The 115343-nt window shown below is 59.8% G+C and carries 96 protein-coding genes and 1 tRNA gene (1 of these 97 running past the window's edge); 74 read left to right on the plus strand and 23 right to left on the minus strand.

Annotated elements, in window-relative coordinates:
- Together RBT76_10785 and RBT76_10790 are read right to left on the minus strand one after the other, a co-directional pair.
- On the minus strand, positions 1 to 334 hold a 334-nt coding region (locus RBT76_10785), incomplete at its 3' end, for a hypothetical protein (GenBank protein ID MDX9858268.1).
- Positions 335 to 882: 548 nt separating this feature from the next.
- Positions 883 to 969: transfer RNA gene (locus RBT76_10790), tRNA-Ser, on the minus strand.
- A gap of 307 nt (positions 970 to 1276) precedes the next feature.
- Between RBT76_10790 and RBT76_10795 the strand changes: the two genes are divergently transcribed.
- The 11 genes from RBT76_10795 (at position 1277) to RBT76_10845 (ending at position 15538) form a co-directional block, all read left to right on the plus strand.
- On the plus strand, positions 1277 to 2656 hold the full coding sequence (locus RBT76_10795) for a PAS domain-containing sensor histidine kinase (GenBank protein MDX9858269.1): 1380 nt from the start codon (positions 1277 to 1279) through the stop codon (positions 2654 to 2656).
- Positions 2657 to 2891: 235 nt separating this feature from the next.
- Positions 2892 to 3167: a hypothetical protein gene (locus tag RBT76_10800; GenBank protein ID MDX9858270.1), complete on the plus strand. Its 276-nt coding sequence runs from the start codon at positions 2892 to 2894 to the stop codon at positions 3165 to 3167.
- Between the two features lie 124 nt (positions 3168 to 3291).
- Complete coding sequence (locus RBT76_10805) at positions 3292 to 4173, plus strand: GNAT family N-acetyltransferase (GenBank protein ID MDX9858271.1); 882 nt, start codon at positions 3292 to 3294, stop codon at positions 4171 to 4173.
- A gap of 52 nt (positions 4174 to 4225) precedes the next feature.
- The gene (locus RBT76_10810; protein MDX9858272.1) at positions 4226 to 4648 is read left to right on the plus strand and encodes a hypothetical protein; all 423 of its coding nucleotides are present in this window, start codon (positions 4226 to 4228) and stop codon (positions 4646 to 4648) included.
- Positions 4649 to 4733: 85 nt separating this feature from the next.
- On the plus strand, positions 4734 to 6215 hold the full coding sequence (locus tag RBT76_10815) for a YiiX/YebB-like N1pC/P60 family cysteine hydrolase (protein ID MDX9858273.1): 1482 nt from the start codon (positions 4734 to 4736) through the stop codon (positions 6213 to 6215).
- A gap of 60 nt (positions 6216 to 6275) precedes the next feature.
- Entirely contained in the window at positions 6276 to 6455 is a 180-nt protein-coding gene (locus tag RBT76_10820) for a hypothetical protein (protein MDX9858274.1), read from the plus strand.
- Positions 6456 to 6529: 74 nt separating this feature from the next.
- Positions 6530 to 7546, plus strand: a complete 1017-nt coding sequence (locus RBT76_10825; protein MDX9858275.1) for a DUF1028 domain-containing protein — start codon at positions 6530 to 6532, stop codon at positions 7544 to 7546.
- Positions 7547 to 8575: 1029 nt separating this feature from the next.
- Positions 8576 to 11254 (plus strand): T9SS type A sorting domain-containing protein, encoded by a 2679-nt coding sequence (locus tag RBT76_10830; protein MDX9858276.1) that lies wholly within the window; start codon positions 8576 to 8578, stop codon positions 11252 to 11254.
- 1162 nt (positions 11255 to 12416) lie between these two features.
- The gene (locus RBT76_10835) at positions 12417 to 13640 is read left to right on the plus strand and encodes an aminotransferase class V-fold PLP-dependent enzyme (protein ID MDX9858277.1); all 1224 of its coding nucleotides are present in this window, start codon (positions 12417 to 12419) and stop codon (positions 13638 to 13640) included.
- A 62-nt stretch (positions 13641 to 13702) separates the two neighbouring features.
- Positions 13703 to 14233 (plus strand): hypothetical protein, encoded by a 531-nt coding sequence (locus RBT76_10840; protein MDX9858278.1) that lies wholly within the window; start codon positions 13703 to 13705, stop codon positions 14231 to 14233.
- Between the two features lie 132 nt (positions 14234 to 14365).
- On the plus strand, positions 14366 to 15538 hold the full coding sequence (locus RBT76_10845; GenBank protein ID MDX9858279.1) for an aminotransferase class I/II-fold pyridoxal phosphate-dependent enzyme: 1173 nt from the start codon (positions 14366 to 14368) through the stop codon (positions 15536 to 15538).
- Positions 15539 to 15577: 39 nt separating this feature from the next.
- Here the strand turns inward: RBT76_10845 and RBT76_10850 are convergent, their stop codons facing one another.
- Entirely contained in the window at positions 15578 to 16750 is a 1173-nt protein-coding gene (locus tag RBT76_10850; GenBank protein ID MDX9858280.1) for a class I SAM-dependent rRNA methyltransferase, read from the minus strand.
- Between the two features lie 196 nt (positions 16751 to 16946).
- Between RBT76_10850 and RBT76_10855 the strand changes: the two genes are divergently transcribed.
- Positions 16947 to 17330, plus strand: coding sequence for a PilZ domain-containing protein (locus tag RBT76_10855; GenBank protein ID MDX9858281.1), 384 nt, complete (start codon positions 16947 to 16949; stop codon positions 17328 to 17330).
- A 119-nt stretch (positions 17331 to 17449) separates the two neighbouring features.
- On the opposite strand, the gene RBT76_10860 is transcribed toward RBT76_10855, so the two are convergent.
- The 3 genes from RBT76_10860 to RBT76_10870 are packed head-to-tail and all read right to left on the minus strand — an operon-like array spanning position 17450 to position 20776.
- Positions 17450 to 18604, minus strand: coding sequence for a cytochrome c3 family protein (locus RBT76_10860; protein MDX9858282.1), 1155 nt, complete (start codon positions 18602 to 18604; stop codon positions 17450 to 17452).
- Positions 18604 to 19872 (minus strand): Ni/Fe-hydrogenase cytochrome b subunit, encoded by a 1269-nt coding sequence (gene hybB / locus RBT76_10865; protein ID MDX9858283.1) that lies wholly within the window; start codon positions 19870 to 19872, stop codon positions 18604 to 18606. Before hybB ends, RBT76_10860 begins: the two co-directional genes overlap by 1 nt.
- Positions 19865 to 20776, minus strand: coding sequence for a 4Fe-4S dicluster domain-containing protein (locus RBT76_10870; protein ID MDX9858284.1), 912 nt, complete (start codon positions 20774 to 20776; stop codon positions 19865 to 19867). The genes hybB and RBT76_10870 overlap by 8 nt, the downstream gene beginning before the upstream one ends.
- A gap of 964 nt (positions 20777 to 21740) precedes the next feature.
- Between RBT76_10870 and RBT76_10875 the strand changes: the two genes are divergently transcribed.
- Positions 21741 to 22778 (plus strand): omptin family outer membrane protease, encoded by a 1038-nt coding sequence (locus RBT76_10875; protein ID MDX9858285.1) that lies wholly within the window; start codon positions 21741 to 21743, stop codon positions 22776 to 22778.
- A 13-nt stretch (positions 22779 to 22791) separates the two neighbouring features.
- Here the strand turns inward: RBT76_10875 and RBT76_10880 are convergent, their stop codons facing one another.
- Entirely contained in the window at positions 22792 to 23358 is a 567-nt protein-coding gene (locus RBT76_10880; GenBank protein ID MDX9858286.1) for a hypothetical protein, read from the minus strand.
- An 11-nt stretch (positions 23359 to 23369) separates the two neighbouring features.
- Complete coding sequence (locus RBT76_10885; protein ID MDX9858287.1) at positions 23370 to 23705, minus strand: VOC family protein; 336 nt, start codon at positions 23703 to 23705, stop codon at positions 23370 to 23372.
- Positions 23706 to 23863: 158 nt separating this feature from the next.
- On the opposite strand from RBT76_10885, the gene RBT76_10890 reads away from it, so the two are divergent.
- The 3 genes from RBT76_10890 to RBT76_10900 all read left to right on the plus strand — a co-directional run bounded on the left by RBT76_10890 (position 23864) and on the right by RBT76_10900 (position 27689).
- The gene (locus tag RBT76_10890; protein MDX9858288.1) at positions 23864 to 25231 is read left to right on the plus strand and encodes an NAD(P)/FAD-dependent oxidoreductase; all 1368 of its coding nucleotides are present in this window, start codon (positions 23864 to 23866) and stop codon (positions 25229 to 25231) included.
- Positions 25232 to 25326: 95 nt separating this feature from the next.
- Entirely contained in the window at positions 25327 to 26403 is a 1077-nt protein-coding gene (locus tag RBT76_10895) for a glycosyltransferase (GenBank protein ID MDX9858289.1), read from the plus strand.
- Positions 26404 to 26438: 35 nt separating this feature from the next.
- Complete coding sequence (locus tag RBT76_10900; GenBank protein MDX9858290.1) at positions 26439 to 27689, plus strand: PD-(D/E)XK nuclease family protein; 1251 nt, start codon at positions 26439 to 26441, stop codon at positions 27687 to 27689.
- Between the two features lie 82 nt (positions 27690 to 27771).
- Here RBT76_10900 and RBT76_10905 read toward each other — a convergent pair whose 3' ends face one another.
- The 3 genes from RBT76_10905 to RBT76_10915 form a co-directional block, all read right to left on the minus strand.
- Entirely contained in the window at positions 27772 to 28341 is a 570-nt protein-coding gene (locus tag RBT76_10905; GenBank protein ID MDX9858291.1) for a hypothetical protein, read from the minus strand.
- A 70-nt stretch (positions 28342 to 28411) separates the two neighbouring features.
- Positions 28412 to 29893 carry a tetratricopeptide repeat protein gene (locus RBT76_10910; GenBank protein ID MDX9858292.1) on the minus strand — a complete coding sequence of 494 codons (1482 nt, stop codon included), beginning with the start codon at positions 29891 to 29893 and terminating at the stop codon, positions 28412 to 28414.
- Positions 29894 to 30073: 180 nt separating this feature from the next.
- On the minus strand, positions 30074 to 30874 hold the full coding sequence (locus tag RBT76_10915; GenBank protein MDX9858293.1) for a PEP-CTERM sorting domain-containing protein: 801 nt from the start codon (positions 30872 to 30874) through the stop codon (positions 30074 to 30076).
- Between the two features lie 324 nt (positions 30875 to 31198).
- Between RBT76_10915 and RBT76_10920 the strand changes: the two genes are divergently transcribed.
- Positions 31199 to 32464, plus strand: a complete 1266-nt coding sequence (locus tag RBT76_10920) for a hypothetical protein (protein ID MDX9858294.1) — start codon at positions 31199 to 31201, stop codon at positions 32462 to 32464.
- Positions 32449 to 33795 (plus strand): terminase family protein, encoded by a 1347-nt coding sequence (locus RBT76_10925; GenBank protein ID MDX9858295.1) that lies wholly within the window; start codon positions 32449 to 32451, stop codon positions 33793 to 33795. The genes RBT76_10920 and RBT76_10925 overlap by 16 nt, the downstream gene beginning before the upstream one ends.
- Positions 33796 to 33862: 67 nt before the next feature.
- Here RBT76_10925 and RBT76_10930 read toward each other — a convergent pair whose 3' ends face one another.
- Positions 33863 to 34177, minus strand: coding sequence for a PEP-CTERM sorting domain-containing protein (locus RBT76_10930; GenBank protein ID MDX9858296.1), 315 nt, complete (start codon positions 34175 to 34177; stop codon positions 33863 to 33865).
- Positions 34178 to 34437: 260 nt separating this feature from the next.
- Between RBT76_10930 and RBT76_10935 the strand changes: the two genes are divergently transcribed.
- The 12 genes from RBT76_10935 (at position 34438) to RBT76_10990 (ending at position 44354) form a co-directional block, all read left to right on the plus strand.
- Entirely contained in the window at positions 34438 to 35967 is a 1530-nt protein-coding gene (locus RBT76_10935; GenBank protein ID MDX9858297.1) for a hypothetical protein, read from the plus strand.
- Positions 35957 to 36271 carry a hypothetical protein gene (locus tag RBT76_10940; protein ID MDX9858298.1) on the plus strand — a complete coding sequence of 105 codons (315 nt, stop codon included), beginning with the start codon at positions 35957 to 35959 and terminating at the stop codon, positions 36269 to 36271. The genes RBT76_10935 and RBT76_10940 overlap by 11 nt, the downstream gene beginning before the upstream one ends.
- Entirely contained in the window at positions 36258 to 36674 is a 417-nt protein-coding gene (locus RBT76_10945; GenBank protein ID MDX9858299.1) for a hypothetical protein, read from the plus strand. Before RBT76_10940 ends, RBT76_10945 begins: the two co-directional genes overlap by 14 nt.
- Positions 36675 to 36782: 108 nt before the next feature.
- Positions 36783 to 37205, plus strand: coding sequence for a hypothetical protein (locus RBT76_10950; GenBank protein ID MDX9858300.1), 423 nt, complete (start codon positions 36783 to 36785; stop codon positions 37203 to 37205).
- Between the two features lie 12 nt (positions 37206 to 37217).
- A complete protein-coding gene (locus tag RBT76_10955; protein MDX9858301.1) occupies positions 37218 to 38315 on the plus strand; it encodes a hypothetical protein in 1098 nt (365 codons plus the stop codon).
- Positions 38316 to 38379: 64 nt separating this feature from the next.
- Positions 38380 to 39798, plus strand: coding sequence for a hypothetical protein (locus RBT76_10960; GenBank protein MDX9858302.1), 1419 nt, complete (start codon positions 38380 to 38382; stop codon positions 39796 to 39798).
- A gap of 4 nt (positions 39799 to 39802) precedes the next feature.
- Positions 39803 to 40612 (plus strand): hypothetical protein, encoded by an 810-nt coding sequence (locus tag RBT76_10965; GenBank protein MDX9858303.1) that lies wholly within the window; start codon positions 39803 to 39805, stop codon positions 40610 to 40612.
- A gap of 12 nt (positions 40613 to 40624) precedes the next feature.
- Positions 40625 to 40996, plus strand: coding sequence for a hypothetical protein (locus RBT76_10970; GenBank protein MDX9858304.1), 372 nt, complete (start codon positions 40625 to 40627; stop codon positions 40994 to 40996).
- Positions 40993 to 41283, plus strand: coding sequence for a hypothetical protein (locus tag RBT76_10975; protein MDX9858305.1), 291 nt, complete (start codon positions 40993 to 40995; stop codon positions 41281 to 41283). Before RBT76_10970 ends, RBT76_10975 begins: the two co-directional genes overlap by 4 nt.
- Positions 41280 to 42533, plus strand: a complete 1254-nt coding sequence (locus tag RBT76_10980) for a hypothetical protein (protein MDX9858306.1) — start codon at positions 41280 to 41282, stop codon at positions 42531 to 42533. Before RBT76_10975 ends, RBT76_10980 begins: the two co-directional genes overlap by 4 nt.
- 9 nt (positions 42534 to 42542) lie before the next feature.
- Positions 42543 to 44018, plus strand: a complete 1476-nt coding sequence (locus tag RBT76_10985) for a hypothetical protein (GenBank protein MDX9858307.1) — start codon at positions 42543 to 42545, stop codon at positions 44016 to 44018.
- A 36-nt stretch (positions 44019 to 44054) separates the two neighbouring features.
- On the plus strand, positions 44055 to 44354 hold the full coding sequence (locus RBT76_10990) for a hypothetical protein (protein ID MDX9858308.1): 300 nt from the start codon (positions 44055 to 44057) through the stop codon (positions 44352 to 44354).
- Between the two features lie 105 nt (positions 44355 to 44459).
- On the opposite strand, the gene RBT76_10995 is transcribed toward RBT76_10990, so the two are convergent.
- Entirely contained in the window at positions 44460 to 46622 is a 2163-nt protein-coding gene (locus RBT76_10995; protein ID MDX9858309.1) for a dockerin type I repeat-containing protein, read from the minus strand.
- A gap of 138 nt (positions 46623 to 46760) precedes the next feature.
- On the opposite strand from RBT76_10995, the gene lipA reads away from it, so the two are divergent.
- The gene (gene lipA, locus RBT76_11000) at positions 46761 to 47642 is read left to right on the plus strand and encodes a lipoyl synthase (protein ID MDX9858310.1); all 882 of its coding nucleotides are present in this window, start codon (positions 46761 to 46763) and stop codon (positions 47640 to 47642) included.
- Positions 47643 to 47752: 110 nt separating this feature from the next.
- The gene (locus RBT76_11005) at positions 47753 to 49285 is read left to right on the plus strand and encodes a response regulator (GenBank protein ID MDX9858311.1); all 1533 of its coding nucleotides are present in this window, start codon (positions 47753 to 47755) and stop codon (positions 49283 to 49285) included.
- Here the strand turns inward: RBT76_11005 and RBT76_11010 are convergent.
- A complete protein-coding gene (locus RBT76_11010; protein MDX9858312.1) occupies positions 49254 to 50372 on the minus strand; it encodes a site-2 protease family protein in 1119 nt (372 codons plus the stop codon). The two genes, RBT76_11005 and RBT76_11010, sit on opposite strands and share 32 nt — an antisense overlap.
- A gap of 109 nt (positions 50373 to 50481) precedes the next feature.
- Positions 50482 to 55548: a PQQ-binding-like beta-propeller repeat protein gene (locus RBT76_11015; GenBank protein ID MDX9858313.1), complete on the minus strand. Its 5067-nt coding sequence runs from the start codon at positions 55546 to 55548 to the stop codon at positions 50482 to 50484.
- A gap of 1108 nt (positions 55549 to 56656) precedes the next feature.
- Between RBT76_11015 and RBT76_11020 the strand changes: the two genes are divergently transcribed.
- Positions 56657 to 57334, plus strand: a complete 678-nt coding sequence (locus tag RBT76_11020; protein ID MDX9858314.1) for a thermonuclease family protein — start codon at positions 56657 to 56659, stop codon at positions 57332 to 57334.
- 71 nt (positions 57335 to 57405) lie between these two features.
- On the opposite strand, the gene RBT76_11025 is transcribed toward RBT76_11020, so the two are convergent.
- Both RBT76_11025 and RBT76_11030 read right to left on the minus strand, forming a co-directional pair.
- Complete coding sequence (locus RBT76_11025) at positions 57406 to 58353, minus strand: hypothetical protein (GenBank protein ID MDX9858315.1); 948 nt, start codon at positions 58351 to 58353, stop codon at positions 57406 to 57408.
- A 172-nt stretch (positions 58354 to 58525) separates the two neighbouring features.
- Positions 58526 to 61471: a hypothetical protein gene (locus RBT76_11030; GenBank protein ID MDX9858316.1), complete on the minus strand. Its 2946-nt coding sequence runs from the start codon at positions 61469 to 61471 to the stop codon at positions 58526 to 58528.
- A gap of 156 nt (positions 61472 to 61627) precedes the next feature.
- Between RBT76_11030 and RBT76_11035 the strand changes: the two genes are divergently transcribed.
- The 5 genes from RBT76_11035 (at position 61628) to RBT76_11055 (ending at position 66061) form a co-directional block, all read left to right on the plus strand.
- Positions 61628 to 62299 (plus strand): FlgD immunoglobulin-like domain containing protein, encoded by a 672-nt coding sequence (locus tag RBT76_11035; protein ID MDX9858317.1) that lies wholly within the window; start codon positions 61628 to 61630, stop codon positions 62297 to 62299.
- 74 nt (positions 62300 to 62373) lie between these two features.
- Positions 62374 to 62757 carry a hypothetical protein gene (locus RBT76_11040; GenBank protein MDX9858318.1) on the plus strand — a complete coding sequence of 128 codons (384 nt, stop codon included), beginning with the start codon at positions 62374 to 62376 and terminating at the stop codon, positions 62755 to 62757.
- Positions 62758 to 62980: 223 nt separating this feature from the next.
- Entirely contained in the window at positions 62981 to 64351 is a 1371-nt protein-coding gene (locus RBT76_11045; protein MDX9858319.1) for a sigma-54 dependent transcriptional regulator, read from the plus strand.
- Between the two features lie 310 nt (positions 64352 to 64661).
- Positions 64662 to 65183, plus strand: coding sequence for an HNH endonuclease (locus tag RBT76_11050; protein MDX9858320.1), 522 nt, complete (start codon positions 64662 to 64664; stop codon positions 65181 to 65183).
- A 77-nt stretch (positions 65184 to 65260) separates the two neighbouring features.
- A complete protein-coding gene (locus RBT76_11055; protein MDX9858321.1) occupies positions 65261 to 66061 on the plus strand; it encodes a SagB/ThcOx family dehydrogenase in 801 nt (266 codons plus the stop codon).
- A 768-nt stretch (positions 66062 to 66829) separates the two neighbouring features.
- Here the strand turns inward: RBT76_11055 and RBT76_11060 are convergent.
- Positions 66830 to 68539, minus strand: a complete 1710-nt coding sequence (locus RBT76_11060) for an Ig-like domain-containing protein (protein ID MDX9858322.1) — start codon at positions 68537 to 68539, stop codon at positions 66830 to 66832.
- A gap of 214 nt (positions 68540 to 68753) precedes the next feature.
- Between RBT76_11060 and RBT76_11065 the strand changes: the two genes are divergently transcribed.
- From RBT76_11065 to RBT76_11085, 5 genes are all read left to right on the plus strand, one after another.
- A complete protein-coding gene (locus RBT76_11065) occupies positions 68754 to 70037 on the plus strand; it encodes an inner membrane CreD family protein (protein MDX9858323.1) in 1284 nt (427 codons plus the stop codon).
- Positions 70038 to 70294: 257 nt separating this feature from the next.
- Complete coding sequence (gene trpS / locus RBT76_11070) at positions 70295 to 71290, plus strand: tryptophan--tRNA ligase (protein MDX9858324.1); 996 nt, start codon at positions 70295 to 70297, stop codon at positions 71288 to 71290.
- 2 nt (positions 71291 to 71292) lie between these two features.
- The gene (locus RBT76_11075; protein MDX9858325.1) at positions 71293 to 72096 is read left to right on the plus strand and encodes a segregation/condensation protein A; all 804 of its coding nucleotides are present in this window, start codon (positions 71293 to 71295) and stop codon (positions 72094 to 72096) included.
- On the plus strand, positions 72096 to 72983 hold the full coding sequence (gene scpB / locus RBT76_11080) for an SMC-Scp complex subunit ScpB (GenBank protein ID MDX9858326.1): 888 nt from the start codon (positions 72096 to 72098) through the stop codon (positions 72981 to 72983). The genes RBT76_11075 and scpB overlap by 1 nt, the downstream gene beginning before the upstream one ends.
- Before the next feature lie 35 nt (positions 72984 to 73018).
- Positions 73019 to 73747 (plus strand): pseudouridine synthase, encoded by a 729-nt coding sequence (locus tag RBT76_11085; protein MDX9858327.1) that lies wholly within the window; start codon positions 73019 to 73021, stop codon positions 73745 to 73747.
- 81 nt (positions 73748 to 73828) lie between these two features.
- Here the strand turns inward: RBT76_11085 and RBT76_11090 are convergent, their stop codons facing one another.
- Complete coding sequence (locus RBT76_11090) at positions 73829 to 74323, minus strand: ferritin family protein (protein MDX9858328.1); 495 nt, start codon at positions 74321 to 74323, stop codon at positions 73829 to 73831.
- Positions 74324 to 74482: 159 nt separating this feature from the next.
- Between RBT76_11090 and RBT76_11095 the strand changes: the two genes are divergently transcribed.
- The 6 genes from RBT76_11095 to waaF are packed head-to-tail and all read left to right on the plus strand — an operon-like array spanning position 74483 to position 81620.
- Positions 74483 to 75484: a peptidase MA family metallohydrolase gene (locus RBT76_11095; GenBank protein MDX9858329.1), complete on the plus strand. Its 1002-nt coding sequence runs from the start codon at positions 74483 to 74485 to the stop codon at positions 75482 to 75484.
- Positions 75472 to 76353, plus strand: a complete 882-nt coding sequence (locus RBT76_11100) for a hypothetical protein (protein MDX9858330.1) — start codon at positions 75472 to 75474, stop codon at positions 76351 to 76353. The genes RBT76_11095 and RBT76_11100 overlap by 13 nt, the downstream gene beginning before the upstream one ends.
- A gap of 54 nt (positions 76354 to 76407) precedes the next feature.
- Positions 76408 to 77742 (plus strand): efflux RND transporter periplasmic adaptor subunit, encoded by a 1335-nt coding sequence (locus RBT76_11105; protein ID MDX9858331.1) that lies wholly within the window; start codon positions 76408 to 76410, stop codon positions 77740 to 77742.
- Positions 77739 to 79046, plus strand: a complete 1308-nt coding sequence (locus RBT76_11110) for an ABC transporter permease (protein MDX9858332.1) — start codon at positions 77739 to 77741, stop codon at positions 79044 to 79046. The genes RBT76_11105 and RBT76_11110 overlap by 4 nt, the downstream gene beginning before the upstream one ends.
- Positions 79047 to 79074: 28 nt before the next feature.
- Entirely contained in the window at positions 79075 to 80556 is a 1482-nt protein-coding gene (locus RBT76_11115) for a TolC family protein (protein MDX9858333.1), read from the plus strand.
- Entirely contained in the window at positions 80556 to 81620 is a 1065-nt protein-coding gene (waaF, locus tag RBT76_11120; GenBank protein MDX9858334.1) for a lipopolysaccharide heptosyltransferase II, read from the plus strand. The genes RBT76_11115 and waaF overlap by 1 nt, the downstream gene beginning before the upstream one ends.
- Here waaF and RBT76_11125 read toward each other — a convergent pair whose 3' ends face one another.
- The 3 genes from RBT76_11125 to RBT76_11135 form a co-directional block, all read right to left on the minus strand.
- Positions 81621 to 86486, minus strand: a complete 4866-nt coding sequence (locus RBT76_11125) for a PAS domain S-box protein (protein MDX9858335.1) — start codon at positions 86484 to 86486, stop codon at positions 81621 to 81623. It lies immediately after the preceding gene.
- 141 nt (positions 86487 to 86627) lie between these two features.
- Positions 86628 to 86849 (minus strand): hypothetical protein, encoded by a 222-nt coding sequence (locus tag RBT76_11130; protein MDX9858336.1) that lies wholly within the window; start codon positions 86847 to 86849, stop codon positions 86628 to 86630.
- A 128-nt stretch (positions 86850 to 86977) separates the two neighbouring features.
- The gene (locus RBT76_11135; GenBank protein MDX9858337.1) at positions 86978 to 87304 is read right to left on the minus strand and encodes a DUF3467 domain-containing protein; all 327 of its coding nucleotides are present in this window, start codon (positions 87302 to 87304) and stop codon (positions 86978 to 86980) included.
- A 139-nt stretch (positions 87305 to 87443) separates the two neighbouring features.
- Here RBT76_11135 and rfaE1 point away from each other — a divergent pair, with 139 nt between their 5' ends.
- The 9 genes from rfaE1 (at position 87444) to RBT76_11180 (ending at position 96315) form a co-directional block, all read left to right on the plus strand.
- Entirely contained in the window at positions 87444 to 88484 is a 1041-nt protein-coding gene (rfaE1, locus tag RBT76_11140; protein ID MDX9858338.1) for a D-glycero-beta-D-manno-heptose-7-phosphate kinase, read from the plus strand.
- Positions 88485 to 88490: 6 nt separating this feature from the next.
- On the plus strand, positions 88491 to 88976 hold the full coding sequence (gene rfaE2 / locus RBT76_11145; GenBank protein ID MDX9858339.1) for a D-glycero-beta-D-manno-heptose 1-phosphate adenylyltransferase: 486 nt from the start codon (positions 88491 to 88493) through the stop codon (positions 88974 to 88976).
- 42 nt (positions 88977 to 89018) lie between these two features.
- The gene (locus tag RBT76_11150) at positions 89019 to 89774 is read left to right on the plus strand and encodes a tetratricopeptide repeat protein (GenBank protein ID MDX9858340.1); all 756 of its coding nucleotides are present in this window, start codon (positions 89019 to 89021) and stop codon (positions 89772 to 89774) included.
- A 2-nt stretch (positions 89775 to 89776) separates the two neighbouring features.
- Entirely contained in the window at positions 89777 to 90853 is a 1077-nt protein-coding gene (locus RBT76_11155) for an aminopeptidase P family protein (GenBank protein ID MDX9858341.1), read from the plus strand.
- A 106-nt stretch (positions 90854 to 90959) separates the two neighbouring features.
- A complete protein-coding gene (gene accB, locus RBT76_11160) occupies positions 90960 to 91454 on the plus strand; it encodes an acetyl-CoA carboxylase biotin carboxyl carrier protein (GenBank protein ID MDX9858342.1) in 495 nt (164 codons plus the stop codon).
- Between the two features lie 432 nt (positions 91455 to 91886).
- A complete protein-coding gene (locus RBT76_11165; GenBank protein MDX9858343.1) occupies positions 91887 to 93464 on the plus strand; it encodes a dockerin type I domain-containing protein in 1578 nt (525 codons plus the stop codon).
- Between the two features lie 127 nt (positions 93465 to 93591).
- Entirely contained in the window at positions 93592 to 93936 is a 345-nt protein-coding gene (locus tag RBT76_11170) for a carboxypeptidase-like regulatory domain-containing protein (protein MDX9858344.1), read from the plus strand.
- A 516-nt stretch (positions 93937 to 94452) separates the two neighbouring features.
- Positions 94453 to 94797, plus strand: a complete 345-nt coding sequence (locus RBT76_11175) for a carboxypeptidase regulatory-like domain-containing protein (protein ID MDX9858345.1) — start codon at positions 94453 to 94455, stop codon at positions 94795 to 94797.
- Between the two features lie 327 nt (positions 94798 to 95124).
- Positions 95125 to 96315 carry a PilT/PilU family type 4a pilus ATPase gene (locus RBT76_11180; protein MDX9858346.1) on the plus strand — a complete coding sequence of 397 codons (1191 nt, stop codon included), beginning with the start codon at positions 95125 to 95127 and terminating at the stop codon, positions 96313 to 96315.
- 76 nt (positions 96316 to 96391) lie between these two features.
- Here RBT76_11180 and RBT76_11185 read toward each other — a convergent pair whose 3' ends face one another.
- Complete coding sequence (locus RBT76_11185; protein MDX9858347.1) at positions 96392 to 98899, minus strand: PKD domain-containing protein; 2508 nt, start codon at positions 98897 to 98899, stop codon at positions 96392 to 96394.
- Positions 98900 to 99089: 190 nt separating this feature from the next.
- Between RBT76_11185 and pabB the strand changes: the two genes are divergently transcribed.
- The 16 genes from pabB to RBT76_11265 all read left to right on the plus strand — a co-directional run.
- A complete protein-coding gene (pabB, locus tag RBT76_11190) occupies positions 99090 to 100637 on the plus strand; it encodes an aminodeoxychorismate synthase component I (GenBank protein MDX9858348.1) in 1548 nt (515 codons plus the stop codon).
- A 1-nt stretch (position 100638) separates the two neighbouring features.
- Positions 100639 to 101235: an aminodeoxychorismate/anthranilate synthase component II gene (locus RBT76_11195; protein MDX9858349.1), complete on the plus strand. Its 597-nt coding sequence runs from the start codon at positions 100639 to 100641 to the stop codon at positions 101233 to 101235.
- Positions 101236 to 101336: 101 nt separating this feature from the next.
- Positions 101337 to 101597: a GlsB/YeaQ/YmgE family stress response membrane protein gene (locus RBT76_11200; protein ID MDX9858350.1), complete on the plus strand. Its 261-nt coding sequence runs from the start codon at positions 101337 to 101339 to the stop codon at positions 101595 to 101597.
- Positions 101598 to 101990: 393 nt separating this feature from the next.
- Positions 101991 to 103469: an acetyl-CoA carboxylase biotin carboxylase subunit gene (gene accC / locus RBT76_11205; GenBank protein MDX9858351.1), complete on the plus strand. Its 1479-nt coding sequence runs from the start codon at positions 101991 to 101993 to the stop codon at positions 103467 to 103469.
- A gap of 19 nt (positions 103470 to 103488) precedes the next feature.
- Positions 103489 to 103866 carry a glycine cleavage system protein GcvH gene (gcvH, locus tag RBT76_11210; GenBank protein ID MDX9858352.1) on the plus strand — a complete coding sequence of 126 codons (378 nt, stop codon included), beginning with the start codon at positions 103489 to 103491 and terminating at the stop codon, positions 103864 to 103866.
- Between the two features lie 49 nt (positions 103867 to 103915).
- Positions 103916 to 105274, plus strand: a complete 1359-nt coding sequence (gene gcvPA / locus RBT76_11215) for an aminomethyl-transferring glycine dehydrogenase subunit GcvPA (protein ID MDX9858353.1) — start codon at positions 103916 to 103918, stop codon at positions 105272 to 105274.
- Entirely contained in the window at positions 105249 to 105599 is a 351-nt protein-coding gene (locus RBT76_11220; GenBank protein ID MDX9858354.1) for a hypothetical protein, read from the plus strand. The genes gcvPA and RBT76_11220 overlap by 26 nt, the downstream gene beginning before the upstream one ends.
- Positions 105600 to 105676: 77 nt before the next feature.
- Entirely contained in the window at positions 105677 to 105877 is a 201-nt protein-coding gene (locus RBT76_11225) for a hypothetical protein (protein ID MDX9858355.1), read from the plus strand.
- A 12-nt stretch (positions 105878 to 105889) separates the two neighbouring features.
- Complete coding sequence (locus RBT76_11230) at positions 105890 to 106573, plus strand: tetratricopeptide repeat protein (protein MDX9858356.1); 684 nt, start codon at positions 105890 to 105892, stop codon at positions 106571 to 106573.
- 38 nt (positions 106574 to 106611) lie between these two features.
- Positions 106612 to 108075 carry an aminomethyl-transferring glycine dehydrogenase subunit GcvPB gene (gene gcvPB / locus RBT76_11235; GenBank protein MDX9858357.1) on the plus strand — a complete coding sequence of 488 codons (1464 nt, stop codon included), beginning with the start codon at positions 106612 to 106614 and terminating at the stop codon, positions 108073 to 108075.
- A gap of 60 nt (positions 108076 to 108135) precedes the next feature.
- On the plus strand, positions 108136 to 109605 hold the full coding sequence (locus RBT76_11240; GenBank protein ID MDX9858358.1) for an ATP-binding cassette domain-containing protein: 1470 nt from the start codon (positions 108136 to 108138) through the stop codon (positions 109603 to 109605).
- Between the two features lie 238 nt (positions 109606 to 109843).
- Positions 109844 to 110428: a bifunctional pyr operon transcriptional regulator/uracil phosphoribosyltransferase PyrR gene (gene pyrR, locus RBT76_11245; GenBank protein ID MDX9858359.1), complete on the plus strand. Its 585-nt coding sequence runs from the start codon at positions 109844 to 109846 to the stop codon at positions 110426 to 110428.
- On the plus strand, positions 110425 to 111366 hold the full coding sequence (locus RBT76_11250; GenBank protein MDX9858360.1) for an aspartate carbamoyltransferase catalytic subunit: 942 nt from the start codon (positions 110425 to 110427) through the stop codon (positions 111364 to 111366). Before pyrR ends, RBT76_11250 begins: the two co-directional genes overlap by 4 nt.
- On the plus strand, positions 111363 to 112670 hold the full coding sequence (locus RBT76_11255; protein ID MDX9858361.1) for a dihydroorotase: 1308 nt from the start codon (positions 111363 to 111365) through the stop codon (positions 112668 to 112670). Before RBT76_11250 ends, RBT76_11255 begins: the two co-directional genes overlap by 4 nt.
- Before the next feature lie 10 nt (positions 112671 to 112680).
- Positions 112681 to 113340 (plus strand): nitrilase-related carbon-nitrogen hydrolase, encoded by a 660-nt coding sequence (locus tag RBT76_11260; protein MDX9858362.1) that lies wholly within the window; start codon positions 112681 to 112683, stop codon positions 113338 to 113340.
- Between the two features lie 102 nt (positions 113341 to 113442).
- Positions 113443 to 115343: the 5' portion of a hypothetical protein gene (locus RBT76_11265; GenBank protein MDX9858363.1), read on the plus strand. Its footprint extends 247 nt past the window's final position; the window shows 1901 of its 2148 coding nt (coding positions 1-1901); it begins with the start codon at positions 113443 to 113445; its stop codon lies beyond the right edge, outside the window.

Consider the following 115343-nt stretch of genomic DNA (forward strand, 5'->3'; position numbering starts at 1 on the left):
TGCCGACGTAAGGATCTGTGACATCCCTTTGGGTAGTTTCGACTATTCTCTCCAAATTCACGCCTGCAGTCAAATCAGGTTCTCCGGGTCTCAGATAGGTAGCCGGATCATTCGGATTGGGGCTCTGTGCTTTGGCCTCCAGTTGCCTCTCTTGCATTTCCTTCGCTGTCTCGCCATGAAACCCTAGGTTGCCCAAGTCCTCCGCCACCGACATCCAGCCCATAGCGCTGCCCAATCGGTCAAGTGGCGACTTCTTCTTCCCAAAGGGACTACTCCATTCAAAACCGGAGTTTTCACTCAGCGAGCCGAATCCAAAAGAAAGACTCACCCCCAACCGAGTAGCCCACCCCTCCGGGGTGGGATCGACTCGCCCAACCCGAGTAATCCCGCAAAGAAGTTCCGTCGGGTGCTAGTCCGCCGAAGGCGAACGACACCCGACGGCTTATCATGGCCTTTCAGAATCATTCCCCCATGCTCGGACGACTGCGACAAGCCAAAACATTGGCCGAAGCCGGGTGGCCCACCTTCCAGGTGGGTTCCCGTGAAACGATTCTGTTCCAGCGACCTCACACTTTCCCTACCACCTCGATGGAGAAAATGCCCGGCCCCCCTTAGTAAACACTCTTCTCAAGCGAGGCGCAAAAATGACGGTACTTCTGTATCGCGACAGATTGTCAAAAATCTGCTCAAACAGCAGTTATTTCCCTGCCGGATAACATGATCGGGGGAAAAGAAAAAAATGGGGTCCCCATAAAAATGACAAAACGAACCCATTTCGCTGTAAGTCGTTCAGAATCAATTTTGTACACGGATTTTTTCATTTTTGCGGCTTGTGCCCATAGTGGAAGCCTCCGCAATGCGGCTGTGACGATCAGGTCAAAGCGGAGAGGCTGGGATTCGAACCCAGGGTACGCTCACGCGTACAACGGTTTTCGAGACCGCCGCTTTCGACCACTCAGCCACCTCTCCGATCCGATTGTGCCCGCCGGCCGAAACCCCCAACCGGCAGAGCCCCAATGTAACAAAACCGTCCGCGATGTAAAGGAAATTTCGGCGGCCGACACCGCTTGCCGCGCACCTGCGACCTCTCGCCGATTGCGTAGCGGGCGCACCGGAGGACAGTCCCTCCGCGCCATGCTCGTCGGTCCACGGCCGCCTAAAGCAGGTCATCAAGGCCTCCGATACCTCAAATACGGGGAATCGAGTGCTCGACCAGAACACGCGCTCTGACCGCGCCCCTGCTGAATGGCAAAGCTCACTGAAGGCATCGGTCGCTATGCAGAAAGACAAGTCCGTCAACCGGTATGCGCTCAAAATAACGCTGCCCTACCTCGTCGCCAGCGGTCTCTGGATTATCTTCTCCGACCGTTTTATCGCCGGACTGGCGGACGACATTCAGAATCTGACCGCCCTGCAAACCTACAAAGGCTGGTTCTTCATCACCATGTCGGCGCTGATGGTGTATCTCATCTCTCGCCGATACCTGGAACGAATCCGGCAGACCGCCACCAGCCTCCAGGAGAGCCGCGTCGTGCTTTCCGAAACACAACGCGTCATGGCGACCCTGCACGCCAACCTCCCGGGGTTCGCCTACCGATGCAGCGCCGATTGTGACCGCGTCATCCATTTCGTCAGCAATAGCTGTCTTGCCGTTACCGGCTATACCAGCGATCAACTGGTCGGCGGGCTGACGCTCCATCGACACCTCATCCTCCCCGGGGACAGGGACATGGTGAACGAGGCCATAGAGTCTTCCGTCGCCCATGCTGCCCCGTATCAACTTGAGTACCGAATTCGGCACGAGGACGCCTCCGTCCGGTGGATCTGGGAACAGGGCTGCGGCGTGTTTTCCGCCGATGGCACGCTTGTGGCCCTCGAGGGCTACGTTTCGGACATATCGGAACAGAAGCACCTGCAGGAGCAGCTCCGTAACGCCGAACGACTCGAGCACATCGGCCAGGCGGCCTCGACCATCATTCACGATCTCAAAAACCCCATGCAGGTGATCCTCGGCCACGTCGAACTGCTGAGGCTCGAGCGTGACAAAGCGGATACCGATCGCTACCTCGATACGATCGAACATCAGGTGCAAACCATGCTCTCCATGAGCCGCGAATTGCTCGACTACGCCCGGGGTGAGATTTCTTTCGTCTTCACACCCATCAACGTCCGCGATATGCTCGAGCGCCTGGTCGAAACCTATCGGCCGACCTTCAGCCAGCTCGGAATCGGTCTGTCCTTCACCTGGCGACAGGAGACCGATACTTCGCCGGTGCTTGATCTTGATGGCGAACGCATGGGGCGCGCCCTCATGAACCTGATCGGGAACGCCCGCGATGCGCTCAAAGACCAGGGACAAATCCGCGTCCGTGCCTGGGCCGCGCCCGAGTCCCTCAGTATCGAAATTCAGGACGACGGGCCCGGAATTCCCTCCCATATCCGGGACCGGCTCTTTGAAGCCTTCGTGACCCACGGCAAATCAGGGGGGACCGGCCTCGGTCTGGCCATAGCACGGAAAATCGTCGAATCGCATCACGGAAAAATCACCTGCTCCAGCGCCCCCGGCTCCGGCACCACCTTCACCATCATACTTCCGCGTACGCGCACTTCAGCCTCCAGCCGGCTGCTCGAGGCCGCCGATGCGGTCCCACGGTGATGCCGACAAGCCGTTGGCATCGGCCAGGTGCGGCGTCTGGACGGCCGGGATCCGCCCCGGACTCCGAAGCCTCCATGAGTCATCGACTTAGTATTGAGTCAGGCCGTCCGGTTCAAGGCCCAAGACCCCCGGATTTTTTGTCCAAGTTCAGGGCTCTATCGACCGATACAGGAGAGAAGAAGGCCGGATTGCCCGGCCAACCTCCCGCGACCTCTTGTGAGAGGAGATGTGTTCTATGTCGGGTCTCCACCAAAAACCGATCAATTTCGTCGTACGCTTCTTCAGAAGCGACGTGCACGCCAGTCTCAAGCTGATCGTTGGCAGCATCGGTCTGGCGCTGGTAGCTGTTTTTCCGCTGCTGCTGTACATCGTCTTCGGGCCGTCCGACGGCAACCCGATCGGGCTCGGTCTGCTGGCATTCGCCGGCGTCGGCCTGGGTCAGGCTGGCGTCGTGGTCGGCGCCGTCTGGTTCCTCTTCTCGCTGTTCTTCGGTAGCAACCGGAACGGATAAACATGTGGCGTTCCGTGCTTGACTTCGATATCGCCCGGACACGTTCTTCGCACCAACAGTGGTAACGGAACCTGGCGCCAGTCTCTTCTGCGGGCACTGCGACGCCAGTGAGCGAAGGGAGTGCATGTCTGAATATGCCATAATGGAACGCTTCCGCGATGATGATCGGTTGCGCGAGGCCTACTTCCGGTTTCTCCCGCGGGTGTTCTCCAACGTCAACTTCCGTGAATGGTACGACCGTGGCTGCTGGCCCGATGGGTACAACCCGATCTCGATCGTCGTCGACAATGAGATCGTCTCCAACGTCTCGCTCGCTCACATGAACCTGCTCGTCGACGGTGAGCGGCGCACAGCCTTGCAACTCGGAGCCGTTGGCACCCTGCCCGAGTGGCGGAAACGCGGACTCTCACGACTGCTGATGGACTACGCCATCGATCGCTATGCCGACACCGTCGACCTCATGTTCCTGTTTGCCAACGACGGTGTCGTCGATTTCTATCCGCACTTTGGTTTCAGCCCCCACCGGGAGGTGGTGTTCGTGCGAGATACGGCAATTCCCCGCTCCGACTTCAGGGCTCGGCGCCTCGATATCCAGGTGCCGTCGGACTGGCAGTTTCTCGTGAATCGGATTGCGAGTCGCTCGGTGCTCACGAAGCTTTTCGGTGCCGTGTCTTACGATTGCGTCACCACCTGGCATCTGATTAACTTGCATCCGAACCACGTGTACCATCTCGAAGATCCTGACCTCATTGCGATAGTCTCGGAGCGCGACGGCATCGTGCGTATCTGGGACCTCATCTTCGGGTCACCGTTCGACCCCGAAGTGTTGCTTCCACGCATACTGCCACCCGGCCGGATAGGCGAAGTTCATTACTACTTCTCGCCGGACCTTGTCACATTCCGTTACGATCGCGTGCAAGCAGTCCCTGACTCGCACCTCTTCGTGCGCGGTGAGTTCCCTGTTGCCGGACGTCACTTCAAGTTCCCGGCAACGGCCGAAACATAGCCGTCCGCTGTTTTGCTCTTGCGAACATCCGACGGCGAAGGCATCTTCCGGTGTGGATACCAAGCCCCGCATAATTCCAATCGGACTGGTGCTAGCGGCGGTAACGATTTCCGTGGTCGTCCAGGCGTGCGGCGGCAGTAAGACATTGATCGCATACGAGGGCGAGCGAAGGCCCGCCGATCAGGTGGCGATCATCGACATCAGCAACAAGTCGCTGTATGTGATGGGAATCGACTCAACCGTGAATCGCTACGCGGCATTCACGGAGCGGTTCATCGAAGTTGCGCCCGGCAGTCACACGCTGACCGTCAACTACAAGTCCTGGAAGGGCCGGTCGGAGGAGCCGATCGAGCTGCCGTTCACCGCTGCCGCCGGACACACCTACCAGGTGAAGGTCTCAGCCGGTTATAATCGGTGGACCGCCTGGATAGTCGACGTCGTCGACGGCTCGGTCGTGGCCGGTTCCCCGAACTGACGCTGCCGTCGCCGCGCGTACCAGTCGATATTACTTTGGTCAAGTTCACGCTTGATCAGCGTACGTGAGACCGGCATCTTTGCGCATGCGCATCTCTCGAACCAGGCGCTGGGCGGCCGCAATCATCTCGATCGCGGCGATCTATCTCCTGCTCATGATACCGTCTCCGTCGCTGCGGCCCGCGGCGGGGGGAGAGGCGTCACCCTTTGTCTGGGACCGCGACTCATATTGGAGCTCGCTCGAGACGGGCTTCGTGCAGGCGCGGGCAATGGGTTGTGGTGTGCTCGACGCGACTGTCGCCGGCGAGCTCTCTACGCTGTCATTGCTGGCAACAAGGCTTGAGACCGACTCGATGGATTCCGGGCATCCCGCTCTGGACACGCTGCAGACCGTCCTGTTTGAATCGGCGCCGCTGCTGGCGGCGTGTCCGTCGCGCTTCTCCGAGTACGTAAGCACATTCGGCCGAATCCGTCGCGCTCTCAAAGTCCAGTCCAGGCACTGGGACATATCGTCAAGCTCCACCCGTGCCCGGCTGTATCGTCTGCTGTACGGCGGGCGGACGGCGATCGAAGAGATCATGATTCAGGCGCCCGAATTCGCCGTACGCGACGTCGTCATCGAGACCGAAGAACCGTCCGTGACACCGTCGGCGACCATACAGGGCGTCACCATACACAGCGGTGACATTCTCGTCTCGCGCGGGGGCGCGCCGACGTCAGCGCTGATAGCCCGCGGTAACGACTATCCGGGCAACTTCTCGCACATCGCTCTGGTGCACGTCGATGACGTAACCGGGCACGTGTCGATCATCGAGTCGCACATCGAGAAGGGAGTCGCGGTTGCGACTGTCGATGAGTATCTTCGCGACAAGAAGCTGCGAGTGATGGTCCTGCGGTTACGCGCCGACTTGTCGCAGATGCAGTCCGACCCGATGCTGCCGCACCGCGCGGCCACGTTCGCGCTGTATCGCGCGACCAGCGAACGAATACCGTATGACTTCGCGATGAACGTCACGGAACCATCGAAATTGTTCTGTTCCGAGGTGGCGTACGACGCATACCGCAGCTGCGGGATCTCGCTCTGGTCGGCGCTGTCTCACATTTCTCAGATCGGCGCCCGCACGTGGCTGGCGGCGTTCGGAGTGGAAAACTTCACGACCCAGGAACCATCGGACCTCGAGTACGATCCCCAGATACGAGTGGTCGCCGAATGGCGCGACTATGAGACGCTGTATCAGGACCGACTCGACAACGCGGTCGTGGACGTCATGCTTGAGGCTGCGGATTCCGGAGCGGTGCTTGCGTACGAGTCATCCAAATTGCCGCTGGCTCGGCTGGCCAAAGCTTACAGCTGGCTGCTCAACCGGTTTGGCGCCGTGGGTCCGATACCGGAAGGCATGAGTGCGACCTCCGCGCTGCAAAACGAGTGGTTCTCCAAACGCCACCATGCAACGCGAGATCACCTTAGTATGATGGCCGGTCAATTCCGGCAGGATCGTGGCTATGCGCCGCCGTACTGGGAGCTGGTCCGCATGGCCAGAGATGCTTATTGGGCCGCCAATGAATAAGCGCCTTCGGGCGGCGTATATCCTCCAGAGGTATATAGCGTCCATCAAAGGAGTTGCCTCATGCTGCACGCGGTCAATCGCGACGATATCACGCCTCTGTGTCCGCATTGTCAGGCCGGCCTGACCGGCCTTTTCTTTCAGGAACTGCAGTCGACATTCGGGCGTCGCTACATCTACTTCTGCCCTCACTGCTCGAAAGTTCTCGGGGTGTCACACCGCAAGGGCTTCTGGATGGGCTGATCATTGCTTGCTCCTGTCCTCATTCGGGGATATTTTACCGCTGTCACATTCACGGCATGCGGAGGTCGACGGTAATGAAATCGATTAGCAGCTTGTCGCGGTCTGCGATACTTGTTGGGATCGCGCTTGCAACCTTTGTTGCCGGCGTATTGGCGGACGCCCACACAGAGCGCCATGACGTCTGTACGTTCTCGATCGTTGCCCGAGATTCGGTCACGGGCGAGTGCGGTGTGGCGGTCGCGTCGCGCTTCTTTGCGGTCGGGTCGGTGGTGCCGTGGGCACGAGCGGGTGTCGGCGCCGTGGCAACGCAGGCATACGCCAACACGACATTTGGGCCGAACGGCCTCGAGCTGTTGGGCGAGGGGAAGTCGGCGCAGGAGGTTGTCGATGCGTTGATTGCCGGCGATGATAAGCCTGATCGCCGGCAACTCGGGATTGTCGATGCAACCGGCCGTTCGGCTTCTCATACCGGTTTGGGGTGCCTGGCGTGGGCCGGGTCGCGCAGCGGTCCCAACTACGCCATTCAGGGGAACATTCTTGCCGGCGAGCAGGTCGTTGACGCTATGGAGCGGGCGTTTTTGTCTACTGACGGTACTCTCGCGGATCGGCTGTACGCAACGCTGGTGGCGGGTGAAAAGGCCGGTGGCGACTCGCGCGGCAAGCAATCGGCGGCAATGCTGGTGGTGCGCGAGGGGGCGGGTTACGGCGGGTACACGGATCGTGCAATAGATATCAGGGTGGATGACCACGCCGAACCATTCGTGGAGCTTGGTCGTTTGCTGCAACTGGCGCAGGTCAACTACGCATGGAACGACGCCTGGACACTGTTCACGCGGGAGCGATTCGCGGAGGCGCTTCCATTCATGGAACGGGCCGCGGCGCTGGCTCCCGACTACGGTGAGGTCTTGTATGATCTCGCGGTTATTCGGCTGGCCAACGACGATCGAACGGGTGCGCTTGAGGCAATCGGTCGCGCGTTCACGCTCAACCCAAAGCTGGTTGATGCGGCGATGAAGGATGACGACCTGAGCGGGTTGCATGCGGATGACACCTTTCTGAGTCTGGTTGGCCAACTGACGGGTGACCAGTGATGGGAATTCTTCAGGGCCACACCTCCAAATGTCCCTCGCGGCAGGGTACAAGCTATGCGTGTGAACCACACTGGCCCACGGCTTGGTCACGATAGTCGCACCTTTTTCGTCGTACAAGTTTGGTTCCATGTACATTACAGCGAAATGGGTTTGTTTTGTTATTTTTAGGGGGTCCCCATTTCTTCCCCTTCCCCTTACCATGATATGCGGCATGGGAGTAACCCATGTTTGAGCGGATATTTGACGAACTGTCGCGATACAGAAGTACCATTGTTTTTGTACCTCGTGCGAGAGGAGTGTTTACTAAGGGGGGCCGGGCATTTTTTCCATCGAGGTGGTAGGGAAAGTGTGCGGTCGCGCGGTGCACGTGGACGCACGCCACGCACCGATGGAAGATAGCGGGTTCGAAGACGGACCCGCCCTACGGGAACTGTTTATATCTCAAGTCAATCCCACCCGGGACGGGTGGGCTACTCGGTGTAGCGTGTGCGGTCAGGCGGGGTCGCCTGACCGCACTTATATAGCTTTTTCAACATGCCCGGGACGCCAGCCCGCCGCGGCGGGGGTCGGCCGATCTCTGGCGGGTTCGAAGACGGACCCGCCCTACGGGGACTTGAGTTGAGCGCAACGGCAAATCCCCGTTAGCGATTGCATCAGTTTGCGCGTCTCGGATTCGTGTGCAATGTATCTCCGACATACGTTCATCGATAGCCTGCGTTGATCCTGCATCGATGAGCGCCCGCTGACCGGGTGTCGCGCGGCGCATTGCATAGCCGTGGGTATCTCCGTTACGGTGCACATACTTGCGGCAATTGCCATTGCTTTCCTGACGTCTCATTCAGCCAGCCGATCCATCGAATGGCGCGGCCGGTCCGGGTAATTTTTTCTCTTGCCCGGCGTCTCCCGTGCGATATCTTCATAGGTAGTTCTTCTCATCTAATCGCCTGACATCGTCATCGCATTGGCATGGCATCCCGGTCGCCGGGCCGATGCAATCCACACAATCACCCACACGATTGGGGAGAGTCTATGAGCGGTAAGAGATGGATCCTCGCGTCCGCGCTGGTACTGCTGGCGGTGATCCCCGCGAGCGCGCAGTACAATGTCCGTATCGGCCAGTCCGATCCGGTGTGCCCGTCGACTAACGTCACCGTGGGCATAACGATCGAGCCTGCCGTCCCGAATCCGGAGCCGATCGGAGGCTTCGACCTTCACTTCAGTTACAACCCAATGGCTTTGTCGATGGTGTCCATCACGGCCGGAGAGTTCTACGCTGAGTGCGGCTGGGAGTATTTCACCTATTCGATCGGCTCGACTTATCCCGGTTGTTGTGCGAACTGCCCGTCGGTTAAAGTGGTTCACCTGATCGGTCTGGCAGACATCAACAACGGGGCGGTGCACCCGACCTGTTTTGCACCTACCGATGAGACTGAGCTGGTGCGGCTTCGATTCTTCGTGGGCGGCAGTCCGCAGTACGCCAACACGGTACAGCCGGTCAACTTCTACTGGCTGCCGGGGGAGAACTGCGGACTGGTGGCGTTTTCGAGCCAGTCGGGCGATGACCTTTTCATTGCCCAGAACGTGTATGACTACACCGGGCAACCTTTTCCGGCCGGATACAACTGCAGCGGGCCGGACGAGGATTGTCCGGGTGAGGGCATCATTCCGTATATCAATTACTACGACGGCGCCGTCGAAATCACGGAGCAGGATGTTCCGTACCGCGGCGACGTAAACCTGGACGGGGTGTCGTACGAGATCGGCGATGCCGTTTTGTTCACCAACTACTTCCTCTACGGGCTCGGCGTCTTTACTGTCAACCCGTCGATCCAGGTTGCAGCCACTGAAGTCAATTGCGACGGGATCAGCCTGACGGTCGGCGATTTGGTATACCTGATTCGAATCATCGTGGGCGATGTCGAGCCTTACTGCACCTGTGACGACAAGAGCGGCGCAGTGGCATCGCTGGAGGGCGCATCGGCACAGGAGTCGATCTACGATACGCTGGCGTTTTTCGGAGCCACGGGATACCAGGGACAGCAGCACATACCGTTCGATATCTACGTGGCCAACAGCGTACCGATCGCGGGTCTGCAGCTCAGGATGGAGTTTGATCCGGCCTGTGTGACGCCCGATTTTGATCCGATCATCGGCGACGGCCAGTCGGTGGAGTACGCGCTTGTGGGCAGGGCCGCCGACTACCTGCAGGATAACGGCAACATCATTGTGAAGAGTGTCGAGCCGGGTGTCCTGCTTGTGTACATGTATCCGACGTTCGGTCAGGCGCTTCCCGTTATTGCATCCGGTTCGGGTGTGGTGCTCAAAGTGTATTTCAACGCCAATCCTCCAATCACGCCGAGGGAAGGTCCAGTGACCTTCGTGACCGAAGGTTACGACTACAATCTCTTTGCAGATCTGTACGGTCAGGCGATCCTGCCGACTTTGGTGGGTGATCTCTTTCAGTTCGTGGCGCCACCGTCGTGTCCGGTCCTGTTCAGTTTCGACGGCTCGGGGTACACGATGGAGAACCCGCTGCTGACGGCGTGCGAAGAATCGGGTTACCGCGATGTGGTCACCGATTACTACCAGACCTCCCATGCCGTGCCGGACGCGTCGGGCACGGTCCGGTTCCAGTTGCGGGAACTCGAGGACGAGGTGACGCTTCTGGACGAGATTGAACTGATCACGGTCGACCACTCGGTTTCGACGCAGGTGATGTGCGACACGGACGGTCGGATTCGCACGTATGACCGTATGGTGGAGCCGCTCAGCGCGGTGGACCACAACGGGGTCGACCGACTTGCTGAAGTCGGCGGCAGCGACGGCACGTTGTTCGCGGCCGATGGTCCGGGCTATTTGATTGTCGAATTCCCGGTCGACGGTCGGGCAGAGATAGGCGTGCTGGCTTCGTCGGCACCGAAACGCCCGTGCCTGCGCGACCCGGGCGATCCGCTGGACAAGTCCGGTCCCGGCACGGGCGAGACCGGCTATTCCGGTGCGTCGAGCACGGTTGAAGTTCTCAGTGCAGGCGATGCGTGGCGGACGGTTGCATCCAATCCGACCCGTTCGCACGCGGTTGACCAGGCGGTTTGGATCAGCACGACCGACCTGTCCGATACGCGGACGGTCACCGTGCGGATCGCGTGGTCCGAATCCTACGCAACCGATGCGGTCGTGGCGCTCGTACCGTCGGTAGAGACGCCGGCGATTTCCGCCTGGAGCCCGACTGAAGTCCGGTTGACGGCAGCTGGGAAGGCGGGAGCCGATCCCGCTCACGCGGGCGAGTCGACGGTGACCCTGATGAAGGGGGACGTATACGAGGTCACGTTTGATGTCGGAAGTGCGCCGTCGGGACTGGCACGCGAGTACATTGTCAAGGCAACGGGTCGATACCATCCAGCGGCCGCGACGGAGCTGGGTGGGCTCGCCGACAGCTACCAGTTGTTCGAGAACTACCCGAACCCGTTTAATCCGACGACGACGATCACCTACTACCTGCCGCAGGCCACGCACACGCGGGTACAGGTTTTCAATACGCTGGGCCAGCGGGTCACCACTCTTGTAGACCAGGTCCAGGGGTCGGGGTCGCACGCGGTTGTGTGGGACGGCACCGACCAGGCGGGCAGGATAGTCGCGAGCGGAACCTATTACTACCGTCTGGAGACGTCGGATTTCCGTCAGACCAAGAAGATGGTGTTCGTCAAGTAAGCGATCAAACTGCATTCCGCACCGGAAAGGGTGCGTACGAAGGAGTGGGCAGCCCCGGAGCGATGTCTCCGGGGCTGTTTGCATTTGTGACCGGACGACCGTACGCAGGGGCGTCGTGAAACAGACTTTTTCGTCGTACTATATTCGGTTGTATGGCATTACAGCGAAATGGGTTTGTTTTGTCATTTTTAGGGGGTCCCCATTTCTTCCCCTTCCCCTTACCATGATATGCGGCATGGGAGTAACTCATGTTTGAGCAGGATTTCGACAATCTGTCGCGATACAGAAGTACCGTCATTTTTGCGCCTCGCTGGAGAAGAGTGTTTACTAAGGGGGGGCCGGGCATTTTTTCCATCGAGATGGTAGGGAAAGTGTGCGGGTAGCGCGGCGCACGAGGACGGGCGCCATGCACCGATGGAAGATAGCGGGTTCGAAGACGGACCCGCCCTACGGGGGCTGTTTATACCTCAAGTCAATCCCACCCGGGACGGGTGGGCTACTCGGTGTAGCGTGTGCGGTCAGGCGGGGTCGCCTGACCGCACTTATATAGCTTTTTCAACATGCCCGGGACGCCAGCCCGCCGCGGCGGGTGGGCGACTCCGGCTATATTCTGGAGGAACGAACAACCCGCGGAGGTGGTGGTGGGGCGAGTCACGACGGGAACCCACCTGGAAGGTGGGCCACCCGGGGTAAACTCACGCCGGCGGACAAAGTAGATTACAGGAGGGTGCCGGGTCTAATCTCAACGCGGTAAATGTCAGCACCGTTTGCGGGAGAGGGTGGTTTGGTTTGTTGAGTCGGATGATCTGCAAACGGAGCTGACCTACTCATCTAATCAATGGATACCCCCGCCACGGGCGGGCAGGCTCAGGGTAGGCCACCCAGCCGCTACGGGGGCTGTTTATACCTCAAGTCAATCCCACCCGGGACGGGTGGGCGACTCCGGCTAATCAATGGATACCCCCGCCACTGGCGGGCGGGCCCACCACAGGCGGGCAGGCCGTTTTCGATCGGTCCGTGATTCTTACCTCGGGCGGGCGGATGCTATATCATTGACAAAACGGTCAATTTATGTGTTATTTGGGCAGGTAATAATCGCAGGTCCGGGGCGGTGAGAACCGTCCGCGGCGCAACCGGCGCTCGCGCCGTGCTGGAGTGGTGTATGGACAGGTTGATCTATCTTGATAATGCTGCCACGAGCTGGCCCAAACCGGAATCCGTGTACACGTTTATGGTCGATTTTTGCCGACGGTGCGGGGTTAACCCCGGCCGGTCCGGTTTCGACAAGGCGATTGAGGCAGGCAATATTCTCGAGGACACGCGCAAGCGTCTGACCGCCCTGTTTGGCGGTGATACGGCTCATCCGGAGCGGATGGTTTTCACCTACAACGCCACCGATGCGCTGAATCTGCTGATCCAGGGTCTGCTGGATACCGGCGACCATGTGGTGACGACAAATCTCGAACACAATTCCGTTATCCGACCGATAAACCATCTGGTTCGCGACAGACAGGTGCAGGCGACGTTTGTGCCGTTCGACGGCGCCGGGTTTATCGATCCGGATGATATCAAAAACGCGATCAAGCCCAATACCAGGCTGGTCATAGTCAATCATGGGTCGAACGTGATCGGGACCGTGCAACCGGTGAAGGAGATCGGGCGAGTCTGCCGTGAGGCGGGAGTGATATTTGCGATTGACGCATCGCAGACCGCCGGGCGCTACGCGATCGATATGGCGGCGTGTCATGTCGACGCGCTGGCGTTTACGGGGCACAAGAGCATGATGGGGTCGACCGGAATCGGCGGGCTGTGCATCCGCACCGATATAGAGATCCGCCACACACGCAGCGGCGGGACGGGCGTGCGGTCGGCCTATCCGTATCATCTCGATGAGTATCCCTATCGTCTGGAGTACGGTACGCCCAATACGATGGGAATCGCGTCATTGTGGGCGGGGCAGGAGTGGATTGACAGTCAGGGCGGGGTGGAAGCGATACACGAGCGGGAGATGTTGCTGGCGAAGCGACTGGTCGACGGCCTGAAGCGGATCGACGGGGTGAAGTCGTATTGCTGTGACTCGCTGGAGAATCACATATCGACGACGACGGTTAATGTCGACGGACTCGAGGCGGGGGATGTGGGAATCATGCTCGATGTCGACTTCGACATCGCGACCCGGACGGGGCTTCACTGCGCGCCGCTGGTCCACGAGCAGATCGGCACAACGGAGATACACGGCGGGGTGCGTTTCTCAATAGGCGCGTTTAATACCCAGGAGCATATCGACGCGGCGATATCGGCATTGGCGGAGATTGCCGAGCGGGCGAAGACGATGGGTCGGCCGGCGGCGCGCAGACAGTCGGTCGGCACGAGGCAAAACAAATAACGGGGACCGGGTCCATCGGCCGCAATCGCCGGTTTTTCACATTTATTTGACGGGGCGAGAGTATGGGCAGTTATGCCGGGATGTTGGTGCTGCCGTTACTGCAGATAGCGGCGATCATCGTCATGATCAAGAGACTCCGCGGATCGAAATCACTGCTGTTCGGGGTGATCGCGGTCGGTTGCTGGTTGCTGGCCGGAGTGGTGACGATGTTTGGCTACACGTCGACGTCAGCGGATCATGTGACCACCGCCATGGTTGTTTCGCTTCTCAGTTTCGGCGGCTGGATCGCGTTTCTGGCGATGCTTATGACGATTCCGGTCGGCGCCGAGACGCGGCGGGAGAGTTCGCAATCGCCGGCAGCCGACACGCCGGGGAGTCCCCAGACGGAAGCGGTTTCCGCCGGGCCTGATTGGGTGGTACGGTTGGGAAAGATCGGTGCGCTGGCGGGGTTCGTGGTGTATCTGATCGTGGCGGGCGTCGAGACGCTGGCCGGGGGTGACGTGTTGTCGGGGATCGGCTGGGGATTCGTGTCCGGCGCGGTGGGGGGCGGGATCGGAGCCGCCGTCGGCCTCGCGGTGGAGAAGCTTCGGTAGCCCACTTCGCTTTGCCCTTGACAAGTAGACCTGCTGTATCCACTTTAGGCTGATCCTGTGCGGCCGGCGGGAGATCTTCGCGCGCCGGCCGGACGCCATCTTCTTCACCGCTCAGCCGAGAGGTCACTCGTCGTGAACACCCGCCTCAACGATGTCGTTTTTTCGGGGATCGTGTCGGTTCGCGATCGCCTGTTGCAGCTTGCCAATCCGCTTCGGCTGGAATCCGGCGAGCCGGACTTCGACACGCCCGCGCACATCACGGAGGCCATGGCGCGCGCCCTGGCCGACCACGAGACGCACTACGCACCATCAACCGGTATCAAGCCGCTCAAGGAAGCGGTGCTTCGGAAAGTCGCCGGCAGGAACGGGATTTCGTACGTGCAGAACCCGAACCACGTGCTGATCGTCAACGGCGGCATGCACGGGTTGTACTGCACGTTTCAGACGATTCTGAATGCGGGGGACGAGGTCATCATGCCCCGTCCGAACTGGACGGCGACGGCGTGGATGGTACGGCTGGCCGGAGCCACGACCGTGTTTTGCGACTTATTGCCCGAGCGGGAATATCGGTGGGACGCGGGGCAGCTGGAGTCGCTGATAACGAGTCGCACCCGGGCGGTGCTGATCAATACGCCCCACAACCCGACCGGCGGCGTGATGCGGCGCGAGGACCTGCGCGATTTGCTCGAGCTCGCCGCCCGGCACAACCTGTGGGTGATATCCGACGAGGCGTATGAAGATATCATTTACGATCAGGAGCATGTCAGTATCGCCGCGTTGGCCGCCGATTATCCGGAGGCGGTGCGGGCCAAGATCGTGTCCTGTTATACATTTTCGAAAAGTTATGCGATGACCGGGTGGCGGCTGGGGTACCTGGTGTGTCCGAATGACGCCTTTGTGGATCAGATCAAGAAAATGATCCTGTACACGATCAACGGGGTGTCTACGGCAACGCAGTACGCCGGGGTAGCGGCGCTCGACGGGCCGCAGGAGGCGGTGGCCGTTATGCGCGAGGAGTACCGGAAGCGACGCGATCTTCTGTATCAGGGCGTCAACGCATCGCCCCTGATGTCCTGCGATACGCCGCCGGCAGGCGCGTTTTATCTCTACGCGCGGATCACCGACGAGTGGCGGGGGTCGGCCTGGGATCTGGTCAATCACCTGATCGAACGGTACGCGATGGGATCGGTTCCGGGGGACGTTTTCTACGATTCGCAGAAGTCGATCCGGTTTTCGTACGCCTGCTCGACGGCGATGATCCGAGAGGCTATCGAGCGGCTGACCGCGCCGGTCGCTGTCGGGTGAGCGGGCGGTCGACGCGCTGTCACGGGATCGACGGGACGCCTACAGGAATTCCAGAACGGCGCACTTGAGGTACTGGGTCTCGGGCATGGTAAGCAGGACGGGGTGATCCTCGGCCTGTCCGGAGAGAGACCGGACGTGGCAAAGCCGCCGGGCATCGCGGGCCGCAGCCGTGATGGTGTTGAGAAAATCGACCGGTGAGAGCTGGTACGAGCAACTGCAGGTGATGAGGATGCCGCCCGGGTTGAGCAGTTTCATTGCGGACAGGTTGATTTCTTTGTAGCCGCGAACAGCTTCGGCGAGCTTTTCTTTAGACTTCACAAAAGCCGGCGGATCAAGGACGATCAGGTCGAAGCGTTCGCCGGCCGTGAAGAGGCTTCGCAGTAAATCGAAGCAGTCGGCTTTGCGGGTGTCGACAATCGATTCCAGGCCGTTACGGGCGGCGTTGTCGGTCACGAGCGCGAGGGCATCGGCGGACTCATCGACCGCGAGCACCGATACGGCGCCGCCGAGCGCAGCGTTAATGGAGAACCCGCCGCTATAACTGAAGCAGTCAAGAACGCGTCGGCCGCGGGACAGGCTGCGGCAGATGTGTCGGTTGGTCCGCTGGTCGAAGAAAAAGCCCGTTTTCTGACCGCGACGAAGGTCAACGCCAAAGCGCGCGTCGTTTTCAACAATCTCCACGATTTCGGGCACTTCGCCGTACGCGACTCGAACGTACTGGTCCAGTCCTTCGCGGGCGCGGAAAGGGGAGTCGTTGCGGAGGACGATCCCGGACGGTTTGAGCGTCTCGATCAGATCCGGCAGAATACGTTCGGTCAATCGATCCATTCCCATGGTAAGCGCCTGGACGGAGAGGAATCGGTCGTAGCGATCGACAATGAGGCCGGGCAGCAGATCGGCTTCGGAGTAGACGAGGCGGCAGGCGGAGCAGCCCGGTAGAAGTGTTGTCCTTCGCTCAAGCGCGCGGGTGATGCGGTCGCGGAAGAAGTCGGGCGGGATTTCTTGCGGGCCGAAGGACAGCATCCGGACGGAGATCAGCGAATGTCGGTTATAGTAGCCTACGCCGACGGGGCGGTTCTTACTGGAGAAAACCTCAACAATATCGCCATTTTCAGTCAAGTCTTCGACTGCGGCGACCTGGTTATTGAACACCCAGAGGTAGACGTTTTTGAGGCGTCGTTCGACTCCCGGTTTTAAGTATAGACGGGCCATACCTACACTATACTCGCGGAGGAGCTTCAGCGCAAACGGCAAGATGACGGTGGGGGCGGGCGGGCTCAAGGCGGGGGTACAGTCAGCCGATTAAATGAATATAGTCCTGTGGGTCCACGGTAGCGTGGCGCGCGACAGCAATTCGACCGTTCTTCGCCCCGAGAGGGACTCGACTTTATGCATTCAGGCAAGGGCAATGTCGATTAATCGAACCGAAGCGAAGGATCGTCGCCACATGCCGCGCTGGCAGGCGAGCTACTTTTTCAAACCGGGTCGCGAGTACACGCGGCCGTATTTCGACGTCATCGACCGCAAGACCGGATCATCGATAGGGCATCTCGTAGATATGACTTTTGACGGGATGAAGATCAAGTCGCCACATGAGATCGGGAAAGGGCGTCCCCTCAGCCTGCTGATACAGCTGCCGGAAGAGGTGAAGGACTGTGGGGAGATTCAGGTGGCGGCGCGGAGCCTGTGGTGCGAGCGGAACGACTCGTCGGGCGAGTATTATGTTGGACTGGAGATACTTTCGATAGCGCCGCCGTACGGGGAGATTGTCGACGCACTGGTACAACCGTAGCAGTCGTTCGGGGATACTGCGGCGAATGGAAAACCGCCCGATGCCGTGTGCGTGCATCGGGCGGTTTGTTTTTCCCACCCAGAGAATCCTGGAGGCCCCTTACCGGGACCGAATTCGTTCTATCGCCGCGGAGACACGCGTTCTCCCGGGGGGACATCACCGGCGGTCCGACCGTCATCGTGACATCCGCTGCAGTCCGGGGTGCCGGCATACTGCAGATCTACGTGGCAGTCCTTGCAGTCCATGGTCCCATGGAGTTCATCGAGGTGCAGGCCGGTGACAGCGTGATTGAAGTTTTCCTGATTCCAGCCGCCGTGGCAGGCAATGCAATCGGAGTTGACGCGGGCGATGCGTTTGCCGGTCGGGTGGCAGGCCCGGCATTCGAGATTTTTGTGGAAGCGATTCAGCTCCCAGCCGGTTTTGGCATGCGTGAAGCCGGGGCGTTCTTTGGTGTCATGACATTTGATGCAGGCGTCCTGCGCGTGGCAGTCGTTGCACATGGCATGGACTTCCTCGTCCGATTTCGCGAGCCGGGCGGGGCGTTGCAGGTCGTGGCAGTAGCTGCAGTTTTCCTGCTTGTGGCAGTCGACACAGCGCAGGTCGAACAGTTCGATATGTTCGCTGTGGTGGAAGGTCACGACCGGCGCCGTTTTATAAGGGGTGAGATAGACTTTGGATTTCGGTTCGGTGATGACCGGGTGGGTGACGCCGATGATGTCGGTCGAGTCGTAGCCGAAGGCCGCCGCCGTTTTGCCGTCGGCGGGCGTATGGCAGAGCACGCACTTGGTGTCGTGGCTCCACTCGCGGTGGCAGGAGAGACACTGGCGGTGGTAGGCGCCTTTCAGAGTGGGCTGTTTGAGATTGGCGGGGTTGGTCTCGCCGCCGTGGCAGTCCTTACAGGGCGGGATGTGTCCCGGAGGGCTATAGTGGTGACAGGTGGCGCAGTCCTGACCCATTTCGGCCATTTCGGCGTGCAGCTTGTGGTTGAACCGAACCGGCCGAAACTGGTCCGCGATTTCCGAGAGCATAATGGTGTCGGGGGCTTCGTCCAGCCCGTGTTTGGCGGTTGAGTGGACCATCGCGGTGCTGGGGCACGGTTTCAGGCAGGGTTCGCGGAGTGTGGGGACCTCGCAGTCATGGCAGTCGAGGCACTCCAGTATGCCGGTTTGCGGCGCCGCTTTCTGGCGCTGCGGCATCTGCGCCACCGACGCCGTGCCCGCGAGGGCGAGTCCTATGCAGAGGAGCAATCCTGTTGTCAGCGCGTACCGTTTCATCACTGCACCTGTTCCAGATTACTCGGGGTCCGGCGGACCTCGATGGGCAACGTGTAGGTCGGGACTTTTTCACCAGCGATAATGGGCAGGTGCATGACCAGGAAGCGATAGACGAGCACCAGCGCGCTGATGAGACCGACGGTTACCATTATTTCAAAGACCGACGGGAAGTAGGGGCCGGTCGGGTAAAGCGGGGTATAGGCGACGAGGAAGACGTTTATTCGATTGAGCGCGACGCCGAGTACGATGACGAGCGTGGCGGCGGTCAGGAGCCCCGTAACGCTACGGCGCACTTTCTCCTGCAGCAGGAGGATGATGGGCAGGACGATACCGCCGCCGATCTCGATCATCCACATGACTGACTGGACCGACCCTTCCCACAGATACGGCCACGCATCGCGGTTAGTCAGATCCACGAGCTTGATGGCAAGGTAGACGCCGAGCAGGACGGGCACATACCGCGCCAGCGAGGACAGGACGGGTGTTTCGGGTTTCAGCTTGAACGATTTCGAGGCGAGCAGCGACTCGAATATCACCATGGGGAAGCCGACGGCGATGGCCGACAGCAGAAACAGCAAGGGGGAGATGCTGGTGTACCAGAGCGGGTGAATCTTGGTCGGAGCGATCAGCATCAGCGTGCCGAGCGACGACTGGTGCAGGCACGAGAGCACGACTCCGGCGATAATGAATACCGAGATGAATCGGCCCAGGGTGCGGTCGGCAACCGAGAGAAACGACTCGATCAAACCGTTGAGATGGCGCAGGGGGCCGGGGAGATTGACCTGTCCCTTGAAGCGTTCCGCCACGATGGGAAGAAATTCGATGTACAGCACGGTCAGGTAGATCATCACACAGATGCCGACCTCAAAGAGTACGGAGTCACCCTGCCACATGCTGGGGAGCATCGGATGCCAGACGTTGTAGTAGCGGCCGAGATCGGCAAGCAGGCCGATGACGACAAAGGTGTATCCGAGCATCGCGGTGAGCAGGGCGGGGCGGACGATCACGTGATAGCGTTCCTTGTGGAAGATGTCGGCGAGCGCGGCGGTGGTAAATCCGCCGGCGGCAAGGGCGACACCGGTAGCGACATCGATGGCGATCCAGATGCCCCACGGATACTGGTCATTGAGGTTGGTGGTGGCCTGGAGTCCGGCGATAAGACGGTAGACGTAAGCCAGAGCGCCGAGGGCGGCCAGCACGGTCAGGACGATCGTTCCGCGCGTGAAAAAGCGCGTATGGATCGGATGGGGGCGTTCGTGGTTATTCATGAGGCACCTCGGCATCCGACGGCGCGGCGTCTCTTTCGCGGGTGGCGTGCATCACGAGCCCGAGCAAGCCGTACAGAGCGATCGGCGGCAGGAACGATTTGAAGATGCCGTGCTGGATCGTCTCGGTCAGCGACGGAATGACATCGGCTTTGAGGACGGGCAGTTCGGTGTGTTTGAAGTCGACCGGCGCGAGGTAGAGCCAGCTGGTGCCACCGGCTTCGGTTTCGCCGTACACGTGGTCGACATACACGCCGGGGTTGGATTTGATGCGATAGTGGGCGATATCGAGCAGTTGCTGGCGCGTGCCGAAAGTCAGAGCTTCATTCGGACAGATTGCGACGCACGCGGGCAATTCGTGATCTTCGGTAATACGCTCGAAACAGAAGGTGCATTTGCGAACGCGCGGGTCGAGCGCGTTGTCGTATTCGTAGGCCGGGATTTGAAAAGGACAGGCGACCATACAGTAGCGGCATCCAATGCACTTCCAGGCATCATAGACGACGGGCCCGGTGGAGGTCTTACGCAGGGCGCCGACGATACAGGCCGAGACGCAGGCGGGTTCGTTACAGTGCATGCACTGCACTTTCATGGTGTACTTTTTCGAGGGGTTGTCGGGGTCCTCGAAGCGGTTCAAGACGGTGAAGGCGTCCTTGTCAGGACGGCGGTGTCGGTCGAACACCGATTTGTCGTCGAAGGATTCGGGCCGCCGTCCCGATTTGGTGTGTTCCTGGTCGCAGGCCAGCTCACATTTGCGGCAGCCGATACAGACGACGGTATCCACGAGGACGCCGTAGTATTCGCTGCAGTCGGTGGGCGGGATGTCATCAGCCGCAGCCGAGCCGACGGCAAGGGTCGTAGTACCGGCGGCCGCCAGCTTGAAGAAGTCTCGTCTATTGATAGCCACCTAAGCTAACCTCCCGGTGACATCCCAGGTGCTGTCACGCGTCATTATTGTGAAACAATTCACAAAATCCACTATATAATAAATGAATATTTCATGGACAGTCAAGGTATTTCATATCCTTTCTACTCTATTTTCGTACGAAACAATAAAAAAGTTTGCCTTCGTTTCGATTCTGTTGAAAAACAATACAGTTACTATCCAGATTAGCTCGTGGGGCCGAACGGTGGTTCTCTGTTTCGCTTCATGCAATCAACTGATACACATGCGATTACATTGACGAGTGCCCGCCAGCCGCGAGGGGGCGGTCTGCTAGCCTGAATCTAGCGTATTGCTTATTCCGGTCAAATGCCGCTGTGTTAGCAATGACCGTGTATCGTCCCGTGCACGTCACTCAGTGACACGGCGGGTACATTATCGTACTTCCTGATCCGGGGATCGGGGTGATGTCATTTATCTCCCGGTCCCTTTTTGTTGCATTGGTTCCGCATTGAGGGGATGGGGTGAGGTCATTTGGACACGGGTTTTTCCGGTCATACGAGGTCAATTTTACACGGCGGGCGAATCGCGGCAATGCCGGCGGGAGGGTAAGTCATCATGGTATGGACGGTTATCTACTTGCGTGTGCGAGTTCGAGGACGGCACGGGATTTGTCTTACAGGAAGGGCGGACGCGCTGTCACATGTAGCGTTCGCCGGAGTGAGGCTCCGGCGGTTCGACAAGTTCACGTGCGGGGGGCAGAAACCCACGCTGCGCGGCCTCCGGACTTCCCTGGGGGGCGCACCGGGAATCCGGAGTGATCGAGGGGGGCAGAGGATGCGCGGCACACGCGATCCAGCAGCATGAGCCCGGTCGACTTCGGTCGACGTCGGGCTCTTCTTTTGTATAAGGGGGGACCGGGCTTGCCCGTTCGGGCAGGGGGTGGTATACTCACCGGAACTGAGAAGCGCGAGGAAGGGGTACACCGTTGTCATTCATCCGAGCCGTTTTCGTTTGTGTTACCGCCGTGCTGGCAGTCACTGAGGTGTCGACGGCCCAGTCCGGGGTCGTGGCGGAGCCAGTGCCGTCGAATCGGCAGATCAAGTTCTCCGTCGGACCGTCATTTGGTTACAATGTGGGGCACACGACCTACGACTTTGCGATCGGTGTCCCGGGCGCTGCCAGCGGTGAGATTGCGTATTTGCGCAGCGAGCTGGAGTTTCCGGTTGACCAGTTCATGGCGGGTGGCGCGGTCCGGCTCCAATCGTTTCTCGGCGACGTGGAAGACTGGTCGTTGATGCTGTCCGGTCTGATAAGCGCGAACAATCCGGGGGGTACGATGACGGATATCGACTGGGTGAGGGTTGTCGACGGGTATGGCGGCACTTTCAGCCACACGGAGTCGAGCTCCGAGGGATCCAACCTGATCGTGAATTTTCAGTTCACCAAACGGCTGGTGGGGCGGACGCGGCACTCGATTGGAGTGGCGGCGGGGTTTCGATATCAACGTATCAGACAGGATATCGACAATTTCGCCGGCTGGCAGGTGCCGTATTACCAGCCGACCCCGACTCGAGTCGAGTTTGAGGTCAACAACGTGCCGGCGCTGGAATACCGGGTGACGTATGTGATGCCGATGGCGGGACTTCATCTGGTGCTGCGACCGTCGCGCGCGGTGTCTGTGGACGCTCGCGCGCTATACGCGCTGACGATGGCCGACGATTTCGACGATCATTTATTGCGGAATAAGGAGGCGACCGCCGACGGTCGGGGCAGCGGGTTTGTGGGCTCGCTGCGGGCGGACTGGCTGTTGCGCGAGCGGGCTCCGGGATCGCGCCCGTTTATCGGTGTGGAGGCGGAGGTCGTGACGCTGACGGTCGAAGGGGATCAGAAGCAGGTGTGGTATGACGACGAAGTCGTTCAGGGAGAGGTGATTGTCCCGCGCGGGACGGTGTACAGCGGATTGCCGCACGATTTCATCAGCACGCAGTATCGAGTCGGGCTTCGATTCGGTTTTCGCTTCTGAGGGAGAGACGCAGCTATCGCGGTCGCTGGTCCCACGGTTCAACCGTTCCGACGACGGCCGCAAGCCGATCGTTGGCGATTGCGTCGAGCACGCCCGCGGATATCTCATCATCGGTGAGCCAGCGTGACCGTTCGTGTTCCCGCTTGAATCCCAGAATAACCGTCCGATACGATACGCCGGCGATATTGTCGAACGGTGAATGTGCATCAGTCGTGACGGAGGGGTCGGCGGCCTGGGAGCCGAGGATGCGATACACCTGGCAGGGGTCGGACTGCTCGCCGAGCAGGCGTGCGACGACTGCAAGGGAATCGGCCGCGTCGCTTCGGATCCACACGACGGCCATAGCGATGGGTCCGAGGACAGCGGTTGCTTCGCGCAGTTTTGCCTCAAACGCGGCACGGTCCGAGTAGTCAACGGCGATCGGGTTAATGACGCCGGGGCTTCGCTGCGTGTCGCGGATCAATCCGACCAATCGTTCCTTGTTGCGCGCGACGACCGATACGCGGTGTCCCGCCTCGGCCAGCACGATTGCCACCGTGCGAAGCATGCCGGTTCCGCCTACGACGAGACAATGAGCCATAGACACTCCTCTTAAGCGAATTCCGCGGGATCTTCCCAGAGGTTGAAGATCAGGCCGAAGGGGTCGCGGATGTAGTTGGCGCCGCCTTTGCCTTCCCAGCGAACGACCGTGCATCCGTGCCGTTCGAGTTCATTTCTTGCGGTATCGAGGTCCGGTACTATGAATTCGAACACGGGCTGGGGGCTGTCGCCGTGATCGAGAAACAGGCGATTGTCGCCGGCTTTCAGTTCGAGCTGGTCGTTACCGGATTCTACCTGCGGCAGTTGCAGCACGGTCGTGTAGAAGGCAGCCGCCCGGTCCCGGTTGGGCGTGTGGAACGCGATACATCGACTGAACTTGTACGGCATCCTGAAACCTCACTCTGCCCGGACGGTGACGGGAGACGGCGCGTTGCTGTCAGTAGATGCACGCAGTATACGTCCGGTTACTGCGGGTGTCAATTCCGGCCGCCGGAAGAAACAAGATTGCTGATGTAGTGTTACAAAATCAGAGAGAGGTTAAGTCCATGAAGAGTCAGAGGACGGCGACGCTCGCAGGAGAAGAGCCTGAGGTCATTTCCACCGGAGATGGCGACCGGGGGTCACGTTCGGAAGGTGGCCGTCACCGGGTGGTAATAGTCGGCGGCGGTTTCGGCGGCCTGTATGCGGCCAAGTCGCTTCGGCGGAGCAAAGTCGATCTAACGCTGATAGACCGGCGCAATTTCCATCTTTTCCAACCGCTTTTGTACCAGGTGGCGACCGGGGGGTTGTCGCCGGGAGATATATCGTCGCCGTTGAGGTCGATACTGAGGAGGCAGAAGAACGCCCGGGTGTTGATGGCGGAGGTTGTCGATATCGATGTTTCGGGGCGGCGGGTGGTTCTTGCGGACGGCGAGGTATGCTACGACTCCCTGATCGTCGCGACCGGCGCTCACCACGACTATTTCGGCAACTCACACTGGGAGCAGTATGCGCCCGGTCTCAAGACGGTCGAGGACGCGCTGGAGATACGCAAGCGGATCTATCTGGCGTTTGAGGCGGCCGAGCGCGAGCCGGACCCGGAGAAAAAGGCGGCGTGGCTCACGTTTGTGGTGGTCGGCGGCGGTCCGACCGGTGTGGAGTTGGCGGGAGCGCTCGGTGAGATCGCACACTACACGCTGAGGCAGGACTTCAGATCTATAGACCCGGCGCTGGCACGGATCATTCTCGTAGAAGGGCTGGATCGCGTGCTGGCGACGTACGACCAATCGCTCTCTGAGAAGGCCCGGCGATCGCTGGAACGGCTCGGGGTGGAAGTCCGGCTGCACTCGTTTGTCACGGGGGTGGACGACCACGGTGTCACGATTGCACATGGTGACGAGACGGCAACTATCAACGCGAAGACTGTCTTGTGGAGCGCGGGGGTTAAAGCGGACTCGCTGGGAATGGTGTTGGCGGAACGGACCGGCGCGACTGTCGATCGGGCCGGTCGCATAGTGGTTGACGAGAACCTGATGATTCCGGGGTGGCCGGGCATATATGTCATCGGTGATCTTGCCAGTTTCAGCCACCAGACCGGCAAGCCGTTGCCGGGTGTGGCGCCGGTGGCGATGTCGATGGGTCGGTATGCGGCGAGGCGAATCGACGCCGCGATTCAGAATCGGGCGATGAAGCCGTTTCGTTATTTTGACAAGGGGGCCCTTGCGACGATAGGCCGCTCGGCGGCAATTGCGCAGTTCGGCCCGGTGAAGATATCGGGCTGGATTGCCTGGGTGACCTGGCTATTCGTCCACCTCATGTACCTGGTGGAGTTCGATAATCGTCTGCTGGTGCTCACTCAATGGGCGTGGAACTACTTCACCCGAAATCGGGGTGCCCGGCTGATTACCGGCAAGACCGGTCGGCTGGTGGAGTAGGCTGCCCGAATCTCTACATTTCTACTCTGCAATTTCCGGCACCAATCTGAAGCTGGCGGGTACAAGAGTCGTTGGAAAGAGACGACGATTGTACTATGGACCAAAGTCAATACTCAGCAAGAGAATACCAGCCCCGGATAACAGCAATCCATCCGGTTACGCGGCGAGTGCTGCTGGTGAGCAATTCGGCCGATCCCGCCGCTGATCCCTTTGATCGTCCGGGGGCGATGGCAGAGCTTATCGGAAGAATCGACCCGCTCACCGTGAGAATAATGCAGCTGGAGTATTCAGCCGGGGCTTTCGGTCGTTGCTGGCGGGATCTGTACGGCGCCGTGACGGCGGCAGGGACTGTACAGGTGCTGTTGTTGTCGTCACGGCTGTTGTGGCGAGGCGTTGTTCCGGCGCTGGTACTGGCTCGGTATTTTGGGCGGTCGATTGCCGTTCATATCGATACCGACCTTGCGGGCGGGATGACGAACGGTGAGTTGAGGGTGTTCGGGCGGTTTCTGCGGATGGCCGATCGGGTCACCGCGTCACCGACCGCCGACATTTCCTGGATGGGTGCCGATCGAAACCGGGTGGCGCGTCTGCAGACAGCATCGCGGATCGAGGGCATTCCGGCGAGGGTGATCCGCCAGGTTCAGCCCAAGGTTTTGTGCTTCGTGAGCTCGAGCCAGACGGGGACGGTTGCGACGCTGGTCCGCGGGATGGAACTGGTCAAACGTAAATACCCGAGGGCGGAGCTGGTGGTCGCCACGGTTGGGGCAGCGGAGCCATCGTTCAGTTGCTGTGGCGTGCGGCAATCGTCGGTTTCTTGTGTTGCGGTTCGTACGTGGTCCGATATCCGCGGGCTCGTATCGACGGCAGACATGATGGTTGATTTGTCGCTGTCGCGTACGACGTTGCCGCTTCATTATGCTATGGCTGCGGGATTGCCGGTGGTGGCGCTTCGGCTCGCAGCCGACCCGTACCTGCACGACGGAAACGCCTTCCTGCTTGGATCCGATGATTATGTGGCGGTGGCGGATACGATCACGGCCATGGTCGAGAAGCCGGATGCGACGGAGGCCGTATCGCGGGCGGTTGCATCGAGCGGCGAGTGGTGGGCACCGGAGATTCTGAAGCGTCACTGGACGTCGCATTTCGAGCATCTGCAGATCCGGCATATGTGATTGCGTCGACCTGTCGGTCCCGATATATTCACTTCATGTTGAAACGATACAGTCATAGTGCGATTGCTACGTTTCGCACCTGTCCGCGTCAGTTCAAATTCAAGTACATCGAGAAGCCCGATGTCGCCCGGCGGGTGACGGCGGACGCCTATATGGGCAACGCGGTTCACCGTGCGCTGAAGCAGTTGTATTCGGCCGTGGGCATGGGGCGGGTGTTGCCGCTGGAGCAGGTGCTTGCCGTGTACGATGCCGAGTGGGAGAAGCCGGAAAAGCGCCAGATCACGGTGGTGAAGGAGAGCGTGACGGTTGACGATTATATCGCGACGGGGCGCAAAATGCTCACGCGATACTACACGAGCAATCATCCGTTCGACCAGGGGACGACGCTTGCCACGGAGCGCACCATCACATTTGACTTGCCCGGCTCCACTCACAGGATGACGGCCATCATTGACCGATTGTGGCGCCGTCCCGACGGAATGATCGAGATTTGTGATTACAAGACCGGCGATCATCTTCCCCAGGGACCGCGCGACCGTGTATTCTTTTTCCAGATGGGAATTTACCAGTTGGCGGTTCAGCAGACCTGGCCGGATTTCCGCGATATCGAGCTGGTTCAGTATTTCCTCAAGATGGATGAAAAAATCACCCACCGGATGAGCGAAGAGGATCTGGATGTTCTGCAGACGGAGTTGAAAAACGCGATCGCCGAGACGATCCACGCCGAGCGGCGCGACGAGTTTCCGACGACCGAGGGGGGACATTGCGGATATTGCGAGTTTTTCGATTTGTGTCCCGCCAAGCGTCATCGGCTGATTCTCGAAAAAGAGTCGGGGGAGAAAGAGGGCTCGGAGGTGTCGACCGCCGAGTCAGCCGCCCGGTTGGTGGAGCGATATCTTGACGTTCACGAGCGGCTGCGGGAGATCAAAAGCGAGGCTGATGCGCTGAAGGTGGATCTGGCGCGGGCGGCGGGTGATCTGGGCGTCAACAAGCTGGTCGGCGGCACGGGGGAAGTGTCCGTGAAGGTGAGTCGAAAAGAGAAGTTTGTCACGAAGACGGGCGACGAGCAGGGATGGGCGGATTTCGGGGCGGTGGTCCGGCAGCTTCATCTCGACGACTATCTTGTTCCCGACGCCAACGGGATCTACAGGGACATATATAAAAAGGGCCTGCTGCCCGACGAGGATCTTCAGAAGCTGGCGGCGTTCATAATCGAGAAGGAAGAGATCACGGTGCGGGCGAAGCTGAAGAATGCCGAGGACGAAGACGATTCCGAGTCGGCGTGATAGTCGGCTTTCATTGGAAGTGAGAACGCCCGGCCGCTTGTCGCGGTCGGGCGTTTTGTTATCGGCAGTATCCGTGTCGGCGCTATTTCAGATAGCGAATCACGAATTCCGGGTAGATGCGCACCTGGTCGCGATCGAGGCGGGTCGTATCGGGCGGGGTGCCCTGGAGTTCATCGGCGACGCTCAGGAGTCGCTGCTGGCCCGGCGGGACGGTGGCGGTGTCGACGACCAGGGAGTCGATCGGGTTGTCGTCGAGCGATGACACGAAAATCGTGGCGAGCCGGCCGCGTCCGGGTTCAAGGCGTTTGAAGGTGGGTCCGAGATTGGCGACCATGCCGAGCAACACGCACTGAATAGCGGTGTCCGGGCGGAAGGCCTTGAGGGTGAAGTGGTCGACGCGGCCGCCGGTGTACACCGCAGAGTCGGCGACAATGCGATTCAGGCCTGCGGACATTCTGAGGGGGACCGTGAGGCCGGCGACCGCCTCGTCGTTGGTATATGACACGGTGATTGACCAATTATGCGAGTCGATTCGCGACAGGTCGGCGTACACGGTATCGCGGACGCCGTGCTGGTCATCGACCTGCTGCGAGCGCAGCGCGACCGGCAGACAGATCACAATGGCGCTGAGAACGATAGCAGTTACTTTCATGCTTCCTCCAGTATAACTGTCAAGTCGACGTCTCCTGAGCTTGTACACCCGGTCGGCGGAGAAGATCCGCCTACGATCCGCCGGCAGTCGGGTCGATCATGGACCGTTTATATGCTTCGATCAGCGAATCGGCAACATCGGGGTTGCGGAGTCGCTGGCGGTGAATCTCGGATGCGGTGATGAGCGCCGAACGTCCTACCCGGGTGTCCGGGTACCGGGCGTAGAGCTGCTCGAGCGCGCCGGCGGCTTCGGGCCACATCTTTCGCTGGCGATACATCTCGGCTTTGTACATCAGGGCGCGCGCGGCGGCGGACCCCTGAAGCTGGATCAGGCGGTCGTACGATTCGATGCCGCGTTCGAACCACCGATTCGCTTCGGCGTTGAGTCGTTCCGCGGTGTAATGCTGCTCGAGATGCAAATACGCCGACATTGCTTCGTCCGACCCCTCGTAATTTTCGATCAAGTAACGGAATTCCGTTTCGGCCCGCTGCCAGTTGCCTTCGAGCTCGAACGTTCTCGCCTTGAGCAGTTGTGCGGTCGGATTGGAGTTGTAGTACCTCGGGTACTGGTCGGACAACTGGATGAGTAGGTCGCGGGCCTCGGTGTACTGTTTGGTATCGAGCAGGATGGCGGCCCGTTGATAGATGAGGACCGGACGGTAGGTGGTATCGCGGCCGCTGATGTTGGCGAGCAACCGATCGTAGATGGATAACGCGTTCGAGTACTTTTTCAGTCGGCGGGCGTAGATGTCGGCGATTTGCATCTGGGCGGCGACTCCCACCTGCCCGGTTGAGTCGGTCAGGGCGTTGAGCTGGGCGATAGCGTCTTCGTGCAGTCCCGCCTGATCATACAGCGACGCGAGGCTGGAACGGGCCGCGACCGCGACATCGGTTGCCGGGAAGTCGTTGACGATGTCTCGGTAGTAGGTCTCGGCGAGCAGATAGGAGTGATAAGCCTCGGCGGTGTCCCCGATTCGGTTGTAGATCTGGAAGATATGCGCGGGGAGGTTGAAGAGCTTGAATTCGATTTCCTTGTCGGGCGACAACGGCGGGTAGTATCCGTTGTAGGTATCCGTATAGACGGTCACGGCGCTGTCCCACATTCCCTTGGCCTGGAGGATTTGTCCGAGGTTCAGCGAGGAATACATGGTTTGATAGTCGGTGAGACCGCCAAGCTCTCGCAGACGGCTGTAGAGGGTGATGCAACTGTCGAAAGCCCGGTCGGCATAAAGGTACTGAGACAGCCGAATGGTGCTGTGGTAGGCGAGGCTGGCCAATTCGAGGAACTCGGTCGGATGCGCGGCGCTGTCGACGTTATCGATTGCCTCGTAGCAGTAGGAGAGTGTCCGCGCGTAGGCATCGCGAACCTGCTGATCGGTTCCGGGCGCGTTCAACTCGGATTTTATGGAGGCATTGCGGGCGGTCCGGTTGGCCTCGTGGAACAGTTTTTCGGCGTTATAGCGGTATTCGAGCGCCTGATTTTCAGCGCAACCGGCGCCGATCAGCACCGGGCCGATCAACGCGCACACAAGCGGAAACAGGTGTCGTTTCATTATTTCGTCTATCGGTTAAGTTGGCGTGGGTCATTACCGTACGCGAATATAGACGGCAGGTCAGAGCAAGACAAGCGGTTTATAGACGGACCGGACCGGGGTCACGCTGCAAAAGGAAGAGCCGCTCCCGGCAGGGAGCGGCTCTGAAACGTCCCGGAAAAAGGTGAGTAACAGTGCGTTTTACGCTGTGCCCATTTTGCGGCGTGCCAGACCGGCGCCAAGCAGTCCGACGCCGAAGAGGATCATGGTGGCCGGTTCCGGAACCGCCGAATACGTTTCCTCGATCAGGTCGTTTCCGCACTCCAGTGTGAGATGGAAATCAAGGGTGCGGAAATCTCCGAGAAGCGATTTGGAGATCTGGAATTCCCAGACATAGGTGTCGCCGCTGTACGGGCGAATGGGGTTGTTCTCGTAGTCTTCCGCGAACGTCTTTATGAACGAGACATCACCGACCGTTGAGGCATCGGCGCCAACCTGCCACGGTCCGACGGTGTTTCGGATGTCGGTGTAGTTATAGTAGGTGCCCGGTTTGTTGGAGATGTGATTCCAGCTGTTGTTGACGCTCATCAGCGAGGTGGTACCGAGCACGCCGTTAGCGCCGTCGGCGATATCGATGGCCAGGCCGTTGCCGAATCCGCCGCCATCGACTCCGATAAAGAGATCACCGATGCGGTACTGCTGATTCCAGCCGCCGCTCATGTAAGCTTCGGACTGATAGCCAAACGAGTTGGCGACGGCCACGTACACGAAGTCTCTGGTTTCGCGCACCCTGAGTCCTTCAAGGTCAAACGACTCGCCGCCGGGGCCGAGATTGCCGGGGGAGGGGAGACTGCCGACGCCGTTGGGGTAGTCGATCGGCGCCCAGTTGTTGTTGTGGTCGAACGGTGAAGAGCCGTCGCCGAAGACATCGAAATGATAGTCAAACGCGGAGACATTTGCCGCGAGCAGTACCACGGCAGCGCCAAGTAGAATTTTCTTCATAGGACCACCTTTCATCGGGACGTAGTTAGACGTTGTCATGACTGAAGAAAGCAAACACGGTGCCGTCCGGTCAGGGTTGGTGCATCGCGGTATACCGGCTTGCAGAGCAACAGCTTAGCAGGCTTCGACCGGTCCATCGTTAGTGGGGTTTCTGCGTTCATTATCGTTTCGACTGCACACTGTGTATGTTCGCGTTCAACCTGTGGGGAGATTCCCATAGTGAAGGACGGCAGGTTAGCGCCACGTTCCGATGCAGGCGACCACAAAATCCCTATCAACTCAGAGGTAAAAATGGCGGCTCCGGCTAGTCAAAAAGGAGGAGTCATGTCAGAGATGAAACGTGATGACAGCGCGCAGCAGGGTGCAAGAGCGTATCCGGCCTTAGCCGCGCATGTTGCACCGCCCCGGAAGGCTTTCTCAACGGCCGAGCGACTTGTTCGGACGCTGCAATGGACGCCGCGCGATATTACGACCGGACGATATCGGTATCTGCTGTATCGATTTTTGTCGGATCACGTTCCGGCGATAAGCGCGTGCATCTGGACGTGGTCGCGGCTGGTTGGCGCGCCGGGGCAGTATGTGGTACGTGACGACGGCGGCGGCGCGGCAGGCCGACGGGCGCAGGGGCGTCTCGATGAGTTGTCGGAACGGCTGTACGCCAATCCGCTGGGCTCACGAGTCGGGATGGCGACGATGATTACCGATATAACGACGGCGTTGTTTCGCGACGGTCTGGTGGGCGGGTTTTTGACGGTACATCCGGACGCATCGTCGGTCGATCAGTTCGTGCCGGTGGATCCGATGCATCTGCAGGCAGACGCCGACAAATCGCCGGTCGGATTGTATCTCGAGCTGGAGAACCGGCGAATAGATCTTCGACGGCCTGATTTCTATCTCATCACGCTTTCAGACAGTCCGGCGAGTCCGCTGGGGCGATCGGTGCTGACGGCGGTTCCGTTCGTGAGTTATATCGAGCAGCAACTGGTGTCGGATATGCAGCGATCGAGCCACAACGCCGGATTTCATCGTCTGCATGTCAAGATCACGCCGCCGGAGCGGATGGCGGGGGAATCCGACCCGGCGTATACCGACCGCATCAACCGTTACTTCGACACCACGGTCGACATGATTCGTTCCTGCGAGATCGATGACAATCCGGTTACGTGGGACAATGTCGAGGTGGAGTATATCGGTCCGACTCACAGTCGCGATATCGCCAACAGCTGGTTCATGTCGCATCGGGCGATGATCGAAGAGATCTGCGCCGGGACCAATCTCGCTCCGTTTCTGCTCGGGTATTCCTATGGATCGACGACGACCTGGGCCGATTTCAAGTTTGATATCGTTATGCGGCAGGTGCGGTCGGTTCAGACGCAGGTAGCGCGGTTTTTGGAGTGGATCGGCGATATCGAACTGGCGCTGGGCGGTTTCGACATGCGATGCTCGTATCGATTCGACAACTCGTTTGCGTATCGTGCCGCCGATGAAGTGCGTACACAAGCGGGTCAGATCGACAATATACTCAAGTTGTATGAGGCCGGCCTGATCGACAAAGAGGCCGCTCGGGAGAAAGCATGTCGGATCGTGTAGTTGCGGTGGTCACACGGGAAGACTGGGAACGCGGACTGGACGACCCGGAGTGGTTTGCACGGCGCGCGCTGGGAGTCGGCCTGCATGCCGGGCAGGCGGAATGGCTTCGTCGCTCCACCGGCCGCGAGAACGTGCTGGTCACCGGTAATCGCTGGGGGAAGTCGTTCGTATCGGCGGTCAAGCTGCTGCACCACGCGCTCTATCGTCCTCGGCCGCTCGTGTATGACCGGGCCGGGCGTTACCGGGCGGTGACGGCATCGATCACGCAGGATCAGGCTAATATCGTATTCGACACGGCGCTTCGACTCGCCCGGCAATCGGCATGGCTGGAACCGCTGATCGCGACCGTGACGCGCACGCCGTTTCCGCTGCTGCGACTCACCAACGGAGCGACGATCGAGGCGAGGTCGACGCAAAACAGGGGCGAGTATCTGCTGGGCAACGACTACGACCTGTTTGTGTTCGATGAAGTCGCGTTCGAGCCTCATCCGGAATACGTGGTGGAAGAAGTGATCCTGATGCGCCTGGCCGATCGCGGGGGGCGGCTCGATCTGGTGTCGACGCCGAACGGGAAGAACTGGTTGTATCGGCGCGCGCGGGAGATAATGGAGGGTGCGCGGCCGGGGTACTTCCAGTGCGGCGACAGCCGCGAGAACAATTTTATATCGCAAGGGTATCTTGATGAGCGCGTGAGGCATTTCACGGAGCGGCGGTTGCAGCAGAATATCCAGGGGCAGTTTGTCGACGCGGGTGGAGAGATACTTCCCGGGGCGTATATCGACGACGCTCTTCGGCTCGGAGCGGGCGGTCTGCAGACTGCATCAGGGCGGGCGCCGGTGTACATTTCCGGCTGGGATCTGGCTCGCAAGCGCACGGCGACGGTCGGCGTGACGGTGGAAGTTATCGATGGCTGCGCCCGTGTCGTGTGTTTGGAGCGGATTCGGCTTTACGACTGGCCGGCAGTGATCACGCGGATCGCCGAGCGTCAGCGGCAATATCCGGGGCGGCTGGTTATCGACGCGACGGGGCTGGGAGACGTCATCACGCAGCACCTCGACAATTTCAAACCTCAGGCGGTGATATTCACGCCGCAGGTGAAAGCAGAGCTGTTGACCAATGTCGAGTTGTTCCACGCGCGGCGGGCGATCGGATACGAACGATGGGAGTTGCCGGACGGTCCGGGGCGGATCTGGTCTCTCGAGGATGAGCTTCGGGGCGCGCGATGGGACGATAACAGCGAATGCGACGCGCTTATGGCATTGGCGCTGGCTTTGTGGCCGCTGGCCGGCCGGGATGTGCCGCCTGTCGGCCCGCGAGTAGGACGGGCGTGAGACAAAAAAAGTACCCTGTAGCGGGAGACTACAGGGTACGGAAGGGAGGTGGGATGGGGAAAGTCTTTTACTTGTTCCCGTAATGGCGCCGAACCAGATAGGCAGCGCCGAGCCCCGCTCCCACCAGGAGGAAGGTTGCCGGTTCCGGAACCGCGACGGGCGGGTCCTCATGGACAGGTGGGTTATCGATTGGCGAGGGAGCGGCCTTGTCGCTCTCCGCTGCATGACGCGGGTTGTCCTTCTGGGAGTCGATGCGATCACGCCCATTGTTCACGCCGATTCCATAGACATCCGTGAACGTCATCGTCATCCCCAGCACAAAGACGACGATAAATAGTACCCACTTCAGCCATGCGCTTGATGTGCGCCGATACACGACCATTAGTCACACCTGCCTTAAAAGTTTCCTGTCGATTCCACGTTGTCTGTAAGACCATTTGAGCAACTGCAGTGCCCAGTTTGACAAATTCGTACCTACTCCCTATCCAAGCCATTGATAAATATCGGCTTATACGTCCACGACTGAGTTTAAACCGGTACCTACTGCCGTACCCACTGCGCAATCGTCTGCGCAATTTTGAGATAGAATCGATGGAAAAAATGGGACGGGCGGCTTTAGTGAACCCAATCGCAGGAGGTGATATGACAGCCCGACTTGGTCGAATAACCGCCCGGCTCGCCGAACCCGATGTCTCAGAATGCAATGAGATAGTGGACCGGATCAATCGCAATATTAATCCGCCCGTTGTGTTGACGCCGTCTGACGTTTACATCCGCGCGATGTATGTGGTCTCAGACAGCGTCAACAGTTTCGGGGGTCGATTTCCCGCTGACGAACACGATCGCCTGTCGGCGCTGCTGATCGACTCGCCGGTGCTGGCAGGTCATCGCAAGGACAAGTTGCCGCTGGCCCGCACGTTTCACGCAGAGACAGTCGAGCGCAATTCTGAACGATGGGTGAAGGCGTACTTCTACTGGTTGCGGAGCGCCGACGGCGCCGACAGCCTTCGCGAGAACATCGACGGCGGCGTAATCAAAGAGTGCTCGATCGGTTTCACGTTTTCATTCGCGGAGTGTTCGATATGCGGGCGCGACATACGCCTGTGCGAACATGAACCGCTCGAGCAGTACGAAGTCGACGGGGTTTCGACGCCGTGCCATTTCAACTATCGCAAGATCGAGCGGGTCCTGGAGACGTCACTGGTATACCGTGGGGCCACTCCCGGGACGTCGTTTACGCGCGATCTTCGGCAGTTTTCGGACGAAAACGCGACTGTCGAGGCAATGGAGGACACGGCGCCGCTGTCTCTGTCCGATCTTCCGTCGACCGATACCTACCTGGTAATCCCGCATTATGACGCGCTGCATTGTCGAATCGGCCGGGTGAAGGGCCGTCCGGTGTGTCGTCCGGTCGACGCCACGATAGCGGTACAGAACGAGAGGCTTGCGCCCGTCAATGCGGCGTTGTCGTCGCTGGGCGGCGGTTGTGTCTCCGGGAGGCTCGTGGGCTATCGCGGCCGGGATCGGTGCAGCGTTGGCGATCTCGTCGCGTATCTCGCCGGGCACACATCGCCGGTGCGCCGCGTGGTCCTGCACCTGTTGCCGACGTCGCGGGAAGTGCCGACGGCGGCACCGACGCCTATACCGGGAGCGCCGGCGAGAATGATTCCGCATCGCTTCACCGATCGCAGCTCATTGGCTGTGTCGGCGCGGGAAATCATGACGGCGAGCGGCGTGGAGGTTCAGCCTCTCGGAAACGGGCGTAACCAGAGCTTTCACATACTTCCACAGAAGTTGACGGAACGCGACGGCGACCGCTACGAGCTGTACCAGGCGGCACATGAGCGGCGGGCCTATCTGCGTATCGTAAGCGCCGGCACGTCTCGTCACCTCGTGATTCACCAGTTCCATGTCGGTCGGTTCAAGAAGGGAGCGCGCTTCATCGCCGAGTCGCTTGGAACGCTGCCCGACACTTGCAGGCGGCGCACGCCGATCGCCACGGGACGCACCGTTCAGTTTTCGACGACCGGCGACGGGGCAGCGGTGACGTTTGATGGCCCGCTCGCGGGGAGCTACCGTTTCCGGCAGGTTACGCTCGACGGCCGGCGGTGCACGCTGGTCTATCGACACGAATCGGGAGGAGAACGAGAGGGAGGAACACATGACTCGTGATCCGGTCATCAGGGGAATCCGTCTGGGCGGGCAGTTACTGCATATGCTGGTGCTCGCGCTGGGTCTCGCGGGAGGGTACTTCATGACGGTGCAGTCGATCAGGCTGGAGCTGGCGGCAAAGGCGGAGGCGGTGACGGTGGAGACGCTGGAGCGAAAACTCACCAACCTGGAGGTAATACTTCGCGAGGGTACGGTGACGAGGGAGCAGTTTTACGAATTTTCGCGCGAGGTCGAACGCCGGTTGGCGAGGATCGAATATTACGTGAGCGAAGATAAAGGAGGACACGACGGTGGAACCAAATAACGCGCTGGCGACGGAACTACGGTTGTTTGCGGCAGAGATCGGGCCGGACAGCCTGTCCTGTATCGATTTCGACAAGCTGCGTGATACGATCGCACGGGCGGCAGCCACGCTGGAAGAATCGGCCGCCGTGTCCGCGGACCTGGCGGCGCTTCGGTCGGATTACCAAGCGCGCATCGCGGGAATGCTCAAGGCCATCTCCGCCGTTGCCCGCACGAGGGGCGGTCGCGAGGAGGCGGTTGATACCACGTTGGAGCTGTCGTCAAAGTCGACGATCGAGCTGCTGGAGTGTTATCGCCGCGCCGCCGCTCGGTTTCGTGACAATTTCCCGTCGAGTTTCGGACTGTTGCAGGTGAAGACGCCCTCCCGGGGGCTGCCTGCGGACAAGTGCCGGGATTTCCTCTAAAGAAAGCAAACGAATGTGCCATTGAGGCCATATCCGTGCCACGCGGGATGCAACCCGGCACGTCACACGATCCCAAATGGGGATACAGTATTTACGAAGGAGGAATGGATGACCATTCGCGAACAGAATCTCGAGACGATAGCTCCGGTGCTGGCGACATTCACAATTTCGCAGACCGGCGGTATCGACGACCTCACCGACGACAGTATCGGATCAGCCGTCGCGCTGACGGGCAGCTATGAAGTGGGCCCTGCGGGCGACGGGGCCCAGGTGCTGGGAAAGCTGATCAGCCTGAGCTTGAGCGATGCGGATACGGGCAAGCGTGTCGCCACGGTCCAGATCGGCGGCATCTGCAGTTTGCCGGTAGCCCCGGCGTATCCGCTGGTCGGCAACCGGGTTGTCGGGGCGGCAGGGGGCGCGGTACGCCAGGCGCCGGCTCTTGCCGGCAGCGATCCGGCGGGCGGCAATATCGGGCGCGGCACCGTGCTGAGTATCAACGGCACGACCAACTGCGTTCTTCTTCTCAACTAGGAGGGAGTGACAATGGACTTTGCTTCGTTTCTCGAATCGGCGGCCGTTCGGTTGCAGTCCGGCGCTCCGGCGCCGCAGGCCGGGCCGGTCGATCTTTCCCGGACGGCGGACATAACGGTGGACCGGGACTTGTATCTCGATGCGGAAAGCCGGGGCATGACGCTGACCGAACTGTTGGAGTGCGACGAGTATGATCCGTCGCCGGTGGGGTCCGCGCTCGATGCGTTCGAACGGCAACTGGCCCTCGCGGGCGTACGCCTGTCGGGGAAGGCGCCGACCACGGTGGAGCAGTTTTACCAGAAGGCCCCGTCCCTGATTCCCGAGTTTATCATGCGGGAGATCAAGCGCGGGCAGGCGATGCGTCCGGAGCTGGCGCAGCTCATCGCCAATTCCACGACAATCGCGAGCAATCGCTATACGCCGTTCTTCATCGATACCGACGACGACGCCCGATTTTCGCTTCGCCCGGTCGGCGAAGGGGCGAACGTTCCGGCGCTGATCGTCACCGAGCAGCGCCATGCGATCACGGTCGGCGATTACGGCCTGGCGCTGAAAGCCAGCTACAAGGCTCTTCGGTACCGCACGACCTCGCAGTTCCGCGTCCTGCTGTGGTACATCGGCTTCAAGATGCAGACGGACAAGATCGGCATGATCGTCAACTGCCTGATCAACGGTGACGGCAACGACAATGCCGCCGCGATCGTGACAGGCGCGGCGAGCGGGGCGCTTACCTACGACGACCTGATCTCGCTGTGGGCACGCTTCGCGCCGTTCGAGATGAATACACTGGTTTGTCATATCAACACGCTGAAGACGATCCTGACGATGGACGAATTCAAGGATCCGATGGCGGGGTTCCGATTCCAGCGCAGCGGTGATCTGTTCAGTCCGCTGGGGGCGAAGCTGGTGCGGTCGGACGAAGTCCCGGTTGATTATGTCATCGGGCTGGACGCTCGTTTTGCGATCGAGGAAGTTGTCACGCAGCCGCTGGTGATCGAGTACGACAAGATAATCGAGCAGCGCTTCGAGGAAGCGGTCATCTCGGAATCCGTGTCGTATGCGAAGGTCATCAAGGATGCGGCGGTGATTCTCGACACGGTATTTGAGTGAGCAGATCGGGGCCCGGCTTGACCGGGCCCCGGCTTGACCGGGCCCCGGTTTGCCGGGGAGTATCATGCACACGCGATTAGCGCTCACGACAGCGGCACAGCCGCTGGGAGGGCTGCAGGCCGCCTGCCTGCTCGAGGTGAAGACGGGCATTCGCGCGGGAAGGCGGGTGGCGGTTTTTCTTTCCAGTCCGACCACACTGAACTGTTCGTGGTCGGACGGGCCGTACGTGAACTGGTCCACGCCTGCGGCGATCTGGTCCTCGGTGGACGGAGACGCCGGGTTCTCAGCGGCGATGGATTCGGATAACAATATCCACCTTGCGTTTATCGAGCAGTCATCGATGAACGTCATGCACGTCTGCCTCACGTTCACCGAGACCGGCTGGCAGCCGGGCGTTCCGGTAACGGTGTTTGCGGGCGATATCAATTCATCGCCGTCGGTGGCGATCGACTTATCGGATTGTCTGTGGCTGGGCTGGGTCCGGCTGACCGATCCGCCGGTCCGTCACATACATGTCAAAAGCTCGTCCGATGGGGGCGCAACGTGGGGCGCCGGAGCGGGCGATTCGGGAGAGATTATACACAGCGGCGGCATGCTGGCGACGGTGAAGGTGCTGGCCGGTCCGAGCCGGCTGCACGCCGTGTATTACTACGCCAGCGACTATCTGTGCCATCGCAGTCGTCCGCTGCCATCGGGGAGCTGGACCGACGCGGTCACGATTGTATCGGGTGCGGAGTGCAGCAGCACGTTCGACTGCGCGCTTCGCACCGACGGGAATCCATCGGCGGCATGGGCGGCCGCGGCGCTGTATTACCGGGAGTTCGACGGAGCCCACTGGGGTCCCGCCGTGACCATCCCGGAGAGCGGAGCGACGGGCATACAACTGACGATGGCCGGGCCCGAACCGATCATCACGTTTGTGCGCTCAATCGATGTCGGGCACGCGCAGCCGTACTCGCTGCGTCGGCAGAACGGCGTGTTCAGCGAGGCCGCGCTGCTTGACGCGCGAGTCGGCGAGTTCGACCGGGTATTCTGTTATCACGGCGCCACGGCGTCGTTTGCCGATGTCACGTCAGCGGCGCGCAGCGTGCAGTCGGGCGATATGGTTCACCCGCAGTCATCGGCTCTCCTCGGGGGCCCGGGGGACGCGGTGTTTTTCGCCGCAGGGCGGCCGTTTCGCTATGTCTGGCTGACGCTGAGCACACCGGGAGCGGGGGGAACCGTGAGTGTCAGCTACTGGGACGGCGCCTCGTGGCGGGGGGTTGTTCCGTATGGCGGACCGCCGGCGCTCGATGCGTCTGAACTCGATCTCTGGGTCTGGCCGGACTATGCTTCTCTTCCGGCCGACTGGCAGAAGTCAACGGTGAACGGGGTCGCCGGCTTCTGGATCAAGGTGGAGGTTGTGTCGCCGTACACGACCGCCCCGGTGGGAACACGGGCAAATATGGTCTCCGGTATAGAGGCCATGCGGGCAGGGAGGTGATGTCGTGTCGTATGCATCGATCAAACAGGTGCGATCCCACCTGGTAGACAATCGCCCTCTTGCTGACGCCGTGTACAATCAGGCGGTGGTTCTCACCGGCACAGAGTGGATACGGCTGTTCGGCGGAGCGATCGATCCGGTTTCAGTTGCCGTCAAGGGGCGACGGTCATCGCAGTTGACTCGTGTCGCGCTCGTCGTTGGGCCGGTGCCGGTGTCGGTGGGAGCGAGTGACCTGGAAGTCGGCAGCGTTGTAGTCGCATCCGATAGTTCACTCGGCCACGTCTACCGCGAGAATATCGATTACACCGTTGACTATATCCACGGGAAGATTGTCGTGCGAACCGACGGCGAGCTTGTCGACGGCTCCCCGGTGACCGTCTGGTACGGTTCGTATGAGCCGTATCAACGGGACACGGACTTTCACCTCGACGCCGAGAACGGTTCCATTCGCAGGCTCGTTTCGGGGCGGATAGTGAACGGAGAGCTGGTGCTCGTGGACTATCGCCCGGTGTACGCAAGCTTCGCCGACGAGATCGTGGAAACCGCAACGGCCGAGGCCAACGGTGTGATCGAGCGCTCGGTTGATCCGGGGAGGGAGTTCGGCGCCGATCCGAGTCTGAGTCTCGCAGCGACGTACTATGCTCTTGCGATCGTTTGCCGCGCGGCAGCGTCGCGGGCGCTCGGTGCCGGCGGGGGCGATCGGCTCGCGCCGGCCTGGATGAAACTGGCCGACGATTACGCCGCGCGCTCCGAGGAACGGCTCCGGGAATTTCGGCCCGCGGTGGGTGGATTGCACCCACCCGTCCGCAGCTAGGAGGTAACGCTTATGTCAGCACTCGAACGTGTGACGGCTCGGCGGGTCTGGTTCGTGCCGGGTGTGATGGTGTACGGCGCCGCGGACAGTGTCGGACTCGGGATGCTGATCGCCGAGACAATCGGCAGTCAGCGGGGCGTCTATTACCAGACGATGGAGGTCGGCGCCGATCGGCAGCAAGTTCGGTTTGACTCGCTCATCGATCACCGCGGCAACCGGTTGCCGTCGACGATCCGGGCGCCGAGGGTGATACCGCGATCGCGTTCGGAATACGCGGTCTTCGTCACCGCGCCCGAATCCGACGAATCGTTCGTGATTGCGCGTGAGTCGCTCTCGCCGGGTCCGGTCGTGGCGGACCTGCTCATCGTGGAACTCGGCCTATGAGTGACACTCAGGCAGTCGACTCCGCGGAGTCAAAGAGGATAATCGAAAAGCTCGACACGCTGATCGATGCGATGCTCGAGCAGATAGAGTCCGAAGTCAGCAAACATACCAAACTGGGAGACCTGATTCGTATGATACATCTTCGCTACAAACTGATGCCGGATCACTCCAGCCAGAAGGAATTCTGGAAAATGGTGGAGAAGATCAGGCAGGAGAAGCTGCCAGTCGCGCTGCCCGAGGCGTCGGCGACGGCAGCGCGGACCGAACGAAAGAAGGCGTCGACATGAGCGGGAGCATCAGCACACTGCTTACTCTCGTGGTCGCGATCTGCGTATCGCCTGCGACCGACTCATCGGGCAACGCGCCATTCGCAGAGTGGCGGCTTGACAGCGGACGGTTCGGCGCGATGGCGCTGTCTCGTAACCTGGCGGCGCGGCTGGAACGGTCGCGAGGCGACAGTGAGTCGCCTGCTTTGACGATCAGCGGATGGGACGGCGGCGGGTCTTTTTCGGTCGTTTTTGATTCGAGCGATTCGGCGCCGTCGGAGGTGTTCGTTCGGTCGGCGGGAACGAAGTCATCGGTTGCGGCGGTCGTTGCACAGTCATGCACGCACCATGTGTTCGTGCGCGATGACGGCGCGCTTGAGTGGAATATCGTCCTGGCGACTCCACCGCCGGCGGGTCGGCTGGCATTCGGACTGCGCTCCCACGGCGTGCGCTTCCTGTACCAGGGGCCGTTGTCGGCGGCGGACAGTGCGGAGGGCGCCGAACGCCCGGACAGCGTGGTCGGATCGTACGCCGTTTATTATGCCGGTAAGATGCCTCGTGAATCGGACCCGGGTAACCCGGCACGTATATTCGGCACGGGCAAGGTGTGCCACATCTATCGACCGAAAGCGTGGGACTCCGGCGGCGACACGGTCTGGTGCGAAATGGCTGTCGATACCGTGTCGCACCTGCTGATTGTCAACGCGCCGGAGTCGTTCCTGGTGTCGGCACGATACCCGGTTACGATCGATCCGACATTCGGGTGCACGGAAGTGGGCGCCAGCAACATTTCGCTGGCGACGGATGCCGCGTGCGCGAATATAGTCGACGTGCACGAAGCATCGGCAGCGGATCGGATTGTCACCTATCACTTTTCGTGCTACACGTACAACAATCCCCGGACCATAGATATGGCGGCCTACGACATGTCTGCCGGAGAGCCGGACCAGCGACTGGCGGCGCCGGTGACGATTGCGGTTCAGAACAGCGCCCCGGCACAATGGTATGTCTCATCGGTTGTGTCGCATTCCATGATCGGCGGCCGGACGTACTGTATCGCGGTCGGAGGCGTATCGGGAAGCAGCGTGCGAGCGCAGTATGACACGGATATCGGGGCGCGGTCGGACGACGCATCCGGCGGCGGCACACTGGCGCAGACCTGGAGCGTCACCGATCACCAGGACCGTCGCATGTCCTGGTACGTCACGTACGAAACCGATGACGGCGGTCAGGCTTATGCCGGGCGACGCCGTCGACTCGGCCAACTATAGAGGCAGGATATGAAACGCTCTCTGTTGCTTGTTATGAGCCTGGCGGTGTGCGCCGTGTCGATGGCAGCCAATGTTGCTATCGTCACAAACACCGCCGATGAGGGAACCGCAGAGGACTCGCTCACGGTGGCGTTTGTGGTGACCGATTCGATCGGCAATGTCGCGGCCGCGGACTCGTTTTATGTCGCCCTGTTCGGTCCGAGCGGCGAACCCGTTTTCGGGGCGTCGTACGCCATCGGCGCCGCAGAGATATCATCGATGCTGGTCGGCGGTCGGCGGGTCTATCGATGGGCCGAAGCAGTGGCGGATATCGACGCCGGTGGTCGTCGCGGCACGTACGCCGGAATCGTGATCGCAGTCGATACGCTTGACGGCGCGGGGGCCGAGTACCTCGATGGTGCGGCGTCGTTTTCGTTCGTCCTGATGCCATCGCTGGCCGACCGCATCCCGATAGGGGATACGATCCGGCGCGAGGCATCAACGCTGGTGTCAACGGATCGAATCGGCGTCGATCTCACGAACGTGGTCGGTACGCTGGACGCCGGAGAAATCGGTGTAGCCGCGATCGGTAATCAGCAGCTTGGCGACGGCGCGATCAGCGCGGGTAAAATCCAGGACTACGCAATCACGGCGTACAAGATAGCCGGCAGCGCGCTGTCGTCGTCGAAATTCTCCGACGACGCCATCGAGAAATTCTGGGAGTGCGACAGCTCACGCATATCGGCCGGGATGGGCGCGATGCTCAAGGATACGGCGGCCTACCAGGGATCTGCGGGATCGATCGATTCCGCGGCGGTGGCCGGGTGGGTGTGGAATACACCGCAGGCGAATCACGAGATCCACGCCACGTTCGGCGATTATCTGGATGCGCCCGTGTCGGCTCTGTCGACCGGAACCGGCGCACATGTGTTGACGGTGATTTCGTACGACTCGACTCGCGACGCCGTCATTCCGTATGCGGGCATAACCGTTCACGATGTGTCTCATGCGGCCCTGCTTGCGGTCGGACGGACGGCGGCCGACGGCGCCATCACGTTTCACCTCGATGCGGACAGCTGCGTGGTTGCGGCGTTTGTCTCCGGATACACGTTCACGGGCCTCGATACCGTGGCGCTCGCCGAGACCGACGAGGACACGGTGTATGCATCGTGGTTCGACCCCGGCGCTCCGGTTTCGCCCGATCTCTGCCGTGTGTACGGGCACGTGTATGGTGTTGACGGGCTCCCGCTGGGCGGCGTGACGGTCACGGCGGCGCTGCCGAAGGGTACGGTGAGGTCGGGCACCGTGCTTGTATCTCCGGCGTCCGTATCAACGACCACCGACGCCGACGGATACTTCGCCCTTGACGTCATACCGACGGCAGCCGTGCTGCCGCCGGATACTCGATACGAGGTGTCGATCGTACAGGCCGGCGGAACGATTCTGCGGAAGCGGGTTATCGTTCCCGATCAGTCGTCGTGGCGGCTGGACTGGTCCGACGAGTGACGGCCGGTTGACTGTGTTCAGTGTACAGGAGGAACCATGGATTTCATTTTGTCAGATGGTGGATGGCTGGGCATTCTTGGATCGATTGCCCTGACGTTGGTTGGTTTTATCGCCAACAAGTACGTAATTCCCTTCTTGCAGGTAGGGAAGAGACAAAAATACGCCGAGTACATCGCGGCGATCGCGGGTGAGGCGATCGACGATTTGCGCAATCGTTATCCCGACAAGGCGTGGCTCGAGCATTTGCAGGAGGCGGTGGACGTGGTGATTGCGATCACCGGCATCGCGCCGGATATCGCGGTACGCGCTGTCCATGCAGCGGCCGCACGGCGCTGACGGATCACCCAGCCTGCGTGCTGGTGGGCTGGGTGACGACGTGCCCGGTATGTGTTGTCAGGCGTATCGGCCTGACAACGCATACACAATCGGGCGCAGACGGGCTCAGTAGCAGGGGGTGGACGCTGTCCCGTAGAGATAATTCATGAAATACACGATGTCCGCGATGTTGATGTAGGTGTCGCAGTTGGCGTCGGCGCGCTGCGGTCCGCCTGCGGGCGCGGGGCCGCCCAGCGTGATGTACTGGATCATGTAGTAGAGATCCACTATGTCGGCGCCACCGTCGCCGTTGTAGTCGCCGGCGCTGAAGGTGTTCTCACAAATGTACTGCATGAGCACGCTGGTGTGCCCGGCGTACCGGTTCGCGTCTTCGGTCGCCGCCCACATGAAAAACCAGTCGCCCTCGGTGAGGGGATGGGGCGTCCACAGATACGACCAGCCGTCGGCGCCGTTCAGGTCCTTCCCGAGCAGGGCGCGGGTGAGCGACCAGTCCGGCGCCAGCAGAGAAACCATGAGATCGACCGAGTGCCACTCTCCGGTGATTTGCATTTCGGTGACACCGCCGCTTTCGCGGAACGGCACGTCCTGGACGGATCCGGTCAGGGGATTCATGATGGAGACGAGATAGGTATTGGGCGCCGTCTCCCAGTCGAGGAACCCGTCGACGGCTACCCACAGCCCGGGATCTCCTCCCAATCCGAGCAGGACCACGCGCTCGTCATCCTGTACCCACGTGCGGAGCCCGACGTATTTCGGGCTGCGCTTGAAGTCGACAGAGACGCGCCCGCCGTGCGCAGCAATCCACTGCTGCAGACCCCGGACGAGCAGGTCGTCGCGCGTTCCTTCGTTGGCCCGCGTCTGGAACATCACGGCTAGCGATTCGGCAACGGCCGCAATGCCCAGGGTGGCTGCGCCGCTTTGCATCAATTCGGTGTAGCCGCGATCATACCATTCCTGAATGGCGACGGCAGCGGCCGCCGGGCCGCAATAGTACTCGCCGAATTCGCCGTTTGCAATCGAGTTGCCGTCGTACGGGTCGTGATCGACGTCGCCGAGCAGGGTCTGGTCGACCTCATACAGCCCGATTGTGAAATCGTCGGGGATCGCACGGCCTTTGAACTCCACGGATGAAATGTCTTCGTCCGAACAGTTGACGAAAAAGTGAATGCTGGAGCAGAATGTGCTCCACGGCGACGGGTTTACGATGTACGGGATGGGTGGGGTCGGCTCGAGTATCACAACCCGCTCCACAGACGAGCTTCGCCCCAGCGTGTCGATAGCCGTGACGCGAATCGTGCATGGTCCCTCCGGGAGGCTCGCGAAATTCCACGGCAGGCTGTACCCGGCCGACGGAGTCGCGGGGTCAACGCCGTTGCGGGTGGTCGCCACGCCGTCGTAGACCATCCCGATACTCTGGAAACCGGATCCGCTATTGAACTCGAAGATGACGTAGTCAACGATCCGGGAACCCGACGTCTCTACGGCCCACAACTCAGTGGACTCGTACAGCACGGAATCGTCGATGGCCGGCGACACCCATTCGAGCTGCGGCAGGGGATCGGTTCCCGAATCGTTGCCGCCGGGGACGCCCGACGCATACAGGACGAGTCGTCCGGGCCATTCGAAATAGAACTGGCCGTCGTCGTAGATGTACTGCCCAAGATCGACGAAGCCGATTTCCGAGTCCCAGATGTTGTACGAGACGCAGGGAACGCGGGAGGTGTCGGTGAGCACGGCGGCGTTCATGGTCAGTGTGTTGGAGATAAGGAATCCGGCGAAAAACGGTCCGTTGACCACGACCGGTTCATCCAGCGGCACCCAGATATTGTAAAGCCCGGCGGCGGGGATCGTATACTGCCACCAGACCGACGAGTCAATGAGCTGGCCGGGCACCGGGCATGTGGGATCGGTGAGGTCGGCTGCTTCGACGTCAACGGAAACCACGATGTCGCCCGGTGCGTCAAAAATCATCGGCATGTTGATCTCGAGCACTGAAAACGGATACGGGTTTTCGCAGGACGCGGCCGGATCGAGGTATTGCTTGTACAATTCCTGCCCGATCACCCATCCGTCGATTCGCATGATGATGCCGGCATCGGAACGGACAATGCAGGTATCCGCGGTGGCCATCCGTTGCGCTATACGAATGTCGGTGGGGGAGAATTCCCCGATTTTTTCGACCCGGCCCGCGCGTTTTTCTGCGGGCCAGACTGCACCCGCAAAAAGAATTACTATTGCCAGAGCTTGAATGGACCGGTAGAGCCGCATGGGGATATCTCCTTTTATCCGGGAAAATACTCCTATGTCTTGATTATCGAGCGATTTGCGCTTTTCTTGATCTATGTAATGACCGGTGGAACGCGGCTCCGGTCCGCGGGTTCTATCGACGGGCGAGGCAGGCAGAGAATGGCGATTGACGACCAGCACCAGAAAGCTGACCCACGGCGCAAGCCGTCGTGGCTCAAAGTACGCGCTTTCTCCGGAAAGGGGTTCAGCGAAGTCAGCGAGCTGCTCCGCGAACGCGGCCTGTTCACGGTCTGCCAGGAGGCGAACTGCCCGAATCGAGGGGAGTGCTTTAACCGAGGGACGGCTACCTTCCTGATAATGGGACCCGTCTGCACGCGCAACTGCCGGTTTTGTAACGTGTCTCCGGGTACCCCGTCAGGACTAAATCCCGAAGAGTCTCGACTGGTGGCCGACGCTGTAGCGCGCATGCAGTTGCGCCACGCGGTGGTCACCTCGGTGACCCGTGACGATCTTCCCGACGGCGGGGCGGGGCATTTTGCCGAGACCATTCGTGAAATCCGTCGATGTCGCCCGGGGTGTACGATTGAAGTTCTCACGCCGGATTTCCGTAATCAGCCGGATGCCCTTGGAATCGTCATGGCCGCGCGGCCCGACATCTTCAATCACAATGTCGAAACCGTTCCCCGGCTGTATCCGGCGGTTCGACCCGGCGCCGACTATCATCGGTCGCTCGATTTGCTCGCGCGGGCTTCGCGGGAGTTTGGCGCGCGGACCAAGTCCGGCCTGATGGTGGGACTGGGCGAGACGACCGACGAGCTCGCTGCGGTCTTCCACGATCTGCACGCTGCCGGGGTGGCGATGCTGACGATAGGCCAGTACCTGTCTCCATCGAAGGACCACCTGCCGGTTGACCGATATGTTACTCCTGAGGAGTTTGACCGCCTGGCGGAGAGGGCCCGGATTGTCGGAATCCGACAGGTCTTTGCGGGGCCGCTGGTTCGCTCATCGTACATGGCAGACGCTATGGCGACGCGCGCATAGTCTGCGAATATCCCAGCGCAAATTTTACACAGATATCCCGAGCCATCTGGTCCTTTCCTCAAGCCGTCCGATAAGAATCGGAGAAGCTATGGCGGGAAAGGGCATCTTGGATGAATAAACTCAGACCGCAGGTGCTGGTGGTCGACGACGAGATCTATATCTGCAAGATCGTCGTTGAGTCACTCGGGACCGAGGACTACGACGTCGTGTCGTACACCGATCCGGCACAGGCTCTGGCACATATCCGCGAAAACCCGGTCGACCTGGTCCTGACCGATCTCGTGATCGGTGAGTTCAACGGCGTGCAGGTGATGGAGACGACGCTGGAAAACCACAGCGACGCGATCATCATCCTGATGACGGCTCACCCGACAATTCAGACCGCCATATCGGTACTCAAGAAGGGCGCCTACGATTTTCTGGTCAAGCCGTTCAAGCTCGATGCGCTCAAGGCCGCCATCCGGCGGGGCCTGGCTCATCAAAAAGTTCGGCGCGACAACCTCGCCCTCAAGAGCCAGGTGGAGTTTCTGAAGGTCGCCAATGCATTCGGTACGGGTATTCATATCGAGAAGCACCTCCAGATGGTGCTGGCTTCGTGCAAGACCGAGCTTGACGCGGCCGCAGCATCGGTTCTCGAAGTCAACCCCAAAACGGGCGAGACGGTGCGCCAGTTGTACGACTGCGATGACGAATCGATGCTCGCGACCGTGCTCGACGACACGCTGCTGTTGCAGTTCAACTGCAGCAAGAGCACCAAGCCGGTCGTGCGCACCGAGCACGTAACGCTCGACGGTCATCCGATGGTGAAGTCGCTCATATCACAGCCGATTCTCATCCACAAGCGGCTTCACGGCGTCATCAACCTGCTGATCATCAGCCGCTTTGACCGGGTCCGTCCGGGGGAACTCGATGCGTTGTCGATTCTGACCAATTCGGCCGCGTCCGTGATCGCCAACAACCTGTTGTACGAGGACGTCCAGCAGTCATACATGCAGGCGATCCGTGCTCTGGCAAACGCCATTGAAGCGAGAGACGCCTGTACGGCAGGGCACACCGACCGCGTGAGCAAACTGGCGATGCTTGTCGCGAGGCGTATCGGGTGGACAGGGGAAGCGATCGATAACCTCGTGGTCGGCTGCATGCTGCATGATATCGGCAAAATCGGTGTGCCGGACTCTATCCTCAACAAAGCCGACCGGCTGACGCCGGAAGAACTCGAGACGATGACCAGTCACCCGATGGTCGGATTGAAAATCATTCGCGGGATCGACCTGCTCAAGCCCGCCATTCCCTATATCAGCGCCCACCACGAACGCTACGACGGCAACGGTTATCCGCGCGGGCTGGCGGGAGAAGAGATTCCTATCGAGGGGCGGCTGCTGGCCGTGGTGGATACGTTTGACGCCATCCTGTCCGACCGGCCGTACCGCAAAGGTGCACCGTTGAAGGTGGCGGTCGATGAGTTAATCAATAATCGTGGTACTCAGTTTGACCCGACGCTGGTCGACGTGTTCCTGCAGTTGCTTCGCGAGGGCGAGGTGAATCTCAACGAGTTGTACGGACGCGACGAGGATCTTGGTTTTATCGAGACACTCGGCATCGCTCCGCTCGCTACCAGGGTGTCGGAAACGGAATCGGTGTAAACGAGACCAGCAGAATCACGAGAGCAGCCGCTCCGAGCATCTTCGCATTTTTGCCGACCGGGTACTCATCGTTGAGGGTCGGCGGATGCGCCGCGCCGAAAATCAGTCCGAGGCCCGCGAACAGCCACCACATCATCGAGTAATACCCCAGCACCGCGAGAAAGACGACGGCCGCCCAGGCGAGCTTGCGCTGGATGTCGCGACCGAACAGCCCATAGGTGATATGACCACCGTCGAGTTGGCCGATCGGCAGCATGTTGATGGCCGTGACCAGCAGTCCGACCCAGCCGGCAAACGCCGCCTCACTGAAGGCATACAGGTGGCCTTCCGGGGCGACCCCGACCAGCAGCGGCACCAGCGTCTGCATCAGAATCGACTCCCCGGTCAGCGAGAACGACATGGCAACATCGCGAAACAGGAGCGGATCGCCGGGCAGAATAAACGACTGCGTGAGTCCAAGGACCAGCCAGCCGATCGCGACGATCCAGCCGGCGATCGGTCCGGCCGCTCCGACCTCGATCAGGTCGCGACGGTTCCAGAAGGGAGACTTGGATTTGATGACCGCGCCGAACGAACCGATGATGTTCGGTGCGGGAAGAAAATAGGGCCACGACGTGACGATATCACGCCGTCGGCTGGCCATGAAGTGACCCATCTCGTGTACCAACAGAATCGACATCAGCGCCGCGGTGAACACCAGGCCTTTGCCGGCGGCGAGGTCCGCGAGGACGGCATGCCACAGTTCTTCCCACGACTCGACGAACGCAAACTGCCGGAATACGACGGGAATGATGTAGACCGACAGCACGGTTGCGATAAAGAGAATAACATTCAGTCGGGGGATACGCAGGCGGCGGTACGGGTCCACCAGCAGGGTCAGCGCGTCGTGTTCTCCACGAATCTCAAACGTGTATCCGGCGGAGTCAAGCCGGTCGGTGAGAGCGGCGACGGACGGCTGGAAGTCATAGCGCGGGCGGATGGCCAGTTCGAAGCGGGGTCCGCGACGGTAGGTAGCGTCGATGACGAATAGATCGGCGACCATGCGGACCAGGGTAGCCAGCTGGCGCTGTTCTGCGGAGTCGTTCATAGGACCTATTATACGCTTCATGCCGTCAGGCGGACAGGCAAAAAAAAGGAAGCGAGGAGCAAGCTCCTCGCTTCCCGATCTATCCCGAACTTAGGGTTTCGGTTTAGACTTAGATCTCCCAATCGCCGACCGGAGCCGGGCCGTAGTTGAAGTAGTAGTTCACCATGTAGGTGATGTCAGAGAGGTCGATGTTGCCATCGGCATTGACGTCACCCAGATGAGCAAACGGTACCGGGCCGGCACCGCCGTGGAAGGCGTGGTTGGCCAGGTAGATGACGTCTGCCAGGTCTGACAGGTCGTCACCGTTGACGTCACCACGACCGAATCCGGCGAACTTGTTGGCGATATTGGCGAGCGGAGCATAATTCACGGCGTTGGCGTTACCGGTCACGCCGGAGAGGCCCCACTGCGCCACGGCAAACGTATACGTATCGTTGGGACCGAAGGTGACGTCACGCACGAAGGTGTGGTGAGCCTCACCGTCGCCTGAGCTCATAGGAACTGTGCTCAGACCGATCGGGTATTCGGCCATGTACTTATAGGTCGAATCCCAGTACGTATCGTAACCCCAGAAACCGCCACCCGGATCGCCGGAGATACCGGTGATACCGCGGGCGCCGATCATGTTCGTATACGGACCGCCGAACGGAATCTTCGTCGTACCCATGGCGTCCGAACCACCCACGTTGAAGCTCCAGGCGGTAGAGATCGGGCGGCTGAAATTAACCGAGTCAATGGTACCGCCGTTTACGACGATGTCGTAGTCGGCGTAGTGACCCATTGCCCAGCCATCAACCGTGCCACCATTGCGCTCGGAGATTTCGAACACGCAGATGGTCAGGTTGTTCAGGTACTCGAGATTCAGACCGGTCGGAGCGTCTTCGACACCGATCGTCCGGGCGTTGACATACAGACCCATGGTGGAGTCGTTGTCAAAGGCGCCGGCCAGATCGCTGGTCACGTTCTCCCAGCTCCAGACACCGTCAAGCTCGAAGTTCTGGACGGAATCCAGATAGCTCGAGTAGACGACGTTGACCGCGCCGAACGGCGAGTAGGTCAGGCCGTCGAGCGAGTATTCCGGAGCATCGGTGAGCGTACCCACAGCGGGCTTGCACTCACCGGAGACGTAGTTCGGATCCGGCTGCAGCGACACAAACGATGCTTCTTCACCATCGAGCGGCGACGTACCCGTCGTCCAGTCGTTGGAGTTCATCGCAATGCGGCGCTGGCTGACGCCGTAGACGTACGAGCCACCGAAGTAGAGTCCGTCGTTGCCGTCGATCGCAAAGTTACCCGGACCATCCGGCGGGTTCCAGTCGCCGGTCGCGCCAACGCGTCCGGTATTGGTAACCAGCTGGAGGTTCGCACCGCCGACGCCGAAATGCAGCGTGGTGGTGTCGATCGCACAGCCACCGATCAGGGACAGCGAGACCTCAGGAGACAACGTGTTGTCATTGAGGTAGTAGTCCGGATCGTTGCTCTGCAGCTCGAGGTAGAAGCGATAGATGCCGCGAGAGATCTGCGACTGATCCACACGGACTTCGATATCAGCAACCTCACCGGGGTTAATCGAGAGGTTGTACGAGCTGACGACGAGGTACGGCGGAGCAGCCGTGGCGGCAGTGTTGACGCGGTCACGGGTTACCGGCGACTTCACGTTGGTTTCGGGATCGAACATACCGTCGATCCGGAAGCCTTCGGTCATGCCGTCGGCCAGCGAGGCCGAGCGGGCCAGCAACTTCGTGGGTACGCCACTGCCGAGGATCTTGCCGCTGCCGCTGGTGCCGTTGGAGACCTCATCCGCAACCATGGTCAGATCGAGGACGTCGCAACCAGCGTTGGTCAGCATGTCCTCAAACACGATCGTGGTGTCGGGGTTGGTCCCGAACGGAACACCGGCGCGCTCACGCCACTTCAGGACTTCAAGACGCGGACGGTTGACGCCGGTTTTGGCCAGCGCGAACACGGAGCCTTCGCTAGAAACGAAGACCATCGTGTCGGCGACCATGGCGCCGCCCGAACCCACGTTGATGAAGCCGTTGTCCGGCGTGGTGCCGGCAAGATAGTCGATACGACGATGGAAAATCTCTTCACCTGTCGACGCGTCGAAGCAGGAGAGATATCCAGTCTCGTTAAATGCATAGATCTGATCGGGGAAACCAGGCTCACAGGTCATGATACCGTCGGTGTAGTACCGCAGGTACGGGCGCTCACCGGCAGATGAGGCGGCCCAGATCACGTTGCCGTTGACCTTGTTGTAGGCGATCAGATCGCCGCCCGACGGCGGCGTGAAGAACGTCGAGAACGACGGGATGTACACCGCGTTCGCGTCGAGCAGCGGATGCGCATAGGTGGAACCGTGCGCAGCCTTGGCTGCCAGAATAGCGCCGTTCGTGGCGTCGATGACGTAGAACACGCCGGCGTTGGTGCCACCCGAGACGATCGAGTTAGCATACACACGCGGCGGGTTACCACCACCAGCGGCTTCGTAGGTGACACCGCTGCGGAAGCCTTCGTCGCTCGTGCCCGCTATCAGGCCGTAGATCGTCTCGGCCTGGAGGCCGGACGCCGCGGACAACTGCCAGACGACGGCACGGGTGAAGGCGTTGATGCAATACAGGTCACCGAGGAAACCGACAATACGAACGCCGTAGAACAGGTTATCGACACCGTTGGTGGCGCCGTTCCGCGAGGTCGTCGGCGCGAAGCCGGACAGAACCAGCGGGCCGGCCCAACCGGCGTAGGCAGTACCATCATCCGCATACCGCGCATGGATACGGCCCTGGTCACTGGCGCAGAACAGAACGTCGTCTGTACCGTCGTTCAGGACCATGAAGTTGCCGAAGCGAGCCGTCTGACCGGCGGGACCCGGAAGCGTAATGCTCCAGATGGGCGCCAGCGAAGGCCACGCGAGGGCGCTGACCGTCGGGGTGTCACCACCCGCGAGGAACAGCACTTCGGTCGGCGAGCCGCCGATGTCGATTGTCGCTACCGTCGGGATACCCCACGAGTTGGTACCGGTCGGGATTGTCCCGGCGATCGTGCCGTCGTCGAGGTTGAAAACGACATATTCGTCGTTGAGCGCAACCACGGCGAGGCCGTCTTTGATCATCGGGGCGGACCAGTTCGCCACATCGGGGTAGTTAACGGTCCAGATATTGGTCAGGTCGCAATACGCATCACCCATCGCGTTGCCGGAGTGACCGGTACGCGCGAAGTCATGCTGCAGAGTGACCCACTCAGTACCCGGGACACAGGGGATCTCTTCAACGGGAATGGTGCAGAATTCCGCAGCCATCACCGCGTTGTCGTCAGCACCAACAGCATCGCCCAGATCGAACCAGGCAGCGGAACCGACGCTGTAGTACTTGGCGCCGCCATTGATTTCAGGACCGCCGTCCTCTTCCATGGCGTAGTAGAAGTACTCGGTCGCCGGATTGGCGGAAACGTCTTCATATCCGATGAAGAAGTCGCCAACAATCTGGAGACCACCAGGGATTACCAATTCGTTCCACCCAGGATAAGGAGTCAGGTCGCCGAAATTGAGGGTCGCGGAGCGATACAACTCGGCACCCGGCATTCCTCCAGCGTCGGCCCAGACAACGACTTCCTGGGAGTATGTCGTCGCCGGCTCTCCGAACAGGGTCGGATCGATGAACTGCCAGTAGATTCTATCCAGGCGGTTCACCTGACCAGCGGAGACGCGCTGAGCAAGGTTCAGCGGCAGGCCGTAACCGGTGGTTGCGCCTGCGTTGAACAGCTGCTGGAACTTGCAATCGTAAAACTCGTCCTTACACTGCGTCGTCCGGAAGAAGAAACCGATCTCGAAGCCGATTTCGGTCATCCAGGTCGTGTTCTCCCGAGACAACTGCCAGCCGACACCGGGCGCGCCATAGTACACCGAACCATCGTCGGCAACATTGCTCGCATCGGTGCTGGTCGGCAACAGAATCTGACCGTCCGCCGGGTTGGGGCTGGTCATCCGAGCCGACACGTGCCAGGGGCCGAAAACGACCGGGGGCGTGGTCAGCGGGATGTCAAGCACCTCAAACCCAAACAGTCCGGGCGTGCCACCCGAAGCCGGGAAGAGGCTCGCCAGACCGCCGGGGATCAGCTGCGAATAAAGGGGTCCGCCTGAAGCATCGATGTTACCGGTACCATCGTCGGGCCAAATTTCGATATTGACCGCGTTGGTGCTGGTGCCATCGTAGGTGCCGTATCCGGTGTAATGATACAGACGGACAGCTTTCACCGTTTCCGGACCTTCCGCCACGAAGCGCTGGCCGAACCCTTCGAGGGTCGAGCCGTCGCCCCAGACGTTGTCCGGGACCGCCCAGAGGTATACGCTTCCGCCTGCCACGCCATTCTGGGCGAAGCACTCGGAGTAGTATACGCACTGTTCGGAGGTGATGATGAAGTTGACATCGGTTCCGTCACCGAACAGATCAAGAACCGTATACCAGACGCCACCGGAACGATACGAGCTGCGCCGGGTGCCGGTCGCGGTACCACCGTTGACCGGGTCGCCGCCGTCGTCAGAGGCGAACAGTACACATTCGCCGCCGGCTGACGTGCTGAGCACAGACACGTGATAGTTCTCGTAGCCCTGGAGTACAACAGGGGCTGCGGACCACGGGAAGTAATAATAGCCACCGGCGAGGTCCTCAGCCAGGGGGCCGAAGCTCTCGGTGTAAATTACGTCCGCGTCGTCCGGAACACCGGCCAGGTCGCCGTAAATATTCAGCGTCACTTCAGCGCCGGCCTGGACTTCGAACATGTAGACCCACGAACCGAGCAATTCGGCGACGTGGTTTTTGGGCACGTCAAACCGCATGGCCAATTCGCTGGTGCTACCGCCGCAGCGAGTCCAGCTGTAGAAAAACGCCGTTCCGGCATAGTCGGTGTAATCCTGTTCATAGCATGCAGAGGTATCGGGGCTGGAAACGCCAGCGCGCTCCTGAATCCCGTAAATGGGACCCTGTGCGTCTTCAGCCGCCCGCTGGAAATCCTGCGGGTGGGTCTGGGACTGCGGGAGCATCGCCTTATCGGGCACACCGGTGGCAACACGCTCGATCTTCTTCGAGGTGACACCATCCGGGGTGTCCGAAAATGCCGTACCGCTAAAAGCCGTGATCAGGCCGATAACGAATACCGCGATTAACAGTCTTCTTAACATTTAAATCCTCCTTAACAAGGAAAAACCACAAACTCGCCTCGGCAAAGCGGGACCCATGCCAAACCGGTCGATTGAATCGGCGGTCATGCGGCATGTATCGCCAGTCTCGTTGTGTCTAGGGAAGGGTGAGACTATACTTTGAAAAAACGAATTCATTCTCTTCCTATCTTGGAGTCGGGAGCCTATTGCTGCTGGAATAAACTCCCAGTAATCAGTTGTGTGAAAAAACCTTGCCTCTAGAAATCTCTAGTTATCCGGCTAATTGGTCTGGTACCTCCTGTAAAGCACACGCCTTACGGTTTGGGTTTATGGTGGAGAAAAACACCAATTGTAGGGTGGGGAACAAACCGGGAAACCGCCAACCAACAGCCCGAGCGGGTAACACCCAATAGGACATCACCGCGCAGACCATTCCCAGCGGGGGAATTGCGATTCGTTAGCAGTTTCTACGTTTGTGAAGAGATATCCGTTACTGCCGAATCAATTTGTGGCTCTCTGATTCGTTCGTAACGATTAGCACACGCTCACCTGTAAAAGTACGCCATTTCCAAGAATTGTCAACACTTAAAATGGAAATAATTTCCCGCAGAGCCCTGTCGTTCTGGGAGAGACGCGGGCCCCGTCCGACCACCCGCGGAGACGCCAATGTCAGGTCGAGTAAGCATTGTTGTACGCGAATCGTACGCAGTCAGAGCCGGCCGGGCAGTCCTGCAACGCGCCTCCATCAACGGGGCGCGCGGCCGTGCCTGTCCAAACGGAATCGGATCGACGCTTGTTCGGTCGGTACGGGGAGGCGGATGGGCCTGGTGAGGACAGAGAGGGAAGCAGTCCGGCCAAGAGGCTCGGAGCACGCCGTAAATAGTTGATAAACAGGCTGGAAGCATGCCGGAGCACGGACCGGTCTGACTTAGCGCGCGGGAGCATGGCCGGGGAGAGACGCGGTGCTCCCGTGGAGCGAAGCGTGGTGGGCCGGGCATCGTGCCGCGGTCCGGCAGGGAGCATCGAAAAAAGCGATTCCTTCCGGTCCTATAGATTACCATATTCACTGCCGGGGAATCGACTATCGAACCCGAAACACTCACGTGTCCATCTGGGAGGAGCCAGGTCCATGCCACGTTTGACGCTGTTAAAACTCTCACCTTCCGGTCGCCGATTTCTGCGGCGGCTGGCGGTGGTGGTCATCGTTGTCGTGATCCTGGTGGGCTTCCGGCTCGTTCAGGAGATTGGCCCGGAGCGGGAGCCCGAAGCCCGTTTTACGGCAGTCAGGGTGCTTGATGGGGACACGATCGAACTGGCGGGCGGCGACCTGGTCAGGCTGCTCGGAGTCGATACGCCGGAGCGCGACGAGCCGCTGTTCGACGAGGCACGGATGTTTGTTGAGCGGCTCGTGCTGGGCCGGCAGCTTCGGCTGGAATTCGGCGAGTCTCGCCGCGACCGATACGGACGGCTTCTCGCGTTCGCCTATGCCGACACGGTTTTCGTGAACCGAGCCATTATCGAGAACGGTCTCGGTTATCTGTATTTGTTTGATGACAGCCCTTCCGACCGTGCCGAACTGCGGGCGATGATGGCGGCGCAACAGATCGCTATTCGTGATCGAGCGGGACTTTTGGGTCTGGACCGGGCGCAGGAGCCGTATTATATCGCGTCGCAGTCATCCTATCGGTTTCATCGACCGGGGTGCCGCTCGGCCGCGAGCATCGCCCCGGAGCGAACGCGCCGGTTTGCCACGCGGGAGGAGGCACTGGCGGCCGGGCTCTCGCCCTGTCGCAATTGCCGTCCGTGAGCTCTGCGGCTGCCAAAAAGAAACCGCCCTCGATCAGGCGGCGGAAGTCATGGCATCTGCGAAGTCCAATCCTATTCTTCGAAACCTCTCCCCTCCAAATCCTCGTTGGCCGGTGCAGCCGGTTCATCGGTTGACAGCTTGCCGACATGCTCACATGGCTGGAGGCAGTCTGTCGGCGCCGGTCCGCCGTGAATGAGGAAGGTCGCGAGGTAGATTACATCCGAGAGGTCCACTCGGCAGGCGGGGTCGCCGTTGATATTGGCGAAGACAGCCGACCGGTGGAGGTTCTGACCGAAAAAGAGGAAATTCACGAGGTCCATCAAATCGCTGAGGTCGACCGATCCGTCGCCGTCAATGTCACCGGTCTCTCCGCCCTGACAGGCGGTGGGGACCACGAAGAACCGGACGGCGCAGGTGTCTTCGGCCAGCCCGTCGTTGATCGCCACAACGATATCGACCCGGCCGAAGTCGCTGTTGGAGGCCGTGAGCATCAGCATCCCGTTGACGGAACCGATAGATACCAGGCCGTCAATACCGCCGTCCGACAGCAGGCGATAGCGCAGGGAATCGGGACAATGATCGGCAGCATCGAGATCCACCGTCCGAACGTACCCGGCATCGGCGGTCAGGCTCGTTGTCGGGCAGTTCGTGAACACCGGCGCCTGATTGGTGACGGTCAGGGGGACGGTGGTGACCGGTGTTGAACTGCCGTTGGCGCATCGGGCGACTACCTGAATGGATAGAGCGCGGCCGACATCGGCTATCGTTGGCTGATAGGACCACAGGCCGGTGAGCGGGTCAATAGCGCCCGGGCCGGACAGCAGGGTAAACGTGGCTCCCGCGCAGCCGGAAGGGTTCGTCAGGTCGAAATTGTACTGGAGCAGGTCGCAATACGGAGCGGTGATACCTGCGGGCGAGACGATCACGGGCGGCTGGGTCTGGGCATGGGCGACGATCGCCGCCGACACAATCAGGCAGATCGCGAGCGAACCGACGCGTACGGGTCTGACTCGAGGCATGGCGCGCTTTCTCATGTTCTAGGAATCGGCACAGTGTTGATGGAATTAATATAGTGACTCTGACAACTTTGCCTACGGGAATCGATCGAGGGGGAGGTCGAATTCGGCAAGAAGAAGGACCGGCCGCTTCGGCGACCGGTCCCGGTCAGCAGTCCAAATCAATCGTGCGCGGCTACCCGCAGGATGGATCGCAGGGGGCAGGGCCCGGACCGGAGAGAAACAGATAATTCACGAGTCGGATCAGATCGGACAAGTCCACCCGGCATTCGGCATCACCATCGACATTCCCTTCCGCCATGCAATCGGCAGCCGATCCACCGAGGAAGAGGTAGTTCACGAGGTAGATCAGGTCCGACAGGTCCACAACCTCGGCTGTGTCGTCGTTCACGTTTCCGGTCGAACCCAGGCAGCAACCGGGGAGAATGCCGTCGAACAGCAGAGACCGGGCGTTTGAGACGGCGGCCGTGAGATCGCCGACTGCGCCTTCGTGCACAGTAATAAGGACCGTGAAGTAGAATAGCGTATCTCCCGGCATGAGAATTTCATTGGTCGCATACGTCATGAGCAGGTGCTGATCAGCCTCGCTGCCGTCCGCGCCGAAGCCGGTATTCTGAAGCATGATCTGATAAAGCGTGTCGGGGGGATAGCCCTGATTCGGTATCACCACGTCGGAGTTGAGCACCGTGCGTGCGCCGTAGGCGACAGGCGATGAGTTAATCTCGTAGCCGACCCCGGAGTAGCGCGCGGTCGCCAGCAGAGAAAGGCCGCCAAACCGCGCGGTGTGTGCCTGGCAGGACTGCAGATACTGATCGACGCCGCGCAGGTAGACCAGGTTTTGCGCGAAATCCAGCCCGCCGGTGTTGAGGACGGGCGGGTCGCTGGGGACGTCAAAGTCGACAGCCTCGCCGAATATGAGGTTGTAATGGGGCTGGCCGTCGTACGAGTATGCGCGGGTGCGCTGGATGATGAAGTTCGCGTTGTCGCCGGCATTGCGTGGCGCGTACCAGGTTCTGTCCATGCCGATCGCGCTGTCGTGGCTGACGAAGGTGCCTGAACCGGCGATATCAAAGCTGCCGGTGATCTGCGACTCCAACCACGGAACGGCGCCGATCACCGGGAACAGCCGCTGATCGGGCTGACCGATAAGGCGGAAGAGACAGTTGTCCGCCACCGGTCCGCCACCATCGTCGTGGCCGATAACGGGGCTGCCGTCGAACAGGTAGAGAACCGCTTCGGGGTCGCAGTCGCCCGACAACCGGTAGTCCATGTTGACCGTCCCGCCCGGCCCGCCGCTGCTGCCGACATTGCCGTCCGGCCTCACTACCAGCCGCAGGCTATCGGTGGCCACGGTGTCGGTGCGCGGGCTGCCGCCCGGGAAGTCGCAGGCGTTGCCCAGACCGTCTTCGTCGTCGTCCAGCTGGTCCGGATTGAACACCCAGATACAGTTGTCACAGGCGTTGCCGAAACCGTCGTCGTCGTAGTCCTCCTGCAGCGGGTTGGAGATCGAATCGCAGTTGTCGCACTCGTTGCCGAGGCTGTCCTCGTCGCCGTTGAACTGATCCGGGTTATACGTGCCGGGGCAGTTGTCGGCGAAATTGACGATCCCGTCGCCGTCGTCGTCAAAGACATTCGGGTTGTTGACATAGGCGACCAACAGGTCTCCGGCGATGTAATCGACGCTCACCACTACGCCCGAGGAGCCGAGGTCATACGTACCGCTGTTGGGGACCGAGGTGGGCGTAAACTCATCCTGGAATAAAACGTCGTCGGAAAACAGCGCACCCTTGCGTGTTTCAAACGGGTACCACCACTGGGCGGAATCGCTTACGGTACCGTTGGGGTTGGACGTGTAGTCCATCCCCGGATTGTAGCCGGCGTCTTCGACCGCCACGCGATAATGCGGGTACGTGGGAGTGCCGTTGTTGGACCAATAGGGGAGGTGATCGTCGACATGCGTGATGAGCAGCCCGCGGTCGAGCGTGTCGGCGCCCAGGGCCAGATACGGATAAAACCAGCTCGAGAAATCGGAGTCGGTCTTGTCGAACCGGGCCGAAGAGCGAGGGTTCCGGTACTCGAGCAGGAAGTACTCCAGACCATCGGAGCTGATCGGTATCTTGTACAGCGAGTTGAACCGCGATGTCTCGATCGCGGCGATGGCGACTTCCTGATGTTCGCCCGTCAGGATGGTCGGCTCGATGAATCCAAGGGTCATTTTCGTGTAACCACACATGTGGCTCGGGTTGTCGCCTTTTATCGAGAAGTAGCCGTAACCGCCGTATCCCATGATGTCCCAGTCGTACACGGGATGATCGTTGTTGTCGTTGGGGGTCGTAAAGGTCGAGAACTCGAGTTTATCGTCGTAGTCGTACAGATCCCAGTATCCGAGATTGTGCGTCGTTTCATGGCAGAAGACACGAATGCTGTTCAGCGTATCGACCCCGGTCAGTTCAATCGGGTTGACCGGATTGTGCAGCGGTCGAAGTTCCGGCGACGTGTTCCAGCGCGAAACCATGACGCCGTCGAACGGCCCCGGGCCATAGCCGAGCTGATAGATGTACGCGTACGACCAGATGTCGTTGGGGTCGTGGCTGTCTTCTTCGCCCGTGCCGGAGCGAACAAAAATCACGGCGTCGGCGACATTGTCTCCGTTGGCATCGTATTGTGAGAAGTCGACGAAGGCGTCGAGCGCCGGCAGTATCGATTCAAAATCGAAGTTGGGATTATACGTCCCGGCGTTATACCAGTCGATCACGTCCCCGGACACCGCAAGTTGACCGTAGGTATTCTCGTGAAACCAGTCGGCCATCGATCCGGTCGGGTAGACGTTTCGCGAGAACAACATGCTGTCGATCGTCTCCCGGCTGTAGATGCCGGGGCGGTCCGACCATTCCACCAGAATGGCAAGCACCCTGAGAGTGTCGCCGTCAAATCGCTGTTTGGCGATTGTCGCGCTGTCTTCGGGTGTCAGCGCGCTTCCGGCGGCCTTGCCGAACATGGCGATGATTTCCTCTTGCGGGATGTCGGTCACGATGGCTTGGGAAACATCGGCGTGCGCGATAGCTGGCAGAAGCAGGCTCATCGCGCCGGCCAGCCAGATAAGAATATGACGGGGTGTCATCAGCTCCTCCCACAAATCGTTGCAAAAAGTGAACGGCTCCTTTAGAAAAGATAGCTGCTCGTGCAGCCTATCCAAGGAGTTTGTTTTGTTTGAGATCAGACCCTGCGAACGGAAAAGACCTGCATGTGCGGTGAGGAGAGTGTATAATAGTGTAATATGAGAGCCCTCAGTTTTGTCAGGATCATTATCTGTGGTGTGGTCCTGTTGCACAGTATAGGGGCCGGCGCTCAAAGCGGTGGCACTGGAGGCGCAGCTTACAGGCAGTCCTTTGAGGAACTGACTGCATATCCCAAGGATCCCGATGAGGCCCAGCGAGTGCGGGTCTGGCTTGGGCTGGAGCGGAAGTCCAACTGCCGGGTGACGGTCGATATATTCGATCGCCAGGGAAGGCCGGTGCGCCAGCTGATGAGCCGGCTGATGAAGGCAGGTTACTACAACCTGTACTGGGACAAAAAAGACGACAGCGGCCGGTATGTCGACGACGGGACATACGCCGTTGTCATCAACGACTGCGGCAAAATAAAGAACGATTCCGTGGTGGCTTTCTACCGGCCGTGGGAGCGGTACAGCTCGCTTGAGGTTTTCGGGGAGCGCTCGTCGCCGGTGTTTCGGCTTACCCTTGATGGCGACTCCGCACTGACCCGGCTGGCAATCGTGACGCTCCGGGCCGACACGGTCGCCACCGCTCTGCCAGACACGGTGCTGATATCGGGTGTCCACGAAATCCCGTTCCCGGTCGGGGCTGGTCTGACGAACGGCGCGTATTTGGTCGTGCTGCTTATTAATGAGGAGTATGTCCGCGAGGAGCGGTTCCAGTATACGCCATGATACGCCAAAGTATTACAGCCGCTCTTTTGGTCCTATTGGTCGGTTGTGCGGGGAACAGGCCCGGCGAAGAGACGATGCAGCCTGCCGGAGTCTGGGAGACGGCCTGGGTCGATCCGGAAATCGTAGTTTCGACTGATCTTCTGACGGTGATCAAATCCGCGCGGATTGACTCCTTTCTGGTCGATCTCACCGCGGATACGGTGACGCCCGGGAGGGGCCCCGCTGATCCCGAAGTCACTTTCGAGCTCGCCAACACCGATTGCCGGGTGGCGGCCAACGTGGTTGACGGGCATGGGCGGGTGGTGATGCCGCTGTTGCTTCAGCTACTCGGGCCGGGCCATTACAGGCTGACGGTCAACAAGGTCGTGCTGATTCAGCAGGGTCTGCCGCCGGGCAATTACGCCGTCACCGCATCGGTCTGCGGGGCTCGACAGGTGCGTGAGTTCTCGGTGCCGTAACCCTCCAGGTTCTGACGTTCTTCAAAGATCTTCCGTGACTATCTGAAAACCCCGAGTAGTGATTAACCGCCAAATTTGTCCGGTGTCCGGCGTTTGCGCCGCTCATCTGAATGTTCGAATATTGAACAGTGGTCCCTCTCAGCGACTATCCGCCATCGCCGATATATGGGAAAGAGCCCATGCCCCGGCATGGAAAGTTACGGCACCAACGAGGGATACATCGATGCCCAACATACTTGTTGTCGAAGATAAAGACTCGATGCGGACGATGCTGAGCCAGACCCTTACGGAAGAGGGTTACCGGGTCGATACGGCCGAAGACGGCCGGAAGGCGCTGGATCTGGTCGCGAACAAATCATACGATCTCGTCCTGACCGACCTTCGCATGCCCAGGCTGGATGGTTTGCAGGTGCTCAGCGGCATAAAGGAAATCGACGCCGACACGGCAGTGATCGTGATGACGGCGTACGGGACGATCGAAGATGCGGTGAATGCGATGAAGAGCGGCGCGTACGATTTCATCACCAAGCCGCTCGACACCGATCACCTGTGCGTGCTGGTGAACCGGGCGCTGGAGAACCGCCGCTTAAGGGCCGAAAACGTGTTGCTTCGCGAGGAAGCGATGGCCCACCAGGGGTTCGGCAATATCATCGGTCAGTCCCGCAAGATGGTGGAGTTGAGCCAGCTGGTACGGAAAGTGGCGACTTCGGATGCATCGGTACTCCTGCAAGGCGAGTCCGGCACGGGCAAGGAGCTGATCGCACGCGCCATTCATACGCTGTCCAACCGCAAGGACAAGTCATATATCACGATCAACAGCGCGGCGATCCCGCGCGAGCTGCTGGAAAACGAGTTGTTCGGTTCGGAGAAGGGCGCGTTTACCGGGGCTCACGCGCGCAAGATGGGCAAGTTCGAGATCGCCAACGGCGGGACGATATTTCTCGACGAAATCGGCGACATGGACATTTCCCTGCAGGCGAAGCTGCTTCGCGTGCTGCAGGAAAAGCAGTTCGAACGGCTGGGCGGCAACAAGACGGTGGATGTCGACGTGCGTGTGATCGCCGCGACCAACATGGACCTGCAGGAGCTGATCCGGCAGAGCAAGTTCCGCGAGGACTTGTATTACCGGCTGTCGGTGTTCCCGCTGGTGATCCCGCCGCTTCGGGAGCGGATCGACGATATCGCGCTTCTGGCCGACTACTTCATCGACAAGTACTGCCGTGAGATGAAAAAGGGCCAGAAGTCGCTGACGCGGGAAGCCTCGGCGCTGCTCGAAAAGTACCACTGGCCGGGCAACGTGCGCGAACTGGAGAACACGATCGAGCGGGCGGTTATTCTGGCCGAGGGGAAAAAGATCTCGCCGGACCAGCTGGCCATCCGTCTTCGCCGCACCAGCGAGATTCAGTTGCGCGACGGCGCGGGGTTGAAGGAGATCGGCGCGCACGCGCAGATGGAGGCCGAGCGGGGAACGATCCTGCGGGTGCTTCGCGAAGTACGCGGTAACAAACGCAAGGCGGCGAGCATTCTCAAGATCGACTACACGACGTTGTTCGACAAGATGAAGAAGTACGACATAGACAAGGATGCAGTCTAGGTTGGTAGTATTCAGGGACGATTCCACGAACGCCGCCCCCGATTCCGGGCGGCGTTTTTGGTACGGGACGGGGGCGGCTCGCCGTTAAACCGGCAAACGCCACGGTTCCGTCCGGCTAAACAGGAGGCAATCGGAAAAGCATTGACTTTTTGGTCCGGTTGCCGGTACTTTTGGGTCATTGTGCCGGTCAGGGTGGTCCGGAGTGGGACGATCGGACCGGCGCGGACCGGGCGAGTTACGGATGCCAGGTGACATCAGGTGCGGCACCCCAGGGAACCCTGGCATTTTGCACGGATGTTGTAGAGGCGATATGAACAACTCCTCGCTTATCAACCGTAACGTTCTGATGCTCAATCAGAACTACGAGCCGCTCACCGTGTGTCCGGCTCGCCGGGCTCTCATGTTGCTTTTTCAGGGCAAAGCCGAGATGATCGAGACAGCCGACGGGCTCCGGGTGCGGACGGTTTCGACCAGCTACGCGCTGCCGTCGGTGGTGCGCCTGTCCGAGTACAAGCGCGTCCCGTTCAAACGGATCATGCTCTCCCGGAAAAACATCCTCACCCGCGACGATCACCAGTGTCAATACTGCGGGACGCGGAAGGGACCGATGACGATCGACCACGTTATACCGCGCACCCAGCACGGGAGCGATTCGTGGGAGAATCTGGTCACGGCCTGCGTGAAGTGCAACAACCGGAAGGGCAACCGTTCGCCGGAGAGAGCCGGCATGAGTTTGCTTCGCAAGCCCCAGCGCCCGACCTACGTGGCGTTTATTCAGCGGTATCTCGGTGTGGCCGATCAGCGCTGGCGTCCGTACCTGTTCATGGACTGAGAAATCTGTTTCTTCGGATTGCCGAATCCTGCTTATTTCTGCCACGATATCAGTCACTCCACGCCAGTGAGGCTCATATGCGTCAGTATTTCTGCCGTGCACTGCTTTTTGTCTTGATGTTGCCTGTCGGTTTGTTTGCCCAGGAGTCCGAGGGGTACTCGATCGGGCAGCGGTTTCATCTCGAAACCAGTTTCGGCGACCAGGGCATCAAATCCGACAGCCCCTACTGGGGCGACAACGTCCCACCGTACAAGTCCTATACCGGCGCAACCAAACACCCCCTGCCGCTGGAACCGGTCGAGGGACTCGCAGTCGAGGACGCTATTCGCGAGCGCCGTTCGGTCCGGTCGTTCGTGGATGCGCCGATCGAGCTGACCGAACTGGCCCGGCTGCTTCTGTCCGGTAACGGGGTGACCGAGCGCCGTGGCGATGTCGACCACCGCGCGACGCCCTCGGCGGGCGCGCTCTACCCGATAGAGCTGTACGTGGTGGCTCGTCGGGTAACGGATCTGCCGTCGGGTCTGTACCATTTTCAGCCGCAGGATTCGACGCTGGTGTTGATCGAGGCGGCGGATTTCTCGCGCGATATTCGCATGGTCGCCAACGGGCAGGAGTGGATCAGCGGCGCTGCCGCCACCGTTTTTGTCACGGCCCGGTTTGACCGGACCACGCAGAAGTACGCCGACCGTGGATACCGGTATGTCTACATGGAGTCGGGCATGGTGGCCGAGAACATCTGCCTGCAGGCGGTGTCGCTGGGTCTGGGGACGACTACGGTCGGAGCGTTTAACGACGATGCCGCCAACGAACTGGCAGGGATCGACGGGGTGTTTGAGGCGACTTTGCTGCTGATCCCGGTGGGGAGAGGCGCGAAGTAAAGGCGCCTCGGTCGGGGCGAGCGCAGTCGATCACAAGAGCCGCGCAAAAGCCGGCGACGACCAAATCTAGCCGGGTCTGAGGTGGGGCCTTTTCGAGCGGCAAAGCGCCACGGGGCGGGGAATTCGATAAGTGTCGGCGATAACATTTCCGAGCCAGTCCAGAGCTTGTCCCTGTAACTTAATCCTATACAGTGTATTACGGCATCGTCATCGGGCCGGCTCATTTGTTTCAGTCGATTGGAGGGCAGGTCGCAGGGTCTGGCTGCTACTGTCAGAACCTGTATTTTCGTTTCATTTTTTTGGACTTCTACTGCCAGGATCTGACAGGGGTGATGGCGATCTTATAGATGAGTTCAGCCGGGGGATCTGGGAGGAACAGCACAACTGCGGCCGGCGGATGGGGAGCCCCGGGACGGAAAGATGGTGAGGCCGCCCGGGATTTTCTGCGTTTTAACCGGTTGTAGTGTGCCTCCCTTTGAAAAGGAGCGAGACCCCGAATCCGACGCGTCAACTTCTGCCTTCACGAGACCAGGCATCGGATTTCTCGCTCCTTTTTTTCTTTGCATGCGAATCCGTCTGCGCCACCTGCGGGGCCGACAGAACGCCTGTGCGTTTTGCTCCTGCACCGGTGCGCGGTGATTTCAGTTTCTGAACGGGATGAAGTATGGTGAACGCGGGGCGGGCCCTACAACCCGAGACGCCTGTGAACATCCCTCCCAAGGGCCAGGGGCGTCGGGGTTCCCGCTCCGCTTTTGTTCTGCCTCGGGGCTACCGGTTGAACGGGTTCGGCACCACGATCGGCCCTGTCGGACGGGCTTTCGTCCGTGTCGGCGACCCACCCAATACAGACTTGTCAAAACTCCCACCGAGCCACCGGTCGGCGCGATCGATACTGATGACACCTGAGCCCAGGTCGGGAATGAAATCAGTTAACGGCGTCGTGCCGGGAGAGTTCAAATCGATGTTGGCGTTGAGTACCATCAGGTCGACGCCCGAAGCATCGTCGAGGTCGGCCCACGGAACAGCGATCGTAAACGTGTTCGCATCGGGCGGCACATCGTGATACGCCAGCCCGGTTGTGTCGTAATCCAGTTCCCACAGCGACGTGTCGGTGTAGACCGCCCAGTGAGAGAGAGTCGTGTCCCCTCCGAAGAAGCCGATCAGTATGCGATGGTCCGCGCCGATTCCGTTCAAGTTGATTTGCGCAAAGTCCCGGCGTCCCGTCAGCGGGTTTCTGTCGGAGTCAAAATAGATGGCTGCCGCAAATGACGTGTCGAGAAAGACCACCGTGTCGACACCTACTATCGTGTCTTTCGGATACGGGTAGCTGTTCCACGGTTCGGAGGTCTCGACGCGAAGTATCAGGTGATCGTTGGTCGTGCGGGCGTAGACTCTTCGGAGATCGGTCGGCCACGCGTCGTTGATGTCATTGCCGACCAACACCCATTGGTAATACACGGTGAACGTCTGCGACGCTCCCATGCGCCCCTGCGCATCGTAGACGCGGGCGAACAACGCGTACGGGTTTCCGACCGCCATACCGCTCACGGTCCACGCGAGGCTGTACGGCGCGCCGGTAACCGTGCCGATCGGGTTCGTCCCCAGGTAATACACGACCGAGTCGATTGCGGCCCAGGCAGTAATATCGACCTGCAGTGTCACGGTATCATCGAGGATCGCGTCGTTTTTGGGCCACGTCATGGAGACAACGGGCGTCTCGGGATCCGGTTCGGTGAAGAACTGCCACGAATATGCGGACCCCAGAGCAATCCCGAACGTATCAAGCACGCCCGTGCCGATGGTCACGGTATACTGCGCGCCGTAATCGAGGCTGTCATCGGGTGTGAGCGTGAGCGTGCGAGTCGCCGGCGTATATGCCACCGAAGACGGGACTTCGGTGTCGGTGGAGTCGGTGAGTTGCACAGTGGCCGTCGTTATAGTCGCGGGGTCCATCCCTTTTGAGAACTCCGCCTCGATGGTCGTATCCACTGCGATGTTGACGGCGTTGTTGATCGGCCGGGTGCCGACGATCGTAGCGGGAAGCCCATTGGGGTCCTGTTCGGTCGTGAACGTCCACGCGTACTCGGCGGCGAGTCGGTTGCCGGCAAGATCGGCAATGGCGGTCGTCAGCCGGGCCGTGTGCACGGTCTCGTATGCGAGGTCTGCAACCGGTCGAAGCGTAATGGTTGTGCCGGTCGACGTGAAGGTCGCGCCGACGGCCGAACCGCCGGCCGGGGTCAGGGTGAATGACTGCGGCGTCACGGACGAGGAGGCAATCGCCTCGGAGAAGGTGGCCGACACCGAGCCGTTGACGGGCACGCCGACGGCGCCATCGGAGGGGCCGGTTGATGTTACGGCAGGCGGGGTCTTGTCGCCGCCGCCGGTCGGGCCGTCGCCACCGCAGGCGAGCAGGATCGTGATCAGGGCGACTATCAGCAGACCGGCAATTGACGTTTGAATAGTCCTGATGATCGGTATCTCCGGTTGGGGGAGGGTATGCCTTTTGTTCTATTATACATCGGCGACCCGACAATTGCAACTTGAGAGAAAAGATCGAAGCTGTGTCATCGATTGAACAATTTGCGTTTCATCGGTGAACTCGAATGGTATAAAGGTCGACACGAATCGGAAGGGCCTGCCGATAAAGTAGTAACTACCAGTTCCATACCCGAATTGCCGGGAGGGAGGACACATGGTCAAGCGCATTATCGCGCTGGCGTTTATTTTCGGCTGTACGACAGTCGCGTGGGCCATACTGGGTACCTCGACTGTCATTCGAACGGAGAGCCAGGACGACAAACTCGCTCAACGCGTCAGCAAACTCTGGGGGCAGTCCCAGTGGCAGCACGCCCCTGATCTCACGTTCAAGACGGAAGAAGAGAGACTGGTCGACTGGATGGTCGATGGCCGGCCGCAGCAGCAGCGGCGTGTGGTCGCGGTCGACAAACCGCAGGTGCTCGACAGCAGCACGATAGCCGTCTCGCTGCAACTCGACCACCGCAAGAAGGGACTTCTCTGGTACTCGACCTACCGGGTCGAATTCGACGGCAGCTATCTGGTCTCCAATCCCGGCGGGCAGGACCGGGAGTATACGTTTACGTACCGGTTTCCGGCGCGGGACGGCATCTATGACAATTTTATGCTGTCGGTCGACGGCAACGAGGTCCGGGACCTTCAGCCGGTCGACGGGGCGGTCAGTCGGGAAATCCGGCTGGCGCCCGGAGAGCAGGCCCGTGTCCGCGTTTCGTACGGATCGCAGGGTCTGGATGAGTGGTGGTACGTGTTTGGCACGAACGTGGCCCAGGTACGCAACCTGAGCCTGACGATGTACACCGATTTCGGCGACATCGATTTTCCCGATGACGCCATCTCACCGACGTCGAAAGAGAAGACCGAGGATGGGTGGAAACTTACGTGGGCGTACGGCAACCTGATTTCCGGCGTGCAGATCGGCATGGTCATGCCCAAGAAGCTCAACCCCGGTCCGTTTGTCAGCCGGGTGAGTTTCTTTGCGCCGGTGTCGTTGTTCCTCTTTCTGTTTTTGATGTTTATGATTACGACCCTTCGTGATATCAAGATTCATCCGATGAACTACTTTTTCGTCTCGGCGGCCTTTTTCGCGTTCCATCTGCTGCTGGCGTATCTGGCCGATCATGTCGATATCCATATCGCGTTCGCGATCAGTGCGGTGGTGTCGATTCTGCTGGTGATTTCCTACATGCGGCTGGTAGTCGGGACGCGGTTTGCCCTCGTTGAGACGGGCCTCGCGCAGCTCGTGTACCTGGTTGCGTTTTCGTATGCGTTTTTCCTCGAGGGTTACACCGGTCTGACGATCACCGTGCTGTGTATCGTGACCCTGTTCGTGATGATGCAGCTGACGGGTCGGATAAACTGGGAAGAGAAGTTTGCGTCGATCAAGTCCGGCGATTCGCGCCCGGCGCGTTCGCTGGGTGGGCTGAGAGACAAGGGCGACTGAGCGTTTCCAGGACGGGAAATGATAGTGATGCATCGGGCGGTAGCCGCGGTTGCCGGTTATCGCCCGAGTCCGATTACCGCTTTTCTGTCAGCTGTTGCTACCCGGAGACGAGTGTGACCCGGTGGAATACCCGTTGGCCCTTCGTCTCATCTTCGTTCCGGCCCGGAAAAATCTTCCGTATACGGCCCGGATTTTAATTGCCTTGCCTGACGAATTCCCGTACTATCTGGACTTGATTGAGGGGTCTACGTACGTCTATGAAAGACAACGCACTAAATCAGCAGACAATTCTGTCGGGGATGCAACCCACGGGTGCCCTTCATATTGGCAATCTCGAGGGTGCGCTGCGCAACTGGGTCAGCCTGCAAAACGACTACCACATGTTTTGCTGTATAGTCGACTGGCACGCCCTGACCGCCGATTTTGAGAACCCGTCCATTCTCAAGGACCGCATATTCCAGATGACGATCGACTGGCTGGCAGCGGGTCTGTCTCCGGAGCGATGCGCCATTTTCATCCAGTCCGAAGTGAAAGAGCACGCCGAGCTGCATTTGTTGTTCTCGATGCTTATCACGGTGCCGACCCTGACCCGCCTGCCGACCTATCAGGAAAAGCAGGAACGGCTGGATTCGTACGGTTTTCTCGGATATCCGGTGCTGCAGGCGGCCGACATCTGCCTCTACGGGGCGCATAAGGTGCCGGTCGGCAAGGATCAGGAAAAGCATGTCTGGCTGGCCAACGATCTGGCCAAGCGGTTCAACAATCTCTACGGCGAGACGCTGGTGGAACCGGAGGCGTTGTTCACCAGGATTCCGCTGATTCTCGGTGCGGACAATCGCAAGATGTCCAAGTCGTACGGGAATCACATTCCGATCGACGCCACCGCCGAGGAGACCTCGCAGATTCTTCGCAAGTATTACACCGACCCGCTCAAAGTGCGCAAGGGTGATCCGGGGCGTCCTGAGCAGTGTCCGATTTTCCTGTTGCACAAGGTGTATACGCCGGACGCCGACGAGTCGATCGCGCCGCCGTGCAGAACCGGTGAGCTGGGCTGTGTGGAGTGCAAGAGGCGGCTGACCGCCGCGCTTAACGCCGCCCTGGAGCCGATTCGCGAGCGACGCCGGGAGCTCGAGCAGAAGCCCGACTATATCTGGGACGTGCTCGCCGACGGCGGTTCGCGGGCGCGCGCGCGGGCCGGCGAGGTTATGGACGGCGTCAGAACAGCCATGAAAATGAATTACCGAAAGACGTGAGCATGGTGGAAGAACTGCTCAACCAGCATTCCGAAAACTACCGGGTCAATCTCGAAGTCTTTTCCGGGCCGCTCGATCTGCTGCTGTATTTGATCCGCAAGGAAGAAGTAGATATCTACGACATACCGATCGCCCGGATCACCCAGCAGTACCTTCGGTATATCGAGTTGATGCAGGTGCTCAATCTCGAAATCGCCGGCGAGTTCATACTGATGGCGGCGACGCTGATTCGGATCAAGGCCCGCCTGCTGCTTCCCCGCGACGAGAGCGATCCCGAGGAAAACGATCCGCGCGAAGAGCTGATCATGGCGCTGGTCGAGTACAAAAAGTACAAGGAAGCATCGGACATTCTTCGCGAAAAGGCTCTGATCGAGGAGCGCAACTACGTTCCGGAACTGCCGCTGGGCAAGATCGACGCCAAAGTCGAGCTGGAGCCGGGCACGTCGTTGTTTGACCTGCTGACGGCCTTCAAGGAAGTGATGGAACAGCGCCGCGTGGAGATCGTGCACGAGGTGAACGTCGAAGAGATCGCGATCGAGGACCGAATCGCCAGTATCATATCCTATTTGCAGAAGCGCGAGTCCGCGACGTTTGCGGAGCTGTTCCGGGATATCCCGCGGAAGATCGTGGCAATCGTGACGTTTATCGCGATGCTGGAGCTGGTCCGGACCCGGCGGATACGGGTAATGCAGGCGGAGCCGTTCGCGCGGCTTCGGGTCTACCGCGGCGATCGTTTCTACGAACCGCGCGAGGCGATCGACCTGGTCGATGTCGGCGCGCTCCAGCAGATTGACGAGAGAGAATAATGGAAGATACCTACCTGGCCTCATCGATCGAGGCGATCATCCTGGCGTCGCCGGAGCCCATTTCGGCGAAGAAAATCGCGGGCGTCCTGGAAGACGCCACGCCGTCGCGGATCGGAGTCGCGGTCGCCCGTCTCAACGAGCGGTACGCCCGCACGGAATCATCGTTTCGCATCCGCGAAATCGCAGGCGGCTACCAGTATTACGTACTGCCCGAGTATGCGGGGTTTGTCGAAGAGTTGTATGCGCGCCGCCGCAAGCTCCGTCTCACTCGCGCCGCGCTTGAAACGGTCGCGATTATCGCGTACCGGCAGCCGGTCACCAAAGGGGAGATCGAGCACATTCGCGGTGTCGCCTCGGACGGCGTGCTGCACAACCTGCTGGAGAAAAACATGATTACGATTGTCGGCCGCGCCGACGGGGTCGGCAAGCCGCTCCAGTACGGAACGACCGACGAGTTTCTGAAGTTTTTCGGGTTGAACCAACTCGAAGACCTACCGAAGATGTCAGAGATCGAGGAACTGGTACGCGCCTCCGACGCCAAGCATCAAACCGAGCTGGTGCTCGAGGAGCATGTCGACGGCCAGGTGAAATTCAATATTGCAGACGGAACGTACGATCCGCTGGAGCGGGCCGACGAAAGCGAAATACCCGAGCGAACTGACGATAGATCCACCAGAGAGTCTCTATCCGATGCGACACAAGACGACGATGCGGTCGATGACGATGATCGGGCCGACGAGGACGAGCCGGCCGGGTCGCCGGGCCGCCTGATTCTGAAACAGCCTCCCGCCGATACCGTGGCGGAAGATGCGGTCGTTGACGAGGAGTCCGACCGACCGGAACTCGTTGAAGCCGATCCCGGCGAGAACGACGAAGATCGGTCGTGACGAATTGCCGGCCCGAGGGCCGGCATGAGCGGATAATGTCGCAAATACGGATAAACAAATATCTCTCCCTGTGCGGCGTGACCTCGCGGCGCGGCGCGGTATCGTTGATTGAGGAAGGGCGGGTGACGGTCAACAACACGGTGGCCGATCGTCCGGGCCTGATTATCGACGATGAAACCGACGTGGTGAAAGTCGACGGCGCCGACGTGAGCCTGGTCGACAAAAAGGTCTATGTCGTACTGCATAAGCCTCGGAATGTGATGACCACGCTGTTTGATCCATTCAAGCGGCGAACGGTGAATTACTACCTCAAGAAGCTCCGGGAACGGGTGTACCCGGTGGGGCGGCTCGATTTCGATACCACCGGCGTGCTGCTTTTGACGAACGACGGAGATCTCGCTTATCGACTGGCCCATCCCCGTTATCGTGTGGCGAAGGTGTATCAGGCGCGGGTGAAGGGGCATTTCAAGCAGGAGGCGGCGATTCAGATCGACCGGGGCATCGTGCTTGACGACGGCAAGGTCGGGAAGGCGTCGGTATCGATTCTGGGGTTCGTCCGCAATACCACCCGGGTGCGTCTGACCTTGACGGAAGGGCGCAAACGGGAGGTCAAGCAGCTCTGCAAAAAAGTCGGTCACCCGGTCGAGGAACTGGAACGGGTGGAGTTTGCCGGGATCACAACGAAAAATCTTCGGGCCGGCCAGTGGCGTCACCTGACGCCGCGAGAAGTTGCACGCCTCAAGGCGTTGGTCGGACTCGCGTAATCGGATCTTACATACCGGAATAAAAGAAGCGCACCCGTGGTCGGGTGCGCTTTTCGTTTCCGTCCGGGACGCTTCCGGAGATCAATACTCTTCCAGATTGCTCCATTCGGCGTCTTCGAGCCAGGTTTTGGGCCGGTCGAGGAACCTAATCACGTTTTCCATCGTGACCCAGTGCTTGTGCTCTTCGTCGGCGATTTTGTTCAGAATGTGCTTTTGGTTTTTGTCGCCAACCTCGTTCGCCTTCTCTCGATAGAAGTTCTCGGACTTCTTCTCGACTTCCTGAGCCTGGGCCCAGATTTTCCGGGCGTCGGCCGGGAAGGAATAGACCCGATTTCCCGCTTTCAGCTCCTCGAACACGTTTTTGACCGTGTTCAGGATGCCGGTTCTGGAGGCCTCGTCGTACGCGGTCGGCTGACCGTCGCGAAGCGCCTTGAAGATGGCATAATGCTTGGCCTCGTCGTCGGCCAGTTCGAGCAGAATCTTCTTCAGCTGGGGATGGCTGACTTTATCGGCATGCTCGAGGTAAAACGCGCGGCCGTCCTGCTCCATCTTCATCGCAAAATCAAACACGTTCATTGTCAAACTTCCTCCGAGTGCTTACGAAACTCTTTCGCTGCGGGATAAAGTATAGTGATTTGTCCGGGATGTCAATCGGATTACGGCCGACCCTGCGATCGGGACCGGGCGCTGCACGGCGGACTTTGTTTTGATACGCCGGTGTCGTATCTTCGCAGTATGACAACCGCCGTGCGATTAGTCGCACTCATCATGTTGAGCCTTGCGCTCTCCGTCGCCGGTTTCGGGGCAACCGACAAGGCAATCGCCGGGAGATGGGCGGAGTTTTATCTCGATGACCCCGGAGATTTTGAGCTGGCGGATTCGATCGTAGACAGGGCGCGATCAGAACTGATACGGCTGATTCGTGACAGTCTGGCGTATCGCCCGTCTATTCATGTGGTCGGCCGTCAGTGGGAGTTCGACAGCCTTGTGGGGGGAGCGTTCCCGGACTGGGGCGCCGCGGCGGCTATACCGTCGCGCCGGACGATCGTCATCAAGTCGCCCGACCGTTTTAACGTGCAGAAGTCGCTTGCCGAACTGCTCGCCCACGAGTACGCACACCTTGCCCTGCACGACCGGACCGGGTGGAGCGAACCGCCGCGATGGTTCGACGAAGGGTTGGCGATGCTGGTGTCGACCGAATGGGACTGGTCGAACAACCTCACGCTCAGCAAAGCGGCGGTGTTCGGCAATTTCGTGCCGCTGCGCGAAATCGAGCGGCTCAATCGATTTTCGGCGCCGCGCGCCGAGGTTGCTTATGCGCAGTCGTATGTCGCGGTCAAATATCTGTTTGACGAATATCGGGTGGATGCTGTTAATACACTTCTGGACTGGATTCGCGATGCCGGTCGCGGCGATCAGCGCCCCACAGGCGGTCAGCCGACCGTTCTCGACAGCGCTCTCATTGCCGCAACCGGCACCGACCTGGCCGGGTTTGAAGCGGAGTTTCGCGTTTATCTTGCGGGACGGTTCAATATCGTTTCGCTACTGGTGGATACGATGTTTTTATGGGTATTGCTTGCCGCCGTGATCATTATCGGCGGCGTCCTCGCCATCAAGCGCCGCCGCGACTACTATCGCAAGTGGGAAGAGGAAGACGCGCTGGGGTCGAAAGACTTCGATTACGGGAATCCGGATCAACCGGAAGAGACCGACGACGACGAGCCATGGCGACGCTGAGTCATCGGGTCGAATACCTTCTGGCGCGAGTCGGGATTGGTTTAGCCAACCTGTTGCCTGCGGCGCTTTCGGACCGTGCCGGGGCGGCGCTCGGTCGAGCGGCCGCTGTGCTGCTCCGAAAGAGGCGCCGCATTGCCCATGACAATCTCGAAAAAGCGCTCGGCGATCAGTTGACCGGCACAGAGCAAGAGCGCGTTGTCGTCGACGTGTTTGCCAATATCGGCCGGACGCTGTTCGAACTGGCCCGATTCCGGAAGCTCACGCCCGAATCCATTAGGCGTATTGTCGTGCCGGACGGCCTTGAGGTTATTGACGCTGCGCTGGCGGACGGGAAGGGGGCGATTATCGTCGTGCCGCATTTCGGGAACTGGGAACTGGCCGGGGCCTATCTGGCGATGAGCGGTTATCCGGTTGACGTGCTGGTGACGACCCAACATAACTCGCTGGTTGATGCCGTCTTGACATCGCTTCGCGAGGGTGCCGGGATCGGGATTATCAGGGTTGGCCGAACGGTCCGCCACGTTTTTGGAGCCCTGAAGCAGAACCGGGTGATCGCGATTGCCGCCGACCAGCATGCGCCCGCGGCCGAGTTGGTGACGGAGTTTTTCGGTCGCCCTGCGGCGGCGGCCCGCGGGCCGGCGCTGTTTGCGATTCGATGCGGGGCGCCCATACTGCCGTTCTGCATGCGGCGTGAACGGCATGATCGGCACGTCATCATGCCCGGACCGGCGATATATCCTCCCCGGGAGCAGGACGAAGAATCGGCAATCCGATCGATGACCGAGCAGTATTTGCGGTTTTTTGAGTCGTGTATTCGTGCCTATCCGGCCCAGTGGATGTGGACGCACCGGCGATGGAAATTGGATTGAAATTCAAGCAACCAAGCGGGTTTTTTGGCGTAGAAGTATGCGGGATACGGGCTGATGAGAGGTCGGTCCGATTTGATTGATCCGACGCCGGACGGCGATCGCCGGCGGCTTTCGATAAACGAGGTGTGTGTGAAACGTATCATCACGGTTATTGTCGTTCTGGTTGTTCTCCTCGGCGGCGCCTACGGCGTCAACGCCATCTTCTCTACGTCGGCGGATGTACCCACTGCAACCGTCCTGAAGGACGAGTTTGTCATATCGCTGAAGGCCAGCGGCACCGTTGACGCCAAGCGGGCGTTCACGATTTCGGCGCCGCGGGTCCGGGGGCTTCAGATAACGTGGCTGGCGCCCGAAGGCAGCGTCGCCAAGGAGGGCGATCCGATCATTCGGTTCGACGCCACGCAGCAGACGGCCGATCTGAACGAATTCCAATCGTCCCTCAAAATCGCCCAGACCACGCTCGAGCGATCCAAGAAGGAGTATACGATTCAGGAAAAGCAGCTGACGCTGGAGGTGCAGAAGGCGCAGCGAAAGTACGACGAGATGAAGCACGAGGCGCCCGCGCTGGCCGAAGAGGCGCGGCTGGAACTGGAGCTGGCCGAGTTGAATTTTCAGGCGCGGCTCGACCAGATCAAGTCCGACATGGCCAAGGCCGAACTCGAGGTCCAGCGCGCCCAGGACAAAGTGACGATGGCGCAAAAGGAACTTGCCCAGATGACCATGGCCGCTCCCATTCCCGGGATGGTGGTGTATCTCGAGATCTGGAAAGGCGGCTCCATGGGCAAGGTGCAGGAAGGGGATGCGCCGTGGCCCGGGCAGGGTCTCGTCAACCTTCCCGACTTGAGCGAGATGATCGTCAAGGCGACCGCCTCCGAGGTCGACGCTTTCATGGTCGATTCGGGGCAGGCGGTCGAGATAACGCTCGACGCGTTCCCGGACAAGAAGTATGCGGGCGTGGTGACCAAGAAAGGCACGTTGGCCCGCAAGAAAGACATGAACTCAAAAATCAACGTGTTTGACGTGGAAGTGCTTTTCCTGGAGCAGGACGAGGAACTCAAGCCCGGCATGTCCGCCTCGGCGAACATCATTGTCGATCGCATTCCCGATGTCGTCTCGGTGCCTCTGGAGTCGGTTTTTGAACGGGACGGCAAGACCGTTGTCTACCTCAGCGGCGGCGACCGTCGCGATGTGGAAGTTGGTCGACGCAACGACATGGAGATCGAGATCACAAGCGGATTGTCCGGCGGGGAGAAGGTCTGTTTGGTCGACCCCTCGCTTGAATCGCAGAGCCTCCCGGGCGACAAGGCGACCGAACCGGAGTTGAATCAGGGCCGGGGACAGCGACAGGCGCCACCGTCGAACCCATCGGGTCGCCGGGGACGTCGATGAGAAAAGACTACGGGCAGATCCTTCGTCTGTCATTCGATTCGCTGTCGGCCCACAAGCTTCGCTCGTTTCTGACCATGCTCGGCGTGATCATCGGCGTGGCGGCAGTGGTTTCGATGCTCTCGATCGGCGAAGGCGCGGAGCAGGAGATTCTCGAACAGATCTCCATTCTCGGCATCAACAACATCATCATCAACGCCAAGGTACCGGACGAAGCGGCCGGGTCGGAGGAAGGGCTGCAGCGGTCCCCCGGACTGAGCCTTGCCGACGGCGACAATATCGAATCGTTCTACGATCTCGTGGGCAACGTCGTCCCTCAGCGATTCGAGGCGGTCCCGTCCGTGCGATTTGGTCCGCGCGAAGCCGAGGTGCGCGTGGTGGCGACCACTCCCGAATTCGTTTACTCGAGTTCGATCGAAGTGGAGTATGGGCGGTTTATCCATCAGATTGACATGGAGACTTTCGCGCAGGTGTGTGTGCTGGGCGCGAAGGCCAAAAAAGCGCTGTTCGCGTTTTCGGATCCGATCGGCCAGAGTGTGCGGATCGGTTTGCTCGATTTCACCGTGGTCGGCGTGATGGCGGACAAGTATATCGGCCGGGGGAAGGTCGAGGGGCTGGAACTTCGCAATTTCAACGAAGACGTCTATATCCCGTACAGCACGGCCGCCAAGAAATTCGACCGGCGCGAGCTGTCCTCGGAGCGGGTTCAGTTCTGGACGGGCGGCGACAACGGAGAACAACGTCAGGCCTACAACACGCCGGAGATAGATCAGCTCACCGTGACCGTGACCCAGCTCGACTACGTACCGGCCGTTACCAAGCTGGTGGAGCGGATCATGCAACGACGTCACGGCGGCATCACGGACTACGAGATCGTGGTGCCCGAATCATTGCTTCGCCAGTCGCAGAAAACCCAGCAGATCTTTAACATCGTCATGGGTGCGATCGCCGGTCTTTCGCTGCTGGTCGGCGGGATCGGGATCATGAATATCATGCTGGCGACCGTGCTGGAGCGCACCCGCGAGATCGGCGTGCGGCGTGCGGTCGGCGCCACGCAGATGGATATTCTCCGGCAGTTTCTCTTTGAGGCGGTGATGATTTGCCTGTTGGGCTGTACGATCGGTCTCGCGCTGGGACTGGTGATTGCCCAGGCGATTACGTTTTATGCGGGCTGGCCGACGATCGTGTCCGTGTCCGCCATCGTACTGGCGGTCGGCGTTTCGACCGCGGTCGGTCTGGTGTTCGGGATCTACCCGGCGCGCAAGGCCGCCCGCCTCGATGTTATCGAAGCCCTTCGGTATGAATGATTCCCGGTATGCGATAGAGGAGAGTGCGATGATGCGATTGGTAGTGATGCCCGCCCGTCTGCGAACGGCTGCCTGGATGATTGCGGCGTCGTGTGCGTGGGCCGGCACGGCCTCCGGTGTGGAATTGACGCTGCAGGATGCGATCGATATCGCCTGCAACAGGACGTCGCGCGGCTCGATCATCAGCGGGCGCCTCGAAGTCGCCGAACAGACGTATCGCGCCCGCCGGACCAACTTCTATTTCCCGGAGATCTCCATAAACGGGGAACTCCCCGCGTATTCGGAAGTGCAGGATTACCGTTTCTTCGGCGGTCTGCAGGAAAAGCAGCTCATCCAGACCAGCGACCTGGGATTCAATTCCTTCATCCGCGCGCGGCAGAGCCTGATCACCGGCGGTGACTTGAATATCACGGCGAACCTGACCCGCAAGGACGAGGAGTACCCGATCGCCGGACCCAGCCAAACGCTTCGCGATATCACGGAGACGCGCGACGAAGGCTTTTTCCGGTTCGAACTCAACCAGCCGATCCTGAAACCGTCCGAAGCCAAAAACGACCTGCATAACAAGTCCGATGATCTCGGGCTGGCGCAACTGCAGCAGCTCGAGGACCGGACCGCGCTTCAGAAGGAAGTGGTGGAAGCGTACATGGGGGTGCTTCGGTTGTCGCTGGCCGCGTCGCTCGCGAACGACAAGATGCGCGCGGCACAGTTGAAAGCGGAAATCGATTCAGCGAAGTTCGCCGACGGCATTATCTCCGAGGAAGAGCTGCTGCAAAGCGTATCGGCGCGACTCGACGCCGAGCTGGCGGTGTTCGAGGCGGAGACCAATGCCGGCGAGCAGCGCCGTCAACTCGCGTTGCTTCTGGACATGGAACCATCGGAAGAGCTTTCGGTGAGTGAACCCGAAGCACGTCAGGAGATCGACGAGTCGGGCCGCCGTCAGTATGTCGACAACTGGCAGCAGTCGCTGGCAGTACACCGGGCTCGGTATCAGTATGAAAAGGCCCGTCGGCAGGCCGGCTACGCGTCATCGTCGCACGGGCTCAACGGCGACCTGTCGGTCAGCTACTCGTTCGGTCGCGGCACGATCCAGACGGATGACCGGCCCGATGACCCGATCAAGACGAACAGCTGGGGCGTCTCACTGAATCTCACGTATCCGCTGTGGGACGGCGGCGCATCGTCCGCGGCCGTGCAGGCGTCTCAACTCGAGGCGGAGCAGTCGCGACTGGAGATGGAACGGGCCGAGAAATCGGCCAGGGGGGAGATAATCAACCTGGTGAACCGGCTCGATGTTTCGTTCCGGCGGCTCGATATCGTGCGGCAGCAGATTTCGCTGGCGGAGAACCGGCTGTCGATTGCGCAGTCCCGCATGGAAGACGGACAGATATCGGAGTTGACCTTTCTGGGGAGCCGCATATCTTACCTCGAGACCAGGGATCGCTTTCTCGAAGAGTTGAAGACTTTCCTTCTCAACAAGATCGAGCTCGACGGCACGTTTGTCAGCTGATGGGTCAGCACATACTCATACGCACGCCCAACCACCTGGGCGACTGCATCATGGCGTTGCCCATGATCAACGAAACGCGCGAGGCCTATCCCGGCGCGACCGTCTCGATATTGACGCCGGAGCCGATGGCTGAGCTCTTTCACCAGAATCCCGCGGTCGATCACATTGTGACCATTCCGCCGCGACACATTCACGGGATGATGGCGGTCGTTAAGATCCGCGAACTGATCGCGCAGGGTTCGTATGATATCGGGTATATCCTGCCGCCGTCGTTCGGCGCGGCGGCCGGTTTCAAGCTTGCGGGCGTCCCGGAACGTATCGGTTATATCGCGGACGGGCGTCGGCTGCTGCTGACCCGCCCGCTGCCGCTGCCGGTACCGCTGAACTCGGAACATCGTTCCGAGGTGTATTTCAATCTGCTGCGACGGGGCGCGGGACGGGATTTGACCTACGTGTATCCGAAGCTGTTCCTCAACGAGTCCGACATCACGCGTGCCCGCGAAATGCTCGAGAGTTTCGGAGTCGCGGACGGCGAAGATTATATCGCGGTTGCCTGCCGGGCGGTGGCCGAATCGCGCCGCTGGGGCGCCGAGAACTATGCGGCGCTGGTGAAGATTGCGGTCGAAGAGATGAAGCTCAAGGTGGTGTTGATCGGATCGGATGACGACCGCCCGACCGCCGCCGGGGTTGCGTCCGGACACGCCGAGACGACCGTGGTGAACCTGGCGGGCCGCACGTCCCTTCGTGAGACGGCCGCGGTGCTGTCGCGCGCCGCCTGTTTTGTGGGCAACGACTCCGGACCCGCGCATCTCGCGGCCGCGGTCGGCGCACCGGTGGTCGTGTTGTCCGGCGCCGACGATCCGAAAGAGACGACTCCGCTCAGCCGGCGGAAAGAACTGATCTACCTCGAACACCTCGACTGCATCAGCTGCGTGAAAAACAAGTGCCCGCTGACCGGTGAAAAACAGATGGCCTGTATGAAGGGTATTTCGGTGGCGATGGTGGCGGAGCGGGTCAGGACCGTGCTCGGCCGGGGCGCCCCGTCCGAACCGGCATCGCGGTAATCACGCCCGTGCGGCGGCTGTCCGGCCGAGTCCGAGGCGTTCGAGCAGACGCTCAAACGCCGGGATATCGGCGAAATTCGCGCGGGCGTTATCGTAGATGTCGGAGAGCTGGTACTCCATGGCCCCGCAGTTGACCGTTACGTACGGCACGTGCGACGTCATGCACTTCTCCACGAACATCAGCAGTTCCACCTTCCCCGAAAAGCGTGCGTCGCAAACGGCGACATCGGCAACCGCCGCCAAATCTTCGACCAGGTCGGCGATGCTGTCGGAGAGGAGAAGGTCGACTCCCGCCGCGCACGCATCTTCGAAGTAATCACGCATGATGGTCGTGTCGAGTGAGAATATGAGCACGCGGGGCGCCGCGCCCTGCGGTGCGGGAACGGGTTCCGTCTCGGTTTCGGCCGCGTGAATCGGCAGCGTCAGCGTGAATGTCGACCCGACTCCCACCCGCGTCTGTATGGTCAGATCGCCGCCGTGCTCGCGGGCGATGTTCCGACAGATCGCCAGTCCCATGCCGGTGCCCACCAGCTTGTCCTTGCCCCAGGCGCCCTTGGTCGAGTAAAACGGGTCAAACACCTTGTGAAGATGTTCGGGGCTGATGCCGGTCCCGGTATCGCCGACTTTCAAATAGACGAGTTCGGAGTCGCGCAGCAGCGCAACCGTAATGACTCCGCTGCTGCTGATCGCGTGTTCGGCGTTGATGATCAGATTCAGCAGGAGCTGCTGAATTTTGCTGGCGGACACGACGACTTCCGGAACGTCCTGGAAGTACGTGACCAGTTCGATCGAGCGGATGCGGAGCTCCTTCTCGACCAGGCTGATCGTGTCCCGGATGAGTTTGCGCAGGTCCTCGCGGGAACGGTCGTCCGGCCGCGCCTTGGAGTACGTCAGCAGCGACATGGCCACCTGGTTGGCCTTCTCGCCCATCTGGATGATCTGCTCGAGCGTGTCGCGGGAGAGCTTGTCGGTCTCGGGAATCTCCTCGAGCGCAAACGACGCATTGCCTATTATTCCCCCGAGATAGTTTTTGAACTCGTGCGCCACGCCTGCGGCGAGCATGCCCACGGCGGCCATCTTCTCCGACTCCGACAGCTTGGCCTGTGTCAGTAGCTCGGTCGTGATGTCTTCGGACGCCGACAGGTAGTTCATGATTCGGCCGTCATCGGAGAATACCGGGGAGATCGACTTGCGTTCCCAGTAGAACTCGCCGTTCTTGCGGCGGTTTTGCACCAGGCCGCTCCAGACCTGTCCGGACGAGATTGTCGCCCACATCTCGCGGTAGAAGTCGTCCGTGTGACGACCGGACTTGAGCAGCGACGTTGACCGACCCACCAGGTCCATCACGCCGTAGCCGGTGATCTGCGAGAAGCGCGGATTGGTGTATTCGATCCGTCCGTTGGTGTCGGTGATGCAGATGGCGGACGCCGACTGGTTGACGGCGGCCGAGAGCTTGCGCAGTTCCTGTTCGCTGAGCATGCGGTCGGTAATGTCTTCAATCATCGCCTGCAGACCGGTGAGCGTACCGGCGTCGTCGCGAACGGGCGTCAGCAGATACCGGAGATACTCTTTGGCTCCCCACGCAAGCTGGCAGGACAGTTCTCTCGCCACCGGCTGGCCGGACTGAAGGCTTGCCCTGACGTCATCGACAAAGGCCGTCCCGCTCAGGCGGGGCAGGGTATCGAGGGTGTGCGATTGTGCCCGGTCACGACTCGGCAGACCGAGGATAGTCATCAGGCGCTGGTTGACGTCGAGAATATCGCCTTTCGCATTAAAGGAGACAATCCCCAGGGGCGCGCTTTCGAACAGCAGGCGGAACTTCTGTTCGCTGTCGCGCAACAGGTCCTCGGCCGCCCGCCGCTCCGTGATATCGCGTACGACGCTGATATGGGCGACCGTCAGGCCATGCGCGTCGGCAAGAGTCTTGACCGTCATATCGACCGGGAACGTGGTACCGTCTTTCCGACGGCAGACCGTTTCCATGTGAAGGAAGCCTGACTGTGCGAGGGTAGCTTCAAGCGACTCCTGCAGTCGATCTGCCGACGGGCTGGGTGAAACGATTTGCGGAGCCTTGCCCGCCACGTCTGCTTCGGTGTATCCGAATAAGGACTCGGCGGCGCCGAGCCAATGCGTGATATGCCGCTTGCCGTCAGTGACGATGATTGCGTCGGGCATCTGGCGGAGGATCGCGTCGGACAGGCGTAACTCAAGTTCCGCCTGCTTCTGACCGGTGATATCGATAATGAGGCCTTCTATCGCGACCGCCGTGCCGTCGTCGTCATAGACCGCGCGACCCTGTTCCCAGACCCATTTCTCCGCGCCGGCGCGCGGCTGGATGCGATATGACAGATTGAAGGCCGTGCGATCGGCGACTGCCTGCGCGATTTTGTCGGTGACGTACGCCCGATCGTCCGGGTGAATGAGCTCGCCGTAGGAGGCGGATGCGTTGCCCGCCAGTTCGGATTCGTCGTAGCCGGTGAGTTCTTTGCAGCCGTCGCTGACATACTCCATGGCCCACTGGCCGACGATCGTGCAGCGGTACGCCATCCCGGGCAGGTTGCTCATCAGGGTGGACAGCTTCCGCTGACTCTCCTTGAGGGCATGCTCGTCCCGCCTTCGGGCAGTAACGTCGCGAACGATTGCCAGCAGGTGCTCCTCGCCGTTGATCTCCAGCGGCGACAGGGTGACCTCAGTGTCTCTGATCTCGCCGGAGGAGGTGCAATGCTGCCACTCGAAGAACTGTGCTTCGCCGCGCGTGGCCGCCTGGATATACCCGAGCGCCGCCGCGACCGATGGCCGCCCGTCAGGCTGGTGGCTCGGCGAGAAAATGCAGGGGCCCTGGCCGACGATTTCGTCCCTGGTGGTCTCGAACAGGGCGCATGCCTGCTCGTTGCAGTCGATAAAAGTATCGTCGCGAAGCACGAACAAAGCGTCGCGCGCGGATGCAAACACCGCGTGATACCGTCGCTCGGACGCCTGCAGGGCCTGTTGCGTCTTCACCTGCTCGGAAACATCGCGGCCGACGCTGACGATTTCGATTACGTCTCCGTCGGTGTTGGTGACGGCCTTGCAGGCCCACGCGAGCCAGCGCCAGCCGTGACGCGTCTTGGCACGCTGCTGCACACTGCATTCATACGGCGGCCGAAACAGGTCCTTCATCGCTTCCAGTGTCGACGCCCGGTCGTCCTCGTGTACCAGCGGCAGGAAGGGCTTGCCCAGCAGATCCTTCTCTTCCAGCCCAAACATCTGGCAGAAACTCGGACTCACAAAACGGAACTGACCGTCGGCGTCAACCTTCGCGACAAGGTCGGACTGGTACTCGACCAGCAGCCGATAACTCTCCTCGGATCGACGCAGCGCCTCCTGTGCAACGTGCCGGGCCGTCGTGTCCTGGACCATGGTGATGAAATGCAGCGGCCGTCCGTCATCGGACCGGAGCAGCCGCACCGAGCGGTATCCCCAGACCGTCGCTCCGTTTTTGCGGATGTAGCGCGACTCGGCGTACAGATGATCGCATTCGCCGTTCAGCAGCTGATCGAGGCGTTTGCGGGCTTCTTCGACGTCTTCGGGATGCAGCAGTTGATCGATCGACATCCCGACCAATTCGTCTTCCGGATACCCGAGAAGTTCGCACAACTGTTCGTTGACCCGCGTGATCGTCCAGTCAAGTGATACGATCGCCGCGCCGATCGGGGATTTGTCGAAGACCACCCGGAACATCGCCTCGCTCTGAGCCAGCGCGTCCTCGGCGGCTTTTCGTTCCGTGATGTCCGTGATTGTCCCGACAATACCGGCGACCTCCCCGGCGTCGTCGTTGAAGCTTGCTTTGGCCAGCACGATGGTCTTCTGGAGACGTCCGGGGCCGAACGCCGCCGGTCCCTCGTACACATGCCGACCGCCCTCCGCCAGCAGCTTGTCGTCGGTCTCGCGATATTTGTCGGACTCCGGGTCGTTGACGATTTCTCCGAGTGTGCGGCCGACCACGTCTTCACGGGTGCACCCGAGCAGTTCCGCATACAAAGAATTGCAGCCCGCATAGCGACCGTCGAGCCCCTTGTAGAACACCGGAATCGGTATGGCGTCAATAACGCGATTCAGCAGCGAAATCTCGTGTTCGCGGGTCGCGACTGACTGGGCATCGGCCGTGATATCGTTGGCGTAGAGGCAGATCCCCTCGACCTCGCCCCTGTCGGTCACGATCGGATAGGCCGTAACACGAAACAAGCGGGTCTCGCCGTTTACCGCCATTTCGTGTTTGTCCCGGACCGCCGTGCGCCCCGTCATCGCTTCGTCGAGCAGCTTCGAGGCGATTTCCCACGCCGGTTCGTCGAGACACTCGGCGAAATCGGAACCGATGTCCGGATACCGCCCGGTCATTACTTTCGACAAGTGCGCCGAGACCGCGTTCAGAGCCACGACCGTGCGGTTGGTATCGATCAGGACGATGGCGTCCTTCGATGCGTCCAGGCTGGACTGCAGCTGGGCCCGTGACAACTGCAGTTTGGCAGCGTTGTCCGTAGCCTCTTCCAGCTTCGTCCGAAGTTGGCGGTGCAGTTCGGCAAGGTAGCCGATTGCGAGGACGACCAGCAAGGTCGTGGCGAGATCCTGAGGATCGTAGGGTGAAACGGCCAGCGAATCGATCGGTATATCTCTGATGGCAAAAACCGCAATCGAGACCGGGAGCAGCAGCAGCCATGTGATCAGACTTCCCCAGAACCCCCAGCACAGGGCCGCCGCTACGGATGGAATCGCAGCAAGGAAGCACGCATCGTGTCCCAGGAGTTCGACGAGTTCAGGAAACGCCACGGCAAATGCAAGCGCCAGCAGGATGGCGAGCAATGAACCGGTGTACTTGGCGCGCGGCATATCGGATTCAGCTACCCCTTTACGTCCTCTGCATCTGATTCGTGCGGTTTATTGGCTATGGTCTATGTATCGGCACGGGGCCGGGTTAATTTAGGCAGTAAGGCGTTGGGAGGTCGACAGATATGCTACAAGCAGCGGCACCTAATGACCGTTGCAGTGAAGATAGCCCAGAATGGCGATCATAACCGAAAAAAGCAGCCCGGCGACAAAGCCGAACCGGAACGTGTTGTAGCGCGCAGACCGGTTTATGGAGGATTTTGCCGGACCGCTCAGGTCGGCGTGACAATGCTTGCAGCGAATCGCCGTGACACTGATCGCCTCCTGGCAATACGGGCAGCGTTTGGTTTCCTTGACCAGCGACATACTCGTCGGTTGTATGCGCTGCCGACCGACCGGGAGCAACTAAAATCTGTATCTACCGCCAGAGCGGCTTCCGACGAACTTCCTGCCGGCGCATGATCAGCAGCAGCCCGAGAGGAGGCCACCGATCGTTATGTGTTGCTGTCGCCCGTTTCCTGCGCGCTAAAGCCAATCGGGTTTTGCGGCTGGATGGGACCGCCGTGGATTTTGATCTCGCCGAATTGCGACTCGAACTTCTTGATGTTGTCGGTGAGCGCCCGATGCAGCAGCTTGGCGTGCATCGGCGTCATGATAATGCGCGACAGAACGCGGGCTTTAGGCAGTCCGGGCATGTAGCGGGCGAAGTCGAGAATAATCTCGGTCGGCGAATGGGTGATCAGCGCGAGGTTGGCGTAGATACCCTCGGCCTCCTTGTCGCCAAGCTCGATTTTGATCTGCTGCGGTGGTCGCGGTTCCATAAGATGTTCCTCTGCCGTAATGAGATAAGAGGCTTTTCTGTGCTTGTTCGTGTTGCCGAATTCTAATATATTCGGTCACCATGTCAAACGTATTCTATGATCCGCACTCGTCACCGGTTCCGGCCGGGGGAGCCCGGGCATGTCGCTGAAACAGGATCGAATCGAGCAGTTGCTGGGCGGCATCGGCCGCTCGAGAGTGCTTATCATCGGCGACATCATGCTCGATGAGTACCTGCTTGGGGTTGTCGAACGCATTTCTCCCGAAGCTCCGGTGCCGGTCGTGGAAGTTACGTCCAACCGCACCAATCTGGGCGGTGCCGCCAACGTCGCCGCCAACATCAGGGCGCTCGGAGATGAGTCCGTGCTGATCGGCACGGTGGGCGCCGACGAGGCCGCCGACAAACTTGGAGCGCTGCTGGAGCAGCGCGGCATCTCGCGGGCCAACATGGTCACCGACCCGGACCGTCCGACAACGATCAAGACCAGGTTGATTGCCCACTCCCAGCAGGTCGTCCGGTTCGACCGCGAAAAACGCAGCCCCCTTACAGAGCCGGTCGAGCGCCGGATGATGGAGCAGGTCCGTTCGCTGATCACGACCACCAGCGCGGTTATCATCTCGGACTACGGCAAAGGCGTCATCACGCCGTCGCTGCTCAAGTCGGTCACCGACCTGTGCAACGAGCGGAGCGTCTTTATTGCGGTGGACCCGAAGGAGACCAATTTCCACAACTATCGGCGGGTGTCGCTCATCACGCCGAACCATCACGAAGCCGGTTTCGCGTACGGGCGCAAGATTCTCAATGAGGCGGATTTGTATGAGGTCGGCAACGGGCTGCTGAAGAAGCTCGAAGCGAAATCCATTTTGATTACGCGCGGCCCGCAGGGGATGAGTCTGTTCTCCACCGATCATGAACCGACCCATATCCCGACCTTCGCGCGGCAGGTCTTTGACGTCACCGGGGCCGGCGATACGGTGATTGCGACGTTTGTTTCGGCGGTATGCGCCGGGGCGACTCTGCCCGAGGCAGCCGTATTCGCCAATGTCGCGGCCGGGTGGACCGTGGCCGAAATCGGGACCGCCACCATATCGCTCAAGCAGCTTCGCAAAGAATTGACCGGACACCTCAAAGACGGCAAACTGGAAGCTCCCACCGCGGACAATGAACTTTCAGGCAAGTAACCCGACGTGAAGCACCTTCTCACGAGAACATCGCTCGCTGCAGCCGTTGAGCGTCTCCGTCGCGCCGGCAAAAAGATCGTATTCACCAACGGTGTGTTCGACATCCTGCATCGCGGGCATGTAGACTATCTCGCCCGGGCAAAGTCGTTCGGTGACATCCTGATTGTCGGACTGAACAGCGACGCCTCGACTCGCCGCCTCAAGGGCCCCGACCGACCGCTGCAAAAGCAGGGGGATCGCGCGACAATCCTGCTTGCCCTGCGTGCGGTCGATTACGTGATGATTTTCGGCGAGGACACGCCGGACAAGCTGATTCGACAGGTTCGTCCCGACGTGCTCGTCAAGGGCGCCGATTACGCCGTCTCCGAAATCGTCGGCGCGGACTTCGTTCGTTCCTACGGCGGGTCAGTCCGGCGGGTTCGGCTCGCGCCCGGTCGATCGACAACCACTCTTGTGAAAAAGCTCCGTTCGGCCGACCGCCGGAAGCGTTGAGCTTCACTTGCGTTTGAACCGTTCATTGGTACCTTTCAGTTCATGGCCGGACAAGACACAGACAAACAACCCGATTCAGAGCGGGCCATCACGATAACACCGACAAAGGAAGACCGCGTGCGCGTGGCGGACCTGTCGGGCGAAACGGTCACGGCACCGGATACAGCCCGTCACGCCGACTCGTCGGCAGTATCAGCGGGTTCGCTGACCGACCGGCTCGCATCGCTGGGATACTGGCCGGCGCGGGCGCGGAAGCTGGTCGCACAGGGCAAGTACGCCCTGGCCGTGGAGTTGTGTCGGGAGCAGCTGTCCGAGAATCCCGATCTGCTGTCGGGGCGGGTCACCTATGCCACCGCGCTGCATCTTGCCGGACAGACCGAAATGGCGGCCGAGCAGTTTTTCTCGGTGCTGTCACGCGATCCGGACAATCTGGTTGCATTAAAGCATCTCGGCGATATCAAGTTCGCGCTCGGAGACGAGGTCACAGCGATGACATACTACCGCCGGGTGCAGACGCTGGATCCGCTCGGCCGCGGGCTCAGCTGTCCGATCCGAACGGCGCGTGTCGAACAGACCCGAACGATCACTCTCCGCCGGCCGACCGAAAGCGCGCCGCCGCCCGGACCTCTTCGCTCGATCCCGTTTTACACCGAGACGCTGGCCGACCTGTACTTCGCCCAGGGGTACCCGCGACTTGCGGCCGAGATTTACCGGGTCCTCAACGAACGAAATCACACCTCCCGCCTCGCCGAGAAACTCGAGCAGGCGGAACAATCGATACGACAGAAGGAGCGTTGACGATGTCGACCACCCGCATCGCGGCACTTCGCAGCCGCCTCAAACAGGAAAATCTCGACGGCATGATTATCAATCACGGCGACCATGTCCGCTACCTCACCGGGTACACCGGCTCCAACGGCTTGCTGGTTGTGAATGGAAGGGAAGCGCTCTTTTTCACGGATTTTCGGTATGCCGACCAGGCTAAAAAACAGGTTACGGGAGCGAAAGTATTCGTGGCCGACAAGGGCGATCTTATTGCGAACCTTGCCAATTTCCCCGCCCTCAACAAAAAGAACGTCCGCTACGGTTTCGCCCCGGACTATTTGACGGTTGCGGCCCGCGGCCGGCTCGTGCACATACTCAACAAGTCCATCGTCGCATCGGCGCCCGATGTGCTCGCTGATCTTGGCTGGGTGAAAGAGAAGTCTGAGATCGCCTCGATTTCCCGGGCGGCGGCGATCGCCGACGAAGCGCTGGCGCGGGTGCTGGGACTGATCAAACCGGGAATCCGCGAGAGCGAACTCGCCGCCGAACTGGAGTACCAGATGATCATGCTGGGTTCGCAGAAGCCGGCGTTTGAGACGATTGTCGCGTCCGGTTTTCGCTCCGCCATGCCGCACGGGGTGGCATCGCAAAAAAAGCTCAGAAAGGGTGATTTTGTGACCTTTGACTTTGGCGCGACCGTCGACGGCTACGTGTCGGATATGACCCGGACGATCGTGGTCGGCAAAGCCAGTGCAAAGCAGAAGAAGATCTACGATATCGTGCTCCGGTCGCAGCTGGCGGGTATCAGGAAAGTCAAAGCGGGGGTGATGGCGCGCGATGTTGACGAGGCCTGTCGCAGTATTATCCGCAAAGCCGGGTATGCGAAGAATTTCGGTCACGGGACCGGCCACGGGATTGGATTCTACATTCACACGGGCCCGCGCGTGGCTGCGCCGTCCGAAGATAAGTTGCAGGTTAACAACGTGATAACCATCGAGCCCGGGATCTACATTTCCGGCTGGGGAGGCGTGCGAATCGAAGACGACGTGGTTGTGACAAGGACCGGCTGCCGGGTGCTCAATACGGCCGAAAAAAAACTATTGGAACTCTAAACTGGCCCCGGTTATACTATACAACAGCCTTTCAATAGATGCCGGACAGGAGTGTCGACCGGGATGTCGGTCGGTGGGGAGCGGCTTTGCGCACAAAGGATTGAAAATGAACGAAAGTTACATCAGAAAACTTATACGACTGGTCGAGGAATCCGAGATTGAGTCGCTGGAAGTTTCCAGCTGGGGCCGCAAGGTACGAATCACGCAGCGCCTGCATGCGGGTTCAAACGGCCACGGCGCGGCTCCGGTGATGATGCACCAGGCTCCCGCCCCGGCGCCCGCGGCTCATGCGCCCGCCCCGGCTCCGTCGCCCGCAGCGCCCCCGGCTCCCGCCGCCGACACGTCCGCCGACGACAAGCTGGTCGCGATCAAATCGCCGATGGTCGGGACATTCTATGCCGCACCGGCCCCCGATGCCGACCCGTATGTGTCGGTCAACGAGAAGATCGCGGTCGGGCAGGTGGTGTGTATTGTCGAGGCGATGAAACTGATGAACGAAATCGAATCCGAGGTTTCGGGGCGGGTTGTCAGAATCATGGCGGAAAACGCCAAGCCGGTCGAATTCGGCCAGACCTTGTTCCTGGTCGATCCCAACGGCTGATTTTCGCAGGGCAGGCTCAAGGAATGCAGACCGGCCGGAGTGTTCTCGCTCCGGCCGGTTGTTTTTTTGGGAAGGGCGCGTGTGCATGAGTCAAACGATCAGACCGAATCTTCTTGACACACACGACTCTCAATCGTCTATTAGTGTGTAACCATTCAAGCGATCCTCAGCTTGCAACCCTGTTGCGAATCGCTTCAGGGGGGAGTAGGGGAGAAAGGGGGAGCAGTGTATCGCTCCATTGCAGTTCTATGTGCCTATGTTATTGCCACTCTTTGCCTATTTGGGCAGGCAGTTGAGTGCAAGACGAACTCGTATGTACAGTTTCCGGCGGGACCAGACAGCGAGTTTCAAACCAACCTGCAGACAATATCTGACTACGGAGGACGAGTTGTCCATGCTTTTCCGCCGCAACAGTTTTATTGAGAATTCAACTTGCAGCAGTTCCGGAAGTTCAAGGCCGAGCACGACGTAGTCGCCCGACAGATAGATGAAGACAACGGCGGTTTGGTTCGAAACATGTCTGTCGACGCGTCGCTCTGGGAGAGAATCTGGCACCAGATTGCCGACGGACCAGGCGAACGTGAGGAGATCCGCGAAGATGACTCCCTGGTCAGCAATTTCTGTGGTTTCGAGCACATCGAGATTCCTTCCGCCAAGTTGGATGAAGACGTCACCAATCTATTCATCCCACGTTCAGAGATGTTCACCGCGGAGTTTCTCGTGGGACGCACTGCGGTCTGTTTGTCTCTAATTGAGAGCAACAATCTCTCCGAGAATTGGACGGTCGAGCAAGTGGATAGTGCGCTTACCCTATCGGTGGCCGGATTTGAGACGCTCCACAAGCATGCACGATGGTCCGGAGTGGATGTCTCTTGGGTTTATGAGATTCACAGATCAGTGCCAACATCAATGTCTGCGCCGCTTTCCGCGGGGACGGTCCCGACTCCGGACTACTTGCTTCTGCGTTGGGATTTTGCGTGGATGGATGATGCCATGGACTACTTGGGACAGGGCTCGGGATGGAGCGCTCAGTTTCGCAATGCGAATCGCGTTCGTCGAGAGTATACCACTGATTGGGGTTGTAATCTCTACATTCTTCGGGATGAGCATGGCGTAGGCTTCGAGGGAAACGAGAATCCGCGTGGATACAGCAAGTCTTTTTCTGAGCTAAGCATAGGTGAACTAGCGCGGGCGCCGTTTGCCGTTGTGCGTTTTGTTCCTGCCGGTACTCGATACTTGGACGCAGTTGTCGCTCATGAAGTAGCACATGTATTCGGAGCGGCGGATGAGTATTCGCCCAGCGACGGCTGCAAAGACGGGAATTCCTGCGACGACTTGTATGGGTTCCTGCAGCATCCGAACTCCAACTGCGTCAAATGCGTTGACCTCCCGCAAAACTGTATGATGGTGACCTCGGTCCCATGGGGCTCGTTCTGCACCCACACAAAGAAGCATCTGGGTTGGACAGATCATGACGGCGACGGACAGCCTCAGGCTATCGACAATCACGGTAGCCTGTGGGCAACGCTTCATCAGGTAGTGCCCGGTGATCTGGTGCGTATCTACACCGTTTCTGGAGGCTTCGTTCGCGGCATTTCCGTAACAGCCAACAAAATGGACACACACCCCACAGGAAACACTACATTGTGGGATTGCCTTAACTATGAGAGTCAGCAGGTCGCGCCTGGTGCTTACTACTATGTCATCAATGACGGCGAGCCGAGGATATTCGGGACATTCGCTGCCGATCCAAGTTGGCGCCCTGACGGCGGACTGGGGCCGCTTGTTACATACTCTTTCTCAACATTCGCATGTGGTGATGTGACAGGGGATGGTGTTGCCGACCCTTCGGATGTGATGCGATTTGTCAACTATCTCTTTTACGGTGATGATCCGGTCGAGCCGTTGATTGCTGCTGATGTCAACTGCGATGGATATACCGATCTATCAGATCTGGTAGCACTTGTCAATTACATGATGGAGGGATATCCTCTAATGTGTTGTTGGTAGTGGATCCTCTTAGGGGATCTTCTAACCTCGGTCTATAAGTGATGACTCGGATGCTGTGAATCTGGATTTGTGGGGAACGAGGTCTGAGGAACACGACATTGCGTCCTGATGCATGGGAAGGAGAGATATGTTTTCGAAGTGGAAGTTGAGCTGTCTGTTGCTAATCGGCATTGTCGTTGCTCTTGATTGCGGTTGTCAGGAACAGAATCGTGACTACTCAACTACGGTGAGAGGAACCGTTACAGACTCGATCTCCGGTCTTCCTCTAACCGGTGCTGAAATATACCTGAACGACACGACTCCCGACGAACCGTGGTATGTCACCGATTCCACCGGAGCCTACAGCGTATGGAGCTGGGGTGTCGCAGAGTGGACGGTTTACTGCCTTGTCGAGGGCTATCAGACCAAGAGCCGTTATGTACGGAGTGAGCACAATGTCGAAGGGGTTGATTTCGAGATGGCGCCGGAGTGACATCAGAGTGAGCCTATAGGTCAGGTCCCGTCCGGTGCTTACTATGTCATCAATGACGGCGAGCCGAGGACATTCGGGACATTTGCCGCCGATCCAGGTTGGCGCCCTGACGGCGGACTGGGGCCGCTTGTTACATACTCTTTCTCAACATTCGCATGTGGTGATGTGACAGGGGATGGTGTTGCCGACCTTTCAGATGTGATGCGATATGCCAACTGTCTCTTTTACGGAGTTGATCCGGTCGAGCCGTTGATTGCTGCTGATGTCAACTGCGATGGATATACCGATCTATCAGATCTGGTACCACTTGTCAATTACATGATGGAGGGATATCCTTTAATGTGCTGTTGGTGATCTACCGGCAAAGATCTCAAACCACCAACCTAAGGGTTGTACAGAAGATCAGCATAGTACCTCAAAACGCTTCTGCCTCGTGATGCCGACTTCGCACAGGTGTGTGAGATTGCCGAGGTATGGTGTTACGCCGTGACATTGCAGAGAGACGGGAGATTAGATGTGTTTAAGTTGAAGACAGTCTTGCTTACTGTTGCGACCTGCCTGGCATTGCAGGGAGGGTATGGCTGTAACGAGACCGATTCCGACTGGCTAACAACCGTGCGGGGCACGGTTACTGACTCTGTGACCGGCCTGCCCCTTGCGAACGCAGAAATCTATCTTGACGACACCACCACCATTGAGCCGTGGTACATAACCGACTCGACCGGTCGCTATGGCGTTGCCGATTTCGGCGACGCACGCTGGACGGTTTACTGCCTTGTCGAGGGCTATCAGACCAAGAGCCGTTATGTACGGAGCGAGCACAATGTCGAAGGGGTTGATTTCGAGATGGCGCCGGAGTGACATCAGAGTGAGCCTGTAGGTCAGGTCCCGCCCGGTACCGTTCGGTTCGCAGAGGCGTCCAGCATAGGCACCGTCACGTTCAATTCGATCCGGCTTGTCGAGGACCTGATCTCTGTCTAGGCCATGCTTCACGCAGGTCCTTGTCAGGTACGCCCGCCATCAGAGACGCATCTCTGATTCGATTTAGCGACAACCGCCACGCCCGTGGCCGGGACCTGCGCTACGGCCATTCACATCCCCGCCCATCCCCCCTTAATGTTTCCCCCAAATCAGCCGATTTAAGAGGTATAGAAATCTATCCAACAGCCGAGGCTGAAAGGGAAGTCCATGACTCTCAAACAGATGCTGGTTGAGATGCTCAACCGGAAAGCTTCCGACTTACACGTACGGGTGGGCATCCGCCCCAACCTTCGCGTCAACGGCCGGCTCGAGCAGATTGCCACCGACCCGTTGACGATCGACGCGATGGAGCAGATAGTCGCGCAGATTCTCAACGAGAAACAGCGCGAACGATTCGACCGAAAAAACGAGATGGACCTTGCCCTCTCAGTCGCCAAGCTCGGGCGATTCCGTATCAATCTGTTCCGGCAGCGCGGCACCACCGGTATCGCGGTGCGCGCCGTCAATACGCAGGTGCCGAGCTTCAACGACCTCAATCTCCCGCCGGTCGTCAAGGATATCGCCAGTTTGTACCGCGGTCTTGTGGTTGTCACCGGAACCACCGGTTCAGGAAAATCGACGACCCTGGCGGCGATTATCGAAGAAATGAACGCCAACCGGCCGCTGAATATCATCACGGTCGAAGACCCGATCGAGTACATCTATCGTGATAAGAAGTCCGTTATCGCTCAGCGCGAGGTGGGCGGCGACACCGAGTCGTTTGCATCGGCCCTTCGCCATGCCTTCCGTCAGGACCCCGACGTTATCCTGATCGGTGAGGTTCGCGATCTCGAGACGATGTCGATCGCACTGACCGCCGCCGATACCGGTCATCTCGTGCTCACGACGCTGCACACCCTGAACGTGGTGGAGACGATTACCCGTATCGTGTCGTTTTTCCCGCCTCACCAGCACCAGCAGATTCGGCTGCTGCTCGCCGGTACGCTCAAGACCATTTTGTGCCAGCGCCTGATTCCGCGTTCCGACATGCCGGGCCGCGTGCCCGCGATCGAGGCGATGGTATCGACCGGCGCCATGCGCGAGTGTCTGCTCGATCCGGCCAAAACCAACGAGATTCCCGATTTGATCGCCGACGGTCATGTCCAGTACGGAATGCAGACGTTCGATCAGTCGATCATGAAGCTCTACAAGCAGGGGATGATATCGTTCGAGGAGGCGATGGCCAACGCCACCAACCCGGACGACTTCGATCTGCGTCTCAAGGGTATCACCGGCGCGGCCGACCGCTGGGGTGAAACCGGCAACAAGTCCAAAGACGAGGAACACGACGACGATTCCTCCCGCCCGGACTGGGGGCCCGCCCCGATGCGCGATATGCCCGGATTCAACAAGTTCTGACATGTCCTTTCTCTACGTTCGATCAGCCCCCGGGCCCGGTAGCCGGCCCGGGGGCTTTTCTATATTGAACGGCTACCTAGGGTGAATCGGTGTCGACAGCTGAGATACTTTCTGATTGAGAGTCCTTCGTTGAGAGCTTCTTGGAAGGGCAACTGGGCGGAGGCGGTCCACCGCTGAACAAGTAGTTCGAAAGGTAAGTGAGATCAGAGAGATCCGGTAGCACTTGAAAAACACTGCCATTGACATTTGCCTCGGTGTAGCAGGGGAGTGGCGCGCCACTGCCCATGACGAAGTCAATCAATAGCAGCAGATCACTGAGGTCTACTTGCTCGTTGGCATCGCCGTTGACATTTCCACGTACCCCCGCACAACACGTGTCATCGGTCTCCACCACGAACACTGCGCTCTCGGTCCAGGGTGTTCGGGCAAGTCCCTTGTACGCACACAATCGCCAGTAGTACTGCGGCCAGGGGTAGCTTGACAACGGGGAGCCGTTTGGAGTTGTGTAAGTTGTGTCTGTAATGGCGCTGGCCATAGGATAACTGTCGGTGGTATCAAGGAACTGTGCCCACGTGATGTTGAAGGAATCCGCGTCGCCCGTATCCTGCCACACAAACGTAACAAAAGGTGAATACAGGGTGTCGGACGACAGAGGATAGGCCAGAATAGGCATCGGTGGACTGGGCGGAAGGATTCCCCACCAAATGCTGTCGGCGAGATAGCCGTCTCCTCCCGAAGGCAAGTTCGGTGGATGGCCTACTCCATCTCCGTTGTCGTCCAATCTGGTCCTTGAGTAACTCCCCGGAGTTGCGTTAAAGGCATCTGCAAACGCGACGACGCGCGAGCCGGATGAGTCGATCACGCTGTCCATGTCCCAGCAACCGGTCATCTTCTCATCGAAGTTGCCAAGGTTGTTGTAGCCCAGCCCTCCTTCAATCGTGTGGGTAGCTATGACAACGTTCTCTCTAGATAGATCGTTTATGAACCCACCGCCGAAGCAGGGGCGCATCACGAAAGTCGCTCGCCGGTAGGACAAGGAATCAAGAAAATCTGCGATGGCATCGTCGGTGCACGCTCTAGTCTTTTCATCGACTCCGATGGAATCAAGGTAGTCACCGTCTTTGTTGGCGTCGTATCTGTCCAATATGCCGTCGCGGTCGAAGTCTGTGCCGTGCACCGCGGGACTCTCCACATCGTCGCATTGGATGCAGACATCGAGTGTGGAGTCAAACCCGGAGTCAAACCAGATAGTGAACCCGTAGTTGGAATCGCCGTGATTCCGATCACCCCGCAGGGACCACAACGTGTCCCAGTCATCCTCGTCGAAGACGTATTTGTTGTTCAAGGTGTCGATCGGCCAGTTTCCGTCGTCATCCCAGTCCCAATTCTCGCCTTCGTCCAGCCAAAGGTCTCCGTCCGTATCGCCTCTCAGGCCCTGGGCGATGAACTCAGCATAAATGTCTGTATCTGAGACTTTCTCGGAATTGTAGAATGCCATTGAATCAAAGGTCGCAACCCACAGGCCGCGAAAAAGAGTACCGTTTTGCCAGGATATCACCGTGTCGTACAGCCCATGGCTTTGGAAGATGGGAGCATAGTCTCGGATCTTGACCAATTTGAATTCGCTCTCCAGTTGGAAGCGATCCGGATCGACCTCGTCCGAAAAGATACGTCCTCCTCCCGACTCATACGGAAGGCCGTTGCCGCAACACTGATGCACAACGCAACTGGAATCCCAGTAACCCACACCGTGACCTTCGAAAATCACGTGGAGTATGTCAGTGCTGTCCATATTAAGCAGGAGGTAGTTGAATGCGGAGTCGAGGCCCGGACCACCGAATCTGTGGTCTATTATAACCGTGTCTTCGAGACGGGCGGTGAAGAACTCGTCAAACGGGAGATCGGCATCTCCAGCAACAACCACCATGTGGTCAGCGTCGTATCCAAAGGTGTCGCAGATAGATGTGTATTCCTCGCACACCCTCCACCAGAAGTCCTCACGTCCCGGATCGTCATCGGCCACAAGAAGGAAGTAGGTCTCGGAAGTGTCGGACTTGTTCGCAGAGGGGCCTCTGAGTCGGCGTTCTCGCAGACCGTCAAACGACGGGGTCGTGAGAATTGTTGACTCTATGTCATTCACACCTTTGCCGGCAAGGACTTCGACAGAGATCAAAGACGAACTGGTGAAGCCGTAGACATCGTACACCGTGAATCGGGCAAGGTACTTCCCCGGTACTGCGTACTGGTGTACGACATGCAGCGGCATCTCGTTCGATACCCAGTCAAGCTGTCCGTCCCCGTCGAAATCAAATGATGCCATCGCAATGGGATTGGACCGGGCATATGCGGCCACTGGAAAGGCAACATTTTGCCCGGCGTAGGTGGTGACACGATAGCAAAGGTCTGCGACTGGAGAAATCACGGACTCGCTGTCAAGCAACTGAGCCGTCGGCGACGCCCGCAGCTGTCTCCGAATGTCGCCCTCACTTCTAAATTCGCCAGTCAAATCATTGGCAGCTAGTGCAGTACAGGCGGCCATCAGAGCAAGCGCCAGCATGGTTCTTAGAAACAATGGGAATCGCATGGTTCCCTCCCCAGTGAAGAAGTTTGTGTGTGAAGCGGGCGTACATAATAACGTGGATTGCGGACACCATGTCAAGCCAAATTCTGCTGTAGTGCAGATGGCGTTTTCTGGGCCAAGTCCTCGCGTTGGTGAGGCCAGGGAATCGAAAATCGTCTGGATCGATCCATGACTTCATGTTATCTTCGCCCGCATGAGCAGGCTCCTTGCGATACCCCATATACGCGAACTCGACTTCAATCTCTCCGCCAGGCAGGCCTTCTCTGCGTTGCGTGAGAGACAGATGCCTTTCTGGCTCGACAGCGCCATGCCCCACCGGGAATTCGGGCAATGGTCGTATCTCGGGTGTGATCCTTTTTTGACCCTTACCGTAAGGGACGGCGTCACCCGTGTCACGGGGGCGATGGCGTTCGAATCATCGGGCGAGAACCCGTTTGAAATCATCCGCTCACTCTTGAATCGCTATCGTCAAGACCCCCGTCAGGCAATGTGCCCGTTCGCCGGCGGGGCGGTAGGTTACCTGGGTTACGACATGGGCAGATACCTCGAGCGGCTGCCCTCCCTGGCGGTCGACGACCTTGGCGTTCCCGATTGCGTGTTCGGATTCTACGACACGATTGTGGCGTTTGATCACCAGTCCGAGACGGCGTGGATCGTGTCGACGGGGTTTCCGGAGACCGACAGTGCGCGAAGAGAGCGGCGGGCCAAAGATCGCACAGGGTGGATGCTGTCTTTGCTCCGTGAGGCAGTGCGGCGAGTTTCCACCGGTCAGGTGTCGTCCGCCAAAGGCGGACCAACGCCTGACGGAACATTCAACGCCACGCACGGCAATTGTCACGATTCGCTGCCAAACTCGTTCTGTCAGGTGCTGGAGGGTCAAAGGCGCTCTACACCTGACGGTCCCCAATACCCAAACGCCAACTTCACGCCCGAGCAGTACACGGCCGCAGTCGAGCGGATTCGCCGGTACATTATCGCCGGCGACGTATTTGAGGTTAACCTGTCCCAGCGTTTCTCGGTGCCGGTACATCAGCCGGCCCCGGAACTGTATTATCGCCTTCGCGACGTCAACCCCGCTCCGTTCGCGTGCTATCTCGGCTGCGGGGAATTTGCAGTCGTCAGTTCATCACCCGAACGTTTCCTTTTGAGGCGCGGCAGTCTTCTGGAGTCGCGTCCGATCAAGGGTACGCGCCGACGCGGTCGCACTGCCGATGAAGACGCCGCCCTCGCGCGCGAATTGCTCACGAGTGAAAAGGACCGGGCGGAAAACATCATGATCGTCGATCTCGTCCGCAACGATCTCGGCCGCGTCTGCGAGTACGGCTCAGTCGAGGTGACCGGCCTTACCGAACTCGAGCGATTTTCGAGCGTGCATCACCTGACTTCGACCGTGCGCGGACGACTCCGTCCAACCTGCGACACGATCGACGCCGTCACGGCGCTGTTTCCCGGCGGGTCGATTACCGGCGCGCCGAAGATCCGTGCGATGGAGATCATCGACGAACTCGAGCCGACCCGTCGCGGCGTCTACACCGGCTCGATCGGTTGGCTCGGCTTCAACGGGGACTGCGACCTGAATATCGCGATCCGCACGATGGTCGTGAAAGACGGAGTCGCACACTACCAGGCGGGCGGGGCGGTCGTGTTCGACTCCGATCCGGAACAGGAATATATCGAGACGCTTCATAAGGTCAGGGCGCTGACCGACGTATTCCGAGCGCCGGCTGCCGGGGTGCGCTGAGATGGTGCTGATAATCGACAACTACGATTCGTTCGTTTACAATCTCGCCCAGTATGTCGGCGAGCGGGGGTACGATCCGGTCGTCGTTCGAAACGATGGCATCACAATCGACAAAATCGGGTCGCTGAGACCGTCGCACATTATCGTCTCTCCGGGACCGAAAACACCGCGTGAGGCGGGAGTCTCCAACAGACTGATTCAGACCTTCGCCGGCAGAATCCCGATTCTCGGAGTCTGTCTCGGGCACCAGTGTATCGGCGACGTGTTCGGAGGCCGGATTGTCGGCGCGGGGCTGCCCATGCACGGCAAACGTTCGGTCGTTTGCCACGACGGTCACGGCATATTCGACGGACTGCCAAACCCGATCTCGGTCGGGCGGTATCACTCGTTGGTTATCGATCCCGGGTCACTTCCTGACTGTCTTGCGGTTACCGCCCGAACCGAGGACGGGGTAATAATGGGCGTACGGCACCGGGAGTTTGAAGTGGAAGGCGTCCAGTTTCATCCGGAATCAATACTGACCGAGCACGGGCACGCTATTGTAAGCAACTTTCTGGCGAAGACGCCGACGGTACACGCCAGCGATTCCATCGAATAATCTGCCGATTCATCGGTATTTCAGGAAACTAGAGATCGAACAGGCGGATTGACGCAACCGCACCGCGTGCGGATTCGTATGGGGTAGCAGGAGGAAGAGGTATGCTCAAGGCACTGTTCCTGATCACGATCGGGTCGATTCTTCTTCTGCTGGTGCTCGGCAGCGGCGGTGGCATTCTGGCCGGCGTCCTGGGCGCCGTGGTCGCGGTGATTGGCGGGGTTTTCGGGCTTGTAGCAGGAATACTGGCCGGGGTCCTTGGAGCCCTGCTGGGGGTATTAGGGATCGTGTTTGTCCTGTTGCTGCCGGTGATTATAGTGGCTGCCGTGATCGGCGGCATCATCAAATTTCTTATCGGCTGCTGACTACCCGTCCCGAGTACTTGCATTGCACGCTGTGTCCATCGAGTGCGTCTATCTGCCAGTTAAGGTTGGGGAACCATGCTGTACTTGTTCGTGACACTGCTCATCCTGTTGTGCTTGATCGGCATGGGGTTGGTGCTTGCGCTTGTCTGACGCCAGCCCGCCGTCCTCCGGGGTCATGTGACCGACACCGGGTCCACTGAAGGTGGTTCGACCGGGCAGTCGGCGGCTGCGAATATGTCAACCCGTTGTGCCCCAGCACGAAAAGTCCCGCCAAATTTCTCTCAACGGACTTTGCTTTTTCGCCCGTATCTGTTATCTTCGGCAGTCAGTACCGAAACGGTGTGCCTTTGCGCCGTCCGGCGCGGAGCACACACGTAACGTGAGGGAGTGTTTTTGTTTAATAAAGTTCTGATCGCCAACCGGGGAGAGATTGCGCTCCGCGTGATCCGCGCCTGCCGCGAGCTGGGCCTGAAGACAGTCGCTGTCTATTCCGAAGCCGATCGCGATGCGCTGCACGTGCGGTTTGCAGATGAGGATGTCTGTATCGGCGCGGCGCCCGCCAAGGAATCGTATCTCGATTTCAAGCGCATTATCGCCGCGGCCGAGGTCACCAATGCCGGGGCGATCCATCCGGGTTACGGGTTTCTGGCCGAAAACGCCGATTTCGCCGAGGTCTGCGAGTCATGCGGCCTCACTTTTATAGGTCCCTCACCGGACGCGATCCGTCGCATGGGCGACAAGGCGGTCGCCAAGGATACCATGCGCAAGGCCGGCGTCCCCTGCATTCCCGGATCCGAAGGCGTCGTAAAGACGTTCGACGAAGCGGCGGAGATTGCCTCGAAGGTCGGCTACCCGGTGATTCTGAAAGCCGTCGCCGGCGGCGGTGGCAAGGGTATGCGCGTGTGTCGGGACAAGGCCGAACTCGAGCGCGGTTTTCACCTCGCATCGACCGAAGCCGGCAACGCCTTCTCCAACCCGGATCTCTATCTCGAGAAAGTGATCGTCAATCCGCATCACGTGGAAATACAGCTTCTGTGCGATACGCACGGCAATCGCTACCATTTTGGAGAGCGCGACTGCTCTATCCAGCGCCGCCACCAGAAACTGATCGAAGAGACGCCGTCGCCGATCATGACCCCGGAACTTCGCCGGCGCATGGGCGAAGCCGCCATCAGAGGCGCCTCCGAGGTTGACTATCGCGGCGTGGGGACGATCGAATTTCTTGTCGACGGCAATCTCGATTTCTACTTCATGGAGATGAACACCCGAATCCAGGTGGAACATCCCATCACCGAAGAGGCGTACGAGATTGACCTGATCAAGGACCAGATTCGTGTCGCCCTGGGCGACGAGATCATCTACGACCAGGCCAGGATCGCCCCGAAGTGGGCGGCGATGGAATGCCGCATCAACGCGGAAGACGTGGAGAAGGATTTCCGCCCGACCCCGGGCATGATCACCGCGATTCACACGCCGGGCGGTCCCGGTGTGCGTATCGACAAAGCGGTGTACGCGGGGTACACCATCCCGCCGTACTACGATTCCATGATCGCCAAGCTGATCGTCCGCGCGCGGACCCGCGAGGAGGCCATCCAGAAGATGTGGCACTGTCTCGATGAGTTCATCATCGAGGGCATTCCCACGACTATCGCGTTCCACCAGCAGGTGCTGATGCACCCCGACTTCATGGCGGGGAAGTACGATACCGGCTTTCTCGATCGGAATTTCAAAAAGGAGGGCGCCGGACCCGAAAAAAAATCGGTAACCCTCAACCGCAGCGGCGAACCGGCTTCGGAAGAGGGGCAAGAGGAACCGGCGATCGTCGCCGCAAGTGAAACAGCAACTGAAACGGCCAACAAGATAGAAGACTGAGCAGGCAGGGAGGTGTACGGTGAACGTACCCAATGATCTGAGATACACCAGGGAACACGAGTGGGTGAAGGTCGACGGCAACGTGGCGACGGTCGGGATCACCGACTGGGCGCAGGGCGAACTGGGCGATATCGTTTTTGTCGAACTTCCCGATATCGGCGCCGAGGTGGCGCAGATGCAGGCATTCGGAACGATCGAGGCCGTCAAGGCGGTCTCCGAACTCTTTGCCCCTCTCAGCGGCAAGGTGGTCGAAGTCAACTCGGCGCTGGACGACGATCCCATGGTGATCAATCGCGATCCGTACGGCGACGGCTGGATGATCAAAGTCGAGTTGACCGACGCCGGACAGCTCGAACAATTGCTCGATGCCGGCAGTTATAAGGACATCATAAGCTAACCGACGCCGCGCGACCGGGCGTCACTGCGCAGAGAAAGTACACGCCAACATGCATTACATTCCGAATACCGATGACGACCGCCGCCGCATGTTAGACACGATCGGCGTCGGAAGTTTCGACGACGTCATCAGTGAGATTCCCGATGCGCTCAGGCTGAAGCGACCGCTTGACATTCCGCGCCTGTCGGAAGTCGAGCTGCTCGCTGAGATCGAGGAGCTGTCGCACCGGGATCGCGAGGAAACGCTGTGTTTCGCGGGAGGCGGAGTCTACGATCATTTTATCCCGGCGGCGGTCGGCACGATCGTGTCCCGCCCCGAGTTCATGACCGCCTATACCCCGTACCAGGCCGAAGTCGCCCAGGGGACTCTCCAGGTCATTTACGAGTTCCAGACGCACGTATGCCGGTTGACCGGAATGGACGTCGCAAACGCGTCGATGTATGACGGGGCGACGGCGGCCGCCGAGGCCATGCTGATCGCATCGAGCGTCACGAAGCGGGCTAAGATCGTCGTATCCGAGACGGTTAACCCTCTGTACCGGCAGGTCATCGACACCTACCTCCGCGCACGCGGAGTCGAAATCGTGACCGTGCCGCGCGCCGGCGGGCTGACGGATCTGAACAAACTCGAAGATTCGGTCGACGAGGCCACCGCGTGCGTGCTGGTGGGCCAGCCGAACTTTTTCGGCCTGCTCGAAGACATCGAGCCGATTGAACGGATGATCCACAAAGTGGGCGGCAAGCTGGTGATGGCAATCGATCCGATTTCGCAGGCCATCCTCAAGACGCCCGGCGAGTGGGGCGCCGATGTCGTGGTCGGCGAGGGGCAGCCGCTCGGCGTGTCGCTGTCGTACGGTGGGCCGCTTCTGGGGCTGTTCGCGGCAAAGAAGGATCTCGTCCGCAGCATGCCGGGACGAATCGTCGCACGCACGACTGATGTCGACGGCAAACCGGGTTTCGTGCTGACGCTGCAGACCCGCGAACAGCACATCCGGCGCGAAAAGGCTACGTCGAACATCTGCACCAACCAGGCGTTGTGCGCGACATCGGCCGCGGTCTACTGCAGCCTGATGGGGCGCGAGGGAATCAAGCAGGTCGCGCTGTTGTCGGCGGAACGCGCGCAACAGGCCGCCCGGCAGATTGCCGCGCTGGAGGGCTGTGAATTGCAGTCCGACGCCCCCTTCGTCCGCGAATTCCCGGTCCGCACCTCTCGACCCGCGCGCGAGATTATCGCCGCCATGGCCGAACGAGGGATCCTGCCCGGTATCGACGCCGGGCGGTGGTACGCCGGGATGGACAATGTCCTGCTGGTGGCGTTGACCGAGAAGCGCACGCCGGCCCACATGACCCGTCTGGTCGACGGGCTGAAGGAGATGTGTTCGAGTGGAGTTCTGTCGCACCTGTCATAATTACTGGGACGAGGGCGTCAGTTCCTGCCCGATCTGCGGAGACGACATGGATGCCGATCACGAGGTGACGTGGGTGTTGCTGGGGACGATCGACGACAAGCTGTCGGCCGATTTCGCCCGTGAAACGCTCGCCACGTACAACATTCCGGCGGTCGTGATCTCCAAGTCGGGATTCTTCGGCAATATCGGGCTGCCGCTCAATCCGTTTTACAACGCCAACGCCAGCCACACCTTCGAGGTGTCGGTGCCGTCGGAGTTCTCCGACGACGCCGCCCATATCCTCGACATGGTGGTCGGGCAGAAGTGGCGACGGAAAGAGCGCTGAGAGTTTGCGTGATTGAAAGTGTAACGAGCCCGAGATACATACGGTAAGCGCACCCCGAACGGGGAAGGAGTAAACGTATGAAACGAATCGCACTCACCGCGGTGCTGGCGATACTGGGCCTGCTGGCGGTCGGCGGCGCGTCCGCTCATACCGAACAGCCGCAGGCTGCGTCACCGCAGAAGGAAATGGCGCCTTTCTTCCGGGAATTCGATAAGGGCCTCGAGGCCGCTGTCGCCAAAGGACAGCATGTGTTCGTCGATTTCTATACCGATTGGTGAAAGTACTGCAAGATGCTGGACACGGTCGTGTTCGTCGATTCTTCCGTCAAAGAGTATTTCACCAACGAGATGGTACTGGTAAAAGTCAACGCCGAGAAAGACACCCTGCTTGCACGGCGATTCCACGTGTCGGGATATCCGACCGCGGTTCTCGTGACCAACACGGGCGAAGAGGTCGACCGCATTGTCGGATACGCCCCGCCGGACGAGTACCTCAAGACGATCAAGGACTACCGCAACGGTATCGGGACGCTCGATGATCTGCTGACGCAGGCGGGCGCCGGTCCGGATCGCGAGTTGTTCTACAAAGTCGCCGACAAATACAAATACCGGGGCGGTGATTCCGCCGCGATCGCCTGGTATACGAAAGTTGTGGAGGCCGGAGAGCCGACCGACTCTCTTTCGGGCGAAGCCCGCATGGCTCTCGCGGATATGCACCGTCGCGCGAAAGAATATGACAAGTCCCTGGCGACCTTCGCGGCCATCAAGAATGATTTTGGTACCGGTAGGTTCGCGGAAGCCGCGGGTATCTGGACCGCCATCGTCTATCGCGCCATGGGCGATACGACCGCCGCGATAAATGCCTTTGAAGCGTTTATATCGTCGTATCCCGAATCCGAAGATGTCGGCTATGCCAAGGCACAGGTCGAAAAACTGAAGAACCCGCCGCCGCCGAAAACCGACGGCAGCAAATAGGCGGGGCTCAGGATCGTAAGCAACCCGAAAGGACACGCGTGAGTTCTGTGGAATCGAAGCTGTTGATCTACGAGAAGTCGGCCCCGGGCCGTCGCGGTTACTCATTACCCGAAACCGAGCGCCCCGCCGGTGACATCATGGCCGCCATTCCGGAGAAATTCCGCCGCACGGCCGATGCCATGCTTCCGGAGGCGTCCGAGGGTGAGGTGATGAGGCATTTCGTGGGCCTGTCGGTGAAGAACCACCATATCGACAAGGGCTTTTATCCGCTCGGATCGTGCACCATGAAGTACAATCCGAAGGCGAACGAAGTCGCCGCGTCGCTGCCGGGATTTCGCTCCCTGCACCCGCTGGCGCCGGATGATTCCGTCCAGGGAATTCTTCAAGTCATGTACGATCTGAAGTCGTACCTCAAGGAAGTGTCGGGGTTCGCGGCGCTGTCGCTGCAGCCGGTCGCGGGCGCGCACGGCGAGTTCGCCGGCCTTTTGGTTATGCAGGCGTACCACCGCAAGAACGGCCAGATGCAGCGGACGAAGATCATCATCCCGGACTCCGCCCACGGTACGAACCCGGCCTCGGTAGCCGCGCTCGGCTGGAGCACGGTTCAGATCAAGTCGAATGAAAACGGCGTGATCACGCCGGAGGCGGTCGCGGCCGTGATGGATGACACCGTGGCGGGCATGATGACCACCAATCCGAACACGCTGGGGTTGTTCGAAAAGTATTGCAAGGAGATCGCCGACGTTGTGCACGCGGGGGGCGGCCTGATGTATATGGACGGCGCGAACCTCAACGCCAACATGGGGATCTTTCGACCGGCCGATGTCGGGTTCGATATCATGCATTTCAACCTGCACAAGACGTTCTCCACGCCGCACGGCGGCGGCGGCCCGGGCGCCGGCGCGGTCGGGGTGACGGCCGAACTGGACAGGTTCCTGCCGTGTCCGGTGCTGCAGAAAAGCGAACAGGGTGAATACTACTTCGATTACGATCGTCCGGATTCCATCGGACGCATGCATTCGTTTTATGGCAATGTCGGCAACATGATTCGGGCGTACGCCTACATCAAGTCGCTCGGCGGAGAGGGGCTCCGGACAGCATCGGAAAACGCCGTTCTCAACGCCAACTACCTCAAGGCGCTCCTGAAGAATGATTTCGACCTGCCATACTCCGCCCACTGCATGCATGAATTCGTCATTTCCGGCAATCGCCAGAAGAAACTGGGCGTCAAGACCCTGGACATCTCCAAGCGTCTGCTGGATTTCGGCGTCCATTCGCCGACCAACTACTTCCCGCTGATCGTGCCGGAAGCCATGATGATCGAGCCGACTGAAACCGAGTCGCGTGAGACGCTGGAACAGTTTGCCGCCATTATGAAACAAATCGCCCGGGAAGCGGAGACCGATCCCGACCTGGTCAAAAACGCGCCGTACGACACCCCGGTGCGGCGTCTTGACGAAGCTGGCGCCGCCCGCACGCTGGATATCCAGTATACGGGGTAGCGCATTTCGAGCTTGCCTGATGCGGCCGATCACCCCTCTTTGGGGCGATCGGCCTTTCTTATGATTGATTGTCACGACGTCACATTTCGATATCCCGAAGCAGTTGCGGATTCGCTTCGCTCCGTCTCGTTCAGCGTTCGATCCGGCGAGTCGCTCGTCGTGATGGGCTCCAACGGCTCCGGCAAATCAACGCTTGGTTTGCTCATCGCCGGTTTGCTCACACCGACCTCCGGGGAAATCCGCCGCTTGTACGGCGCCGATAACGGCGGCTTCCCGCCCGTCGGCATGCTGTTCCAGAATCCCGACAACCAGATGGTCTCCGTGCAGGTCGACAAGGAAATTGCTTTCGCCCTGGAGAATCAGGCCGTGCCGATGAGTCGAATGGAGCCGATGGTAAACGATACGCTCAGTTCGTTTGGAATCGAGCGGCTCGCGCGGCGCCTGACTTCGGAGTTGTCCGGCGGCGAGAAACAGCGCGTGGCGCTGGCTTCGCTCATGGTCTACCGCCCGCCGATTCTCGTACTCGACGAGCCGGATTCGTATCTCGATGTTGCCGGGCGGCGCATGCTCCGACAGGAACTCGAGCGCCTGCACCGCGAACAGCCGGAGCTCATCGAGATCCGCATCACCCAGTATCCGGGAGTCGCCCGCCGTTACTCTCGCATGCTGTTGCTTCACTCCGGGAGAATCGTCGACGACGGTTCGCCGGATCACGTGTTGCGCACCTCGGGCCTCTTCGGAAATTCGTCAACGGCCGCACCCCCAACGATAGCCGACACAAAAGGCGCCGCCGATGCACGGGCTCCCGAAGCACGGCTGCTGGTGCGTGATGTCAGCTTTGCCTTTGAACGGAAGCATCCGGTACTGGACCGGGTCAGTTTTGAGATTTTTCCCGGTCATATCACAGGGGTGGTCGGTCCAACCGGCTCAGGAAAAAGCACGCTTGGCCTGCTGTTGGCCGGCGTGTTGCCCCCCGACACGGGGACTGTCGAGCTCTGCCGTGCTGATGGGACCACGGCGACCGGCGCGGCTCGTGCCGGGGTTGTGGCCGCTGTCCTGCAGCAGCCGGAGCGGCAATTCTTCCTGCCTACCTGCGCCGAGGAAATCGCCTTTGGGCCCGCGAACAAGGGCCGTATACTGGATGAAACCGAGATAGATCTACACCTCAATAGGGTTGGCCTTGCTCCCGACCGGTTTCGCGGCCGTGATCCGCTTACATTGTCGATGGGGGAAAAACGGCGTCTGGCATTCGCAGTGATTATGGCGTTGGGACCGGCTTTTATCGTTTTCGACGAACCGACGGCCGGGCTCGATCCCGATGGCGTGGAGCGCTTTATAGCTATCGCTCGCGAGTCCGCACGTCGCGGTCTTGGCGTTGTGATCATTACCCACGAGCTACCGGTCATCCGCGAACTGGTCGACCGGGTTCTGATGCTTCCGGGCGACGGCTCGGTTGAGGAACTTTCGGCCGAAGCATTTCTGGCGGATCCCGAGCGCCGGGCGGCGGTATCGAGTGCATTCGAACGTTGAGCGCACTTCCGGTCAGCTTTTTCCCTCGGGAGACTTGACAGCCGCCGGCCAACCATTATACTCCAACCGGCGCGACACCGGGACAGGCCCGGTCCAGCAGCCGCAAAACCTTTTAAGGTGATCCGGCGAGGTCACTAAGGGTTGGTCTTCATGATACACAACTCTCCCGATCAACAGACCGCGTCACACCGATTTGGTGTCGATTGCCTTTCGCACCTGCATGCCCCGGAGGTGACTGGTGGCTGAGACTATCGATGTCATCATGGATGACATGAAAATGAACCGGGCGCTCACCCGTATCGCCCACGAAATTCTGGAGCATAACGGCGGCGCCGCCACAATCGCCGTTATCGGCGTGCTGACCCGTGGCGCCGTTCTCGCCCGTCGCATCGCCAAAGCGATCGAGGAACTGGAACACGTGTCGGTCGATCTCGGATTCATGGACATATCGTTGTATCGCGACGACGTCCATTCCAAGCTCGACCAACCGGTCATCCAGCGTACCGATATTCTTTTTCCCGTCAAGGACCGCAACGTCATTCTTGTCGATGACGTCCTGTTCACGGGGCGTACGATCCGCGCCGCACTCGACCAGATTGTCGACTTCGGCCGACCGCGGACCATCCAGCTCGCCGTCCTCGTCGACCGCGGTCACCGCGAGCTGCCGATCAAGGCGGACTATGTCGGCATCAACGTGCCGACTCGCAAAACAGACCAGGTGGTCGTCGAAGTCTCCGAAAAGGACGGTGTCGACCGCGTCTCGGTTCATCCCAATCACGACGGCAAAGGTCGGCGGTCTGAGACCGGGGGAGGGGCACGATGAGCAAGCTTGCGTCGCGCCACCTGCTCGGCCTCGAGGGCGTCTCGGCCGATGACATCAGCCTGATCCTGGACACCACCCACACCTTCCGTGAGGTGCTCGATCGTCCGATCAAAAAGCTGCCCACCCTGCGCGGCTTGACGGTCCTGAATCTCTTCTACGAACCGTCGACCCGCACCCGCATCTCCTTTGAACTGGCGGAGAAACGGCTTTCCGCCGACACGGTCAGCTTCACGACCGCCACCTCATCGGTGAAAAAGGGCGAATCGCTCCGCGATACCGTTCAGAACATCGAGGCGATGAAAATCGACATGATCGTCGTGCGGCACAGCTCCGCGGGTACGCCATACTATCTGACGCAGTGTTCGGACGCCAACGTCATCAATGCGGGGGACGGTTCGCACGAACATCCAACCCAGGCTCTGCTTGACATGTATACGATCCGCAAGAAGTACGGCAAGCTGGCAGGGCTGCGGGTGGTGCTGGTCGGCGACGTCAAGCACTCCCGCGTGATTCGCTCCAACATCTGGGGCCTGAAAGCGCTCGGTGCCTCGGTGGCCCTGTGCGGACCGTCGACGCTTCTCCCCGCGGAGGTCGAGCGGTATGGATGTGATATCTACACCAGCCTTGACGAAGCGCTCGACGGCGCGGATGTGGTGAACATCATGCGCCTGCAGCTGGAGCGGCAGCAGGCGGGTCTGTTCCCGTCGCAGCGCGAGTATACGAATCTGTTCGGTATCACCAGAGAGCGGCTGAAGCGGCTCAATAAGAACTACACGATAATGCATCCCGGCCCCATGAATCGCGGTGTTGAAATCTCGTCGGAAGTCGCCGACGGCGACAGCTCCGTCATCCTCGACCAGGTTACCAACGGACAGGCGGTCCGCATGGCGGTGCTGTATCTTCTCTCGGGTCCGGAAGCGGAGGGTCCCCAGGCATGAGTAACGCACCGTTTGATATGATAATCTCCGGCGGCCGGGTGATCGACCCGGCGCTGGGATTCGGTAAAGACGCCCACGTCCTCATAAAAGACGGCAGAATCGCCGGTATCGAGAACGACATCCAGAAGCTCGGCGATTCGACCGGCGCCACCGTGATTGACGCGTCGGGTATGCTTGTCGTTCCGGGACTGATCGATGTCCACGTCCATTTGCGCGAGCCCGGTCGCGAAGACGAGGAAACGGTTGAATCCGGCTGTCGGGCCGCTGCCGCCGGTGGATTCACCGCGGTGTGCTGCATGCCCAATACCACCCCGCGCATCGACAATCAGGAGACCGTTCTGTTCGTCCAGGACCGCGCGAAAAACGCCGACGCGCGCGTGTATGTGGTCGGCGCGATTACCAAAGGCAGCGAAGGCAAGGAGCTCTCCGAGATCGGTGATCTGGTGAAAGTGGGCGCGGTTGCCATCACCGACGACGGCCGGTGGGTGGAAAACTCCGAAATCATGCGCCGGGCCATGGAATATTCCAAGATGTTTAACATCCCGGTCATGGACCATGCCGAAGAGTCGACGCTCTGCGCGGGTGGCATCATGAACGAATCATTTGAATCGACCCGCCTGGGCCTTCGCGGCCGCCCCGCCGTGGCCGAAGAGATCGCCGTTATGCGCGATATCGCGCTGTGTCGTACGACCGGCGCCCGGCTGCATATTCAGCACCTGTCGACCAGGCGCGCCGTCGATGTGGTCCGCGCCGCCAAGGCCGAAGGAATCCGCGTCACGACCGAAGCGTGCCCCCATCACTTTGTCCTCACCGACGAAGCGATCGCAAAGGAGTTCAACACCTGCCTGCGCGTCAATCCGCCGCTGCGTACGGCCAACGACCGCGAGGCTATTATCGAGGGGCTGATCGACGGCACCATCGACTGTATCGCCTCGGATCACGCCCCGCACGCGGAAGAGGAAAAGGACTGCGAATTCGATCTTGCCCCGGCCGGCATGATCGGGCTGGAAACGACGCTCGGCCTGGTCAAAACGTATCTCATCGACAAAGGATACCTGACCTGGGCCGACGCTATCGCGAAAATGACGATCAACCCGGCGCGCGTGTTCGGGCTGCCGGGGGGAACGCTCAAAACCGGCTCGCCCGCGGATATCACGATTATCGATCCTGACGCGCCGTGGACGGTGGACAAAAAGAGATTCCGCTCGATGTCTCACAATTCGCCGTTTATCGGATGGAAGCTGCAGGGACAGGTCTTCCGGACCATTCTCGGCGGGCGAGTCGTGTTCGCGAGAGAAGAATAGGAGACATACCATGCTGGTGCGACTGGTGCAAAAGGACGTCGGCGTCACTAACCTGATTCCATATATCGAGACGGCCGAGGCCGACGGCGTCGATCTCATCTGTTTCAGCGAACTGGCCACGACCGGGTGCCTGTACGAGCGACGCGAAGTCGTGCCGCTGGAAGCCGTGCTGGCGTCGTTCGCGCCCTACGACCTTCGGATTCTCACCGGGGTGGCGTACCTCTCGCAGGATGGCCTGCGCAACGCGTGCGTCTATTACCGCCAGGGTTTCAGCCAGTTGTACCACAAGGTCAATCTGTTCGAACCGTTCAATGAGCATCGTGTCTACACGCCCGGCGATGAAACCGGCATCTGGCAGACCGATCTCGGCGCCGTCGGGGTGGCCATCTGCTACGATGCGCGGTTTGTGTCGCTGTTTGAAGACATGAAGCGAGCAGGGGCGAAGATGATCTTTGTCCCTGCCGCCTTCCCCCTCGAGCGGGTCGATGTTTATCGTTCGCTGCTGATCGAACACGCCAGAATGACGAAAGCCACCGTGTTCGGCATTAATGCGGTCGGCAGCGACGGTCGAAACGTATTCGGCGGTAATTCCATCGCCGTTTCGCCCGACGGTACGGTGCTGGCCGAGGCGGCGCGTGACCGCGAGCAGGTAATTGATGTAAGAGTATAGACGGGCAGGCGGCTTGACTCCCGACGCCGGTCGTTCTATCTTGCGCTTCAAATCCCCAGCTTTGAAGGTAATCGCACGGAAGCCATCGCCGGACGGTAGAAGATGTCGCGCCGATTTGAACGGATACTCACGCTCGCAGCTTTTCTCCTCATAATCGTTGTCCGTACGTACCACCTGGGCGCCGACCCGCCGATCGGTTTGACCTTCTCGACCGGCATTTACACCGATACCCCAGCATACACGCTGTTCGCCAAGCACTACGTGCAGACGGGGGAATTCAATCCGTTCGACGATCAGCGGATGACCTTCTTTTTGAACTCGAGCGTCACACTCGTCGCGACGATCGTGTTCGGCCTTCTGGGTGTCAGCGTGTTCACGTCTCATCTGGTGGGGTTGCTGTTCTCGCTCGCCTCGCTGCTACTGTTCTATCTCGTGATGAGGCGGTGCGCGTCGCCGACAGTCGCTCTTGTCTTCCTGTTACTGGCCGGTCTGAACTACAACCTCGTCGCGTATGGACGATTCCCGTTTCTCGAGCACGCCATGGCGCTCGGCGCGTTCGGCGCCCTCGCGTCCGTCATGTACTGGCGCGGCAGTGCGGGGCACGCTGTCGGCGGAGCGTTGCTTGCCGCCGGCATATTCTTCGGCAAAGTCATCGGAATTGTCTTTCTCTTTCCCTTTGCCTGTTATTTTCTCTTCCAACTTTTCGTTCAGCATCGCAACGAACCGACCCACACACTCCGCCCCGTAATCGCCTTCCTGGCAGGCTTTGCGGTGGTCGCGGCTGCATGGTACGTGTTCGCGTACGCTCCGTATCAGGCGGAGGTCAGCGATTACCTGCAGGAACACAGTGTCGCCCTCTACGGCTCTCCCGAAGGACTTGAGTCGCTCGATAAGTTCGTCTACAAAATGGTCACGTTCGGCGTATCCTCGAACCTGCTCGAACGTATGATCGCCCCGGCCCTGCTGGGCGTCGGATTCCTGTTGGCCGTGTTGCTGGTTCTCGTGCGGCCGTCGTTCTGGAAGACCCGGCAGTCGTGGTTGAACGCCGGCCACGTGTTTGTCGCCGCGATGATTATCGCGTTTTATGGCTCCCTGATGATTTGGAACTACCAGCCGCTTCGGTACCAGATCGTACTTATCTATCCCGTCTGCGCGGCGGCGGCACTCGTGGTGGTGGCGATGTGGGAGAAGGTCCGCGACGGCCTGCCGGAGCGGATTCCCTGGTGGTACTATCCGATCATGTATCCGCTTGTGCTGGTCGTCGTCTACCATCTGTCGGGTGCGGTAATCGAAGCCATCAGCGGCGACTTCTATTTTGACGACATCAAGTATGCGGTAGCTCTGGCGACGGCGGCCCTGGTTGGCGTATTGCCGATTGTAATCGCAGCATATCGAAAAATCGCCCCCGGTTCGGTCACGCTGCTCGCTCGGACGGTCGCGGCAGCCGCACTGCTGGCAACCGTCGGGCACGGCTTCTATGACTTCGCGACCTGGGTCAACAAGGCGACCTATACCGAGCGGGACACAGGCCGGGAACTGGGTCACCTGCTTTCCCCGGGGGCGGTCCTGTCCGGTCCGTTCGGCCCTGCCCTCGCACTGGAAAACAACTTGCAGGCCGTGATACACATGTTCGGGGTGACTCGGCCCGACCCGAACTTGTTACGTGTCTTTCCGATGACTCACCTGATCCTCGACCAGTCCAACGAGGACCGCGCACGTGAAGATTATCCCGAGGTTTTCCGCGATGCGCTCCACGTTGCGACCCTTCGGGTCGGCAAAGTACAGCTTCGACTGTTTAATATCGCCCATGTCACCGGAAACGCGGTGGCCGGCCGGTACCGGGAGTCGCTGTTCGAGCAGGGGGCTGCGGCCCTCCAGGAGGGTCAAAAACTGGCCGGGGCCGATCTGATTCATCGCTTCAACCAGCAACACCCCGACAACTACAGCGGTCATCTGGTCGAGGCCTCCATCACCCAGGCCGCCGGCCGGTGGGACATGGCCGA

This window comes from Candidatus Zixiibacteriota bacterium (genome assembly GCA_034003725.1).
GTDB lineage: Bacteria > Zixibacteria > MSB-5A5 > GN15 > FEB-12 > WJMS01.

What these genes read in the sequence shown, in the direction of transcription:
- RBT76_10795 (MDX9858269.1), top strand. Translation starts at nt 1,277, where the DNA reads ATGCAGAAAGACAAGTCCGTCAACCGGTATGCGCTCAAAATAACGCTG.
- RBT76_10800 (MDX9858270.1), top strand. Translation starts at nt 2,892, where the DNA reads ATGTCGGGTCTCCACCAAAAACCGATCAATTTCGTCGTACGCTTCTTC.
- RBT76_10805 (MDX9858271.1), top strand. Translation starts at nt 3,292, where the DNA reads ATGTCTGAATATGCCATAATGGAACGCTTCCGCGATGATGATCGGTTG.
- RBT76_10815 (MDX9858273.1), top strand. Translation starts at nt 4,734, where the DNA reads ATGCGCATCTCTCGAACCAGGCGCTGGGCGGCCGCAATCATCTCGATC.
- RBT76_10820 (MDX9858274.1), top strand. Translation starts at nt 6,276, where the DNA reads ATGCTGCACGCGGTCAATCGCGACGATATCACGCCTCTGTGTCCGCAT.
- RBT76_10825 (MDX9858275.1), top strand. Translation starts at nt 6,530, where the DNA reads ATGAAATCGATTAGCAGCTTGTCGCGGTCTGCGATACTTGTTGGGATC.
- RBT76_10830 (MDX9858276.1), top strand. Translation starts at nt 8,576, where the DNA reads ATGAGCGGTAAGAGATGGATCCTCGCGTCCGCGCTGGTACTGCTGGCG.
- RBT76_10835 (MDX9858277.1), top strand. Translation starts at nt 12,417, where the DNA reads ATGGACAGGTTGATCTATCTTGATAATGCTGCCACGAGCTGGCCCAAA.
- RBT76_10840 (MDX9858278.1), top strand. Translation starts at nt 13,703, where the DNA reads ATGGGCAGTTATGCCGGGATGTTGGTGCTGCCGTTACTGCAGATAGCG.
- RBT76_10850 (MDX9858280.1), bottom strand. Translation starts at nt 16,750, where the DNA reads ATGGCCCGTCTATACTTAAAACCGGGAGTCGAACGACGCCTCAAAAAC.
- RBT76_10855 (MDX9858281.1), top strand. Translation starts at nt 16,947, where the DNA reads ATGTCGATTAATCGAACCGAAGCGAAGGATCGTCGCCACATGCCGCGC.
- RBT76_10860 (MDX9858282.1), bottom strand. Translation starts at nt 18,604, where the DNA reads ATGAAACGGTACGCGCTGACAACAGGATTGCTCCTCTGCATAGGACTC.
- hybB (MDX9858283.1), bottom strand. Translation starts at nt 19,872, where the DNA reads ATGAATAACCACGAACGCCCCCATCCGATCCATACGCGCTTTTTCACG.
- RBT76_10880 (MDX9858286.1), bottom strand. Translation starts at nt 23,358, where the DNA reads ATGGCTCATTGTCTCGTCGTAGGCGGAACCGGCATGCTTCGCACGGTG.
- RBT76_10885 (MDX9858287.1), bottom strand. Translation starts at nt 23,705, where the DNA reads ATGCCGTACAAGTTCAGTCGATGTATCGCGTTCCACACGCCCAACCGG.
- RBT76_10890 (MDX9858288.1), top strand. Translation starts at nt 23,864, where the DNA reads ATGAAGAGTCAGAGGACGGCGACGCTCGCAGGAGAAGAGCCTGAGGTC.
- RBT76_10895 (MDX9858289.1), top strand. Translation starts at nt 25,327, where the DNA reads ATGGACCAAAGTCAATACTCAGCAAGAGAATACCAGCCCCGGATAACA.
- RBT76_10900 (MDX9858290.1), top strand. Translation starts at nt 26,439, where the DNA reads ATGTTGAAACGATACAGTCATAGTGCGATTGCTACGTTTCGCACCTGT.
- RBT76_10905 (MDX9858291.1), bottom strand. Translation starts at nt 28,341, where the DNA reads ATGAAAGTAACTGCTATCGTTCTCAGCGCCATTGTGATCTGTCTGCCG.
- RBT76_10910 (MDX9858292.1), bottom strand. Translation starts at nt 29,893, where the DNA reads ATGAAACGACACCTGTTTCCGCTTGTGTGCGCGTTGATCGGCCCGGTG.
- RBT76_10915 (MDX9858293.1), bottom strand. Translation starts at nt 30,874, where the DNA reads ATGAAGAAAATTCTACTTGGCGCTGCCGTGGTACTGCTCGCGGCAAAT.
- RBT76_10920 (MDX9858294.1), top strand. Translation starts at nt 31,199, where the DNA reads ATGTCAGAGATGAAACGTGATGACAGCGCGCAGCAGGGTGCAAGAGCG.
- RBT76_10925 (MDX9858295.1), top strand. Translation starts at nt 32,449, where the DNA reads ATGTCGGATCGTGTAGTTGCGGTGGTCACACGGGAAGACTGGGAACGC.
- RBT76_10930 (MDX9858296.1), bottom strand. Translation starts at nt 34,177, where the DNA reads ATGGTCGTGTATCGGCGCACATCAAGCGCATGGCTGAAGTGGGTACTA.
- RBT76_10935 (MDX9858297.1), top strand. Translation starts at nt 34,438, where the DNA reads ATGACAGCCCGACTTGGTCGAATAACCGCCCGGCTCGCCGAACCCGAT.
- RBT76_10940 (MDX9858298.1), top strand. Translation starts at nt 35,957, where the DNA reads ATGACTCGTGATCCGGTCATCAGGGGAATCCGTCTGGGCGGGCAGTTA.
- RBT76_10950 (MDX9858300.1), top strand. Translation starts at nt 36,783, where the DNA reads ATGACCATTCGCGAACAGAATCTCGAGACGATAGCTCCGGTGCTGGCG.
- RBT76_10955 (MDX9858301.1), top strand. Translation starts at nt 37,218, where the DNA reads ATGGACTTTGCTTCGTTTCTCGAATCGGCGGCCGTTCGGTTGCAGTCC.
- RBT76_10960 (MDX9858302.1), top strand. Translation starts at nt 38,380, where the DNA reads ATGCACACGCGATTAGCGCTCACGACAGCGGCACAGCCGCTGGGAGGG.
- RBT76_10970 (MDX9858304.1), top strand. Translation starts at nt 40,625, where the DNA reads ATGTCAGCACTCGAACGTGTGACGGCTCGGCGGGTCTGGTTCGTGCCG.
- RBT76_10975 (MDX9858305.1), top strand. Translation starts at nt 40,993, where the DNA reads ATGAGTGACACTCAGGCAGTCGACTCCGCGGAGTCAAAGAGGATAATC.
- RBT76_10980 (MDX9858306.1), top strand. Translation starts at nt 41,280, where the DNA reads ATGAGCGGGAGCATCAGCACACTGCTTACTCTCGTGGTCGCGATCTGC.
- RBT76_10985 (MDX9858307.1), top strand. Translation starts at nt 42,543, where the DNA reads ATGAAACGCTCTCTGTTGCTTGTTATGAGCCTGGCGGTGTGCGCCGTG.
- RBT76_10990 (MDX9858308.1), top strand. Translation starts at nt 44,055, where the DNA reads ATGGATTTCATTTTGTCAGATGGTGGATGGCTGGGCATTCTTGGATCG.
- RBT76_10995 (MDX9858309.1), bottom strand. Translation starts at nt 46,622, where the DNA reads ATGCGGCTCTACCGGTCCATTCAAGCTCTGGCAATAGTAATTCTTTTT.
- lipA (MDX9858310.1), top strand. Translation starts at nt 46,761, where the DNA reads ATGGCGATTGACGACCAGCACCAGAAAGCTGACCCACGGCGCAAGCCG.
- RBT76_11005 (MDX9858311.1), top strand. Translation starts at nt 47,753, where the DNA reads ATGAATAAACTCAGACCGCAGGTGCTGGTGGTCGACGACGAGATCTAT.
- RBT76_11010 (MDX9858312.1), bottom strand. Translation starts at nt 50,372, where the DNA reads ATGAACGACTCCGCAGAACAGCGCCAGCTGGCTACCCTGGTCCGCATG.
- RBT76_11015 (MDX9858313.1), bottom strand. Translation starts at nt 55,548, where the DNA reads ATGTTAAGAAGACTGTTAATCGCGGTATTCGTTATCGGCCTGATCACG.
- RBT76_11020 (MDX9858314.1), top strand. Translation starts at nt 56,657, where the DNA reads ATGCCACGTTTGACGCTGTTAAAACTCTCACCTTCCGGTCGCCGATTT.
- RBT76_11025 (MDX9858315.1), bottom strand. Translation starts at nt 58,353, where the DNA reads ATGCCTCGAGTCAGACCCGTACGCGTCGGTTCGCTCGCGATCTGCCTG.
- RBT76_11030 (MDX9858316.1), bottom strand. Translation starts at nt 61,471, where the DNA reads ATGACACCCCGTCATATTCTTATCTGGCTGGCCGGCGCGATGAGCCTG.
- RBT76_11035 (MDX9858317.1), top strand. Translation starts at nt 61,628, where the DNA reads ATGAGAGCCCTCAGTTTTGTCAGGATCATTATCTGTGGTGTGGTCCTG.
- RBT76_11040 (MDX9858318.1), top strand. Translation starts at nt 62,374, where the DNA reads ATGCAGCCTGCCGGAGTCTGGGAGACGGCCTGGGTCGATCCGGAAATC.
- RBT76_11045 (MDX9858319.1), top strand. Translation starts at nt 62,981, where the DNA reads ATGCCCAACATACTTGTTGTCGAAGATAAAGACTCGATGCGGACGATG.
- RBT76_11050 (MDX9858320.1), top strand. Translation starts at nt 64,662, where the DNA reads ATGAACAACTCCTCGCTTATCAACCGTAACGTTCTGATGCTCAATCAG.
- RBT76_11055 (MDX9858321.1), top strand. Translation starts at nt 65,261, where the DNA reads ATGCGTCAGTATTTCTGCCGTGCACTGCTTTTTGTCTTGATGTTGCCT.
- RBT76_11065 (MDX9858323.1), top strand. Translation starts at nt 68,754, where the DNA reads ATGGTCAAGCGCATTATCGCGCTGGCGTTTATTTTCGGCTGTACGACA.
- trpS (MDX9858324.1), top strand. Translation starts at nt 70,295, where the DNA reads ATGAAAGACAACGCACTAAATCAGCAGACAATTCTGTCGGGGATGCAA.
- RBT76_11075 (MDX9858325.1), top strand. Translation starts at nt 71,293, where the DNA reads ATGGTGGAAGAACTGCTCAACCAGCATTCCGAAAACTACCGGGTCAAT.
- scpB (MDX9858326.1), top strand. Translation starts at nt 72,096, where the DNA reads ATGGAAGATACCTACCTGGCCTCATCGATCGAGGCGATCATCCTGGCG.
- RBT76_11085 (MDX9858327.1), top strand. Translation starts at nt 73,019, where the DNA reads ATGTCGCAAATACGGATAAACAAATATCTCTCCCTGTGCGGCGTGACC.
- RBT76_11090 (MDX9858328.1), bottom strand. Translation starts at nt 74,323, where the DNA reads ATGAACGTGTTTGATTTTGCGATGAAGATGGAGCAGGACGGCCGCGCG.
- RBT76_11095 (MDX9858329.1), top strand. Translation starts at nt 74,483, where the DNA reads ATGACAACCGCCGTGCGATTAGTCGCACTCATCATGTTGAGCCTTGCG.
- RBT76_11100 (MDX9858330.1), top strand. Translation starts at nt 75,472, where the DNA reads ATGGCGACGCTGAGTCATCGGGTCGAATACCTTCTGGCGCGAGTCGGG.
- RBT76_11105 (MDX9858331.1), top strand. Translation starts at nt 76,408, where the DNA reads ATGAGAGGTCGGTCCGATTTGATTGATCCGACGCCGGACGGCGATCGC.
- RBT76_11110 (MDX9858332.1), top strand. Translation starts at nt 77,739, where the DNA reads ATGAGAAAAGACTACGGGCAGATCCTTCGTCTGTCATTCGATTCGCTG.
- RBT76_11115 (MDX9858333.1), top strand. Translation starts at nt 79,075, where the DNA reads ATGATGCGATTGGTAGTGATGCCCGCCCGTCTGCGAACGGCTGCCTGG.
- waaF (MDX9858334.1), top strand. Translation starts at nt 80,556, where the DNA reads ATGGGTCAGCACATACTCATACGCACGCCCAACCACCTGGGCGACTGC.
- RBT76_11125 (MDX9858335.1), bottom strand. Translation starts at nt 86,486, where the DNA reads ATGCCGCGCGCCAAGTACACCGGTTCATTGCTCGCCATCCTGCTGGCG.
- RBT76_11130 (MDX9858336.1), bottom strand. Translation starts at nt 86,849, where the DNA reads ATGTCGCTGGTCAAGGAAACCAAACGCTGCCCGTATTGCCAGGAGGCG.
- RBT76_11135 (MDX9858337.1), bottom strand. Translation starts at nt 87,304, where the DNA reads ATGGAACCGCGACCACCGCAGCAGATCAAAATCGAGCTTGGCGACAAG.
- rfaE1 (MDX9858338.1), top strand. Translation starts at nt 87,444, where the DNA reads ATGTCGCTGAAACAGGATCGAATCGAGCAGTTGCTGGGCGGCATCGGC.
- RBT76_11150 (MDX9858340.1), top strand. Translation starts at nt 89,019, where the DNA reads ATGGCCGGACAAGACACAGACAAACAACCCGATTCAGAGCGGGCCATC.
- RBT76_11155 (MDX9858341.1), top strand. Translation starts at nt 89,777, where the DNA reads ATGTCGACCACCCGCATCGCGGCACTTCGCAGCCGCCTCAAACAGGAA.
- accB (MDX9858342.1), top strand. Translation starts at nt 90,960, where the DNA reads ATGAACGAAAGTTACATCAGAAAACTTATACGACTGGTCGAGGAATCC.
- RBT76_11170 (MDX9858344.1), top strand. Translation starts at nt 93,592, where the DNA reads ATGTTTTCGAAGTGGAAGTTGAGCTGTCTGTTGCTAATCGGCATTGTC.
- RBT76_11180 (MDX9858346.1), top strand. Translation starts at nt 95,125, where the DNA reads ATGACTCTCAAACAGATGCTGGTTGAGATGCTCAACCGGAAAGCTTCC.
- RBT76_11185 (MDX9858347.1), bottom strand. Translation starts at nt 98,899, where the DNA reads ATGCGATTCCCATTGTTTCTAAGAACCATGCTGGCGCTTGCTCTGATG.
- pabB (MDX9858348.1), top strand. Translation starts at nt 99,090, where the DNA reads ATGAGCAGGCTCCTTGCGATACCCCATATACGCGAACTCGACTTCAAT.
- RBT76_11195 (MDX9858349.1), top strand. Translation starts at nt 100,639, where the DNA reads ATGGTGCTGATAATCGACAACTACGATTCGTTCGTTTACAATCTCGCC.
- RBT76_11200 (MDX9858350.1), top strand. Translation starts at nt 101,337, where the DNA reads ATGCTCAAGGCACTGTTCCTGATCACGATCGGGTCGATTCTTCTTCTG.
- gcvPA (MDX9858353.1), top strand. Translation starts at nt 103,916, where the DNA reads ATGCATTACATTCCGAATACCGATGACGACCGCCGCCGCATGTTAGAC.
- RBT76_11225 (MDX9858355.1), top strand. Translation starts at nt 105,677, where the DNA reads ATGAAACGAATCGCACTCACCGCGGTGCTGGCGATACTGGGCCTGCTG.
- RBT76_11230 (MDX9858356.1), top strand. Translation starts at nt 105,890, where the DNA reads ATGCTGGACACGGTCGTGTTCGTCGATTCTTCCGTCAAAGAGTATTTC.
- RBT76_11240 (MDX9858358.1), top strand. Translation starts at nt 108,136, where the DNA reads ATGATTGATTGTCACGACGTCACATTTCGATATCCCGAAGCAGTTGCG.
- RBT76_11250 (MDX9858360.1), top strand. Translation starts at nt 110,425, where the DNA reads ATGAGCAAGCTTGCGTCGCGCCACCTGCTCGGCCTCGAGGGCGTCTCG.
- RBT76_11255 (MDX9858361.1), top strand. Translation starts at nt 111,363, where the DNA reads ATGAGTAACGCACCGTTTGATATGATAATCTCCGGCGGCCGGGTGATC.
- RBT76_11260 (MDX9858362.1), top strand. Translation starts at nt 112,681, where the DNA reads ATGCTGGTGCGACTGGTGCAAAAGGACGTCGGCGTCACTAACCTGATT.